Consider the following 115,343-nt stretch of genomic DNA (forward strand, 5'->3'; position numbering starts at 1 on the left):
GCAACAGAGCTTGCGCAAGCAGCCGATTTACTAGTGCAAAACTTCCAGCGCGATGGCGCACGTGAAGCCGGTATTTTCCATCACTTAATAACCTTGCCGACATACCATACAGCTGCGCTAAGCACTGATATTTTATCAGAAGGTTACTTTGGCGATATGGGTATGCTGGCTTATGTACGTGACGTACAACGCCAAGAAATTCGCCGTGAGCAAGCATCGGTTAAGCACCAAGATTTAGCAGGGTCTAACATGGGCGATACGCACAAAGAATACTTCTCTGGTGATAATGCGCTAAAAGCCGGTGGTGAAGACAACACCATGAACCAGTTTTAATTCCTAACTAGATAGTGTTACTCAAGGGCCAATAGGCCCTTTTTTATTGCTTTAAATAAAGTTAGAACATTGAAGCATAATTACAGATCAGACTTTAACTAGGGCGTATTGATCTTTGTGGATTGAAATTTGTTCAATCTAGGGGCGATTAAATCGCGGCGCGAGGTTTGTAACCTAGTGGGCTAAGTAAAAACCGAGCAACAAAGAGTTTATCGTCCCTAGAAAGAACCCAAAGGGCAGCGCCTGTTTGGTATTTATGCTACGTTATCGCCTATTAATGGGGAGTAACCACACTACATAAGCTCCGCCTTGCCTAAAAACCAAACATACTGCTGCAAATTCACCAACCAAAGTTCAACACGGCCTTGCCAAATTATTTTGGATCACTATTTAACTACCTGAGTGAATTTACAGATCAGAGTTTAACTAACCTTTCATAAAACGGCATATTTGGGGTGATTTTGCTGTAAAAAGCGTTTACGGCAACTTTAAAAGGCGGGTAAGTGACTGATTTTTGCTTTAATAGGCAAACTAAACGAATTTATAAACCGATTTTTTACTAACTTCTTTGTGCTATAAAACAAAATTTTACTAACTGAAAGGCTATAAACAGTGACTCAAATCGATTTTTTACCAACTCAAGTTACAAAAAATGTTATAAACCGAAATTTTACTAACTGAAGTTTTAGCTAAGTCCGATATTTGACTGTCACAGAAGTGTAAAGGGGGTTTACAGTTTGAATACTATAGTGGTAAATATAAAAGCCACTTATTTGAAGTGGCTTTTATTTGAGCTATAAATTTATTATTTAGTGTGTTTATCAAACCACCATTGAATATAAGCAACTTTTGTCATTAAGTTTGATGGCCGAGCTGTAATGCCATGTGAAGCATTAGGAATTCGCACCATTGCAGTATCAACACCTTGTAATTTTAATGCCTGATAAAACTGCTCAGTTTCTGAAATTGGTGTACGGTAGTCAGATTCACCAGTGAGCAACATAGTAGGAGTTTTAACGTTTCCAACATAGCTAATAGGCGAGCGTTTCATGTAGTGCTCAATGTGATCCCATGGTTTACCTGGGAACCAATAATCAGCAAAAAACGGGTAAAAATCTGCTGTTAGTACAAAACTGATCCAATTGATAACAGGCTTAGCAACTACAGCTGCAGCAAAGCGATCTGTATGACCCACAATCCATGCAGTTAATACACCGCCACCAGAGCCACCGGTTACAAACAATTTAGACTCGTCAATAAAGCCTTTCGCTATTAGCGCATCAACACCTGTCATTAAATCATCAAAATCGTTACTTGGGTAATTATGATGAATAGTTTGTGCAAACTCTTTACCATAGGAATCACTACCACGTGGGTTCATGTATAAAACGACATTGCCTTTGGCTGCAAACAGTTGAATTTCAGCGCTAAAGTGCGGGCCATAATTAGCGACAGGGCCGCCGTGAATTTCTAGTATTAGCGGGTATTTTTTGCTGCTATCAAATTCTGGCGGGTAGGCAATCCACCCCTGAATAGGAAGTTCATCGTGGCTTGATTTAACCCAAATTTCTTCCACTTTAGCCAAAGCTTTGTCGCCCAATGCATCTGCATTAAGGGTAGTTAAACGCTGGGCTTTACTGCGTTTAATTGTTGCTATATCAGCAGGGCGCTGGGTATCTGCAAGGGTAAAGGCTACCTCACCATTTTCACTTACATCAAAGTCGCCACCAGAATAAGGGCGTCCAAAGGCAACGCTGCCAATTTGAGTTGTTATTATCTTACGCTTGCCACTGCGTGGTTGATAGGCGAGGGCGGTTTGGCCTTTATCGGCGTAACTAAAGTACACACCTTTTGAATTGGCACTCCATTTTATTTGCCCAACACTTCGATCAAAATTTGGCGTTAAACTAGTTGTGTTACCTGTTTTTAAATCACGAATATAAAGTTGAGCATTTTCGTAATTAGTGCGTATATCGTCATAACCTGTGTACGCTAAGTAACGGCCATCGGGCGATACTTTAGGTTGTTCATCAGGGCCATCTCGGTTAGTAATTTCGGTTATAGTTTGCGAGGCCAAATCAAGTTTATAAATTTCATTATTTGTGAATTTTAGCTGGTTGTTTTTATGCCTGTTCGCAGAAAAATAAAGTGATTTACCATCGTTACTAAAGCTTACATCGCCGGCGTTATCAAACTCATCATGAGTAAGTCGCTTGGCATTACCACCGTTAGCATCTATGGAAAATAATTGGCTAAAACCTTTTTGTGTGTAACCGCCACCATCTGAACGGTAATAAACATCATCAATAAATTTAGCGGGTTCTGCCCACGTTGCCCCTTTTGGTTTACCGGGCAGGTTTACGGGGGCTGAAGTTGCACTTGGTACAAACATGCTAAATATTAATTGGCTAGAATCAGGGCTCCATGTAATTGCACGAGGGCTATTAGTTAGATTACTAATTTTTGCCATAGCACCTGTTTTAAGCCATTTTATATATATTTGGCTGCTGCCATCACGTGTTGATATAAACGCAAGGCGTTGACCATCAGGAGAGAGTACTGGCGAATAATCCATATGCACGCCAGAGGTTAATGGTTGCATTTGTTTAGTTTTGTAATCAACAGACCAAATATTACCCACTTTGCGATCTGTTTTTATATCCATACGATTACGCACAAAGTAAACGGTTTTACCGTCTTCGGTTATATCTATCTGATTCGCATATTCAAGGTCGAATACGTTTTCAAGTTGTAGCATTTGCTCTGTTTGACTCGTAAAACCTGAAAAACTGACTGTTGCCAAAAGCGCAAAAGGGGCAATAAACTTCATTTTTATTCCTTGTTATTAAACAGTATCGCATCTGTTATAAGGCAATAATGATTGAAAATAAACTCGATTGCGATGAATGCACATTACTTAGATAATGACTTATTTGAGTAATATGCATTTCAAGTGGTTAAGCTAAAGCAACTGCTTGCTGAGCCTGTTCTTGCAACTCTGCCTGTAATGAGTGTGCTATTTCTGCTGACCTTACTGAAAGTATTGAGAGTAAGGTGTCGCTTAAACCATGGGATGATTCTGAACGTCCTTGCAAAAATAACGATGGAAGAAAACGTTCGTCCGTTTTAACTTGATAATTTCGATCAATATCAATGTTTCCTAAATAGGCTTTAATAGGTTCTAACATAGGCGCCATTTTAGGTCGTTGATACCCTGTTGCTAAAATTACTAAATCGTAATTATTCGTAGCATGCTGATTTGATTTTCTATCAAGTATAGACAGCGTTATTTTTCCATTTTTTTCAGATGCTTCAGTAACTTCACTGTTAGGGCAATATGTATGTTGCTCCATCATGGCAACTTTTTGTTGATAAAAAATATTATATATTTGCTCAATCATCGATGAGTCAACAGCTGAATAATTAGCGTATTTATATTCTTTTAATAGCTCTTCTCTTTCTTGCTGCGTTTTACTGAATATAGAGTCTGTTGATGATGGGTTAAAAATTTCATTCACATAGGGACTTGAATCTGCTGGCTTCATCGAATTACCACGCATAATTAAATCAACTTTTGCGTGTGGATAATTATCATCAATATCAATAAAAGCTTCCGCAGCACTTTGCCCACCCCCGATTATAGCAATGCGTAAATCTTTTGTTTTTACTGGAATAAGTTTAGCCATTTTTGATAGGTAGTGAGTATGATGAAATACAAGCGGGGTTTGTTTTAGCGGTTGAAAAACTTCCGGTATTAAAGGGGTTCCGCCAGTGCCCATAACAAGTGATTTAGTAAAACGGATCTTACTTGTACCACCTGTATCTGCTGTTGTCACTTTGAGTAATTTTACTTTTTGATTATCCATAACCGGCTCAATAGAGGTAACCTCTTCGCCGTATTGACATTGAGAAGAAAAATGACCCGCAACCCAGCGAAGGTAGTCATTAAATTCTAACCTGCTTGGGTAGAAAGTACTTAAATTTATGAAGTCCACTAAACGATTATGTGAATGTAAATAATTTAAGAAAGAGTAAGGGCTGGTTGGATTTCTCAATGTAACAAGATCTTTCAAAAATGAGACTTGTAGCCCACTTTGGTTAGTAATAGTATCACCATGCCATTGATATTCTCGCTGTTTATCAATAAATAAGGCATTTAGTGTGGTGGAATTGCTCTTAATTTCTTCTAAGGCAATCGCCAAAGCTATATTTGATGGGCCAAATCCGACACCAATGATATCGTATGTAGGTATTAGTGGCTGTGCCATGCTTAAACTCCTCGTTTAAAACAACTTTTATCTGCTACATAAATTTACTTTTGTTTATAAAAATGTGTAGCAGTGGGTATTAGCTGAATAAGGATTCATTAAGTATCCTTATTTAATGAATTACGTTAATTTAGCTTTTTTTTTCAACAACCCAAGGTGAAATGCTTGCTAGTTTTTCACTGGTTTCGGTGAGTTCTCTTTCTGGTGTTGAATCAAGTACAATTCCGGCTCCAGCCTGTAACCAGTGCTGATCGCCTTTACTCATAACACTGCGTAAAACTAATGCTGCGTCAATAACGCCTGTGTGATCTAGTTTTAAAATTGCGCCTGCATAAAGCCCTCTGCTACTGCCTTCGTGTCGTCGTATTTCTGAAAAAGCAGCCAGCTTTTGAATACCAGACGCTGTAACAGCAGGGAATAGGCTTTCGAATGCATGCCAAGCGTTATATTCTGTTTTTAGAGTGCCACAGACTCTCGAAGCTAAATGTTGCACAGAACCTCGCTTTTTTTGAACCATGAACTGTGGTACATGTACAGATTCTGGTTCACAAACTTCATTCATTTCGTCAACTGAAAGTCTCACAGATATTGCGTGTTCGTGGGTTTCTTTTGGATCTCTTAGTAACTCATCAAATATTTTTTGATCTGTTTCTGGATTACCTTCTAATCGTCGAGTACCCGCTAACGGCTCTGTTGTAACTTTACGGTTTTCATCAACTGAAAGTACAATTTCAGGACTAAACCCAGTGATTTTCCAACCAGCTAAATTCATTGTAAATGAACGAGCCGGTGTGTTCATCGAACGCCCTTGAAGCCAAGTCGCAGTGTAATCGGGCGAAAAATGTAGGGGAACCTTACGCGAGAGTATGACTTTTTCTAGTAAACCATTTTTAATATTGGCGACAGACTTTTTGACTGCATTTTTATAATTAATATTGTCTGGTATTTCGACATTTTTGTAAGGAACGTGTGCTCGTACAACTGCATTTTCTAGTATTAAGCGTACTTGCTGCTCAAGTTCACTGGATTTAGATTTAATGAGTGTTGGTTTTTTCCCTAGGGATACCGTTATTTTTGGCTCACAAATAAATAATAACGCTTCTTGACCTGCTTTTTCTTCTTCGGTTAATAGTTCTGGTGATTTCAGGGCATACGCGAATTCAAAACTAGACCATCCGCATGCTTGCCACTCACCATCCCAAGTATTTAATTCTTGCTGTAGGACTTGGCAGAGGTTTTCGCTGTTAACTTGGCGCTGAGTTTTTCCTGCAGAGGTATTAGATTCAATGTGAGTTGCAAATACGGTTATAGATCGAACAATACCCCCTGCAAACCAACATTCACCGTTATCTTCGTAAATTAAATATTCTTTAAATATACCACTGTCGGCTAGAGCGGCTGCTCGTGCGAAGATTAAATTTTGCTCATCGCTTTGGGTTGTGCCTTCATTGGAAAAATTAGTTTTCATAATATTTTATGCTCCTTTTCAAAATACATTTTGCATACACACGGGATTAATTTTCAATCAATGTGTTGCAATAATAACTACAGTAAATAATAATGCAAATTATTATTGTTTATATTTTAGGGTCTGTTTTATGGATAATGCACTTAGGCTAAAGCTTGCGAGAAAATTGGCGGCAACTCGAAAAATAACCATGCCGAATAATAATGTGGACTCTTTATCGACATTAAATCAAAGCTTTACAGTTTCAAAAGCAAAAAATGAGACCAGTTATGTACTTTCTAATGCGCAAGAAAGGATGTGGTTACTTAATCAACTAGACCCACTTTCGTCTGCTTACAATGTTTGTGTCTTGTGGCAATTTAAGGGTTGTTTAGATGCGCGTGTTTTACAGCAAAGTTGTTTTGAACTAGTGAACAGGCACAGTATTTTTCGAACTTCCTATTATGCAGACCCTATTGTTGGTGCTCGACAAAAAGTGCTTGATGAATTTCCTTTGCAGTGGTGTGAATATGATTTACAAGATTTAGATCAGCAGACGCGAGAAGTACGTCTTAAAGAAATAGCACAACATGCAAGTACAGAACCTTTCGATCTTGCAACTAAGAGTACACTTCGACTTGCTCTCGTAAAAATGACCGACAGCCATCACACTTTAGTTATGGTAGGGCAGCATATTGTTTGGGACGGGGCGTCATTTGGTATTTTTTCTAATGAATTATCAACATACTATAGGCTAATTAAGAGCGGCGAATCTAAACAACGGGCTCCTTTACCCATCCAGTATTTAGATTTTGCTCAATGGCATCGTGAAAAATGGCAACAAGATTCCGAGCAAAGCAAAGAGCAGGTTGCGTTCTGGCAAAAGCAGCTTACACCGCTACCTGAGCCTATTGATTTTCCAACTGACTTTCCTCGGGGAGTGAAGCAAAATGAAAATGGTGGCTGGCACAGTGATAATCTTGATCAAGCAACAACACAAACCCTACTTACGTTAGCACGAAAAGAACAAGTTACAACTTTTGAAGCCATTATTGCGGTGATTGCTTTATTAATGACTCGGCTTTCTAGGGCCTCAGAAGTGACGATAGGGACAGTGGCTTCGCATCGTAATTTACCTGAGCTAAGTGACCTGATAGGTAATTTTGGGAATGTTATTCCACTGCGGATTAAGGTTGATAATAAACTTTGTTTTCGTGAACTGATCCGTGATTGTGCGACACAATGTCGTGCTGCTTTTTCACATGCAGATTTACCCTTTGAATTATTACTTGAAAAATTACAAATAAAACGAGGGGAATCGCAAAACCCATTATTAGACACTATGGTGACTTTCTTAAGCCATGGGATGTCTCCACCCATAATAGATGGCTTAGATGTACATTGGGAAAAGTATTTTAATGGTACAACGCAAACAGATCTCTCTTTTGACGCATTATTAAAAGATAACTGCCTTCAGTTTCAAGCCACTTGGCGTGCTTCATTATATCGACCAAAAACCATACCAAATCATTTGAAACGGTTGCTACAGTTACTTAAACATTGTGTCCAAGAACCAGATATAGCACTAGCTAACATTACCACTGTATTACCCGATGAAAATCAATTAATAAAATGGGGTCAACGCGATGCTTTTGTAAGCCCAATAACAACGCTCGTTGCTTGGTTTGAGAATACCGTGAGTAAATACCCAAATCGAACTGCCGTTGAGTTAGTTGGCAGTGAAACGATAAAGAGTGTTTTGCAACAACAAAACGTGCTGCATGACCTCAGTTTTTTAACGCTCAATGCAAGAGCAAATAGAGTCGCAAGGTGGCTAGTATCGCAAGGGATTGGGCCAGAAGATCGGGTTGCCATAATAATGCCTCGCCAGTTGGAATGGTTCGTTGTGATGCTTGGTACACTCAAGGCAGGTGCCGCTATTGTACCTATAGATCCAAATTATCCAGAGGATTACATTAACCGAGTACTTACATTGGCGGCGCCAAATATAGTAATTAATAATGGTGATGCACATTCATTTGAATCAGCTAAAGCGGCTGAATTACAAACTAAAACAGTCAGTTTGTTAGTTATTGAGAATGAAGCATTAAGTATAAAAAATAGTGATCTTAATCTTACAAACGAAGAGAGATGCCGGCCATTGCGCCCATCTCATCCAGCCTGTATTACGTTTACATCAGGCTCAACAGGGCAGCCAAAAGGTGTTGTTGTAAAACATGCTTCTCTGGTTAACCTTATTGCTAGTCATAAACACGATCTCTATAGCGAAGCTTCTGCGCTTGTAGAACATAATCAGCTAAAAGTTGGCCATGCTTGGTCTTTGGCTTTTGATGCCTCATGGCAACCTACACTGTGGATGTTTGAAGGCCATAAAGTCTATTTATTTGATGCAAATACGATGCAAGACGCGGTCACTCTTGCCAAAGAGATAATGCTTAAAAAAATGGATTTTATTGAGTTAACTCCCAGTATGCTAGATGAAGTATTACCGTGGTTACAGTCAGGACTTACAGATACAAATGGGCAATTTATTGAACCTCACACACCTGCAATATTGGGTTTTGGTGGTGAATCGGTAAAACAAGAGCTTTGGCAACGTATAAAGAGCCTTCCTGGTACGTTGGGCTTTAATTTATATGGCCCGACAGAGGCAACAGTGGATGCGATGATTGCTAAAACCAATGCCGCTGAAAAGCCGGTAATAGGTGGGCCGGTTGCAGGAGGGCAAGTTTATGTTTTAGATAGTTGCTTGCAATTAGCGCCTTTAGGGGTGCCTGGTGAGCTTGCAATTGCTGGTGCTGGATTAGCAAGGGGATACCTTGATCGTAGTGATTTAACAGCAAGCAAGTTTATTGCTAATCCTTTTGCTGAACAAGGTGAAAGACTTTATCTAACTGGTGATAGAGTAAAATGGACAACTCAAGGAAATATTGAATACATTGGCCGTATAGACGAGCAAGTGAAAATTAGAGGTTTTCGTGTTGAGCCGCTCGAAGTTGAGTCAACCATTGAGCTGTTAATTAAATGTCCTTGCGCTGTCATTGCCAGAGCAGTTACTCAAAGTGCGATGGAGTTAATTTGTTATATTGAAAATGAAATGGAGCAACTAAGCGATAATCAAGAGGCTAATTTAAACTTAATAGCTCGCTTTCGCTATGTATGTGAGCAAGCTCTACCCCCTCACTTAGTCCCCAAGTATTTTGTAATTAATAAAAAACTACCTAAGTTACCTAATGGAAAAATTAATCGTAAAGCGCTGTCGATACCTGATGATTTAGGTGTTATTGCCAAAAGAGCCCCTCGCAATGAACTGGAGAAAAAGCTATGTAATTTAGTGTGTGACGTTTTAGGGATTGAGACAATAGGCATTGACGATGGATTTTTTGCAGTGGGTGGCGATAGTATTTCAGTTGTAAAATTAGTCAGTCGCGCTCGTCGAGAAGGGATCCACCTTACTCCTCGCCAAGTATTTAATGCAAAATGCATTGCGAATTTGGTTAAAGAATTACACGAAGTTGATCCCCTCGGAGACAGTCAAAATAGTAAAACGGTTAGCCACGATAGTAATGATAAAGGTCAGCTTACTTCAACTTTATTAATGCAGCGCTACCTTAATGCAGCGACACCGCTTGATCGATTTGCACAACTAGCAAGTGTAGTAGTGCCTGAAAGTATGACGGCTGGTGAACTAAAAGAGCTTGTGTATGCTTTACTTAATCGCCATGGGTTGTTGCGAGCTCAATTGGTGCAATCGGGTACGGGAGAGTTATCCCTAAATGTTCCAGTTGAAAATACCCAAACTATTTATTGTGAGCAAACTTATCAACAGTGTGATGATAATAAATATAGAGTGTATTCTGAAAATGCTGATTTACCCACTTTAGAAAACTCAGGTGTATTATCAGCAGCTGAGTTGGCAAAACAACTATGCAGTAATTTAAGTCCTAAAAACGGTGTTATGGTTGCCGTATTGTTAGTTAAAGAAAATGAAAATAATAACCAAAGGGCTTGGTTTGCCATAAACCATTTAGTCATAGATGCCTCATCATGGCATATTTTGGCTGAAGACCTTGCGATTGTCCGAAATCAGCAAGTGAGTAATGAAAAACTTGAATTACCTCCTGTACCAACATCATGGCGTAGTTGGTCCAATCATATAAATAAATTAAGCCAGCAGTATATACCTGCGCCAAATTCAACCAATTTGGGAACGTTGGTAAGTGCTCACACATTAACTTGGAGCTTGGAACCTTATAATAAAACATGTCCGGCATTAACTGTCGCTCGTAGGTTAGGGCTTCCACTGGCTAGTTTATTACCTGCTATAAGTTGCTTAGCTGCTATTACATCAAAATTAAAACCAGCGCTAGATAATCGCTGCCCTACCTTGGTACTAGAGCGGCATGGTCGAGAAGTACAGGAACCAACACAAGATTTAAGCAGGACCATTGGCTGGTTTGCCCGTGAAGTTTATGTGGCTCTCAATAGTGATGTTTTAAAGACTAAATCGGACGAAATGTCGAGCCAGTTGATAGAAACAGTGTTGCGTAAATGGTGTGGTCAAATTATTCAGCAAGACTCTCCTTTTGTATCATCAAGTGGTGTCGCGCCTGCTCAACAAGGTGTAAATGGATGGTTAGTCGGTTTTAATTTTCTTGGTGATTTAAATTTATCCTCCAATTCAGATTTATGGTCAGTAACTCCGCTTCTTGAGCAGCTTACTGAAGCTTGCTCCGATCACTGGCCGTTACTAAATTCTTTAGATTTAACAGCCTATTACAGCCAACAAAAAGGGATAAAAACACTTCACTTTAATGCGATAGCACCTAGTAGCGAATTGCACCATAGTGATCTACTACGATTTAAAGCTGAGTTAAATAAGCTTTTTCATCAACTACACGACTGTTTTATTGAAGAACAACAACAGCTACAAGCGCAAGGTCTTGTTGATAGTAATAATTTGACAATTAAGCCAGCTACGCCACTACAAGTTGAAATGCTTCGCCACTGTCATGGACTAGCAGATCCATGGACAACACAAATGGAAATAGCTCTTTCTAATCAACACACCCCAGAAATATCTGAAAGTGCTTTAAAAGCAGGGGCCGCCGATCTTCTGCGCCGTCATGACGCGCTAAGATCAGGCTTTTTTGTAAAAACATTTTCTACCTTTACTGCCGATATACTCGAGCCTGTATGGGAAACTTTAGATTTACGTGGTGAACCAAGTGAGCAATATGAAGCACTGTTAGCGCAGCATCGCACAGCATGGTACCAATATCGCTTTGAATTTGATGCTCCGCCACTCATGCGATTTTTATCTATACGTATAAGTGATAGTCAGTGGCTAATTTTGATTCATTGTCATCACTTACTGCTTGATGGTTGGTCAGCCCCTCGAATTTTGCAAGAGTGGCTTGGAGGAATGAGTGCTGAAGCCACTTTAGCTTATCCAAATTTACATTGGGGTCAATATCTTGATTGGTTACAAAAACAAGATCCGACAATACCTTGTCAATATTGGAATAAAGCGCTGAATGGTTTCAAAGCCCCTTCATTATTATGCCCGACAAGACAACAACGATTTCCTTCACAAGAATTATCTAGTGTGCTTTGTGCTGCTGTAAATGCAGACATTAAAGCATTAGCTGCAAAGATTAATGTATCTACGGCCATGCTATTTCAATTGGCATGGGCTAAAACAGTGGGTAATGCACTTAATCAGGACGATGTCGTATTTGGTTTATTTGATTCTGGTCGTGCAGCGTCGTTAGCAGGTATTGAAACGCTTGTTGGATTGGTTACTCAGTTAGTACCAATACGTATTAAGACCGATCCTTTGAGTAGTCCAATTGCGTTGTTGCAGCAGTTGCAAACTGAGCAATTTGAATGGCAAGCGTTAGCTCCGGTTAGGTTGGATAATTTGGAGGCGACTCATCGTTTTGGTGAATTTTTTGATACTTTATTAGTTATTGAAAATGCCCTTGATGCGGATACACAAACCGCAGAGCCAATTAAACAAGTCGATTCATCTCAAGGGCTTACATTACCAGTTGCATTGGCAGGATTGAAGGATGTTAAGTGGCAAGATTCGGTTGGCCAAGCCGCTGCTTTATTTATCTACCCTGGTGCAACAACCAAGATCCGTTTGAGCTTTGACCCGCATGCAGTGGGTAAAAAACGTAGCGCTCAGCTATTAACTGATTTTGAGTTCTATTTGCAAGAAGTTGTCGATAGTTGTAACAAATTCAGTCATGAAGCCGCAAATTCTGCGCAACTTAATAACAGCGAATTAAACCCCCTATCAACAGTCTCTTTGGAGTTAAATCATGAGTGAAAATATTTTCGATGATGAATCAATGGCATTTGTAGTTCTTATCAATCATGAAAAACAGTATTCGTTATGGCCTGAAGTATTAACTATTCCTTCTGGTTGGGAGCAGGTTTTTGGCCCTCAAACACGTGATACTTGTTTGAGTTGGCTAAGTGATAATTGGACAGATTTACGTCCTAAATCACTCATAGAGATGGATGGGAATTAATATGGAGCAGATTAACAAAGGGATGCCAGCAGGTACAGCATGCCTGTATCAATCCTTTGCTGAACAAGCCGTTATGCACCCTAATCGCATCGCCGTTAGTGATGAACATAGCTCCTTGACATATAAAGCACTTAAACAAAAAGCTGATTTGGCATCACATCGACTTTATGCAAGTGGTGTTCGTACAGGAAACTGCGTGGCTTTAATACTGCCTAGAAACTGTGAGCAAATTATTCACGTGTTAGCAATATTGCAACTTGGAGCGTGCTATGTGCCGATTGATCCCGACTACCCCAAAGAAAGGATCGATTGGATAATTGCTTGTAGTCAGCCTAGCGCAATTGTTACTCAGCGAGAGTTGAGCAAGACGCTTTGGGGTAACGATTCACTTACTAAAGCTATGAGTCATTTGTTGTTTGTCGAGGACCAATTTAACTTTATTCCAGATGAGCACGAGAAACCTGTTTACAGAGCCGCAGGTGCTTTCGCTTATATTATTTTTACTTCAGGGTCGACGGGAAACCCTAAGGGAGTTGTTGTAGGGCATCAGCAAGTTCTGGCCTTAATTAATGCGGCAATGCCTTTATTAGATGCAACACATACTGATGTTTGGGCTTTGTTTCATTCACTGGCTTTTGATTTTTCAGTGTGGGAAGTGTGGGGAGCTTTGACCACAGGAGCCAAGCTAACGATTATTCCAAAAAGTGTAATTTGGTCACCAGACGCCTTAGTGCAATATTTGAGAGCAGAAAAGGTCACTATTCTTAATCAAACGCCTTCAGCATTTTATGCCTTAATTGACGCAGAAAGTAAGGCTCTAAAAATGAGTGAGCAACCACTATGCTTGCGCAAAGTGGTCTTTGGTGGTGAAGCACTTAATTTGGATAAAGTAAAAAAATGGTGGCAGCTTTACCCTTGCGAAACATTGCAATTGATAAACATGTACGGGATCACAGAGACAACGGTGCACGTAACATGGCTAACACTAAGTGATTCACTTTGTGGCACTGAAAATAGTCCAATAGGTGAAGGGCTATCTAGTTTGGAGGTGCTTTTACTTGATAAAAATTTAGAAAAAGTGGCTGATGGTGAAATTGGTGAAATTTATGTAGCAGGAGATCAAGTGGCATTCGGTTACATCAATCGCCCTGATCTAACCGCGATGCGATTTGTTGCCAGTCCTTTTCACACTGGGAAGCGGATGTATCGTTCGGGTGACTTAGCGAAGCAAATTGATGGTCAACTCTTTTATTTTGGTCGCGCAGACAGGCAATTGAAAGTAAGGGGATTTCGTATTGAGCCGAGTGAAATAGAAGTTGTTTTAGAATCTCATGCAAAGATACAAAGAGCAGCCGTGATAGCAAAACCATGCCTCGACAGTGGTTTATCAGATGGCTTAATTGCTATTTTAATCGCGACAGAGGAATCATTTACCGCACAACCAATAGCAACATTGAGAAATTATCTATCTCAGCATCTCCCTGTTCACTATTTACCTTCAGACTTTCTATTTGTTAAAAAATTCCCGCTAACAGTAAATGGAAAACTGGATGAAAAAGCGTTACTTATGCAGTGGCAAGCAAATCAAAAAAGTACTTCTTCTTTGCATCAACAGCGGCTAGAGCTGCTGCGTTTGAAGCAACAAGACATCCTCGCCAAGTCAACAACATGATTTGGTAAAGACAAACATTAAGAATGGAAACTACCCAAATGAATAAAAATAGTAATTCAGCCTCGCTATTAGAAGATGTACTTGCTGTCGTTAGTAATACGTTAAATTTACAGCCTGGCGCTGTCTCAGCAGAATGTAACCTAATTGAAGCAGGACTTGATTCGATCACATTAATGAACTTAGTGTCAACTTGGCGAGCGGCTGGTTATGATATTAACTTTGCAGATTTAGCTAAAAAACCATTCGTGGGGGCATGGGTTGAGTATCTTAGGATATCGGCTGCCAGCCTCGCTGATAATACACAAGACACTATATTTGGGGTCCCAAAAATAAGAATCGGGAAACTTCCTCATGCGCCTTTTTCACTTGCGCCTATGCAGTATGCCTATTGGTTAGGACGTGATGTTAATCAACCGCTTGGGGGTGTATCAGCGCATCTGTATTGTGAATTTGAGTTGTCGGCAATCAATGATAAGTCACAGCCATTAGATTTAGCCCGTTTGACGCTAGCAATAGAGAAACTTGTTCAACGTCATAGCTCGTTGCGTTTACAAGTATGTTCCAGCGGACAGCAAATACATAATCCAAGTAATAATACAGTGCATGTCATTTTTAATGATTTACGAGATAAACCTACTGATGTTGCGCAGCAGTTATTAGAGCAGTATCGCTCGACCTATTCATCACAAATGTTAGATATTGAGTCAGGAGAAGTATTTGCGGTCGCTTTAAGCTTATTAGAAAATGGTAACAGTCGCCTGCATTTAGACATTGATATGATAGCTGCAGACGCCGTTAGTTATCGCACGCTACTGCGTGATCTTGCACTGTTATACGATGATCCTGATGTAGAACTTGCTGATTTAGCAATGAGTTATAAAGATTGCCGAATGGCCATTGAGCATAATTGGGAGTCAATAAAAGAAAGCTCAGGAATGTGGTGGCAAACACAGCTAGCTTCTTTACCCAATGGCCCATTACTACCTTTAAAAGCAGCTTTATCGCAGCATCCTATTACAACACGACGCCATTTTAATATTGATCCGCAGCGTAAAGCACAATTATATGCGCAATGTCGTCAGTATGGATTAACCCCATCAGTGGTGTTAGCAACCGTGCTGGCAGAAACTCTGGCTGGATGGAGCAAAGATCCGCGTTTTATTCTCAATGTTCCTTTATTTCAACGTCCACTCGCAGGCCCTAATATTAAAGAGGTGGTAGGCGACTTTAGTAGTTCAATACTTCTCGATGTTGATACTGGCCCGACTGCAACTTTTGTGACACGAGCGCGTGATGTTCAATCTAGTATGCACGAGGGAGCAGCGCGCGCAGACTACGGTGGAGTTCATGTTTTAAGAGATTTAGGGCGTGCACGTGGGCAGCAAGTAACAGCGCCTGTTGTATTTACAAGCGCATTAAATTTAGGTGAGTTATTTGATGCAAATGTGCGCCGAGTATTTGGGGATCCTATTTGGATTATTTCTCAAGGGCCACAGGTATTACTTGATGCGCAAGTAACTGAACTTGATGGTGGTATTTTAATTAACTGGGATTGTCGAGAGGATGCTTTTGTTGATGGTGTGCTCGATGCAATGTTTAATTTTTTCAGTAATACCGTGGTGAACCTCGTCACTGAGCCGGATTATTGGGATACGCATATTGGTGATACGTTACCCAAAAATAGAGCCGTTGCTGAGGTCCAAGAGCCAGTAATTACTAAAAATTTGGAACATGATGAAACCTCGTTAAGTATGCCAATAGTTCGTGTGGTAGCTTCTATTTGGCATGAAGTGATCGGGGGGGATGGTAGTAATATTCATCAAAACTTATTTGCTGCGGGTGGGGATTCTGTTTTAGCAAGTTCGTTAATCGCGCAAATTAGGGAAATCTTCGGATCCAATTCGATAGACATGAAAAGCTTATTTAGTTCACCTTCTATTGCAGGCATTGCCGCTTCAATTACTGACTCGAGCGATGCTGAAGAAGTATTACAAATTGCTCAAGTGTATTGTGAAATCTTAGATTTAGATGATGACGCACTCAGTGCTGAATTGGAAATGGAGGGGTCACTGTGACTGAGTTTGTGCCTACCGAAGCCGGGTTATATGCTTGGCCAGAAGAAATAAGCAGAAAGTACAAAGAGCAGGGGGTGTGGAAAAATGAAAACTTTGCAAATTGGTTAACTGCAAAACTTAAGCAATATGCTGATGTTATCTTGCTCAGCGGCCCCGACCTTCAATCTGGTGAATGGCAACAGATGACAGGCCAAGAAATAAGCGCTGTCGTGAATAATATAGTAGAGCATTGCCACAGTATTGGTCTTGGACGAGGTGATAAAGTGGTGATGCAAATGGGTAATAATAATGCATTTGTATTAACCTTTTTCGCTTTACTCCAACTTGGCGTTATTCCTGTCATGGCGTTACCTGGACATGGACAACGTGAAATTTTGCATTTTGTGAAATTAACACAAGCACGTGCTTGGTTTGTTAGTGAACAATCGATTAGCTTTGATTGTCATGCATTTGCCAATGAGCTACTTAATACAGTCCCAACACTTAAACATGTTGTTGTGGATGGCCTAGATTTAAAACCGCATTCGTCAATATTATCTTTACTAGGGTTTACTAAAGCAACTGAAGCTCAAATGACAGCACTTGAGTTTCCTGGTCTCGCAGCGGAACCTGCTGAAATGGCTTTATTATTATGCTCAGGCGGTACAACAGGAATACCGAAGTTAATTCCAAGAACACATAGAGATTACCTCTACAATATAAAAGCCAGTGCTAAGCTGTGTGAATTGAGTTCACAAGACCGCTATCTTGTAGCATTACCAGCGGCGCATAATTTTCCATTAGCTTGCCCAGGTATTTTAGGTGCGATTGAAGTGGGAGCTGGTGTCGTTATGTGTCCAGTGCCGAGTCCTGAAATTGCATTTGAGTATATTGAAAAAGCAGGGGTTACGGTGACAGCGTTAGTGCCGACTTTAGTGAAAACTTGGCTTAATTATGCTGCATTAGTAACACCTCCAGCGGCATGTCTTGATTTATTACAAGTTGGCGGTGCTAAACTTGATGAAGCTACAGCTCGCAGAATCGGTAATGAACTTAATTGTAATTTACAACAAGTGTTTGGCATGGCTGAAGGACTTCTTAATTTCACTCGTAATTCAGATCCTAGTGTTTTAAAACTCAAGACTCAAGGACGTCCATTATCTGATTTGGATGAAGTTAGGGTGGTGGACGAACAAGGCCAGGATGTTGCAAAGGGAAAGTGTGGCGAGCTGTTGACCAGAGGTCCATATACAATCCGTGGTTATTATAAAGACGAGCAGGCCAATCAAAAATCATTTACTACTGAAGGTTATTACCGTACTGGGGATCAGGTAAGGCGGCTAAGCAGTGGTCACCTTATTGTTGAAGGCCGAATCCAAGAGGTTCTTCGCCGAGGTGGAGAGACTATTTCTGTTGAAACATTAGAAGCTCATTTAGCTTGTCATCATGGCATAAAAGATGTTGCTGTTGTGGGACTACCTTGCGAACAACTCGGTGAGCGAACATGCGCAGTTATTGTTTCGCAAGACCCAAATTCGCCTAACTTAGCACTCAAAGACGTAAGGCAATACTTAGCGGCACAAGGTGTTGCACGCTATATGTTGCCAGATACAGTGGCGTACGTTGAACATATCCCATTAACCGTTATAGGTAAAATTGCTCGTAAAAAATTATCTGCACAAATTCACCTTGAGCTTAATAAGCAACATCAAGCAATACAAACAGTGTGAATTAAATTAATGATGCGCAATCACCACCAGAGGATGTACCGCAATGGCTGGCTGCTGAATATAAGCAAGCTAATGATGTTGATTGTGGCTAATAGTGGATTGGTAGTGCGTTTAAAGTATTAGTTATTACTGGGAGTTTGTTGTTTAACTTGTTGATGAAACAAACTCCCTCAATACCCTTTATTTAATTATGAGGTGAGCCTTATCATCGATGAACAATTTACTTTAACGGCTGAGTTAAAGAGCGAATACCAAAGTCGAGTAATTGAGTATGCACGTGAATTACTGCAATTTGAATCGGTAACACCTGATGACGCAGGTTGCCAAGCATGGATTGCAAAAAAGTTATCAATGCTGGGAGCAAAAATCGATACATTTGAAAGTCATGGGGTGAGTAACCTAATTGCTGTTATATCTAATGGTGATGGACCCGATTTAGGTTTTTGTGGGCACACGGATGTTGTGCCCGCAGGTAATCTTAATAAATGGCAAGCCCCACCTTTTGCAGGTGAAATTAAAAATGATTACCTGATCGGTCGAGGCATCGCAGATATGAAAGGCGGTATTGCCGCAGCCTTAGTTGCAGCTGAGATGCTAGTACTCGAAGGGAGCTTTGTTGGGCGACTATGGTTTTTAATTACCAGCGATGAAGAGGGCGATGCTTTATTCGGCTCATGTGAAATTGTAAAACACTTTAAAGATGCAAAACAGGACTTGGATTATTGTATTGTTGGAGAACCGACATCAATAAAGCAGTGCGGTGACATGCTAAAAATTGGACGCAGAGGGGCGTTGAGTTTTGCCATTCAAGTTAATGGAAAAAGTGCGCACGTTGCTTATCCGACTCAAGGCATTAATGCTATCCATCATGCCTGTAGCATTGTAAAAGATTTAATGAAATTTGATTGGGATAATAGAGATAGCAATCAGCTTGGTACAACAATGCAAGTCACTCATATCGACTCAGGCTTGTGCAGCGATAATGTCATACCTGACGCTGTAATAATTAATTTAAATATTCGTTATACCACGGCTTACAGTGAAGATGATCTAATTCATTTAGTCACTCATATTGTAACGCGAACTACTAATGACTTCTCACTAACAACATCGCATGCTTGCAACCCTTATTACTCTGCAGAGAATAGTAAAAATAAACTTTCGCTAATAAAAGAGTGCAAAACAGCCATTAACCAATGTACTGGTTTGCTTCCTCAAACCTCAACTGCAGGAGGAACTTCTGATGGCCGTTTTTTTAGCGATATTTGTCCGCAAGTAGTTGAACTTGGTTTAACTAACGGCACTATCCATCAAGAAAATGAACGAGTTCATATTAGTGAGCTTGGAAATTTAACAAATATCTATTTTACGGTGTTTAAAAAGTTACTAAGTAACCAGAGCTCAGGTTAAATAGCCTTTAAATTGAAATAATTTAACTCTGAAAAGCTAACATACCTTATTACCTAAGAGGCTAAACTAAATTTTATAGGTCATTAAAACAATCATAATAAAAACTACAAGTTGCAAATGAAAACTGTTAGTATTTTTGTTTTCAAATTAAATTTAACATCAATGAAACCCTTATCTATTTTATTTATTATGTTTGTTACTTTACTTGCTAATAGCTATGTACATGCAAGTCCGCAGCCTCTTAATCCACAGCGAATAGTGGTTGCAGGGGGCTCAATAACAGAAGTTATTTACGCCCTTGGTGAACAACAACGCATTGTTGGCGTTGATAGCACCAGTGTTTATCCTGCCGCTGCAACTCAGAAGCCACAAATTGGCTATGTTCGCAAAATAAGCGTTGAAGGTGTGTTGTCATTAAATCCAGATCTTATCCTCGCTGAATCAGATATTGGTCCTAAAAAAATGGTTGAGCAATTAAAGCTCACTGGCGCTAACTTGGTTATCTTGCATGAAAACGACAACTTTTGGCGTATTGAAAATAAAATAGAGCAAATAGCCAAACAATTAAATGTTGTGAGTAAGGGCAATATGCTCGCAGACTCTTTGCAAGCGGACCGCAAGGCCTTGTCATATATTTTAGAGCAAACAAGTACTAAACCTAAGGTTTTGGTTATCCGCAGTAGTAAACTTATGGTTGCAGGGGCAGAGACGACTGCTGATGAGTTGGTAACTATTGCCGGTGGAGTGAATATGATGGCTCAAACAATGGTTAACTGGCAGACGATTTCAAGCGAGGCTGCATTGGCACTAAATCCTGATGTGATTATTAGTATGGGAATTGGCGCCAATGATCAGCAACCAAGCGCTGAAATATTATCTGTTTTTAAATATTCAAATGCGATAAAAAATGCACGTATTTACAATTTTGATGCGCTCTATTTGTTAAGTATGGGGCCTAGAACGCCTCAAGCGGCCGTAGAACTAGCGCATGCATTTTATCCTAAAACACGCTTGCCAGATGGCTATCAATATAGATTTTTAAAATTAGCTGAAAACAGCACAAAACAACAGGACGAGCGATAGTTATGCTGGCGTTAGGAAATAGGTTATTAGCGCAACAACGGATACGGGTTTTATCTATTCCTGTTTTGTTTATTATTTGTATATTGGTATTTTTTATTGCTCTAAGTCAGGGAGGGGTCGTGATAACGCTGCGCGAGACGATGCTTATGCTAACCCAACCGGTAGATGATCAGCTTAAACACGCTATAATTTGGCAGATCCGCCTTCCTCGTATTCTACTTTCGATGGTTGTTGGAGCTGGTTTAGCAACCTGCGGTGCTGCAATGCAAGCTTTATTTAGAAATCCATTAGCAGATCCTGGCTTGATTGGCATTGCCAGTGGTGCAGCGTTAGGTGCAGTAGCAACTATTGTATTAGGAACAAGCTTGTTTGCTAATTTTAGCGACAACTTAGGCTACTATGCGGTGCCTGTAGGGGCATTTTTGAGTTGTATAGCGGTATGCATGTTTATCTATCGGTTGGGCGCGCAAAATGGGCGTTTTACTATCGTTAGTCTACTACTGGCAGGGATTGCCGTAAATGCGATTGTAAACGCTATTATCGGTATCTTAACACTGGTAAGTAATGAGCAACAATTGCGTGATTTAACATTTTGGAGTATGGGCTCTTTGGCGGGGAATCACCTTGCGATGATAATGCCAACACTCGGTATTATTATTGGTTGTTGTATTGGTTTATTACGTTTATCTAAACCTCTTAACGTGTATTTATTAGGAGAGGCTCAAGCGAAGCATGTCGGCATTAATGTGACTAAATTGAAAAAGCAGGTTTTTATATATACGGCACTTTGCACTGCCGCAGCCGTCGCAATTACGGGCGTTATTGGTTTTGTTGGCTTAATAGTGCCGCATATTATGCGCTTAATATTAGGCCCAGATCACCGTTATTTATTACCAGCTTGTATGTTAGGGGGAGCATTAATGCTTAGCCTTGCTGATTTATTTGCCCGTACCATAATGCTACCAGCAGAAGTGCCCATTGGTCTAATAACCAGTGCTATTGGCGGTCCATTCTTTTTGATTATGCTGCTAAAAACTTACCAAGGAGCAAAGTGAACTATGTTAATTGGCAATCAACTTAGCGTAAAAATTAAACATAAAACGTTGCTGGATAATATTGATTTTTATGTAAAACCACATGAAATTGTAGTTATCATTGGTCCCAATGGCGCAGGTAAATCATCATTAATGAAAGCATTATCAGGAGATTTGCCGTTAAGTGGCGGAACGGTAAATATTAATCAACGAGAGTTAAATGAGTATAGTTTGCTAGAGCTTGCTAAATTAAGGGCGGTATTAACCCAGAGCTACGAGTTAGATTTTCCTTTCACCGTTAATGAAGTTGTTGATATGGCGCATTTTAGTCATCAAGAACAGTGTACGCAGGCTACTTTGAAACAGTGCTCTAATGATGCAATGAAAGCCGTAGGGATTACTCACCTAGCACAGCAATGCTTTACTCAGCTTTCTGGTGGTGAAAAGCAACGTACTCAATTAGCGCGTGTATTGTGCCAATTACAGCCAAGTTTAACTCAGCAAAAAAATGCTTATTTATTAATTGATGAGCCAACTGCTAGCTTAGATTTATATCATCAATATGAAGTTATGAACCAAGCCGTTACAACGGCAAAACAAGGCGCGGGAGTTGTTGCTGTTCTTCATGATTTATCACTTGCTGCGAGCTTTGCAGATCGAATTTACATGCTTGATAAAGGAAAAGTTGTTGCTCATGGCTCGCCTGAAGAAGTACTAACACAGCGCCATTTAAGTAATGTTTATAATATTAATGCAAAGCTGCAAACAGATATTGAAGATGTACTTCCCCACATTATGGTGGCGGAAAAAACACTCACAAAGATATGATTTTAAGTTGTATCGATTACATATTATTGAGTGTTTTTATAAATGGGTAACTAGGGCCTGTTTATCTTTTGAGGTTAAATTTGCAGCAGTATGTTTGGTATTTAGGCAAGGCTGAGCCTATGTAGTGTGGTCACTGCCCATAAATAGGCGATAATGCAGTATAAAGACCAAACATGCGCTTCCCTTTGAGGGACGATTAACTCTTTGTTGCCTTGTTATCGACACGATTTTCTTACCTCAAAATAGATCACTTAATTAAGCTAATTGGTATTACCGCAATGAGAGTGGACAAGTGTAGCTACATCTTGTAATTCAATATTTTCAGGTATCGCTATCTCTTTGGCTGATGCCTGTAGCCATGTTGCAGCATCATCAAGTGATTTAAATACGGCTCCAGGTATACCAAAGGCTTTTTGAACGCTCATATTCTGCAATTTTTGATATTGCTCCTCAGGAACAACGATAAGCATCGCTTGAACAAGTTGTTGCATTTTCTCTGCCGCACCATTTTTAAGCCATTCTTGTGTTGCAGGACCCGCCCCTTTAGGGTGTTGTAAGGATGCTTCATCTGTATAAACACGCACTACAATAAATGCTTCAGCTCTATCAAACCAACGATCCCATGATATTAAAGAGTCTAAGTGCATTGCTAGCGTGCACTCCCCCTTTGCTACTGTTACAGCTAATGGCCAGAGGCTGCTATCGTATTTAATTGTTGTCATACTTAATAACCTTTGTTATTGATTTTATAGATTTTCCACAGCAAATAATTTAGCTTTGCCGTGGAAAAATCTGATTGATTAGAATGTATACTGTATGCCCGCACTAATCGTTCTTGGTTGGGTCAATACTGCTGTATCAAAGTTAGTATCAGGTTCATTGCTATCAGCAGGTGCTGTACCTGGATACAATGCAACAGGAGCATCTTCATCAAAAATATTACGTACTGAAAGATACACTTTAGCTTGCTCAGAGATAACGTAGTTCAAACTTGTATCAAAGGTCGCAAAAGCGTCTGTTTTACCGCCTTCATCGTTTGAAATACTGGTATACCAGCCATCAGTGTACTGGCCACTAACGTTAACAACCCAATTATTTGATTGCCATGTGGTCCCTAATTTCATAGAAGCAGAAGGAACCGTAAGTAATGAGTTCCCTTCTAGGCCTGAGTTTGGATAATCAGTGATCTCTGAATCTAACAGTGCAAAACCACCATAAAGATTGAACTGATCATTAATCTGCCAATCGGCATTAAATTCAAAACCAATAGTAGTTACTTCGTCTGCATTTCTAACTACATAAGCTTCATCACGTGAGTTTTCAGGTGTTAAATCAAAAGGTAGTTGCATGTCTGTATATTGCGAATAAAACAGGTTTTGAGATGTGCTTATACTGTTATTAGCCCATTGCTGACGACCATAGATTTCTAAAGAGTTTACGTACTCTTCATCATATTCATAGTTAACAATTGGTGCGCCAAAGGAAATGCCGCCGCCGCCTGCATTATACCCGCGAGATAATTGTAAACCGACAATATGCGTATCACTTACTTGGTAGCTGAGCCCAAGCTTAGGTAATAAGGCACTGTAGTCGTTATCGGATTCTATTTTTGCAATCGCTCTATCAGGATCACCGCCTTCACGTTTGCGGTTTTCTTTTTCGTAGCGTAAACCTGCCGTTAGCTCAAATTTGTCACTAAATGGGAGGGCACCCTCAGAGTAGATTGCAAAATTATCTGAATCATCAGTAAAGCTTTGTTTTACAATGAATTGGATCCAATCATCTTGTTTTGAAGTGTAGTAGCGACTACCAATAACCCATTGTTCGCCGTTATCACCTTGATAGCGTAAACGAGGTTCTATCACAAACTCTTTGTTATCAATATTCGCTTTAGACCCATCTGGCGTAGATTTACGTTCAAAATTAAAGTCTGTTGCTGAAGCCGTTACTTCTAACTGTAGTTGTTGAGTTAATGATGCGCTGTATTCAATGCCTAAGCTTTTAGTATGCGTAACATGAACGGGTTGTTGCGGAAAATTAGAACGACGTTGCTCAAATGGATAATCAATGATTTCACTATTTGGACCACTGTATTTGTTATCGGTTAGTGTAACAACCACGCGTGTACCGTATTTGTCATCGCCCTCATAAAGTAATTTCCCTCTAATTGCACGGCCTTCCATGTCAGCTGGGTCTTTAACACCAGGGTAAGATTCATAATCAACAGATGAACTACGTTCAAATTGATCTGCTGCAATTCGTAAGGAAAACTGCTCCGAAAGAGGTTGATTATAAATAGCTGAAAGTCGTTTTTGGTCTAAATTCCCGCCTTCAGCACGAATTGTGAACTCTTGTTCAAACGTCGGATCTTGTGTTTCTACCCGTATTGTACCTGCTATTGCATTACGCCCAGCTAAAGTACTTTGTGGCCCTCTGAGAACTTCAATTTGTTCAAGGTCCCAAATACCTAAATCGCCAAAAACTATTTCGTTATAAGTCGCTGAACGACCATCAATTTGCCAGTTTAAGCGTGCTCTGCTGCCTGCAAAAAATGCATTCGCGTTTTCTGCGGCTCCAGTACCATCAATACCCCTTACTGTTGGAGCTTTACCAGTACCAGTGACCATTGTGATGTTTGGAATTTCGCTTAATACGTCTCTTACTGTTCTTAATTCGGGGCGGCTTTCAAGTTCTTTACTATCGAAAACAACAACGCTATTACCACTTTGTAGTAGACTTCTTGATAATAACTCTCCAGTAACTTCAATAACGGTCATTTGATCCACTGCGTCATTGTTATCAGAATTAGCTAAAGCTGTAGTAGATGTAAGTGCTGCGAGGGGGATTAAAACATCCTTAAATTTCACAGGTATTCCCTTTTGTAAATGTAAATGATAATTGTTTTTAATACTACATTTGGTTGTATTAAAATACAACACTAAAGTTAATTAATGTTGTATTTTTAACTTAATTGTTAATCAGTAGGGAGGTGGTTTGGCTGTTATTTCAATCTAGGGGCGATTTAATCGCGGCGTGAGGTTGTAACCTAGTGGGCTTGGTAGCGGCTCCTGCGTTATCCTACTGGCAGCGCATGTTTGGCATTTATTCAACGTTATCGCCTATTTATGGGGAATAACCACACTACATAAGCTCAGCCTTACCTAAATACCAAGCATAGAGCTGCAAATTTAACCTCGAAAGATAAACAGGTCCCAGACAAATTTTTTATCTAGCTGTTTCAAATAAAAATTTTAACGACGTATAGTGCAATTTAATTCGTTAAATTGCTCAAAGATTTATGCAGGTTGGTATAACTAGGAATTTTTGAATTCGCACTCTGTGAGCACTATATTTTTGTCACATTGGTAAAATACGGTTAAGTAAGTGTCTTTAGGCACTTGCGGTGAAAGTGCTTGGGTTATTTTAAATTGCAGTTGTTGTTCATTAAAGGCAATGAGCGTAGCCGCTTCAAAGCCAAAAAATTGTTTCACACTTGCGTACAAAGCTTTAAAAATACTTTCTTTTGCTGAGAAGATAATGGTTAACGGGTGTGATACCTGCTCTGCGAACAATCTAAACTGAGGATAGTCATTAGGGTGTAAAATTTGTTCTTGTAGCTCTCGCTCTTGTTTTGCGCTCATTAGCTGTTCGATATCAATACCAATGCCAGCGATATCTGTGCGCTGAGAGGCCATTGCCATTGCAATCCCTTGAGTGTGGGTAATACTACCGATAACTTTATCAGGCCATATCGGCGCGCGATCATTGCCAGAAAGAATATCAAAAGAGAAAATACCGAGTGCGTTTAGTACTTTTTTCGCACAAAATCGGCCAGCCAAATACTCGGCCTTTCGTTTTGTGACTGCTTTTTGAAGTTGCAGCGGTGAAAAAATCTGATAACTCGAAAAGTCACTATCAATAAAGTGGTTACTATCAAATTTACAACAAAAAGTGCTGTGGCTAAGGTAGGGTGTAAACTGAGTATAAGGGGAAAGTTCCATATGCTATTTGCATTTTTCCTAAAATTAAGAGTAGCGCTTTAATGGTACGTTAAAAATATAATAAATAAAGTAAAGTTTATGACCTGTGTTGAGCTTAAGCTCATTGCGTAATGTACAATATGCATGATTAATTAACCTGAACTCTGGATAATAAATCTATATCGAGTAGCTATTGACGCGTAAATTCGCCTTGTTTTCACTGAGAATCTCTGGCTAGAGAAAATAAAGTTAAATATCACCATGATTCAATACGTAGTAAATCTCTTAACCAGAGTTCAGGTTACTTAGTTTTTGAGTGTTTAACGAGTTTGGCACAGAGCTTTGATCTCCTGAATAAGGGCAATGCTTGCTTCGTTATCGCTATGCACACATAAACTATCAGCATGTAAAGGTAATACCTTTCCCGATTGAGTTGTTACACAGCCTGTAGTTAACAGTTGTTTTACTTGCGCAATCAGTGCCGATTTATTATGCACGCTACCAGGAATATTTCGCGACACTAACAGTCCTGCATCGGTATATTGACGGTCCGCGAAGGCTTCTAAAATTAATGTTAATTGGTATGTTTTGGCAAGTTGCTGATGGCTATGTGCTTTAGCCGTTGCAAGTAGCATGAGCTTTAATGGAGTTGGGTAGATGGCAATGGCATGCATGACAGTGTTTAATATTGTTTCATCAGCCATCATGTCGTTATAAAGCGCACCATGTGGCTTTACGTAGCTAAGTGTTAATCCCTGCACTTTTGCCATACCTTCAACCGCTGCAATTTGATAATGTAGGCAGTTTATTAGCTCGCTTGCACTAAGATTCATTGAGCGCCTACCAAAACCTTGCAGATCTGGGTAGCTCGGGTGAGCGCCAATTTGTACGTTATATTGTTTTGCAAGAGTGAGCGTGCTTGCCATTACATCGGCATCGCCGGCATGAAAACCACAGGCAATGTTAGCCATATCAATATGTGGCATTACGCTGCTATCAAGGCCCATTTTCCATGCGCCAAAGCTTTCGCCTAAATCACAGTTAAGTTTCATATTAGTGCGCCTTTTGCTGCTTTATAGTGACAGGTAATACACCATTGGCGGGTGACTGCCCAAGTAGTACTTTTGCAAGCGCGGTAAAAGCAGGGCCAGATACAACATCGTTTTTATCGACATCAATATTATATGCGTAGGATGCAAGTACAGCTTGTGCGTAGTTGCCAAATTCAGCAATATCGTAAGGGGCTCTTAAGCTTATAAATACGGTATTTTTATTATTGGCTTTAGCAAAACTGAGTAATGATTTAAGTGCTTTTGGCTGCTGTGCATTATTGAGTGCAAAATTAGCGTCGTCTTTTAAATCATCCATGCCGCCAATTTCTACCGCACTTTGGTTTGGTGTCGCATTACCTGCAATTATTATATCGGCAGTGGTTATATCGATATGTGCTTGCTGCGGGTTAAAACCTTGCAGGCTGCTACAAGTATAGTTAAGCACTTGAGTGCTTATAGCTTCAATGGCTTGTTGCATTGCCATACACTTACGTGTGTCAGGCATAATAATATGAATATGCTGATCTGTTTTAAGGCTAAGCGGTAAAGTGTTTTTATTATTTTTAACTAGCGTTATAGCCTCCACAGCTAGTTGCGCTTCTATTTCACGATGTGCTGCACTGCCAATTGTTTGTTTTGCATTTATAAGTGCGCTGATAGGGTCCAAATGAGTGTTTAATCTAAACTTATTTTTAAGTGATATTATACGTTGCGCTGATTTAGCTATTTCTTGCTCATCAAGTTGCCCTGATTTAACCGCTGCGGCAAGTGATTTTATAAGTTCATCCAACGTTATTAAATCGTCTGGCGTTCTAATTTCAATTGGCATTAGTGCAATATCAACACCAGCTAAAAATGTATTAATTACCGCTTGAGTGGGTGTAAAGAAATGGCTAATACCAGCCATGTCAAGCGCATCAGTTATTACAACACCTTGGTAATTTAGTTCTCCTCGTAAAATGTCGGTTACTATTTTACGAGACATCGTTGCAGGTTTTATCATGGTTTTTCCATCAACGCTTACAAACGTTGTACTATCTAGCGCAGGATACTGAATATGCGCCGTCATGATCATACCGGGATTTTGCTTTGCAATAATGTATTTAAATGGTGCTAAATCTTGAGCGTAAATAACCTCTTTTTCATGACTTACCATAGGTAAACCAGTGTGACTATCGACGCTGGTATCGCCGTGCCCAGGATAGTGCTTTAACGACGTAATAACCCCATTGCTTTCAAATCCTGCAACTTGTTCAGCACCAAGCTTGGCAACTAAAACAGGGTCTTCTCCAAAAGAGCGTACGTTTATTACCGGATTATCTGGGTTCATATTTACATCGATAGTAGGCGCGTAGTTTACATTAATACCCAAAGAACTTAGCTCTTTAGCAATAACCGTTGCCGTTTTTGTAGCGAAGCTTGTTCCGTGTTTTTTATATGTTGCACCAATCGACATGTTGCCAGTAAATGAAGTAGCTAGATCACGCGGTAACCTAGCTACTCGTCCACCTTCTTGATCTATGGATATAAATAACGGTAGTTTACTACTCGATTTACTTGCTGCATTTTGCAGTTGAGCATTCAGTGTAATAGTTTGCTCTATTGATTGGATATTTTCAGAAAACAAGATAACCCCCCCAATGTTATGCTTTGCAATTATGTGTGCAAGCTTATCTGGTAATTGAGTTAATGGTGTTCTGCATTGTTTATTCGTACCTTGTTCGCAAAAATAGCGAAAATCAAGCATGAGCTTTTGACCAAGCTGTTGTTCAAGAGAAAGTACAGGTTGTGCGAACGAGGATTGTATTGGCATGAAGCACCCAGATAAAAAAACGATAGACGACACAATATACTTATTTAGCAAAACACACTCCAAAGCTAAATAAAATAGATAAGTGTGTGCAGCTTATCTACTTTTTAGTGCAACTGCAAAACATGGTTTTTCTTTACTAAAGCCATTAACGTATTGTAACGAATAGATAAAATTTATATCGTTAAATTTAATGAAAATCAGTACTTACATATATTTTTTCTGTCTTTGTAAACATTAGATTATAAGTTTTCAAGAGGGTATAATTGTAGGCTTTATATACAATAATAAGTGCAAGCTTTAACTGCCTTGTACTGTGGACGATATACATTTGCTGTACAAATTACTACCTGCACTTAATCTAAGGTTACTCATTCTGCTTTTAGCATTTTCTGCTTCGTTGAGCACTCTAGTAAGTAGTTTTTATTCTACTTATCAAGTGCAAAAAGAGCAGTTAATGAATTACACACTAAAAAGCAATTATGCTTATGCAAATAAGTTGGCTTCGGCAACCGATAATTTTTTAGAAGCTGCAATGCAGCAACTTACTTATTCAGCAAAAATAATAGAGCAAGAAATAAATAATGAAAAATTATTGAAAGAAGAAGTAACCAGATTAAATTTACAAACAAATAGTTTTAATTCTGTAGTGATAAACAAGAACGGTATTATTGCAGCGACGTCTCCTGTTTTACCGCAAATAATGGAGCAAACAATTTCTTCTCCAGGCGCAATACAAGCATTGAAAGAAAAGCGCCCGCTCATTAGTAAACCTTATATGTCAGCCGCAGGTAATTTGATAATTTTTATTTCCCATCCGTTATTTGACAATGCAGGGAATTATTTAGGCTATCTTGGTGGATCTCTTTATTTAAAAGAGCGCAGCATTTTGAATGATTTACTGGATCAACATTATTACGATGAAGGGACACATATATATGTGGTCGATTCTTATAAACGCATACTTTATCATCCGGATCATATTCGTATCGGCACCTATGTAAATAATAACGCAATTATAGATGATGTTATTAATGGAAAAGGAGGGATTGCGAATGTTAAAAGCAGCCAACATGTTGAGATGCTAGCAGGCTACGCCCCAGTAAAAAAAGCACATTGGGGAGTTATTGCGCAACGTCCAGTTAAAAATACCTTAGCCTCACTTGATACATTGATTATAGAAGTTATCAAACGTACGTTACCAATGGCGGTTATTACTTTTATACTTATAGGCTTTTTTGCTCATTTTATTTCTAGGCCGCTTAAACAACTCGCAAACAAAGTAAATACACTTGATAACCCGGCTAGTTTTGAAAATTTTGAGAATATAAAAGCATGGTATTTTGAAAGCCAGAGGTTAAAGCTTGCCATGTTAAAAGGTGTGAGTATTTTACAAACTCAAATAGGCCAATTACGCCATGATGCACAAACAGACCCACTTACAGGGGCGCATAACCGCAGAAGTTTAAACGGATTACTTAATCAACTTATGCTTAAGCAAATTCCATTTGCAATATTGGAAATTGATATCGATTTTTTCAAGCGTGTAAATGATACCTTTGGCCACCATAAAGGTGATGAAGCACTAAAAACACTCACCGATATTATAAAAAAACTATCCAGAAAGGATGATGTTGTAGCGCGTATTGGTGGTGAAGAGTTTGTACTCATATTACCAAATGAAGACAGCGAAAGTGCTTTTAAAATAGCGGAACGACTACGAACAACCGTTGCCTCAACAAACATGGACATTATTGGATTTATTACTATTTCTATAGGTATTGCAACCTGGCCTGAGCACAGTAACGATATAGACCAAGTGTACAAATATGCGGATAAAGCACTTTATTACGCTAAAGATCACGGCCGAAACTGCTGTGTAATAGCTGATAAAAATTAACGACTTATAGAACCATCAGTATTTAAAATTGGGTTTCTATAGGTGAGTAATTTACGGATACTTCGACATTTTTTACATCAGAATAAGCACTCAATGATTTAGCAACGGCTTTTATATTATCGTCTTGAGTGACTAGTAACATATAGTTATGCGCAGTCGAGCGTATTAAATTAAAGTTGTTGGCTAAATCCTTTGGTACAAAATCAGATGCAAGCGTAAGAACAAGTGTTCCTGTAACGACCCCTTTTTGTTGCATCGTTTGGTTAAAAACAATATCCCCCTTTTTCAATACCTCTGAGTTAAAAATCAATTTATCGCCTGATGACATAATGCTATTTGCTTGCAGATGTATTTTTTGGCTAACATCTTCTACTGCCGTTTTATTTTTTATGCTGACCTGTGTTGGAGTTTGAGGCTCAGACTGTTGTACGGCTGCAGCAGCTGGCTCTTTGCTGTTATTACAGGCAGTCAAAGTGCCTGAAGCAGTTAATATCAATGCAATTATTAAATACGGCGGTTTCATATTTTTACCTTTTTATTATACAAGATAGAGTTTTTTAGCTTTTTTTTTACACGACTTATTGCTACTGTCATTTGGTATTACATTTAAAATACATTTAATAAATAAAAATTACAAAATATAAACAGGGTGTTTTATGTCTAATTTCAAACTAACCACAGTAGCAACAATTGTTGCAGCTACTTTATCCGCAGGACAACTAACCGCAGCTGAATCAGCGCAATACTTTGATGTAACTGCAAACTCTCAAACTCAAGCAATAACACCAGCGGCAATGCAGCAACGCGCACTAGCTGAGCGAACGACAGTATCTGGTCATCGTTCTATTTATGACAAACAATTGGGTAAAGCCACATTTTTATGGCAAGCGGTGGGGCAAAAGGCGCCAAATATGTCGCTTATTGAGCCTGCAAAACGAAACCAATATGCAGCGGATCTTTATTTAGAATCTCTAACTGGTATTAGCAGTCAGAAAAGCACAATATCATCAGCAGTAATGACTGATTTGCATGAGCAAAAGCGAGGCTCAATAGTCGCAAAGTATAAACAGCAGGTTCATGGTATTGATGTTTTTAATCGTGAATTCAACTTAATAATGGATAAAGAGTTTAACCTTGTGGCTGGCTCTGGTTATTTTGCGGATACGTCGTCAGCTGAAAAATCATTTGCGGCTCTGAGTGGCTTTGTAAATGCTGAGCAAAGCATTCAATCTGCACTTTTGGAATTGGCTGGTATTAATGCATCGCTTCGTAAGATTGGCGAAGAAGGTGGATATGCTAAATATCAGGCCACCTCAGGTGATGATTCTAAAATTATATTAGGTGAACCCCGCGCGAAGAAAGTATTTTTTGAAGTCGCAGGACAATTAGAGTCAGCATATTATGTTGAAGTCGAAGTTGCGGATAAAAATGCGCTTGAAAGCGACTATTATAGCTATGTAATTGGCACTCAAAATAACAAAGTTTATTTTAAGAAAGACTTGAAATCACATGCAGCCGACTTTAATTATCGCGTGTATGCTAATCAAGATGGCTACCCAATGGAAAGCCCTCATGGTGATGTAATTCCAGCTGATGGGCCTGATCAAGTTGATGAAACTGAAATTTTAGACGCGCCAATGGTTGCGTTATCTTATTACAGTAAATTAAGCACAATGGATCCATGGTTAGCTGATGATGCTACGACTACATCGGGCAACAATGTATTTGCTTATGCTGATGTTGTTGCGCCACAAGATTTTAGTGAAGGCGACTTTACAGCTGACACCACAGCCGATCTGACATTTGATTATCCGTACCAAGTAGATCAAGTTGCTAATAGTTACGCTAATCGAAAAGCCGCAATTGTTAATTTATTTTATATGAATAACTTTTTACATGATTTTTTCTACGATCACGGCTTTGATGAAACATCAAATGTTGCGCAGCTATCTAATTTTGAACGTGGAGGCATAGAAGGCGATCCAATTGAAGCACAAGCGCAGGATAATTCAGGACGTAACAATGCCAATATGTCGACACCTGCAGATGGTGCAAGCCCTCGTATGCAAATGTATTTATACAATAGTAAAGATGCACAAGTCGGTGTTGATTTTGGTATTACAGTTACTTCGCATGCGACTTTAGGTTTATTAGATTCAACACAAGAGTCAGGCTTTGGTCAATATCAATTTAGTGATATTAAAGGGGATGTTGTTCGCTTAGACGATGGTAATACAGCCGATTCAACAAGTATTAATGATGGGTGTGAGCCTGCTATAAATGCCGCAGATCTTGCAGGTAAAATAGCGTTAGTCGATCGCGGCTCATGTTCTTTCACAATTAAAGTAAAAAATGCACAAAATGCGGGCGCAATAGCAGCAATTGTTGTGAATAATGACCCAGACACAGATGAGCCAGCGCCAATGGGCGGTGAAGATGATGCAGTTACTATTCCAAATATGGGATTAAATTACGCTGATGGTCATGCTATGTATGACTTAATGGCTGCGGGCGATACTGTTTCTGTAGATATGTTTACTAAAGCAACATTAAAAGATGGTACGTTTGATAATGGTATTATTGCTCATGAATGGGGACACTATATCAGTAACCGTTTAGTGGGTAACTCATCTGGTTTAATTAACTTCCAAGGTCGCGCAATGGGCGAGGGTTGGGGGGACTTCCATTCACTCATGTTTATTGCTAAAGCTGATGATATTAACATTACAGGCAATGATAAATTCCAAAAGGCATATGGTAGCGGTACATTTGTAGAGGACTTTTATTACGGTATTCGTCGCGTACCTTACTCAACTGATACCGAAGTAAATGCATTATCATTCCGCCATATTACAGAAAATGCAGGCGCTGATATTGGAATTACACCAACAAGCGTAGCTTCGCCACATGCCGCAGGCGAAATTTGGGCAACGATGTTATGGGAAAGTTATGTAGCATTAATTAACGAGCATGGTTTTGAGGAGGCTCAAAACCGCATGGCTGACTACCTTGTTGCTGGCTATAAATTAACGCCAGTAGCTCCGCTTTACACTGAAGCGCGTGATGCCATCTTAGCTGCTGCTTATGCTGTTGAACCTGCCGATTATAAATTAATTTTAGGAGCATTTGCTAAGCGTGGCATGGGATTAGGAGCTGAATCGCCAGAGCGTTTCAGTGATGATTTAACGGGGGTTGTTGAATCTGATAAATCTGAGCTTGCTACATTCGCGTTAAGCGACGTGATAGTTAATAACGCATATAACGGTGCTGAGCTTGGTTATTGTACTAACGATAATATTCTAGATAAAGGTGAAACAGGTTCTATTAGTGTAAGCATTGTTAACCGTGGTAGTGAAACCTTAACAGGGACTAAAGCGCAGTTAACGGTAATGAGCGATCATGATGTAACACTTGAAAATGATGGGTTAGTTACCTTTGCTGAAACAGCACCATTTGCAATATCAACAAGTGACGCTATCACTATTACTTTAAATGATGCAGGCACCGCTGAAACACTAGAAATAGCAGTAACCTTCCCTGAGCTTGAAACGGATGATGATATTGTTGAAGCACTAGAAGATTCAATTTCATTCACTGTAAATATAGATTTTGAAGATGAAGCACCTGTCAGTGCTACTGTTTCAGATGATATGGAAGTGTCGGCTGCCTCATTATTTGATTTAAACGAAAATGTAATGTTTGGTGGGGATGCTGCTATCGGTACGCAGAGCATGGATAACAGTGGCAATATAACCACTTTTGATGCTGCGGGCTTTGGCTTAGGCGCTCAGGCAATGTTTTTAAATAACAATAGCTTCCAAACTGATGCGGCGGTTGAGTCTAAATCGTTTGAAATAGGTTACTCAGGTGATTTTGAAATATCATTTTGGCACCTTTACCTCATTGAAGAGAATTGGGATGGTGGTGTTGTAGAAATTAGTGTTAATGATGGCGAGTGGACGGATGTAACGCAAGTGGGTGGGGAATTTAGTGTTGGTTATAACGGCCCACTAATTGAAAATACCTCTCAAGCACTCCAAGAGCGAAATACATTTACAGGACGTAATATTCAAGACGATGGGGCTTTTGGCAACTACGAAACAATTAATTTTGGCGATGCTTTAAATGGCAACCAAGCTAAAATTCGTTTCCGTATTTCATCTGATTCGGCTGTTGCTGATTTTGGTTGGTGGATTGATAATCTAACAATGTCTAACGTGTTATCGCCTGTATTCTCCAAAGTAGTCGCAGGAGACGCTGCAACATCATGTGATAACGCGATGCCATTGTTACTTGTTGAGAGTGATTCAGCAGAAATAACTGAGTCTGGCACTGGCACTATTACAGCGACTGCCACAGATAGAAATGGTGATGCATTAACTTATGCTTGGACGCAAGTTAGTGGCACAGCGGCAACACTGTCGGGTATAGATACAGCAATATTGACTTTCACACCTGGCTCTATAAATGCAGATGAAGAACTTGTATTTGAGGTTGCGGTAAGTGATGGGACGACAACTGTAGCTCAGCAAAGTACAGTAATGGTAAAAAATGAAGCCGTTCCTGTAGTACCAGTAACCAAGAAGAAATCTAGCGGTGGTAGTGTTGGCTTTATTGCTTTATTACTTACCCCATTAGTGTGGTTTAACAGACGTCGTAAAAACGTTAGTAAATAAGTTTAAATAAACGTTATTTAAAAGCCCCTGAATTTATTCAGGGGCTTTTTTATTTGATTAATACCAACCTGCTTATAAATGGGGTCTATTTAACGTTAAGAAAATTACGCTAGAACTAGGCAAAAGTTTTTGTATCTAGTTGTTCTCGGCAATTGCTCCCTGCATTGCTCTACCTCCTACATCCATGCAGTCGTAAATAAAAATTTTTAACGACGTTATAGTGCAATTTAATTCGTTAAATTGATCAAAGATTTATGTAGGTTGATATAATATTTATTTTCTTAAGTTTTCTTTAAGTTTCGCTCGCTAAGTTACAAACATACACTTTATATGAGCGATGTTTATGCAATTAGCACACCTACCTTCATCACCCGTTTATATTCAAAATAACTCACGCTTTGTTAGTGCTCGCATTAATGATGAGCATAGAAGTGCGTTAGAAAACACAGTTAAAGAAGGGTTTTTAGTCGCTTATAACGCCACGCTTACCTCTTTTATGCCATTACTTTGCCAATACACGACAAACGAAGGGCAGTGCACATTGGGTTTAAGGCAAGCAACAGCTCCTCTATTTATAGAGCAATACTTAGCACAGCCCATTGAGCATTTTTTACCTGAGAACACACAGCGTAATAAAGTATTTGAGCTTGGCAATCTATGCTCTACACATCGCAAAGCAACGCTTGGGCATTTTATTGTTGTTAATGAAGCCCTGCAAAGTGTAGGAGCAAAACATTTAGTATTTTGCGCCACTAAAAAAGTACGTGCACTGCTGCGCTTGTTAGGCGTTAACTGCACTGAAATTGCTGTGGCAAACAGTTTTGTTGTGGAGCATCCGCTAAGTTGGGGAAGTTACTACGCTAACCAGCCTACCGTATGCGTTGTGAGTTTAGAGCAAGCTCACCAACAAGTATTAAATACCCCAATGCTTTATAGTTTGATGCAGCAAAATCACTCAAATATCAATTCTTTGGTAAATGCGTTGGTGAATGTATGAATTACTATAATACCCATGCAATATCGCCATTAATTATTGCCCACAATAAAGAGCAAACACTTGAAATTAACGGTGATGAGTTTAATCAGCAAATACAAAAAGTAGTAAAAATACTACAAAGCTTTAACGGCAAATGTATCGCTTATAAGCTCGATAATACGCCAGCTTGGCTTGTTATTGATGCCGCTACTGCGGTTTCTAATAAAGTGGCTGTGCCAATTGCTCACTTTTTTAGTGAACAACAAACTCAATATGTACTAGCTCAATGTGGCGCTAATGTATTTATGAGCGACACGCTAAACCCTTTACTTGGGGAGCCGACTGCATCAATTACTTTATTTGAGTGTTACACATTATATATTTACGAAATCGTTGTAGCTAACCCCGGCAGTTATTTTCCAGATACTCAAAAAGTAACATTTACATCAGGATCAACTGGGCAACCAAAGGGCGTGTGTTTATCTGCAAAGAGTCAAATGCAGGTAGCTCAATCTCTGTGCGATAAAATTAACATTAAAAAGCCTGTTCATTTATGTTTATTGCCGCTTGCTGTATTGCTTGAAAATATAGCCGGTGTGTATGCCCCTTTAAAAAGTGACGGTACAGTGCATTTAATGCCGTTAAATGAATTAGGCTTTGTTGGTACTGCATTAAAACAGCCCGCACAGCTTATAGCTGCTATTGATAAAGTTAAGCCAAATACGCTTATTTTAGTGCCTGAACTATTAGCATGCTTAGTTACTTTTGCAGAAGATGGTTGGCAACCGCCTAGTTCGTTACAGTTTATTGCCGTAGGTGGTGCGCGTGTCAGCGAAATGCTATTAACCAAAGCGCGTAGCTTAAACTTACCGGTGTACCAAGGTTATGGGCTGTCTGAGGCGGCATCTGTCGTTAGTTTAAATACCCCCACAAACGATAACATCCACAGTGCCGGCTCTGTGTTACCTCATATTCAAACCAAAATTGAAAATGACCAGCTTTTTATAAAAGGCGATTTGTTTTTAGGTTACTTAAATCATCAACCTCACAACAAAAACCAGTGGTATGCAACCGGCGATCTAGTAGAGCAGCATCAAAATACTTTATTTATTAAAGGCCGATTAAAAAACCTAATTATTACCAGCATGGGGCGCAATATCAGTGCCGAGTGGCCTGAATCACTATTACTCAGTCAAAGCGGTATTTTACAAGCCGTTGTGTTTGGTGAGGGGCGACCTTTTCTCAGTGCCATTATTTACGCCGATACAAAGCTAAGTAACCCAGTGTTAGCGCAATACATTAACGAAATTAATAAACAACTACCCGACTATGCTCGAATTCAAAAGTGGCATCGTTTAACTGCCCCATTAAGTGTGCAACAAGGGTTGTTAACTACAAATAATCGCCCAAAACGAATGGCAATTAGCCAACAGTATCATGACGTTTTTGAGCAATTTTATCAATTTGGAGAAGTAATTAATGAGTGATTTTTTTAACATCCTTAAAGAGCAAACGACGCAAGAGCAAGATTACTTACTCGCAGCGCCTATTATTCAGCGTGTTTTTAAAGGCGAAGCATCACTTGAAGAATACGCCTCGTTTTTAGCGCAAGCGTACCACCATGTTAAGCACACCGTGCCATTAATGATGTCGGTTGGTGCACGATTAACCGACGATCAAGAATGGTTGCGCGAAGCCGTCGCAGAATATATTGAAGAAGAAATTGGCCACCAAGAGTGGGTACTTAACGATATTGCAGCCTGCGGTTTTGATAAAGAAACCGTACGGTGTAGTCAGCCACAATTTGCCACTGAAATGATGGTGTCTTATGCGTACGACTCTATTGCTCGTAAAAACCCATTGAGCTTTTTTGGTATGGTACATGTGCTTGAAGGGACGTCCATTGCACTTGCAGATGGTGCCGCTTCAAATATTGCAAACGCTGTGGGCTTACCTCAAAAAGCATTTAGTTATTTAACGTCCCATGGTGCGCTTGATATAGAGCACGTAAAGTTTTTTGAAAACCTAATGAATCAAATAACAGACGAGGCAGATCAACAAGCCATACTCCATGGGGCAAAGCGCTTTTATCGTTTATATGGCGATATATTTCGTGGTTTGGATGATGAGCCTTTTTTTAAAGCCAATATACAAGGCAAGCAGGCATGAGTAGCTCTTTGTGTTTATTAACTGGCGCTACCGGTGGAATAGGACAAGCAATTGCTAAAGCCCTATATGCAAAAGGGTGGAAGTTACTCCTTGTTGGGCGAAATGCTCAAGCTCTTGAAAAACTCAGTGCTACATGCCCAGACAGTGAAATATTTATTGGCGATTTAACCGACGATACAACACGCATTCATTTAGCTGTAAAAGCAAAGCAATTAGGCGGCGTTAAATTGCTAATTAACAATGCCGGTGTTAATGCAATGCAAAGTCTTGAGCACACAAGCTCTGAGCAAATAGACAATATGCTAAGTACCAATTTGTCGGTGCCTATTAAATTATGTCAGCTATTTTTGGGGCAGTTGCAGTATACCAAAGGCACCATTGTTAACGTGGGATCATCGTTTGGCAGTATCGGATATCCGTATCAAACGCTTTATTGCGCGAGTAAATTTGGTTTACGTGGTTTTACAGAGGCGCTTTCGCGCGAACTAAACGGTTCGGGTGTTAAAGTCGCTTACCTAGCGCCAAGAGCCACTGACACCACCATTAATAACAGCAAAATCCGTGCGCTGAATAAAGAGCTCGGTAATAAAATGGACTCGCCAGAATTAGTTGCCAGAGAGTTGCTTGCGCTTCTTGATTCTAATCAGACACGGCGTTTTATCGGCTTTCCTGAAAAATTATTTGTACGCATTAATGGCGCTTTCCCACGTATTGTAGATAACGCCATTGCAAAACAACTACCTAAAATAAAACGTTTTTTAAGTTAAAAATAGATGAACAACGAGGATAAAATTATGTATAAAATGACCTTAGCATTATATTTAGTATTCACGAGTATATTTCCTGCATCGGCCTATGCTGGCGAATCGCAAGATTTAGTCGCTATTCAACAGAAGTGGGCTATCGCTAATTATGAACTTAAAGATGACGCGCAAATAGATGCGTTCACGCAATTAAGTGAGCAAAGTGCGTTATTTGTTAAAAACTACCCAAATTTGGCACAAACGCATATTTGGAATGGCATTGTGTTAGCTAGTTTTGCAGGTGCAAAAGGCGGGTTGGGAGCACTTGGTTTAGCAAAAGAGGCAAAAACGTCACTCGAACAGGCGCTCTCAATTGACGGTACAGCACTCGATGGCTCAGCATACGCAAGCCTTGCAACGCTTTACAGTAAAGTACCTGGTTGGCCAATTGGTTTTGGTGATGATGACAAAGCTGAAAAATTATTTAAACAAGCACTCGCTTTTAATCTCGAAGGCATTGATACTAACTACTTATATGGTGAATACTTGTACGATGAAGGCGATTACAAAGAAGCGAAAGCACGTTTGCTAGCAGCCCAAGCTGCGGGTATCCGTGATACTCGCGCTAAAGCAGACAAATATCGTCAACAAGCAATAAGCCAGCTATTGGCAAAAGTAGACAAAAAACTTAAAAGATAAACGACACAATGCATTTATTACTCGTTGAAGACGATCATTTAGTGGCGCAAGGGCTTATTCGCTCTTTGCGCCAAGAGGGCTATAGCGTAGAGCATAGTGGCACAGTAAAACACGCCTTAGAGTGCCTTTCTAGTGGTGAAATTGAGCTGGTTATTCTCGATTTAGGATTACCTGATGGCGACGGTTCGCAAGTTTTAAAGCATATTAAAGCGCAAAAAAAAGTTATTCCGGTGGTTATTTTAACTGCTCGCGGCAGTATTGATGACAAAGTCCAAGGGCTTGACATGGGCGCTGACGATTACCTTGCAAAGCCGTTTGATCCTGCTGAGTTATTTGCTCGACTACGTGTAGCAAGTCGACGTGTTAATCAAACTCAATCTAGTTTGTTACAATACGGAGAAGTCGTAATAGACAGCTCAGCGCATACGGTGACAGTTAGTGGGAAATCACTTACATTGCCGCGTAAAGAATACATGCTTTTAAAAGCGCTGATGGAAAATCAGGGAAGGGTGCAATCAAAACAACAACTCGAAAACAAACTTTACCAATGGGGTGAAGAAGTTGGCTCTAATGCCATAGAGGTGCATATTCATCATCTTCGTAAAAAATTTCCTAGCGATTTTATTAAAACCTTACGTGGCATTGGCTACGTGGTTGGTAAGCGTTAGGGTGTGTTTATTTTTCGAGGTTGAAAATGTCTATTCGTAAACGTCTGACCTTAATTTTACTTTCAATGATGGTGCTTACTTGCTTTTTAGCATTAGTAAAAGGCTATCAAAAAAGCATGCACCACGGCGAAAACTTGCTTGATAATGAACTTAAAATAGTGGCTGGCGTTTTAATTGAACAACCATTAGCACTAAGCACAAATGCAGTACAAGTAAGCAATAATAGTGCTCAGTTGTTGTATCAAATTTGGCAAAATAATAGTTTACTTAGTGGCTCATCGAGTTTAACGAATAACCAAATTAGTTTTAGCGAGGGCTTTCAAACTGCCAATGTAGTAGGGCAGCGCATGCGAGTGTTTGTGATGAGTAAAAACACCCGTAAAGTCATCGTTGCTGAGCCTATGTCAAAGCGGTTTGAATTAGCTGAAGCCGTTATTTTATCTGCAATGTTACCTATGTTATGGGCTGTCCCTCTGCTTGCTATTTTTATAAGTTTTTTTGTTAAATACGCATTAGCCCCTCTTACTCGATTATCTAAGCAGCTGGCTACTCGCCAAGCAAACGACTTTACGCCAATTAACTGGCAGGTAACCGATGAAGAAATTAAACCGGTTATTAATCGTTTAAATGACTTATTTAAACGAGTAGAAACCGCTTACTTACGGGAGCGCTTTTTTGCCTCAGATGCGGCTCACGAATTACGTACCCCGCTCAGTAGCTTAAAAATTAATGTACACAATTTAGCTAGTAAGCAAAGCAACTCGCAAAACCATCAAGAACTCCAAGCAATGTCACAAGGCATTAATCGCTTAAGTAATATTGTTGAACAAATGCTAATTTTAGGGCGCACTCAGCCTGAACAATGGCAGAGGCAATTTAGCGAACAGTCATTGCTAGCGATTACTCAGCAAGTTGTATCGGAGCAATACGACAAAATAGATGAAAAAAACCAAACTATTAGCCTCGAAGGTGATGATTTTGTAATTAATGGTGATGAGTTTACATTAACCACACTCATCGCTAATTTACTTAGCAATGCCATAAAATACACCCCCAATAATGGTCAAATAATAATTAAATTAGCATCAAGTAATAACAGCTATAGTTGGCAAATTGATGATTCTGGTGCGGGTATGACTGAAGAGCAAAAAGAGCGAATATTCAATCGCTTTTATCGCGTAGGTGGCGATCAGCATCCATCAGGCGAGCAAGGTGCCGGTTTAGGTATGGCGATTGTTCAACACATAATTGCTATTTATGGCGCAACTATTCATTTAGCGAATAGTCATTTAGGCGGACTAACTGTTAAGGTTACTTTTACAGGAGTAAAAAGTGACTAAACGTTTATTTAATCAGTGCCTTTGTTGTTTGTTATTTTTGTCGTTTAACGCGGCGAGTAAAGAGTACCTTATTATTTTAAAAGATCATTTGTTTTATCCCTCGCAAATAATTATTCCCGCAAATAAAAAAGTAAAACTATTGATAGAAAACCAAGACAGCACACCAGAAGAGTTTGATAGCTTTGATCTAAACAGAGAAAAAGTACTCTACCCAAATCGTAAAAGCATTATTTATATAGGGCCGCTAAGTAAAGGGCATTACGAGTTTTTTGGTGAGTTTTCGCCAAATACAGCAAGGGGCGTTGTTATAGTTAACGATGAAGGGGCGCAGCATGCTAATAACTAGTTTAGTCATGAGCCTTAATCAATTGCTACCTGTGGCTATTTTATTAGTACTACTACAAGTAGTTAAAAAGCAAAGCGCTTTTAAAATAGGGTCTGCTTTATTAATTGGCGCGCTTATGTCGTTTATGTACATGCAAAGTGCGTCGTGGGTGAGTCAGTGGTTTGAACACCAAGGGTTAGAGTACTCACAAATAGGGCTCTGTATTACTATATTTATTGCTGTATTAGTATTTGCAATAAAGCAAAAATCAGCGGCTTTTTATATTGCGGTTATAAGCACAATAACAATGTATTTAAGCCACTATATTATTTACCTCACCAGCTTTTGGCAAAGTAATGATGCAGGGCAAAGCTTATTTATTGGCACTTTATTAGGTGTTGGAATTTGTTTAAGTTTTAGCGTATTGCTGTACTTTTTAATGAATGCAATTAAGCACCGTTTTGGTATGTATCCGCTTTTTACTTTGCTTGCTTTTAACAGCGCGGCTAAGTTATTAGTTGCGCTGGATTTGGCAGGCCAAATAGACTTAATTACCAACACCGCAACCGTGTGGGATTTACGCGATGTATTAAGCGAAAACTCTGAGCTCGGGCGCGTACTGCGTGCTCTTGTTGGTTACGAGGCTACCCCTGATCTAATGAGTGTACTTATATATAGTACTAGTAGCGTGATATTTTTATCACTTTGTTATGTTATTTCAGCTTCAATATCTAAGGAACGTGTATGAAAGCACTCAACCTATATTTAGCGCTTAGCTTTACCGTTTTTTGTTTGTTGGTACTTTCAATCCCAGCAAAGGCCGATGGAATTGTTGTTGATAAGGTATATCACCCCTATGTTTTACCTTTTGAGCGAGAGTTTGAATGGCGGTTAGTGTCGCACCAAACAGATAGTGGCAACATACTAGCGCAGCGTTTGGGTGGTGGCGGTGCTATTAACGATACAATGGCACTAGAAGGTTATATAGTTGGTGAGCGAGACGATAACGGCGACTTTGGTTTAGAAGCTTATGAGCTTGAGTTACGCTGGCAATTGATTGAGCAAGGTAAATTATGGGCCGATTGGGGGGCATTATTTGAGCTTGAAAAAAAACATAATGAAGATGTGTATGAAGCAACGTCGGGTTTTGTGATAGAAAAAGAGTTTGGTAAAACAAGCTTAACTATGAATGCCTTTTTAGTGTACGAGTGGGGGCAGGATATTCAAAATGAATGGGAAAGTGAGTTTAGAGCGCAATATCGCTATCGATATCGTTCTGCTTTTCAGCCATCTCTTGAAGTTTACGTAGGTGAAGACTTTGTGGGTATAGGTCCAGGGTTTATAGGTTTGCAGCGTTTTGATGGACAAAAGCAGTTAAAATGGGAAGCGGGTTTTATCACTGAGGTAAGCCAATCAGAAAAAAATCATAGTTTTAGGCTCGCATTAGAATTTGAATTTTAATAACCAATGAAAGCGGTTTTGGTTGTTTATCACTCTGATTATAGATAGGTACTTGACATATTTTAAAAAATCTATATAGTGGGCTGCAGCTAGAAAGAAAGCATGTAAGCTATAAATCTCCATTTCGATGTTGTATAAGTAATACTTGTAGTACCGTCCTGAAGTTTTTAAAGTACCATCTCATTTTTTGCTACACCCGCTCTTATGAGCATATTTTTTATTTTATATCAGGATATTACAATGTCTAACATCGTATCAGGTACAGTTAAGTGGTTCAACGAGTCTAAAGGTTTTGGTTTCATCGAGCAAGAAAATGGCCCAGACGTTTTCGCACATTTCTCAGCAATCAAAAGCGAAGGTTTCAAAACTTTAGCTGAAGGCCAACGTGTAGAGTTCACTCTTTCACAAGGTCAAAAAGGTCCACAAGCTGATAACATCACAGCTGTATAATTTTACTTTTTAAGTAAAATGAAAAAAAGCGCTTAAGGCGCTTTTTTTGTGTCTAAATTTTGATGAAAGTTACCTGCGTTTATTAGATTAGATCAACTCCACTTATTTACTCACTATACCAACCTGTATAAATCTTTGAGCAATTTAACGAATTAAACTGCATTATAACGTCGTTAAATTTTTATTTAGAGCAACTAGATACAAAAATTTTTGCCTAGTTCTAGCGTAATTTTCTTAACGTTAAATAGATCCCATATAGAAATTAATTACCCTGAATTCCATAAGGTAACGCACTTGTTTTTTCCATTTCAGTGAACGCCTTCTGAAGTGCATTAACAACATTAACGTCTGCTTTTTTATTCGCTGCTAAGTAAGCGCCTACAGTGAGTTCGTTTATTCTATATACAAACTTTAAATGGTTGGGTTCAAGTTTTAAATAATCACTTAGCTGTTGCATATAAAGTGGATCGTCTACAACTAAGTCTACTTTTTTAGCGAGCAATAAATCATATGACTTTTGAATGTCGCTAGTGAATACTGCTTCAAAACCTAGTTTTAAAAGAGTCTGTGTAGAGAAATCATTGCGTTGCATCGCTATTTTGTAGTTTTTAGCTTGCTCGGTACCTTCAATAACTATATCAGTACGCTCTGAAAGAGCTATAAACCCCAAATCAAATCGTCCCACTTGTGCAATCCAATAAAATTGTTCTTCTCGCTCTGGTGTTCTTGCTAGGCTGTAAATAAAAACGTTGCTTTGCTCGGTTGCTAACTTATAAGCACGCGCCCACGGATACATTTGTATATTAGGTGTTAGCTTAGCCTCTGCAAATATATCTCGAATTAATTGAGTGCCTTCTCCTGATACTTCACCATCAACCAATACCTGATTCGGTGGTGCTAATTCTGTAACAACAAGTAGTGTTTCTGTTGCTTGAATATGCACAGAGTAAATAAAAAAAAGAAAATAAATAATATATTTCACAATAGCGAATCGTCATTCAGTTAAATATAGTGATATAAGTGTGGCTTAAAATATTGAAAATACAAAAAATTAATCATAAAAATTAGTGACTAAGATATTGGTTTATTTAAATTTGAGTGTAAATATAAATTGTGTGCTGAGTTATGTTTTCACGTTGTAGCAATCAGCCTAGGAGGCTGTGTAACGACGTTCTAAAATGATTTAACCCGCATGATTTTTATGCCAATTGAACTTGGTATGAAGTATTAAGGGATTGATAACTTGAAATATAAAGTACTAAAACGATAAAAGGGCCTTGCGGCCCTTGGTGAAGTATCGTTCAAGTTAGATAGTACTTTAACCCCTTAAAGCAGCTATCTTCTTGTTTTGCAACACCGGTTTCATCTCAATAAGTTTCTAAGCTAGCGAGAGGAAAAACCCAGCAATTGCTGCGCTCATTAGGTTAGCCATAGATCCTGCTAACACTGCTCTGAGCCCTAAGCGCGCGATATCCTTTCGCCGACTAGGCGCCATACCGCCTAATCCACCTAGTAAAATGGCTATCGATGATAAGTTAGCAAACCCACATAAAGCAAAAGTAACAATTGCTTGTGTGTGCGCGCTTAACGTATCGCGATAATTTATAAAGTCTAAGTAAGCAACAAACTCGTTCACTACTATCTTTTGACCAATAAAGCTGCCGGCTATAATTGCTTCATCCCATGGCACACCTAGTAACCATGCAACAGGAGCAAATACATAACCTAATATTTCTTGAAGCGTTAATGTTGGGTAATCAAACCACCCGCCAATACCGCCTAATAAACCGTTTAACAGTGCAATTAGCGCTACAAAAGCAAGTAACATTGCACCTACATTAAGTGCTAAATGCATGCCGTTTGCCGCACCTGATGCAGCTGCATCAATTACATTTACTGGCTTATCTTCATCATCTAAATCTAAATCAGCTAAGTTATCTTTAGGCGTTTCAGTTTCTGGCACAATCATCTTGGCCATTAAAAAACCACCTGGAGCAGCCATAAAGCTCGCTGCTATTAAATACTTAAGCTCAATACCAATAATAACGTAACCGGCCATTACAGAGCCTGCTACCGTGGCTAAGCCACCTACCATCACTGCAAACAATTCCGATTTAGTCATCGTTGCAATAAACGGTTTAACAATAAGAGGGGCTTCAGTTTGGCCAACAAAAATATTCGCCGTTGCTGAAAGTGATTCAGTACGTGAGGTTTTCAATAATTTTTGTAAACCACCGCCTAATATCTTAATAATCCAATCCATAATGCCAAGGTGATATAGCACAGCAACTAATGCTGAGAAAAACACGATAACGGGCAAAACTTGAATTGCAAAAATAAAACCTAATGTATCTTGTGAGGCAAGTGGACCAAATAAAAATCCAATACCATCATTCGCATAACCAATTACCGATGAAACGGCCGCTGACATGCTCGTTAATACATTTTTTCCTGCTTCAAAAAACAGAACAAAACCGCCAATAACAATTTGCATCGCAAATGCTATGCCAACGGTTCTTAAATTAATTGCCTTGCGATTAGTTGACGCAGCAAAGGCAATGCTTAGCAGCACGCACATGCCAACTAAGCTCATAAATGTTGTCATACAAATGTTTCCCGTTGTTATTCTTGTAGTAAATATTTTATCTTACTTTTAATTATATCAATCGCAACACGGTTCATACCGCCTCGAGTCACAACTAAATCGGCGTTATGTTTCGAAGGCTCAATAAATTGATAAAACATCGGTCTAACAGTTGCTTGATATTGCTCAACAACAGATTGTAAAGTTCTGCCTCGTTGTTCCATATCACGCTGCATACGGCGCATTAAGCAAATATCTAAAGGTGTATCTATAAACACCTTAATATCAAATTCTTTATTAAGCGCTTTGTCACTCAATAATAAAATACCTTCAACAATGAGTATTTTTGCAGCAGGCACTCGGCGAGTTTTTTCGCTGCGTGTATGCTGTGCATAGTCATAGGTTGGTACTTCAACTGAGTTACCACAACGAAGTTGCGTTAAATGCTCAAGCATCAACGCATGTTCAAATGCATCAGGATGGTCGTAGTTCGTTTGCGTACGATGAGCCATCGGCAAATGCGACTGATCCTTGTAATAAGCATCTTCTTCAATAATGGCGATAGCGCCTGGTTCAAGCTCGTTAACCAATTCATTGTATATAGTTTGGCTAAAAAGAGATTTGCCCGACGCAGACGCGCCTGCAATAGCTATAATAGTAGTTCGTGTCACTAAAGTTCTCACCCACACAGAAGGATATATTGTTGGTAGATCACAATAGCAAAAAAGACACGATTAATCTCTTTTGCTTCGCTCAAGAATGCAAATTTATAATGTTTAGGTTTTATGAAACAGGACTTTTGTCCTGTACGGAAAATTCAAAGAGCGGATAAAGTAACCACCTAGAAACAAAGTGAGGTCAAAATGGCAAAAGCAATTATCTTAATGGCAGATAGCCTAGGAATCGGTGCAGCACCAGATGCAGATAAATTTGGTGATCTTGGCGCTAACACATTTGCTCACTTACTAAAAGCATATTACGACGAAACTGGCAGTGCACTGTCGCTTCCTAATTTATCTAAATTAGGATTAATAGACGCATGTGAAGCTGCAGGTGGAGAAACCTGTTTAATATCTGATCGCCAAACACCACAAGGTGCATGGGGTTACGCTAAAGAACTTTCTAGCGGAAAAGATACACCATCAGGTCATTGGGAAATGGCAGGCGTACCTGTGTTGTTTGATTGGGGATATTTTCCAAAAACACAGCCGAGTTTTCCACAAGAGTTTATTGACGAGTTTATAGCTCGCACAGGTATTCCTGGTATTTTAGGCAACTGCCATGCATCGGGAACGACCATTTTAGAACAGCTAGGTGAAGAACACGTAAAAACAGGTAAACCAATCTGTTACACCTCAGCTGATAGCGTGTTTCAAATAGCCGCGCATGAAAAATCATTCGGCCTAGAGAAGCTTTATCAAGTTTGCGAAATCGCACGGGCGCTACTTGATGAAATGAATATAGGACGAGTGATTGCGCGGCCATTTTTGGGTTCAAATAGCCAAGACTTTGCTCGAACGGGTAATCGTCGTGACTACTCAGTACTTCCGCCAGCACCCACATTGCTAGACGTATTAGCAAAAGACGGCGGCGAAGTAATTAGTATTGGTAAAATTTCAGATATTTATGCGCATCAGGGCATAACCCAAAAGCATAAAGCACCTGGGCTTATGAACTTGCTAGAAAAAACCAGCGAAGTAATGAAAAGCGCGCCAGATCGCAGCTTAATTTTTACTAACCTAGTTGATTTTGATGAAAAATTTGGTCATCGCCGTAACCCAGTAGGTTACGCAAAAGCATTAAAAGAGTTTGATGACTATTTACCAACTATACTAAATCAGTTAGACGCAGATGACATATTAATGATCACTGCAGATCACGGTTGTGACCCGACCTTTCCAGGTTCTGAGCATACTCGTGAATACGTACCTGTTATTGCATATAAACCAGGTATGAGTAATACACCGTTAGGTGAACGCAACAGTTTTGCAGATATAGGCCAAACCCTAGCACAGTGGTTTAGTTTACCTGCACTTGATTACGGCGACAGCTTTTTAAATGAGCTAACAATGCCAAATAAAAAGGAAAACAATTAATGAGTACTCCGCATATCAGTGCAAACGTTGGTGATTTCGCCGAAACAGTATTAATGCCAGGCGATCCGCTACGTGCGCAATATATTGCTGAAAACTTTTTAGATGATGCAGTACAAGTTACAGGCGTTCGTAACATGTACGGTTTCACTGGTACTTACAAAGGTAAGCCAGTAAGCATCATGGGTTCAGGTATGGGCATTCCATCAATGTCTATTTATGCTCGTGAGCTAATTGTAAGCTTTGGCGTTAAAAATATTATACGTATTGGTACGTGTGGCGGTATTGGCACAGATATCAAAATCCGTGACGTAATTTTTGCACAAGGTGCAAGCACAGATTCTAACGTAAATCGTGCACGTGTACGTGGCTACGATTTTTCTGCAATTGCTAACTTTGATTTACTTTTAAACGGCGTAAACGCTGCAAAAGAGCTAGGAATTGAAGCAAAAGTAGGTAACGTATTTACAACCGACACTTTCTATCAAGCAGACGACTCGTTCTATAAAGATTTAGACAAGTTAGGCATGCTAGCAGTAGATATGGAAACGGCGGGTTTATATGGCGTTGCAGCTGAATACGGCGCAAACGCAATGGCATTATTTACAGTAAGCGACCACGTAATCACCGGTGAAGCAACACCTGCTGATGAGCGTCAAAGCACGTTTAACGAAATGGTTAAAATTGCATTAGAGTCAATAGCTTAAATAATACATAACAGTTCCTTGGTAACGTATTCACTAAGTTTTGGAGACACGCCCAAAGTGAAGTGAGACTAACCTCCAAAGCCGCATCTAATGCGGCTTTTTTTATGCGCGTCTACAAGGCAAAACCTAACTTGTTGTAGACGTAAAGCTTGCTCACGTTAGAAGCGCAGCTTCTATGACTTAATTTACTCAAACTATCACTCTAAAAGCGCTGCTTTTAAACGCCAGCAAGCTGCGCGTCTACAAGGTAAATTTGGCTTGGTGTGGTAGACGTAGAGCTTGCTCACGTTAGAAGCGCAGCTTCTCATTACTTAATATACTCAAGCTATCACATTAAAAGCTTTGCTTTTAAACGCCAGCAAGCTGCGCGTCTACAAGGTAAACTTGGCTTGGTGTGGTAGACGTAGAGCTTGCTCACGTTAGAAGCGCAGCTTCTCATTACTTAATTTACTTAAACTATCACTCTAAAAGCCTTGCTTTAAACGCCAGCAAGCTGCGCGTCTACAAGGTAAACTTGGCTTATTGTGGTAGACGTAGAGCTTGCTCACGTTAGAAGCGTAGCTTCTCATTACTTAACATACTCAAGCTATCACTCTAAAAGCCTTGCTTTAAACGCCAGCAAGCTGCGCGCTACAAGGTAAACTTGGCTTATTGTTGTAGACGTAGAGCTTGCTCACGTTAGAAGCGCAGCTTCTTGACGTGGTTTAATGGATTCGACTACCCCAGTTAAGAGATAATCAACTTAACTGGAGATCGATAATGACAAAACGTAAAAAGTATTCCAAAGAATTTAAACTTGATGCTATCGCATTAGTTGTTGAGCAAAACTACTCACAAGCAGAAGCCTCTAGAAATTTAGGGGTAAATCCCAACATGCTTGGTCGCTGGATAAAAGAAGCTGAAAATGATGATGGGCATGCTTTTAGAGGGAACGGTAATTTAACCCCTGAGCAAGAAGAGATCAGAGAGCTAAAAGCGCAAGTGAAACGCCTAGAAATGGAGCGTGAAATATTAAAAAAAGCGACGGTCTTCTTTGCCAAAGAAACGAAGTGAAATATTCGTTCATAACCCAATACAAGAAGACCTGGCCTGTGGCGACAATGTGCCGAATACTGGGTGTAAAAAGTAACAATTACTATAGTTATCAAAAGCGATTCTCAACTAAATCAGAGGATCCAACACATCAAGAAATGATTGATTGTGTCAAGGACATAGCGCACTTCAGTGATAATACTTACGGTGAAAGGCGTATTCAGAAAGTCTTAAATGCACTCGGTTTTCCGGTGAGTCGTTACAAAACAGCACAGCTAATGAAAGAGGCAAATGTCTGGGTGCGTTATAAAAAGAGATACAAAGTGACAACGAATAGTGAGCATAATAAGCCTATTTATCCCAATGTACTTGAGCAAAACTTCAACGTTGAAGCAGCTGATCAAGCCTGGGTACAAGATATCACTTATGTTTGGACTGCAGAAGGTTGGTTGTATCTGGCGGTAGTGATTGATTTATATTCGCGCAAAGTCGTTGGTTGGAGCATGGGCTCACGAATGAAAGCGCAGCTTGTCTGTGACGCACTGACTATGGCGATGTGGCAACGCCAACCCAAAACAGGGTTAATTATCCATTCAGATCAAGGGGTTCAATATGCAAGCCACCAATATCGTAAATTGCTCAAGTCAAATGACTTCATTGGTAGCATGAGTAAGAAAGGCTGTTGCTGGGATAATGCTGTTGCAGAAAGCTTCTTCGGTAGTTTGAAGCAAGAGCGCGTGCATTGGAAAAACTACCCAACGCGTTATGAGGCTCAACAGGATGTAATGAATTACATCTGTATGTGGTACAACAGTCGTCGCTTACATTCGTACTTAAATTATCAAAGCCCAAATGACTTTGAAGAACGAATCGAAACATTAGATATGGTTTCTTAACTAGGGTGACTGAATTTAGTTGACCACGTCATCTCATTACTTAACATAATCAAGCTATCACTCTAAAAGCGTTGCTTTAAACGCCAGCAACCTGCGCGTCTACAAGGTGCAACTTGGCTTATTGTTGTAGACGTAGAGCTTGCTCACGTTAGAAGCGCAGCTTCTCATTACTTAATATACTCAAGCTATCACTCTAAAAGCCTTGCTTTTAAACGCCAGCAAGCTAGCGCGTCTACAAGGTAAACTTGGCTTATTGTTGTAGACGTAGGGTAATCCCCCCGAAAAATAATAGATGCCAAACGTAGAATTTTCTCTTATTGTAAACACAGGAGAAAATTATGAAAAAAGCACATTTTACAGACAGTCAAATCCTCGCCATTTTAAAACAAGCAGAAAGCGGCGTGCCTATTCCTGAGCTATGCCGTGAACATGGTATGGGCAACTCAACCTTTTATAAATGGCGCGCTAAATACGGCGGCATGGATGCGTCTTTAATGACACGAATGAAAGAGCTTGAAGATGAAAATCGCCGTTTAAAGAAAATGTATGCTGAAGAGCGGCTAAAATCTGAGGTCATTCAGGAGGCAATGGCAAAAAAGTGGTAAAGGCTTCTGAGCGCAAAGTCTTGGCTCATGAAGTCGTTAGCACAAATAAAATGAGTATTGCCTTAGCCTGTCGTACTTTCATGATAAGTGAAACATGCTATCGCTATACGCCAAAACTGTCTGATGAAAATGAGAAAATTGCAGCGTTGCTATTGGATTTAAGCCAATGTCAGCGTAATTGGGGATTCGGTTTATGTTTTTTATATTTACGCAATGTTAAAGGCTACACATGGAATCATAAGCGCGTTTATCGTATTTACCGTGAGCTTGAGTTGAATCTGCGAATAAAGCCTAGAAAACGTCTAACAAGGAAGAAGCCTGAACCATTGGCTGTCCCTGAGGCCATTAACGAATGTTGGTCAATGGATTTTATGCACGACCAATTATCGGATGGCAGAGCGTGTCGCTTGTTCAATGTGATTGATGATTTCAATCGCGAAGGACTCACAATAGATGCTGACTTATCACTCCCCGCTGAGCGTGTTATCCGCTCACTCAATCAAATTATAGAATGGCGTGGTAAGCCAAAAGCTATCAGGTGTGACAATGGGCCTGAATATATTAGCCATAAATTAGCAGAGTGGGCGTTAAATAATAATATTGAATTACGATTTATTCAACCAGGTAACCCGCAACAAAATGCTTATGTAGAGCGGTTTAATCGCACGGTTAGGTATGACTGGCTAAGTCATTATATTTACAGTGATATTAGTGAGTTACAAGATAAAGCAACCGATTGGTTATGGACTTATAATAATGAACGCCCTAACATGGGTATAGGTGGCATAACACCCATACAAAAACTGGAAAAGTCAAACAACGGAAATTCTACAGATAGCCTCCATTAAAAATGGGGGGATTACCGTAGAGCTTGCTCACGTTAGAAGCGCAGCTTCTCATTACTTAATATACTCAATAAAAGAGTTGCTTTTAAACGCCAGCAAGCTGCGCGTCTACAAGGTGCAACTTGGCTTGTTGTTGTAGACGTAGAGCTTGCTCACGTTAGAAGCGCAGCTTCTCATTACTCTATTACTGATTTAATAATATTAAAGCCAAACGTATTTACAAGGTGCATATTGTTTTGTATAAAAATTATCAGCGCTTTGTATAACTATTACCTAGTTAATGCTAGTGTTTAAAGCACATACATTTTTATAATTTACTGGATTAACCGCTAAATTGTGGAGTTAAATATGTCTAATTGGGTTGATGCAACTGTAAAAAAAGTAACATGGTGGAACGAAACGCTTTTTAGCTTAACGGTTAATGCCGATGTAGAGCCATTTAAAGCAGGGCAGTTTACTAAGCTTTCAATAATTGAGGATGATAAACGCATTGCGCGTGCATATTCATACGTTAATTCACCCGATAGCTCAGCTCTAGAGTTTTATCTTATCAACGTAGCTGACGGGCTTTTATCACCGCGCTTAGCAAAACTACAGCCAGGCGACAACGTACTAATTGAGCGCCGTGCAACAGGTTTTTTTACACTTGACGAAATTCCACAAAGTGAGCAGCTGTGGATGTTAGGCACTGGCACAGCAATCGGACCATTTTTATCAATATTGCAACAATCTGAGGTATGGCAAAAGTATCAGCATATAAACTTAGTGCATGGCGTACGTTTTAATAGTGATTTAAGTTACCAGCCGCTTATAAATGAGCTTTTAAAAGCTTACCCAGCACAACTTAATTATATACCTGTTGTGAGCCGAGAAGAGCCGTTAGAGGGCTTACATGGGCGTATTACTGATGCAATTCAAAGTAGTCGCCTATTTGATAAAGTAAAATTAGATCCAGCACCAAATAATGCCCAATTTATGATTTGTGGCAATCCACAAATGGTAAAAGACACAACCGAACTTCTTATAGGGAAAAGCTTTAAGCGTAACAGGCGCAGAGAGCCTGGACATATAACAGTCGAACAGTACTGGTAAGTGGCTGAATGACTACCCGCAAACTCTAAAATTTGTTATGTTGCACCACATTACGCGTTTAGTGTTCATATTAGGAAAGTTATGAAACCGTTATCAATTATTTTAGCTTCATTAATCACCACAGTTGCATTGATTAGTTATGCCTCAGATCAACAACCTGAAGTAACCGAGCCAAAACTCAAAAGTGCAGAGCAAGTTGTTACAAATAAAGGTGACTCAGTCTCAAAAAATACCAACACAGATAACTTTGCAACTGAAATAGATGCTAACGATAAAATTAATACTCTTGAATACAAAGCGCCCGAACTTAAAAAACCGGTAATCGACACCGCTAAAACAGATGATTCAAAAGTATTCGGTAACGAAGCACCACAGCCAGTAGAAAAGCCAAAAAATAAAGTAGAGAAAGCAGTGGCTGTTGCTGAGGCCGAAAAAGCAGTTACGCAAGCTAAAGAGGCACTTACTACTAAGCAGCAAACTAAGGCAAAGCAGTCACGTGAGTCACTTGCCGTGGTTGAGCAATTGGTCAACGCTTACAACGCACGTAACATTGAAGAGTTTATTCGCGTGTACTCTGAAGATGTAGAGTTTTATATTTTCCCAAATGAGCTATTATTTAAAGGTAAAGAAAAACTAATCGCACGTTATGGGCTAATGTTTAAAAAACTCAAATGTATTCACTCATCGCCAATTAAGCGCATAGTGCATGGTGACATAGTAATAGATCATGAGTTATCAGAAACATGCTCCACTGATAAAAACGTTGTAGATAAACGTTCAGAGTTAATTTCGAGCTATCAAATTAAAGACGGCAAAATAATACGCGTCTTATTTTTCCGTTAAAGGACTGTTATGCAAATAAGTGACGAAAGAAAAATTCGCTTAATGTACCGAGTTGAGCCAGGCTGCTTAGGGCCTGATGGTGCTAACCATATAGAAGATTTTTGCCGTTTTGCTAACAAACATATTAAATCGCCTTATTACGGCTTGTTTGTCTTTTTACCTCGTTACGATAAACAAAAAGATGAGCGTCAATACAGTGTAAATAGCCGTAACTTATCGCAAGTACAAGCTAAGGCGTACTTAAATCATTTTGATATTGATATAGATAATTTTGAAGAGCAGCTCGACGAGCTGCTCGCTAAAGCAATAGATTTATATTTTAAACGTTAAAATGCACTGCATGCAGCATACTATAAATTTAATTGTATTCCAGACGCTTCACCAGCCACAATTGTATTAAAGCTCTCGTTATCGTGTAAGCTTGCAAATGCACTTTCGTGTAATAGTTCATTACGTAAATTAGGCGAGTAATCTAGTGCCATTTTAATATCGGCTAGGGCATCTGCATGCTCATGTATTAGGGCAAAAGCACAGGCTCTTTGCCAGTATGCGTAGCCATAATCACTATCTATATCAATGGCTTGATTGCATAGTTCAATTGCTTGTGCTGTTTCGTTAATTTCCAGTAGTGCGTCAGCTTTATAAGCTATTGCTTCTACATCTTCTGGTTTACGTTTTAAAATTTCATCAAATATTTCAATTTTATTTGCAAAATCACTTTCTAAATTGGCGCGCATCCATAGCGAATGAACCTCGTTGGTAACCGATATACGTTCTTGGTTACTGAGTATTTCTTCAGAGCGTACACGCAGTTTTTCTTCAAGAATTTTTAATCTGTCTTCGTATTCATCCGTAATTACACTTACGCGTGTATTTACAATATCTTCTACTTTATTTTTAACATCACGTAGCGAGTTCCAGCCCACTAAAACCAAAATAGATGCCGTGGCAGTAATAATAAAAAACACATTATTAATGGTATCGGTTGTGTATGTGAGCGCACGATCAGCGGTATCTAGTTGGGCGTGGGTAACTTGTTTAGTTACATCTTCACGTAGCTTTTGTTGATCTTGTCGTACTGCTTTTAGTTCATCTAAAACGTAGCGTTCTAAAAGTGGTTTATACATAGGCTCTTTTAGTTGGCTAAGGGCATGTTGTTGTTCTTGCGCAGTGAGCACTTCTGGCCTTTGTTCTGCTGCGTTCACAGTAGCCAAAAAAAATGTAAAACAAACAAAAAGTAAGGATATGTAATAACGCATTGGTATGCCTAGTTAAATTAATTGCGAGTGTAACTTTAACACGCACAGCTAAAAGGCACAAAGCTAGTGAAGCCAAAAATTTTACAAAAAAAAGCCAGTTCAAGGTGAACTGGCCAAAACTGCTAAAACAACAAAAGTTGCAGGGAAATACAGGAGATAAATTGCATACTAACTGAATTTAGCTGAACAATTACTTAACTCAATTCAGTTAGTTAAAATAAGAAGATACACAAGGTATCTGGTTTATAAAGTAAAGGTGTATTGGGCTTAAGTAATACACCTTTATCGTTATAACTATAATTTCATGGTGAAGGGGGATATTCCAATGTGCGCTTAAGTAAATCAAAGCCACTTTTGAGCCCTTCACTTATCAATACGCCGAAATTTTTCAGTGCGATCACAGGTCTTCTAAAAAAGTTAAGATAAATATTTTAATCTCGTATTTTAAATACAGTTAGAAAGTGCAGTAAAAAGTATGCACAACTAACTATCCATCAAAATTATAAATGACAGCAATCGTTTTAAACAGCCGTTCGGTGCTGGTATAGCATAATTTATAAGCCTATATTAAATACACATAAGTATTTAGGCCGGTGTACTAAGTTATAAACCAACTAAATAAAATAACCGTTACTTTTGTACTATAAGGATTTCAGAATGAGCAACCCTAAAGCAGGCCAATGTCCGGTCATGCATGGTAGTAATACTAAAACGTCTAATCCAAATACCGATTGGTGGCCAAACGCCCTTAACTTAGACATACTTCATCAACACGATACAAAAACGACTCCATATGACAGCGATTTCAACTACGCTGAAGCATTTAAAACACTAGATTTAGAAGCCTTAAAAACCGATTTAAAACACTTAATGACGCAAAGCCAGCAGTGGTGGCCAGCCGATTGGGGCCATTACGGTGGTTTAATGATTCGCATGGCATGGCACTCAGCAGGATCATACAGACTAGCTGACGGGCGTGGTGGTGGCGGTACAGCTAATCAGCGTTTTGCTCCGCTAAATTCATGGCCTGATAATGGCAATCTCGATAAAGCGCGTCGTTTATTATGGCCAATTAAGAAAAAATACGGCAATAAACTTTCATGGGCCGACTTAATTATTTTAGCGGGCAACATGGCATACGAATCAATGGGTTTAAAAACCTTTGGGTTTGCAGGCGGGCGCGAAGATATTTGGCATCCTGAAAAAGACGTATATTGGGGAGCCGAAAAAGAATGGCTCGCACCAAGCGACGGACGCTACGCCAATGTAGACAAGCCAGACACAATGGAAAACCCGTTAGCCGCAGTACAAATGGGCTTAATTTACGTTAACCCAGAAGGTGTTAATGGTGTACCCGATCCACTTAAAACAGCAGCACAAGTTCGCGAAACGTTTGCGCGTATGGCAATGGACGATGAAGAAACAGCAGCACTTACCGTAGGTGGGCATACCGTAGGTAAAACGCATGGTAACGGTAAAGCCGAAAACCTAGGGCCAGAGCCAGAGGCTGCTGATGTACACGAGCAAGGTCTTGGTTGGAACAACACCACAACACGTGGTATTGGTCGCGATACAGTAACTTCTGGTATTGAAGGGGCATGGACTACCCACCCAACTAAATGGGATAACGACTACTGTAAACTACTGTTAAGCTACGAATGGGAATTAACAAAAAGCCCAGCAGGCGCTCATCAATGGGAACCGGTTAATATTAAAGAAGAAGACAAGCCAGTTGATGTAGAAGATCCATCAATTCGTTTAAACCCAATAATGACTGATGCCGATATGGCCATGAAAATGGATCCAGCGTATCGTAAAATTATTGAGCGTTTTTATAACGATTTTGATTACTTCTCAGATGTGTTTGCTCGTGCTTGGTTTAAATTAACTCACCGCGATTTAGGTCCTAAATCACGTTATTTAGGTGCCGATGTGCCAAGCGAGGATCTTATTTGGCAAGACCCAGTACCTACCGTTGACTACACACTCACAAACGCCGAAATTAGTGATTTAAAAGCAACATTACTCAATTGCGGCGTTAGTGCTGCTGATTTAATTAGCACGGCATGGGACAGTGCTCGTACTTATCGTGGTTCTGATCACCGTGGTGGCGCAAATGGCGCACGTATTCGTCTTGCACCACAAAAAGATTGGCAAGGTAACGAACCAACACGTTTAGCAAATGTACTAGCTGCACTTGAAAAAGTACAAGCAGGTTTAAACAAGCAAGTTAGCATCGCCGACTTAATTGTTTTAGGCGGAACAGCCGCAGTAGAACAAGCAGCTAAAAGCGCTGGTGTTGATGTAACCGTACCGTTCGCGCCAGGACGAGGAGACGCAACAGACGACATGACCGATGCCGAATCGTTTGATGTGCTTGACCCCATTCATGACGGCTTTAGAAACTGGCTGAAAAAAGACTATGTAGTATCCGCGGAAGAGCTTTTACTAGAGCGTAGCCAGTTGATGGGTTTAAGTGCACCAGAAATGTCAGTATTACTTGGTGGCATGCGCGTGTTAGGCACTAACCACAATGGCAGTCAGCATGGCGTATTTACAAGTAATGTCGGCACCTTAAGTAATGACTTTTTTGTAAACTTAACGGATATGGTGTACCGCTGGGAGCCTACTGAAAAAGGGTTGTACAATCTTGTAGAGCGTACAAGCGGCGTAACTAAATGGACTGCAACACGTGTTGATTTAGTATTTGGCTCAAACTCGGTTTTACGTGCACTTGCTGAGTTCTATGCGCAAGACGACAACAAAGAACGCTTTGTTCACGACTTCGTAAATGCATGGGTAAAAGTAATGAATACCGACAGGTTTGATATTAAATAATCTGTGCGATGAACATAAAAAAGGGGGAGTAATTAATTACTCCCCCTTTTTTATTTATAACGCAGTGGCAAACATATATTTGTAGACGTCGAACTTGCTCACGCGAGAAGCGAGAGCTTCTAATCATTGAATCACACAACCTAAAAACTACGTTTTACACGCCAGCAAGCTGTGCGTCTACAGAGTTTATACCCAAGTTTCAGAACATGATTTGTAGACGTTGAGCTTGCTCACGTTAGAAGCAAGGCTTCTAATTACTTAATATCCTAAAAACCGCATTTTTACACGTCAGCAAGCTGTGCGTCTACAGGGTTTATACCCAAGTTTCAGAATATGATTTGTAGACGTTGAGCTTGCTCACGTTAGAAGCGTAGCTTCTTATTACTTAATACCCTAAAAACTACGTTTTTACACGCCAGCAAGCTGCGCGTCTACAGGGTTTATACCCAGGTTTTAGAATATGATTTGTAGACGTCGAGCTTGCTCACGTGAGAAGCAAGGCTTCTCATTGCTTTGTATATAGGAGTAAATGTATGTGTGGTTTGAATTTTGTAAAAGCGTTGCTTTTAAACGCCAGCAAGCTGCGCGTCTACAGGGTTTATACCCAGGTTTCAGAATATGATTTGTAGACGTTGAGCTTGCTCACGTTAGAAGCAAAGCTTCTCATTACTTAATACCCTAAAAACTACGTTTTTATACGCCAGCAAGCTGCGCGTCTACAGGGTTTATACCCAAGTTTCAGAATATGACTTGTAGACGTAGAGCTTGCTCACGTGAGAAGCAAGGCTTCTCATTACTTAATACCCTAAAAACTACGTTTTTACACGGCAGCAAGCTGCGCGTCTACAGGGTTTATACCCAAGTTTCAGAATATGACTTGTAGACGTAGAGCTTGCTCACGTGAGAAGCTGGGCTTCTCATTACTTAAATATGCCATTATAAATATACACAGTCCCAAAATGGATATTCTCCAACCTCATTTACAAGCTTAGCACGTAAAGGGTTTGCAACAATATAACGTGCCTGGTTAATTAAATCCTCTTCAGTTCTAAGTTGATGCTCAAAATAGTTTTGCTGCCAAATTGACCCATTAGAATAATTAAACTTATTAATATTCACTGTGGTAATACTTTTATATTGCCTCACAACATCATTAAGAGGTAAATCTTTTAATTGAAACAACCAATGTAAATGATCTGGCATTAACGTATAGCAAATAGTATTTACCTTGTTTTGCATATAAACCAATCCTCTTATTGCTATACATGCACTTTCAAAATTCTTGAATATCTGAGTTCTTTTTTTAGTACATATTGTGACAGAGTAAAATTGGTTTTCGCAGGTGTAGCGCCCAGTTAATAGTTTTTTAGATGAATACATAAAGATTTTAATTTATTGGGTTTTTATAAATATAGATAAAACGCACTGTTCAACAAGTTATATGGTGTACCTTGAAGTAAACGTGAGCTTCTAATTGCTTATTAATACCCTAAAAACTACGTTTTTAAACGCCAGCAAGCTGTGAGTCTACAGGGTTTATACCCAAGTTTCAGAATATGATTTGTAGACGTTGAGCTTGCTCACGTTAGAAGCAAAGCTTCTCATTACTTAATACTCTAAAAACTACGTTTTTACCCGCCAGCAAGCTGTGCGTCTACAGGGTTTATACCCAAGTTTCAGAATATGATTTGTAGACGTTGAGCTTGCTCACGTTAGAAGCGTAGCTTCTCATTACTTAATACCCTAAAAACTGCGTTTTTACACGCCAGCAAGCTGTGCGTCTACAGGGGTTATGCAAAAATCCCCAAATTCACTATTTACCACCCATAAAAAAACGGCGCTAAATTTAGCACCGTTTTTAAAAGTAATGAGAAAAATTTACGCTTTTTTCTCTTCACAACTTGAAAGGTATTCGTCAAACGTACCCTGGAAGTCGATTACTTTTTTATCTTTAATATCAATGATACGCGTCGCTAATGACGATACGAACTCACGGTCATGGCTTACAAAAATTAGCGTGCCTTCAAAGTCTTTAAGCGCATTGTTAAGCGCTTCAATGGCTTCCATATCCATGTGGTTAGTTGGTTCGTCCATAACAAGAACGTTAACGTCTTGCATCATTAACTTACCGAATAACAAACGGTTTTTTTCACCACCCGAACAGTTGCGCGCTTTTTTATTTGAATCGTCAGCTGTAAACAACAAACGACCCAGCATGCCGCGTACCATTAAATCGTTATGATTAACTGTGCGCCACTGCGACATCCAATCAAACAAGGTTAAATCGTTATCAAAATCTTTAGTGCTGTCTTGCGGGCAATAACCAAAGGTCGCATTTTCAGACCATTTAATTTCGCCCTCTAAACTTTTAAGCTCGTTAACTAAACAACGTAAAAAAGTAGTTTTACCTACCCCGTTTTCGCCAATAACAGCAAGCTTAGCGCCAGCTTCTAGTAGTAGGTCGCCGCCAGTGAATAACTTTTCGCCATCAAAACCATGGCCAAGCTTGTTAACTTCAAGCGCTTGACGATACATTTTTTTACCTTCGTCAAACGAAAGCGATGGACTCATACGACTCGACGATTTAACTTCATCAAGTTTAATTTTATCCATTTTTTTAGCGCGTGAACTTGCTTGTTTTGCTTTTGAAGCATTAGCACCAAAACGGTTAACAAAGTCTTGTAGCTCGTCAATTTCAGCGCTCTTTTTAGCATTTTCAGCTAAAAGTTGCTCGCGCTGCAGCCCTGCTGCTTCTAAAAACTTCTCGTAGTTACCAGGATAAATACGCAGCTCGCCATAATCTATATCGGCCATATGTGTACATACAGAGTTTAAAAAGTGACGGTCATGCGAAATAATAATCATCGTACATTTACGCTTGTTAAGCTCGTTGGCAAGCCACGTAATTGTATGAATATCCAAGTTATTGGTAGGCTCATCGAGTAGCAGTATGTCTGGGTTTGCAAATAACGCTTGTGCTAAAAGCACACGTAACTTCCAACCAGGTGCAACGTTTGCCATTAATCCATAATGAAATTCTTTATCGATACCCGCTTCTAGCAAAATTTCTTCAGCGCGGCTTTCTGCCGTGTAACCGTCCATTTCAGCAAATACGCTTTCAAGTTCAGCTACTTTCATACCATCGTCTTCGCTCATTTCTGGCAAAGAGTAAATACGTTCGCGTTCTTGCTTTACTTTCCAAAGCTCAACGTCACCCATAATTACAGCGTCTACAACGCTATACTCTTCAAAGGCAAACTGGTCTTGGCTTAGGTTACCTACTTTTAACCCTGGAGTAATAGATACATTACCCGCGCTTGGCACAAGCGCCCCGCTTAAAATCTTCATGAAAGTCGACTTGCCGCAACCGTTAGCGCCAATTAAACCGTAACGGTTACCGTTACCAAATTTAGCTGAAATGTTTTCAAACAACGGCTCTGCGCCAAACTGCATCGTAATATTTGCGGTGGAGATCAAAAAAGGTAATCCTAGATAAGTACTGACAGGAGTACGCTGCAGCAACACGCCACAAACAAGAACCAGACAATAGGGTAAATTAGCTGGCGAATTATACAGATCAGCCAAGAGGAAGGGAAGATAAAAGGCGCTTTAAATTAAAGCAAAAACAGATAGCGATAAGTGATTTTACAGCTCAAAACAGTTAATAAGTTTGATAAATACGTTCTGTGGCCTTTTTATTTTTTTGAATTAATTGATTAATAACCGATAGTTCATCAAGCGTAACCGTTTTTTTACTCAGCATTAAATGCACAGGGGCTTTGTTAAAAAATGCCATATTAGTAACCGGTTCAATATTTAATGATTGTTTTAAAAAAAACAGCCCCGACAAAGCGTCTTCAATCACAAAATCTACCCGCTGTTTATTGAGCATTTCAAAGCGCTTATCGGCGGTCGAAATAAGCACAACTTGCTTAGGATATGCTTTTTTAAGTTGCTCGAACTGCGCGCCATAATAACTACCTCGATTAACGGCAATACTAAAGCCTTGGCTAAATAGTTGTTCAATTGAACTTAAATTAGGGGAAAGCGTATTTTTATAAAGCAGCATAACCTCGTCACGGTAGCTTTGGCTAAAATACGCAAATTTGCTTCGTTTTTTAGTTTTAGTTGCCGCAAACATAATATCTATACGGCCTTGCTTTAACTCTTCTTGTGCGCGTAAAGAGCTAGGTAATACGCTAAATTTCAAGCAAAAAGGGGAGCCTTTAAACAACGTTTTTATAACGTTAATTTCAATACCCGACAACACCCCGTTTTTTAGCTCAACATAAGGAGGCCAGTAATTTTCATTTGTGCCAACTTTAAAAGTTTTATTACATGCGTGCGCATTAAAGGTACTTAACAGTAATACAGCAAAAACGACTATTATAGTTTTCATTACACTCCAATTAGTTATAGCTGCCAATTAAACATTACTCAAATAGCGCCTTAAGTGCCGTTTGATTGTTTTTTATGTGTTTATTTATTACTTCAAGCTCTTCAACCGACACCGTATCTTTGCTTAGCATTAAATGTATTGCGTCTTTATTTATAAATTTGATATTTTTAACCGGTGCTAAGTTTGAGCTTCGTTTAATAAAATAAGCACTCGCTAGCTCATCTTCAATTGCAAAATCAATACGTTGCTTATTAAGCATTTCGAAGCGCTTGCTCATGGCGCTGGTGTACTCAATTTGTTTTTTATACGTTGTTTTATATTGTTCAAATTCTTCACCGTAATAACTACCAAAGTTAGCGCCTACAGTAAGGCCTTGTTTAAAAATATCTTCTAAGCTATCAACATTGTGTTGGTTGTTTTTGTTTTCGTATAAACGCATTACCTCCGTACGGTAACTTTCACTAAAATGAACATATTTAGCACGATTATCGGTATAGCTAGCCGCCCAGCCTAAATCAATTCGGCCATGTTTAAGCTCAACAAAAGCGCGCTTTGAATTAGGCAGTAATTCAACCTTAAAACAAAAAGGCGAGCCGGCAAATATAATGTTAAGTGCATCTACCTCTGCGCCTTGTAATTCACCATTAATACCTAACACATATGGCGGCCAAAATGCATCGTGCGATGCAACACTTAAAGTTCTTTCGCAAGCAAACACAGTAGGCGACACGTTAAAAATTAAGCAAATAAATAGGGTTATTAGTTTATTCATTACGCCTCTAATACAATTAATTATTGTTTGTTTTTAATACAGTATAAACTAGCTTGAGCATTTTAGTGCTCGGGTTGTGTAAAAATGTAAATAGCTCACTAAGCAGAGAAAGGTAGCTGAGCGTTTAAGTTTAACAATTGCACTTATTTTATAAACTTAAGAAAAAATATTGTTGCTAACTTTATCAATCGGTACACTACAAATAAATTTATGAATAGTAGAGCAAGTTATGTCGCCAACCAAAATACGTAACGATGTTGTAAAACTCAGTGAATTGAGCACTAAAAAACCAGATTATTACTTTATTCAGGGTTATTTAATGGGGTTGGGTGTATTACCACAAATGCTTAACCCTAGTGAGTGGCAACCAGATCTATTTGGAGATCTTAATGTTCAAAATGCGACTGAACTAAAATACTTAGAAAGCTTAATGGCTCTTTATAACCAGTGCATGGAAAAAGTAATTCAAAACGAATTAAAAATGCCTGCTAAGTGTAGCCTATCTAAACAAGATTACCGTGATTCACTTAAACCGAATATGCCTCTACCAAGTTACTGTAAAGGGGTTTTACAGGCGCTTAAACATATAAATAAGCGTATGCTTGATGCAGAGCAAAAACAGGCCCTTAATAACCTAAACAGCGTTTTAAAAGCATTTTCTAATGAAAAAGCAGCAGCAAAAGAATTTGGTGAATTTGCCCAATATAACGCCCAAGAATATAAACGTAATTATGTTTATTTTATGGCCGACGCTATTTTTGAACTTCGATTTAGTAACGACCTAACTTTAAGTGATGAAGATGAGGCACAATTTAACAACAGCTTTTTAGACGAAGAACCAAATGAATTAGATGAGCTTGATGAATTACTTGAACTTGTACTCGCCGATACAGAGCTAAAAGCACTTGAGCCAATGCAAATGTTGCTAGAAATCATGGAAGGTGGGCTTATAACTAAGCAATTTATTAAAGACAATGCTGGGCATTTTTGGGGACTACAAGAAACTCGCCCCTATATGATGCTTCGCGCGCATCGAGCAAAAATACACGCACTGCATGGTTATACCGTAAAAGCACAATCAGAACTCGAAGAGTTACTAAAGCTAAACCCAAACGATAATCAAGCAAACCGCTTTTTATTAATGAACTGCCTAATTATAAATAAAGAGTGGGAGAAGTTAGAGGCTTTATTAGCCGACTTTGACTTTCAAGAACTACACGCAACAGCAAGCCGTGCGCTAAGTGCTTTTGTAATGCATGGCGATTCAAAACCCGCAAACGATTACAAAAAAATGCTCCAGCAGCAAAATAAACACTTTACCAAAATACTCACCGGCCAAGAAAAACTAAAAGAACAACAGCCACCATATTACAGCCCAGGCAGTAAAGAAGAGGTGGGTGTTTACCTTGAGTCGTTAGGTAAACAGGCATGGATTTCGGTTCCCGCGAGTCTTTTTTGGCTAAGAAAAAAGTAATAACTAAACGCGTAAAAAGTGCTAAGCGTGATTTATGTCGCGCTTAGTACTCACATCAGCGCTTAATAATAACAGCGTATTAATTTAAAAATTTCTACTTATTAAACCTGTATTTAATGCACTTGTTCCTGTAGATTGAACAAATAATGAATGCAGTATTAACAGTGCCTTAGCTGTTAAACGATTAGCCAAGGAGCGGTGAGTCTCGTGTCAAACGCCACGCTTACTTATTACAACCAAAATGCCAAAGCCTTTAGCGACTCAACACTAAACGTTGATATGTCGGCGCTTTATGCTGAGTTTTTACCGCACGTTGCACAACACGGGAGTATTTTAGATGCCGGTTGTGGCAGTGCACGCGATGCCGCATTTTTTAAAACGCAGGGTTTCACTGTAAGTGCGTTTGATGCAAGCCCAGAGCTGGCAGAGTTGGCAAGCAGTTACTTACAGCAACCGTTAAAAGCGAAGCTTTTGAGTTTCGACGTAATTAATGTGTAGGTGCGATTTTATATCGCGCTGTGTATTGTAGACGCGCAGCTTGCTGGCATTAAAAGCGAAGCTTTTGAGTTTCGACGTAATTAATATGTAGGTGCGATTTTATATCGCGCTGTGTATTGTAGACGCTCAGCTTGCTGGCGTTAAAAGCGAAGCTTTTAAACTTCGATGTAATTAATGTGTAGGTGCGATTTTATATCGCGATCATAAGTTTTTTTTGCGTGGGATTCAGAGGATTAAAGGGATTAAAAACCTCTATTCGAGGTTATATCGCGTTGGCGATGGCAACCAAAGGGCGGCATTTGAGAGATATTTTGACATTGTACGAGGTAATTCGTCCATGAAGCAGGGTTCCTGTCAGCATCCATGCTTCCAATTCCTCGTGCTGCGAAGCTTCGCTTCCGTCACTCGTCACCCACGGCGCACCCGAAGATCACACAGTGTCTTCAACTTACGTTAATGATGTGAACGTAACCAGCGTAGATAGGCCATCCATGGCCAAGCTACGCTTTGTACAGCATTGCCTAAAGGGATTTAGGTACTTGGAATTTGTCGGGAACAAAATTCCGCCATGCTGTAAATTACTCATCATTAACTCAGTTTCAGGTGTGATCACGGGGAATTGGAGTGTGTTGGTAGATTGGTGTTTATAAATGTAGGCGTGAGTTTATCTCGCGCTTTTGGGTTGTAGGCGCAGAGCTTGCTCGCGCGAAAAGCGAAGCTTTTAAATCTCGGTGTAATTAATATGTAGGTGCGATTTTACATCGCGCTCATAAGTTGTTTTTTGCGTGGGATTTAAAGGCGCGGATTAAAAACCTCTATTCGAGATTTTATCGCGTTGGCGATGGCAACCAAAGGGCGGCATTTGAGAGATATTTTGACATTGTACGAGGTAATTCGTCCATGAAGCTGGGTTCCTGTCAGCATCCATGCTTCCACTTCCTCGTGCTGCGAAGCTTCGCTTCGGTCACTCGTCACCCACGGCGCACCCGAGGATCACACTGTAGCTTTAACTTACGTTAATGATGTGAACGTAACCAGCGTAGATAGGCCATCCATGGCCAAGCTACGCTTTTTACAGCATTGCCTAAAGGGATTTAGGTACTTGGAATTTGTCGGGAACAAAATTCCGCCATGCTGTAAATTACTCATCATTAACTCAAGTTTCAGGTGTGATCACGGGGAATTGGAGTGTGTTGGTAGATTGGTGTTTATGAATTTACTTGCTAGTTAAATTTAAAGCTTAAACATTTATATTAAACCTTTCTTTTACAAGCTTGCTTACTTAAGTATAATTCTGCGCCTTGCAACTATCTAAAAACAGCGGTATATGACTAAATTAACAGCAATAGATCTATTTTCAGGCGCAGGTGGCTTTTCTTTAGCCGCTCATGAGGTCGGTTTTGATATCTTAGCTGCTGTAGAATTTGACCAACATGCTGCTAATACTTATCAACGTAATATAGTTGAACGTCTTGGGGCTAACACTCATGTTTATGCTGAGGACATAATGCCACTCAACATAGATGCATTAATGAGTGAAAAGGGCCTCAAGTCTGGTGATTTAGATCTTTTGCTTGGTGGGCCACCATGCCAAGGTTTTTCAACACACCGAATAAAAGGTCGTGGAGAAGACGATCCTCGTAATCAGCTTTTGTTGAGATACTTTGATTTTGTTGAAAAGTTGATGCCAAAAGCGTTTTTAGTTGAAAATGTGCCAGGTTTACTTTGGCCTAGACATGCTTTGTACTTAAATAAGTTTCTAGAATTAGCTAACGAAAAAAAATATAAAGTTATTACTGGCAAACCATTAATCATAAATGCAAGAGACTACGGTGTTCCTCAAAGCCGCAGGCGTGCTTTTATTCTAGCTGTTAGAGAAGATATTGATATTGAAAATCTTGAATGGCCACCAAAACCAACACATATAAAACCTGACTTTGATAAGCCTCTTACAAAAAACATATGGAAAAGTGCCTCAATCGCTTTTGAACGGCCTGCTGAAGAAGTACTAAAAAACCTAGTGCCTCGCATGAGTAAAGTGCTTGGTTGGGAGGCAGCTAAGTCTAGGAAGATCGTTGAATCATTAGAGTTTGGCAAGCCATTAAAAGAGAGCGATTCTTGTAATATACATATGAATCACCAACCATTCATGATTGAGCGCTTTAACGATACTGAATTGATGGGTAGCAGGGATGAATTAGAGTTTACGCTACCATGTCATCAAAATGGCTACTCGGGTCATAAAGATGTTTATGGAAGAATATATTTTCATACTCCCGCAAATACTATTACGACAGGTTGTAATAACCCTTCCAAAGGGCGTTTTTTACACCCATGGGAAAATCACGGAATAACGCTTCGCCATGCCGCGCGTTTGCAAACCTTCCCCGATGATTATCAATTTTTAGGTGGCGTAATGGCTGCTGCAAGACAAATAGGTAATGCAGTCCCAATTGATTTAGGTAAAGCATTAATTAACCAGATAAAAGATAAACTATTAGATTAAAACTAATAGTTTATCTTTTATCTTTAAAACCATATTATTAGATTAATTAAGGGAATTATTAATCAGGAATAACATGGTTGCTTCAGTTTCATTTCAAACACGTGCCCGCACAATTGACCATCTCGGTCGAGAACAAATCGCTGATTGCCCTACTGCAATTTCTGAACTCTGGAAAAATGCATATGATGCATATGCTCGTAATGTATCTTTAAATATTTTTGACGGTGAGCTACCTGTTTCTTCACTTGTTGATGACGGACATGGTATGTCTATTAATGATGCTAGAGATAAGTGGCTAACAGTAGGCACTGAGTCTAAAGCTACAGGTATTGAAGTAGATGAATCAGAGCGGAATGGATTTGAAAAGGTTCGTATTAAACAAGGTCAAAAAGGTATAGGTCGTTTATCTTGCGCGGCTTTAGGCTCTTTGATGTTACTTGTGAGTAAAAAGAAAGAGCACCAGTTTGTAGCTTGTCTTCTTGATTGGCGTTTATTTGAAAATCCTTACTTAATGTTGCACGACATTAAATTACCAATTGTTGAATTTGAAACTCGTATTGAATTAAAAGATCTATTACCAACAATGTTTGATTCCTTGATGGGTAATATCTGGGGCGATGGAGATGACTTTAGTCGAGATAAACGTATAGAGTCAGCTTGGGAGCTATTCCATGAGCAAGAACTTCGCGAAGAGAAAGACTCAACAAAAGAGGCCATTGAATCAACTGTAATAGATACTTATTTTACTGAGCGCCACTTTGATACTTGGCCTGTATGGAATGGAAGGGCAGCATGTGGTACTGCGATGTTTATCGCAGACTTACATGAAGACCTAACCGCTCAACTATCTTCTGATTCAGGATCTGAAATTGATGGTGCTGAACAACGCGCCAAAGAACGTTTAATTGAAACTCTCAATAGCTTTGTTAACCCATTTAATCAAGACGATGAAGAAGGTATAACTGATTTTAACACTTCAGTTGTTGCATGGAATGGTAATCTACAACGACTTATTATTGACGAAGTACGTAATTTTAATATTAAACAGTTTGAGCAGCTTGAGCATATTATAGATGGTATCGTGGATGAAAATGGAAAGTTTGTAGGTAAAGTTAAAGCGTTTGGCGAGTGGCATAATGAAATTAAAGTACCGCCTAAATCTAACTATAGGATGCGAAAAGATACAAAGTTCGGTGAGTTTAAAATCAGGCTGGGTACTTTCGAAGTAAACCGAAAAAACAGTTCATTATCCGACGAATTACATTCAAATTTTTTCGAAATGAGAAAGTACTTTGGTGGTGTAATGGTATTTCGTGATGATTTGCGAGTAATGCCATATGGTCGCGAAGATAATGACTTTTTTGAAATAGAAAAAAGGCGTTCAAAGAATGCTGGTGCTTTTGTTTTTTCCAACCGGTCATGCTTTGGCGGTGTTTATATCACTAAATCTTCAAACCCAAATTTGAGAGATAAGGCTGGGCGAGAGGGTATTATAGACAATAAGGCTTCAAAACTGTTTCGTGAAGTTGTTGAAAATATACTAATAGAAGTCGCAAAACGCTTAATTGGCAGACACTCGGATAATAGAACGATAAAACTCGATGAAATTAATGCCTACCACGCAGCAGAAAAAGCAGCAAATGATCGCAAATCACTACTAAGAAAAGAACGCAATAGAGTTAAAAGCTTAATTAATAAAAATACCCCTTATTTGAGTAATACTCAACATGAGTTAAATGAATTAGCGGCTTATGTTGAAAGTGATTGCCAAATGAATGATCAGGATGAATTAGTTCGTTTACAACATGAATTAAGCGAATTGGATGGTAAAATCAAAGATTACTCATTATCGCCTATTCCGCGAACACTAGGCAGTATAGAAATAGAATATCGTGAATATCGAGATGTAGAAAATAATCTTAAAACTCTCCTTAACTCGTTAAAACAGACTATAAATAATGCTATTGATAACTTGGTTGTTAAAGAAGATATTGAAATAGCAGAGAAAAACTTCGCAAGTAAAGCTGGCGTCCTACATCAAAAAATTCGGAAGTTAGCGAGTTCTGGCAGAAATATATTAAAAGAAGAAGTACAAAGGTTTGATAAGCAAATTGATGCTGCAAATAAAGCATTTCATCAGAAATTATCAATACATTTAGATGATCTCGCGGCTAAAAGAACGACCCTACAAAATGTAAATTCCATAATAGAAATTGAATATCAAAAGCAAGATATAGAAATCACCCAAACTCTCAATGCTTATATTAATGCTTTAGAAAGCTTAAAAGAGCAAATTGATTTAGAAGGACTAGCAATTCAGTCAGTAAATGAAAACAGCCGTTTACAAAAGCAAAATGAACAACTTCATGCTCTAGCGCAGTTAGGGATTTCAGTTGAGATTATTGGGCATGAAATTGAGGGGCAGGATATGACAATTGAGCGAGGTTTAAAAACACTCGCAGAGTCGTCATTAAATCAGAAACAGAGCACCGCACTTGAAAGTGTCACCCAAGCCCACCAATCATTGAGTGATTCTTGGCGTTTTTTAAGTCCACTTAAATTAGCTGGTGAGAAAATTCGTATAAAAATGACAGGTAACGACATCTACAATTACGTTAATAATTTTTTTCAAAAACGTTTAGAACAAAATCAAATAACCTTTGAACAAACTGACGCATTTAAAAAAATTAGTATTTATGAACAGCCAGCGAAAATTTACCCAGTGTTTATTAATTTAATCAATAATGCGAGATATTGGGTAAAAGAATCTTCAGACTCTAAAAGACAGGTTTTGCTTGATGTGAAAGATGGTCAAGTTGTTATTGCAGATAATGGACCTGGTGTTGATATTGATGATGTAACGGAGTTATTTACTTTGTTTTTCTCTAGGAAACAACGTGGTGGTAGAGGTGTGGGATTATATCTTTGTAAAAGTAATCTTGCTTCAGGCGGTCACAAGATTTTTTACCAGACAAATGATGAACAAAAAGTCCTATCAGGTGCTAATTTTGTGATTGACTTTAAAGGAATAAAAAATGCTTGAGAACAATTTCGACTATAAGCCTTTTTTGAAAGAAGCATATATTCAACCAATCAGAACCGTAACCGTAATCGATGATGAATACCCTACTTTAGAGCACTTAGTTACTAAAGGTAAAGAAGGTTTTAAAGGCGATGACATAGAGCGCTTATCAGATATTATTAAAGTCAGTAGGGGAGATCAGTTTAATTGGTTGTTAGATGTATATGATGGAAAAGAAGAAGTATTTGAAACAAACAACGTATCTAGGCGTTTGCACCATAGTGATTTATTAATTCTTGATTATCACCTAGATGGTGAGGATGACGGCTTATGCCAAAAGTCCTTAGATATAATTAAACATTTAGCTGACAATAGGCATTTTAATATAGTGGCTGTTCATACAAAAGGTTATACAGGTGAAAAAGGAAGTGTTAATGATGTTCTCTGCGACATTATCGCATCATTACAAGTTAAACCTAGAGCAGTTAATTTAAATGATAACTTGAAAACTAATATAGAAAGTGCAGTGGATGATTGGTCTGATGATAGCCCCGATATTAGAAAGGAGTTATTAGATTCAATTAGCAAAATTGACTTGCTTTATCTAATTCACAATAGCTTAAACTCTTTATTTTCGCCTGCATTTGAAGATGAAAAGTTACAAGCTTTCACGAATATATTTGAACAGAAGCCAGATGAAGTGAAACTAGTTAAACCACTATTACTTAAATGGTTGATTAATGAAAAATATAGAGAGTTTGAGGGTATTGCACCTAACGAAGCAGTAAAACATTTTGATTGGGGTGTTGAAAATGATATTAACTGGATTAAAACAGAGGATTTATTCTTAACAGTTGTGGGTAAACGCACTACTCAGGTAAACGAAATACCAGAAAAGTTATTATCTGCAATGGAATGCTGGAGACCTCATCCACACAAGTTGATTTTATCTAAGCTTCGTAATGATGTTGAAAGTAAAGGGATATCTGCATCAAGTAACATACTTAATAAAAAACACCTTCAAGCCGCTTGGCTTAAAGAACTACTAAAAACTAGTACGGAATATGAGTCAAAAACGGCTGCTTGGTCTACTGTTTCAAAATTATGGGAAGAGCTGGCAACAGAGATTAAAGGTGACTTAGGTGATTTTACAATTCGATTACTAAGTGCACTGAATGTAGCTGAAGCAGATAAGAAGAAACTACTAAGTTACTTTGTTCCAACTGAAAGTGATACTGACGAATTAGAACAAGTTAAACATGCAAATTGTTTTAGTTGTAGCAGAAAGATAAGTACACATCATATTATTACTGGCCATATTTTAAAAATTGGGAATAGCTACTTGCTTTGTTTAACTCCTATCTGTGACTTAGTGCCCGATCAAAAAAACAATGACTTAAATATTGTAAAAGGACAAGAAATAAAGGCTCTTATGCCTGTTACGTTAGTTCAAATGTATGATGCAAATGAGGCTTTAAAATTAACAAGGGAAAGTATGAGAGCCAGTCTCAACTTACCTAAAGAGCACTTTCCAGAGCTTTCGAAGACTGAAGTGCTACAACAAGTAATAAATTACTCTACACAGAATAATTTATTATTTATTCAACCTGATGGTCCCGAGGGTGATATTAAGATCTTAAGTTTCACTGCGGGGTTAGATGGTAAAGCTAATCCAAAATCAAAAAATTACTACATTGAAAATCAGGGAATATTTCAAGAGGGAGAGCCTGTAAATTTACATATTGCAGAGCCATGTGATAAAGGAGTTGTGCTTAAGGTCACACCTCAAAAAGGTATAGTGGTTGCTGAATTGAGGTATGAATACGCTCTAAACTTATTAAGCAGACTCGGCTTTGCCAAGTCTAGAGTTGGTCTTGATTTTATAAACTGAGCCAACTTCGTGACATATACATGAAAAAACCAACGACAAACATGAAAGCAGTTGCTTAGGCCGCTCCCCCGTGATCACACCCGAAATTTAATTAATGATGAGTAATTAACAGCATGGATGCTGTTAAAAGCGTAGCTTTGCAGCTTGAGGAAGTGGAAGCATGGATGCTGACAGGAACTCGGCTTCAGGGATGAATTATTAGCAGCAGAGCTTATTTGAAGAAGACCGCCCCTTGGTTGCCAACGCCAACGCGATATTAAGTCAATTATTTTAAAAGCTTCGCTTTTCGCGCGAGCAAGCTTTGCGCCTACAGATGTTTGAGTGAGCTTTGTTTAAAAGCCAAAGCGCGATGTAAAATCGCACCTACGGTTTCGTTGAGAGTGGTGTTTAAATTAATGTAGGTGAGGTTTTATACCTCGCATTGTGTTTAGGCGTGTACAAGGTTGCAGCGAATAAACCCATCTACAAATTAAAAGCTGCGCTTTTCACGCAAGCAAGCTTCGCGTCTACAGGTGTTTGAGTGAGCTTTGTTTAAAACCAAAAGCGCGATGTAAAATCGCACCTACGGTTTCGTTGAGAGTGGTGTTTAAATTAATGTAGGTGAGGTTTTATACCTCGCATTGTGTTTAGGCGTGTACAAGGTTGCAGCGAATAAACCCATCTACAAATTAAAAGCTGCGCTTTTCACGCAAGCAAGCTTCGCGTCTACAGGTGTTTGAGTGAGCTTTGTTTAAAACCAAAAGCGCGATATAAAATCGCACCTACGCTTTGTTGAGTGTGGTGTTTGTATTGTTGTAGGTGAGGTTTTATACCTCGCATAGTGTTTTAGGCATGTACAAAGTTGTGGCGATAAAGCCCATCTACAAATTAAAAGCTGCGCTTTTCACGCAAGCAAGCTTTGCGTCTACAGGTGTTAGGTGAGCGTTAAGGTTATATAAGCCAAAGCGCGATGTAAAATTGCACCTACGTTTTTGTTGAGTGTGGTGTTTACATTATTGTAGGTGAGGTTTTATACCTCGCATGGTGCTTTAGGCATGTACAAGGTTGTGGCGAATTAACCCATCTACAAATTAAAAGCTGCGCTTTTCACGCAAGCAAGCTTTGCGTCTACAGGTGTTAGGTGAGCGTTAAGGTTATATAAGCCAAAGCGCGATGTAAAATCGCACCTACGCTTTGTTGAGCGCGGTGTTTGCATTGTTGTAGGTGAGGTTTTATCTATGAATCTTTGTTTAGCTCTGTAATCGCTTTAATACTAAATGCGTGCATAGTTATGTAGTGTTGCTTTTTAATGATTGTTTTAACGATACTTTGATCAATATTTAAGTAATCGTGAACAAGAGCATTTCGTAAGCCTATAATTTTACGCCATGACAGTAGTTCTACCTCGCTCAAAAAGCCTAAATTAGTAAGTTCGCTAAATGTTTGATAGGCGTTGCTACTGGTACTACTTTTGTGCTGCTTAAGCCAATGCTTTGATAAACCAATACACACCTCGGTCATTAACTGTAGTAATCGCTCTGCAGCTCGGTAATCTCTGCTATTAAGTGAATCGATTTGACTGAGTTCGTCGAGTTCTTGCATATATTCGTCAATATGGCGTGTTACTTCACTTAAATAAAGTGTAATTCCGGTATCAGTCATGTTTACTCGCTATGGTTTCAAATTCGAACTGGCTATATATACGCTGCTGCTCTTTCATCGCTCTAACACTATTATTGCTTATAATTATTTTTCCATATTCAATAACGTTGAAAGCTAAATAACTTGGAATAATATTTATATCTATAATAGAAACAAGTTGCTCATTGAGGTTGAGTGCATTACTTATTTCAAGCTCAAGCTCTTTTGGTCTAAGGCGCTTATCAAAGAACTCCAGATCAAAGTTTTTAAATGCTACGGCTAAGTCAATGTCACTATGGGGTTGGGCTGTCCCTTTTGCGTGGGAGCCATATAACCAAACCACGTCAATGTCGGTGTTTTGCTGCAAGTACTTAATTATTTTCTGTATAACTTCATTTGCCACGAAAAACTAACCATTGATAAAAACTGTAATAATAACCTATCAGTTTTCTAGTGAACATTAAAATTGATATTTGTTTTATTTAGGGCGTGTTGACCTTTGTGGGTTGAAATTTGTTCAATCTAGGGGCTATTTAATCGCGGCGCGAGGTTTGTAACCTAGTGGGCTTGGTGACTGCTCCTACTTTACCCTACTGGCTTAGATCCATGTAAGAATAAGTAAAAGCCGAGCAACAAAGAGTTAATCGTCCCTAAAAAAACCAAAAGGCAGTGCATGTTTGGTATTTATGCTGCGTTATCGCCTATTTATGGGGAATAACCACATCACATAGACTCTCCCTTGCCTGAATACCAAACAGTCTGCTGCAAAATCAATCACGAAAGGTCACACGCCCTAATAGCAAGCTGGGCTTCTGCAGTTGCTTAGGTGAGCTATCAATCTCAAAGTGTCATTAACTTAGCTTAAGTAATTTATGTTTTAGATTCGATTCTATTATTTATAAATAAGGTAAAGTTAACTTGTGGACGATAAATATACATTTAAACTCAAAAATAACTTATTTACTTCTGAATTAGCCCACATTGATTTATGCATAAAAATAATTAATAAAGTTGCAAATAAGCTAAGTGAGCAAATAATACAATTACCAAATATGGATGCGTTTATTTAGGTTCGAAAAATAAATTAAAACCAAAAGCGCGATGTAAAATCGCACCTACGGTTTTGTTGAGTGTGGTGTTTACATTGTTGTAGGTGAGGTTTTATACCTCGCATTGTATTTTATTTAAACCAAGAACAAAGCGCGATGTAAAATCGCACCTACGGTTTTGTTTAATGTGGTGTTTACATTATTGTAGTTGAGGTTTACACCTAGTTTTAAATTGCTTGTTTATTTCTTCTCTGTGTAGCGCTTAAAAGTAATGAGGCAATTAACACAATTATTCGCCTCATTGTATGAGGCGAATAATTGACGTAGACTGAAGCTAATCAATTTTAGGACATAAAGACTATGTGGATATGGCAACAGCAAAACTGGCCAAACTTTACGTGGGATGATGCGGCGCTTGCTCCTTTGCTAAGGGAGCTTTCATATAATCAAGGTTTATTAGTAGGGCGTATGGGCGTGCAAACTGCTCATCAAAAGCAGCAGGCCCTTGATACCTTACTTGCAAATATTATTCACTCCAGTGCGATTGAGGGCGAAAAACTTAATGCATTTTCGGTTCGCTCTTCACTTGCAAAAAAGCTCAATATTGATGAGCAGCCTTACCCAACAACTGTGCAAAGCGATAATCTTGCAGAGATTATGCTTGATGCGATAAATAACACAGACTCAGCGCTTAATTTAGAGCGAGTGCTTAATTGGCATCGCTTATTGTTTTCAGGTGAGCAAAGCTTGTTTACTAAAATTGAAGGCGGGCAATTGCGTGGTGACGAGCCTATGCAAGTAGTGTCGGGGCGCTTAGATAAACCGATATTACATTTTACAGCGCCTCCTAAAGAGCGAGTAAATAAAGAGCTTTCACTATTTTTTAACTGGTTTAACAAAGCGCAAAATGAACCTCAAATAGACCCTTTTATTCGGGCAGCTATCGCACACTTATGGTTTGTAACAATACATCCACTTGAGGATGGTAATGGGCGTATTACACGGCTTATAACCGACCTGGCATTAGCGCAAGAACATGCTGAGTCAATTCGGTTTTACGCTATGTCGGTGGCTATTTTAGAAGACAGAAAAAGCTACTACGAAGTGCTTGAAGCAACTCAGCGTGGAGAGCTTTGTATTACAAAGTGGATTAAGTGGTTTTTACGTACGCTCAATAATGCGATACACCATACGCTTAATAATATTGAGCAAACAATTTTTAAAACCAATTACTGGGCAAGTAAAGATCAAACAAAGTTAGGTGAGCAGCAAGTAAAAGTGCTTAATAAGTTACTCGATGGCCAATTTGAACAGGGTATTAGTGCGAGTCAGTATCAAAAAGTGGCTAAGGTTAGCCGTGCAACCGCAACACGCCATTTATCGGACTTGCAAACGCTTGGATTCATTAAAAAAACCGCCGCAGGTGGGCGTAGTACACGTTACAAGGTTGTCCAATGAGGCAATTAAATACCTATTCGCCTCGTCATGTGAGGCGAATAGGGGTTTGAATTGTTGTAGGTGCGGTTTTATACCTCGCATGGTGTTTTTGTAAAAGCCAAGACCAAAGCGCGATGTAAAATCGCACCTACGGTTTTGTTGAATATGGTGGTTTAATTATTGTAGGTGAGGTTTTTTACCTCGTGAGCGCTTTATTAAAGCCAAGGCTAATGTGAACTCCCACCCATAGCTTTAATTTTTGCTTTTTGGATTAGTAATGTTGATGTGTTTTTTCACATTTATAGGTACACTCTTTTAAAGTTTTAATTCAGGGAATGAATAATGATTAAATGGATTTTACTAATTTTAACCACAGTATTTACTACAAAACTATATGCTGATGAGGCCTACTTCCAAACTCGTTGCGATAGCATTAAAAAAGAACGCGAAACTATTCGGTCTAAGCTTAGACATGGATACAGTATTAAAGAAGGCGAGTATTTAACCTCACGCGATAAATTCTTATTTACCCAGCTTGCTAATCACTGCAGTAAGCCTAAAAAGAGTGGTAGCGCTTATCAGGCTACTTCTTCTACCTCAACTCGTACGCCTAATAGCAATTGGTTACTCAATCAAAAAGTATCAAACATGTCTTTGCACAGCGATAGCTATAAAGATGCCGCTAAGCTTGATGCTTGGTCAACATTTTATAAACTACCTAAACGTTGCCGTAAAAAAGGGATAGGGTCGGCCGACTTTGTGTGGTGCAGCGAATATAGGGGTAAGCAAAAAGATCTTTTTGAAGCACAGTGGAAAGAGCACCCATAAATATGTTTAAAACTAAATTACGCGTGGTATTTGTATTTTTTGTGCTGCTAATTGCGTCGGCACTTATTGCTAATCATTTTACTGGACGGGTATTTAATTATAGTGACCCAATTGGTGAGGTTAAACGCATATATAACTATCTAGCATCGCAAATAGTTACTGAGCCTTTAAGTACAAAACGGCCCGAAAAAGTAAGCACAACGACATTGCAACATACGTTAGTATCTGCCGATAATCACTTATCACAAGTTAACAATACGCGTTGCGTAGATGTATCGTTAGGTGAGGTTAAATATAAACGTAATGGCGATATATTTACGTGGACCGACAGTGAGGGCGTTCCTCATTTTAGTGATAAAAAGCCTGACTTTGCAGTAGCAACTTACAATCCTGGTTTTGTTGAATCGCTAGATTATTTTGATCTTACTTTAAATACACCTAATTTACCGTCGTCATTTAATCAAGAGTTGCACATTAAGCTCAATACGGTATTTAAGGCGTATGGCCAAGTAATTGGTGTGCATGCGCTTAAAAAGGTGAAACTAAACCTAACGGTTTTGGCTACTCGCAGTGCTTACGAGTCGGCAATAAAGCATCGCGGTGGTGACCCTAAAAACACTGCGGGTATGTATTTTCACGGGAGTAATTCTGCTTTTATTCATTATGATAATGGACAAAGTGCAATGCGTACGTCGGTTCATGAAGCGGTGCACGCCATAAATAAGGCTGTATTGGGTTACACACCAAGATGGCTAAATGAAGGGTTTGCGGAGTACTTTGAGCTGACTAAAAATAATATGCAAACAGGTATTGTTGAACCAAATAGATCGTGGACAAAGAATAACAATATTACTAAAAGTGTATTTACAATTAATTGGTTAATCGGCTTAGAGGATACGTGGAGAAAAGGCGATAACAGCAAACTTTATGCAAGTAGTTGGGCTGCTATTTATTTTTTAATGGATACACAAGCAGGTAGAGCTTTACTAAAAAATATAATGCTTACTGAGCAACAATCACCGTGTAGCAAGTTGTCTGCAAAAAAGTTAAAAAAAATGCTGTATACGCAATTACCAAATCTTAAGCGTGAGTATTCTCAGTGGTTAAAAATGCCTTTTAGGGCTCATAATTTTTAACCTGTCTGTATATTGATGAGGTTAATGAGCGGATTAGGGTTATTTATGCGTCATTCGCAGTAATTTGAAACTAAAACCAAAGCGCGATGTAAAATCGCACCTACGCTTTGTTGAGCGCGGTGTTTGCATTGTTGTAGGTGAGATTTTATACCTCGCATGGTGTTTTATTGAAACCAAGAACAAAGCGCGATGTAAAATCGCACCTACGCTTTGCTGAGCGCGGTGTTTGTATTGTTGTAGGTGAGGTTTTATACCTCGCATGGTGTTTTATTAAAACCAAGAATAAAGCGCGATGTAAAATCGCACCTACGCTTTGCTGAGCGCGGTGTTTGTATTGTTGTAGGTGAGGTTTTATACCTCGCATGGTGTTTTATTAAAACCAAGAATAAAGCGCGATGTAAAATCGCACTTACGCTTTGTTGATCGCGGTGTTTGCATTGTTGTAGGTGAGGTTTTATACCTCGCATGGTGTTTTATTTAAACCAAGAATAAAGCGCGATGTAAAATCGCACCTACGCTTTTGTTGAGAGTGGTGTTTGTATTGTTGTAGGTGAGGTTTTATACCTTGCATGGTGTTTAGGCATGCACAAGGTTGTAGCGATAAAGCCCATTTATAAATTAAAAGCTGCGCTTTTCACGCAAGCAAGCTTTGCGTCTACAGGAGTTAGGTGAGCGTTAAGGTTATATAAACCAAAGCGCGATGTAAAATCGCACTTACGTTTTTATCGCAGGCAGATCATTCTTTGGTTTGCATTTTTTTAGCGCGTTCTTCTGCGTCAATGAGTGCTTGTGATTTAGGTGCGCGTTTTTTTTCTTCTATAGTTGGCTTTTCTGCCGAATTTGGATCCCAGCTTTCATCAAGCGATAAGTTTGCAAATGGATTGCTGCTTGCTTTGTTTACTGTTTCTTTTTTTTCAGCTGCACTCTTTGTTGTTTCATGCTCTGCGTTTATAGGCCTTGGTGCTGCTTTTGGCATTACTTTTTCGCCTGGTAGCGGAGCATTTGGATCGAAGGTGCGTATTTCTGGTTCTTTAAAATTGTGCGCGGAACTAAAGTTGGTAAACTCTGGGGTCGCTACTTTTTTAGGTGTATGTAAATCGTCAGTAGTTTCGCTAGGTTTTAACGGTTCTGGGCTTGCGATAACCGGTTTTAGCTCATTATTTATGAGTGGATTACTGTGCACGGTTGCAGAAGATTGTGTTGTTTGTTTAGGTTGTTTTTTTATAGGCTGGGCATGGGGGTCAAGTTCTTGTACTTGTGGCTCAGTGAAGCGATTGGCCTTGTTAACTTGCGCTTCAGTGGTTTTAGCGGCTGCTGCAAATTCGGTGTAGTTTGGTTCTGATTTTGGTTTTATTTCAGTAAATGTTGCTTCGTTTGTTTGCGCTAATGTTGTAGGCAAGACTTCGTCAATATTATTGTGATCGGTGTTTATTTTTTGTGTTTTATTGGCTTTTAATTGTGGCTGGTTGCTCTTTATTGTTTTATTTTCATCTATTATTTCAGGCGCATTGATTGGCGTTTGCTTGGTTGGCGCATCTTTCGTACTTACGTTTAATGGTGGGGCTATTTTTTGTGATTTAAGTACCTGTGTTTCAGTTACCACAGGCGCAATAATTTCGGCTTTACTTTGTTTAGTGCGACGTAAACGTATTAATACCATCACAGCAATAAGTATTACTATTACAAATAATAAGCTAGGTAAAAGCAGCGAACTTTGATCTATTGGTACAGGTACAATAACCGGTGCTGGTTTTGCTACGGGAGCAGTTATATTTGCTGGTGTTTTAACCTTTACAGGTACACTGCTTTTTAGTGGCTGTGTACTTTGTTGATCAATAACTGATTTGGCTTGAGGCTCTGCATTTATTATTACTTCATTATTAATATTTGGCTGTTCAATCGTGTTTTGTTGTTGCTCATTTTCAATACTAACGGGCAGTGGCATTTGTAGTGTTGCTGGATTTTGTGGCGTGTTAAGTGTTGGCTCCACAACTTGAGATTGCACTGGTGTTATAACCGGAGCTGTTTCTATTGGCGGCTTTGGGTATGTTTGGGCTTGTTTCGGTTTGTTACAGTTATTGTTGTAGTCGCGTATTGCGTTTCTGTATTTTCGACTTGTTTTATCACCACTATTTTGCTGTATTTCTTGTTTTATAAGTATGCACATGGCTTCGTTATATGCTGCGCTGTTAACGCTATAAAATAGGGCAAAACAAAAGGTAAGACGTGTTAGTAAAGTGATCATAAAAGTAAATAGCGCTTAAACATTAATAGTTCGATTTTAAGCGCAAAACTAAAATTTATCTAGGGCCTGCTTATCTTTCGAGGTTGTATGTCTGGTATTTAGGCAAGGCAGAGTCTATGCAGTGTGGTTGCTCCCCCTAAATTGAACAAATTTTAATCCTAAAAGGCGACAGAGCCTAAAACTTACCGCGTTATTAGTCTATTACCATTAAGCTACGATACTCGTCGTAGGCAAATTGGTCGGTCATGCCGCTTATGTAATCTTGAATCAATCTACAACGGTAATAAAACTCGTATGCGGCAAAGTGATCAGGTTCCTCTTGCATGGCGTTAATGGCATGTGAGTAGCTGTTTAAGTGCTTTTTAGATAGCTTTTTAACTAATCTTGACTCGATTAACAATCGTGAATCGCCATTGAGCGCACGTTTAAAATCGTCGCTATTTAATAATAGTAATGGTTTATAGCAATCAAGTAGGCCGTTAATGATTCTATAGCCTTGCAGTTCGAGCTTTTCGACTTCTTTGTTTGAAAACACATATTTAAGCGCTACATTTTTTAATGCTTTGGTAACAGCATGCAGGTGGCTTCTGTCCTCTAAAAGGGCATGATTAAAGTCGCCATGATAAATCGGCTCTATGTTTTCGATAAAGCGTTTTGCCGCATGACTCACCAGCGGGTGCAGGAGTGAAACGCGCAAGTATATAAAAAATTCACTGTTAAAGTTATATGGTTGTGCTTTGGCGCGTTCGAGTGCGTAGTCTACGGCTTTATCTACAAAATCTAGGTGTTCAGAATCGTCAATGGTGAGATTTATAAGTGCTTTTTTATAGTGACTTTTAAGCTGAATGCATAATAGCTCAGTGCTTATAATATCTTTTTCTACAGCGTCTTCAATGTCGGCAAGACAATATGAAATATCATCAGCAGCTTCCATTATATAACTGGCAGGATGACGGCAATAAGGCTCTATGGTTAATTCTTTTTGTAGTGTTTCTACGAAGCTTTTTTCGCTGTAGTAATACCCAACTTTTTTCATTAAGTAGTTTTTATTTTGTGGTATGTCTTTTGTATCAAGGCCTGCTGGGCGGGTGTACTTTAAAATCCCCGCACTTTGACTGTAGGTTAGATTGAGTGTTTGCAAAGAGTGAATAATACGTATGCCTTGCGCATTACCTTCAAAGTTACAAATATCCAGTGCAAGGTGTTTAAAAACAACGCCAATGCCTGTATTTGGCTCTTTACAACGTTCGGGTGTAACGCTTAGCAAATTATTATTAAACCAATGATTTATAGCTGCTTCGCCAAAATGTCCAAATGGCGGATTGCCTATGTCGTGCATGAGGCAGGCCATTTCTACTAGGCTTTCTAGTGGGCGTTCTAGTCCTGTTAGGCCGTAGTCTTTTTGTTGTTGGTAGCTTAAATTAGCAAAAATACGCTGTACTATAAAACGACCAACTTGTTGTACTTCAAGCGAATGAGTAAGGCGCGAACGAACGGCTGCATTACGCTCAAGTGGAAATACTTGTGTTTTTTGTTGCAAACGACGAATAGCAGCGCTGTTTATTATACGACCTCGGTCGCTTTCAAGCGCCATTTGCAAGTTAGATGTTGTGCGATACATGCGCGCAGGGGTTATTTTTTTACTAAAATCAATAGTCATCGTTGTCCTTTTTTATTGTTGATGACTGGCAAAGTGAGTGCGCGGTGTCATTCTTTTTTAATATACTTACGTTAATATATACACCTAGATGAGTTAGGTACAGGCGCTTGTATCATTTGCTGGCAGTCAATTGTATTATCAAATCATTATTTTCAGTATTTAGCGCACTTTTAACTAGGCGGGTATTTATAATGAAGCAGTGGATCTTAAAGGTAATATCAATTTGCCTATTAACAGGAATGAGTAATGTTGCACTTGCAGCAAAAGAGCAAACGGTGGTGCTTGTATCAATTGATGGTCTGCGTTGGGATTATATTGAAAAGCACGGTGCGCCAAACTTAAAGGCAATGGCCGATCGCGGCGTTCGCGCTCAAAAGTTAATACCTGTTTATCCTACTAAAACGTTTCCTAATCATATTTCTATTATTACGGGCTTACTTCCTGTCAATCACGGTATTGTTGATAATAACTTTTGCGATAAAGCCCGCAAAAATGAGTGTTACAGTATGGGTAAAGCACTTGGCGATAGCACTTGGGTAAAAGGTATCCCTCTTTGGAATTTAGCAAAAATGCAGGGGCTTAAATCAGCAACGTACTTTTGGCCTGAGTCGGATGCGTTATTTAACGGCATGACCCCCGATTACTTTTACCATTATTCTAAATATAGCGATTACCAAAGCCGTGTAGATCAAATTATTCAGTGGTTAAGTTTACCAAAAGCACAGCGCCCGCGTTTTATTGCAAGTTACTTTTCGTTGGTTGATAGCATGGGTCATGAATTTGGGCCAGACGCACCACAAACTCGAGATGCAGTTAAACAGCTTGATGAGTTGATGGGGCAATTACAAACTCGCTTACGCAAATTAGAGCAAGACGTAAACCTAGTAATTGTATCGGATCACGGTATGACGAGCGTAAACCCAGATAAAAGCATTGATGTAACAACATTGCCTCAAGATGAAAACTTTTTAGTTAAAAATACAGGCCCTCGTTTACTTATTTATACACAGCCGAATGCTGAAAATGCTGATATAGCAGGCTATAAAGCGCGTTTAGAAAAAGCGGCTAAAGGACGTTATACCGTTTTAACTGATGAACAATTAGCAGGCTATCATTATAATAAAGGTACGCGTGTGGGCGATATCGTTGTACAAACCACAGCACCTGCGGTGTTTACTAATACTAAAAAGCCGATGTATTTAGGTACGCATGGCTATGCCTATACCGATGACATGGCTGCTACGTTTATAGCTAGTGGCCCTGCTTTTAAAGAAGGAATTAGCTTAGATAAAGTAAGTAATCTTGATATTTATCCTGTGCTTGCAAAAGTAATGGGTCTTAAATTATTAAGCAAAGTTGATGGTGACGGTAAAACGTTAATGCCCGCTATAAAGCAAAAAATGGTTGTACATTAAGCTTTACCAAAAAAGAGCGCTAAGCGCTCTTGGGGGAAGGTTATAATGTTTATTTTTTAAAAGTGGGTAATGGATAGCCCACTTTTATAAGCATTTATTTAAAATTGGCAATGCTTGTTTTAGTTGCTGTTACAGTGCGAATAGCATACGACTGGTTAGTTACACCAAATGGTATGTTATTTACACTCCAATTAGGATTAGAGAAGTAGTCGTACTGTGTTGCACTTCCATATACATGTGGATAGGCCATAATACTTGCAAACTCATTTTGTACACCGTGACCCATACCGTCAGTGTATACACCACCAGAAGTATCACCCTGTTTACGTGAATGTGCTAAGCCTTGGTTATGACCAAGTTCATGTACAAACGTAGTTGCACCACAATCAATAGCTGTAATTGAATACATGCGGTCGCTCATTGAGTTGTATAGGTTGCCGTTAGTACCTTGTCCAACCCATGCTAAACCACATGAAATAAGTCCATTTCCAGCACTTTCGCCAGTACCTAGTACGGCAATCATATCGGCTTTCCAATCGCTGCGTAAACCATCTACATAGCTGCTTTCGGTTACCGAATCAAGCCACTGCTCTGATGGTGTAATGGCATAGTCACCTAGGTTTTGTGTACCCGCTAAACGGAGCGTAATACCTACACCATTTTGGCTATAAACCTGATTTGTAAAGGCAATTAGCTGATTGATTTTAGTGTTGATATTACTAGTAGCCGCTGCTGACTGATCTGTATATAAAATACCGATATCAATAGTCTCTGCTTGTGCAACACTTGCTACACATAGTGCTGCTGCAACAGCGGTTGTAGTGATTACTTTTTTCATTATTGTATTTCCTTACTCTTAGTGTGGTTGATTTTTGGTGTTTAAAATATTGTCGCAACGGGTGCGCTCAAATTTTTAATTTGGTTAATTAGCCATCTATTTTTGGTGCAAATATGTCTACACCTTTTTCAATTTTAGGTTTAGGTGCCGTTACGTCATGTTCTATATGATTTTTATATAAATCACGTTTTGCAGCTATCCAGCCATACTTACCTTTACTTTCAAATACGTAATTACCCGAAGGTGCCGTAAATTGCCCGTATACGGCGTCTTTTCCTACGGTTAATACTGTGTTGTGCATTGCGCCATCTACGCCAACTACGCGGCCAAATATACTTTTATCACCGTTGCTTGATTCAATAACATTAGTGATCTCAGCTGTGAACGTTTCGGCTGTTTGAGGAATTGCTAAGTCGAAGTTTTCGCCCGCTTTTAATGCCTGCAATGAAGCTAAGTCAAATTCAATGTAAGCTTCATTATGTAAGTCAGTTGGTAACACTTTTGCATTTATAAGTACTTGTTTTGCTTTATTTGAGATGCGGTTTACAGCATCAAATTCATTAAATGTCATATTTTGTTTTGGGGCTGAAACCGCTTTGACATTAATAGGATCTTTACTCATATCAATAGGGGCTGGCGCATGTGTATTTTGTGTACGAAGAGTACTAACCGGCACTAAGTCAATTGCTACAGGTGCAATTGGTTCTGCAGTGTGGTCGGTATGAATAAATAGTTCATAAAGTGCAAATGCCGACAAGGGAATGGCAATAATTAAGACTGCAACTTTTTTCATCTGTTTCTCTTTTGGTGTTTTAAGTTAACTATTTGTTACGTTTTATAGCATAAATTAGATTAGATCAAGCGAATAAATGTAATCAAAAAGTGTTAAGCACTTTATTTTTAAATCCCTTATTAAACTTATGGTTATTTTTTATAGGTACAAATATTGAGTGGTTATGTACTGGTTTTTCCAGTGTTTTAGCGGGCTTTAGATTGTTTTTGATAACTTTTTTATTCTGTTTAATACAATAGTTTTATGTTGGTTTGGTCATTAATTTAGGTAAAAAATAAAAATGAATTTATTTCACTTTTTGTAGCGTAATAGTTAATTGCAAAGAAAATATTAGCCACGTATGTTGTGTACATAAAAATAAATATTAGAGGGATTTATGGCGGTTTCTGATCAGTTGCTTAATCGAATTACAGCAGGACTCGTAGCGGTTATTATTGGTTTTTCGAGTTCAATTGCGTTGATTTATCAAGTCGTAATTACCCTAGGGGGCACTCCTGATTTAGTTGCCAGCTGGATTTTAATGCTTGGTTTGGTTATGGGGCTTAGTTCCATTGGTTTATCGTATTATTATAAAGTGCCGGTATTAATTGCATGGTCTACGACTGGGGCTGCATTACTTATTTCAAGCGCTCAAGGGTATAACTTGAATGAAGCGATTGGTGCATTTATGCTATCGGCGTTATTAGTTTTTTTGTCAGGCATAACGGGCTGGTTTGAAAAAATAATGAACCGTATTCCCTGTGAACTAGCATGTGCCATGCTTGCTGGTGTACTTGTTACGTTTGGCATTGACGTGTTTAATTTCATGAACGACATGCCTTTAGTGATTGGCTTAATGGTACTTATGTACTTTGTAGGTAAGCGATTTTTTGCCCGCTTTGCAATGCTTAGTGTACTTATTGTGGGTGTGTTACTGGCGTGGAGTATGGGAAATATTGATACGACTGCATTGCATTGGAAAATGAGCCAATTTACTTACACCGCTCCCATGTTTAACTTACAAGCATGTATTAGCATTGGTTTACCACTTTATATTGTCACCATGACGTCGCAAAATTTGCCCGGTATAGCCGTCCTCAAAGCACATAATTATAAGGTACCTATTTCTGCATCACTTAATGTGACAGGCTTCATTAATATTATAACTGCACCATTTGGGGCATATTCTATAAATTTAGCTGCAATAACCGCCGCTATTTGCATGAGCGAAGAAGCGGATAAAAACCCTGATAAGCGTTATTGGGCAAGTATTGCTGGTGGTGTTTTTTATATAATAATGGCGTTATGTGCAGCAACGTTAGTTGGGCTAGTTGCAACTTTACCACAAGCACTTATTTTGGCACTTGCAGGTATTGCACTGTTTGGCACTATTGCGAATAGTTTGCAGCAAGCATTGAATGGCTCGCAATATACTGAAGCTGCCATTGTAACATTTTTAGTTACAGCGTCAGATTTAACGCTGCTCTCGGTCGGTTCTGCTTTTTGGGGAATTATCGCAGGTGTGTGCACGGTAATGATTACCCGAAAGGATTGAGTTAATACTTAATTGTTGTAGGTGAGGTTTTATACCTCGCTAATTTTTATGTTTTTACAAGCGCGAAGTAAATTCGCACCTACAAGTTGGGTGCTTAATTGTTGTAGGTGAGGTTTTATACCTCGCTAATTTTTAAGCTTTTACAAGCGCGAAGTAAATTCGCACCTACAAGTTGGGTGTTTGATTGTTGTAGGTGAGGTTTTATACCTCGCTAATTTTTAACTTTTTACAAGCGCGAAGTAAATTTGCACCTATAAGTTGGGTGTTTGATTGTTGTAGGTGAGGTTTTATACCTCGCTAATTTTTAAGCTTTTACATGCGCGAAGTAAATTCGCACCTACAAGTTGGGTGTTTGATTGTTGTAGGTGAGGTTTTATACCTCGCTAATTTTTAAGCTTTTACATGCGCGAAGTAAATTCGCACCTACAAGTTGGGTGTTTGATTGTTGTAGGTGAGGTTTTATACCTCACTAATTTTTAAATTTTTACATGCGCGAAGTAAATTCGCACCTATAAGTTGGGTGTTTGATTGTTGTAGGTGAGGTTTTATACCTCGCTAATTTTTAAGCTTTTACATGCGCGAAGTAAATTCGCACCTACAAGTTGGGTGCTTAATTGTTGTAGGTGAGGTTTTATACCTCGCTAATTTTTAAGCTTTTACATGCGCGAAGTAAATTCGCACCTACAAGTTGGGTGCTTAATTGTTGTAGGTGAGGTTTTATACCTCGCTAATTTTTAAGCTTTTACAAGCGCGAAGTAAATTCGCACCTACAAGTTGGGTGCTTAATTGTTGCGGGTGAGGTTTTACACCTCGCTAATTTTTAAGAGCGCGAAGTAAATTCGCACCTATAAGTTGAGTGCTTAATTGTTGTAGGTGAGGTTTTATAAAATAAAAAGCGGTGTTAATACTAACACCGCTTAAAAGTCACTATTTACTCGCAGTTATGAACGTTTATAACATCGGTTTTAGTACATCATATATGGCTTCAATGTGATCGTCTCGGTCATTGAGTGCCGCAATGTAACGGTATTTTTCGCCACCAGCTTCTTCAAAAATTTCACGATTTTCGCCTTCAAGTTCTTCAAGTGTTTCGAGGCAGTCAGCACTAAAAGCAGGGCTTATAATCGCTATGTCTTTAATTCCCTCACTTGGTAGGCTTTGAAGTGTTGCATCGGTATAAGGTTTTAACCATTCAGCTTTGCCAAAGCGGCTCTGAAACGTACTAATTACTTTATCTTTATCCAAGCCTAACTTTTCTACTACTAAGCGGGTCGTTTGTAAACACAAACAATGATACGGGTCGCCTCGTTCTAAGAATAGTTTAGGCATGCCGTGGTACGAAAAAACCAATTTTTGTGGCATGCCGTTGGCTTCTAAATCTTCACTGATGCTGTTTGCAAGCGATTCAATATAGCGTGTATTTTTATGATAGCCGTTTATAAAATGTAGCTCTGGTACCCAGCGCCATTTACGCAGTACGTTTGATACAGCATCAAACGTAGAACCCGTAGTTGGGCTCGAATATTGTGGATACATTGGCATTATAACAATACGTGTTAATCCCTTTTCTCGTAAGGCTTCAAGGCCAGCTTCAATAGATGGATTGCCGTAGCGCATTGCCATAACAACTTCGGCATTGGTGTAGCCTTTTTCTTTTAGTAGGGTATTTAACTTAATACTTTGCTGGCGTGTAATATGGGTTAGTGGTGATCCGTTTTCGGTCCATATACTTTCATATAATTTGGCTGAACGCTTAGGGCGGACTCGTAAAATAATACCATGCAAAATAATCATCCATACTAGGCGTGGTATTTCTACAATACGGGGGTCTGATAAAAAACTCTCGTAAGTAAATACGCAGTGCTGCAGCCGTCGGCGCATCAGGACTACCTAAGTTGGTAAGCAATATTCCCGTTTTTTGGTTAAAACGCTGATCGTGGGGATTGTCGGTAACGGCAGAAAATCGCGACACGGTGTGCTCCTTCAAGCAAAGTCATTAATTTATTTTAGACACATTGTAACGAAAAAAACTGCGATTTAGATCAATCATTTAGCGGTTTTAACCATTATTCTAAATGGAGTCGGCTTTTTGGCTTCAAGCTGTTGCAGTTTTTCGATTGATTTGCGGCTAAATATATGGCCTTTTGGTAATAGCATTATGCCTGTGTGGCTATGCAGAGCGTGTCCTAAAATCATGTTCTCTTTAAGTTCGCTAGCATTACAAATAAGTATTGAACCAGCTGAGCTTTTTTGCTCACGCATTTTTGTTTGACTAGCCTCAAGAGCACGTACAATTTTAGGGTGATAAAATGTACCGCTATAAAGCTTTACAGTATCGAGCGCATGTACATGGCGGTCTTGCTCATTTGCGGCATTACTTTGTTCAAAAGCATCCCAGTAATCACGCGCTAAGCCCAACACCATTGCGCCAATCGGTATATCGTTGCCGGCTAAGCCTTTTGGCATGCCATTCCCGTTATAACGCTCAAACTGATGGTAAATAGCGTCAGAAACATCATGTAAATGTGTTGCTGGCATTAGCATTAATTGCGCTGTGCTTGGGTGCGTATAAAATGTTTTACGCTGCGACTCGCTTAATTTATTGACTGGTTTTTTATAAAGATCAGGATCCATGGCAAGTAACCCTATTTGCGCTAAGTAGCCAGCCATCGGCGCAAGATCGATACTTTTCTGCGATAAATTTAAATAAAGCGCTATTTGGGTGCAGGTATTGGCAATGTTTTGTGCCCTATTTCCATCGAGATAAGGGTTTGCATTTATAAAGTTATATAAAAGCTCGACGGTTGATTTATGCTCTATCTTTTCTCGTTCACTTGCTTCTTCTAATTGTTTTAAAACTTGTTTGATTTGTTTAGTTCGTTTTTCTACGCGTTGTTCAAGATCATTGTTTAATTCGATAAGTTCTAAGTTTTGAGTTTTTACTTGTTCTTCAAGTATTTGATTTTGTTTTTTTAGCTGAAATTTTTCAAGGCTATTATTAATGCTGCCAAGTAGCAGATCGTTTTGCCAAGGCTTTTGGATATAACCGCTTATTTGACCTTGGTTAACTGCGGCTAAGGTCGTTTCTATGTCGGCATATCCTGTTAATAAAATACGCTGTGTGTCAGGCGCTAGCTTACGGGCTTGCTCTAAAAACTGTGCGCCATTCATTTTTGGCATGCGCATATCGCTGATGATTAAGCCAAATTCGTGGCTTTTTAAATGTGTTAAAGCTGTTTCGGGGTTACTGCACGCGATCGCCGTTAGTTTGTTTGTTTTTAGTAAACGGGTGAGTGAACGCAATACTATTTCATCATCGTCAACGCATAGTACATCAATGTGAGTCATGGCAGCTTTTTTAGCTGTGTCTGTCATAGCTTTATCCTTACAAGTCAATAATATATTTTTTATTTAAGATTACTTTATTAAAGCGTAGCTCAAAAAATCACTCCAGTTACATAATTGTCAAAGATGATTAGGGCGCGTTGATCTTTGTGGATTAAAATTAGTCCCTAGAAAGAACCTTTCGGGCAGCGCATGTTTGGTATTTATGCTGCGTTATCGACTACTTATGGATAATAACCACACTACATGGCCTTGCCTAAAAACCAAGCAGTCTACTGCAAGTTCAACCACCAAAGAGCAACACGCCCTAAATGTTTATGCTTAAAGTTAATTGCTGAGTAGTCGGCAAGTTAAAAATGCTTGTTTACGCTATATGCTATTTTCGACGAAGAAATAAAAGTAAATAGTGCCTTAGACTAAGTTACGAGTATTTTTTGTTCATTACCCGTCAAAACAGACAATAACCATTATAATTTACACTGTAAACAAAACGTTAAAACTAGTGATTTGAAAATTAATACCTGTTTTGTATGTATTTAACGCACTTTTAAGTGTTTTTTTCTTATGTTATAAAATATTTGCATAATTACACCATTTTTTGTTTCTTTTTATTTGTATATGTTGCTAGGATGTTTGCACAGGCTGCTAATAAAGTGGTTTAAATAATTTATAAGAACACACAAAAAAACAGGGTCGTCACTATGTCAACATACCGTTTAAATACACTTGCTGTAGCCGTTGCTTTTGCGTTTAGCGCACCAAGCATTGTTAACGCAGAAGAAGCACCAGTGCAAGCTGCTAAAAACATAGAGCAAATATCTGTATTAGGATCGCGTGTATCTAACCGCACCTCTACAGAGTCTTCTTCTCCTATTGATTTAATTGACGCGGATGATTTAACTAAAGGTGGTTTTACCGAATTAGGCCAAAGCCTTCAAGCGACAGCGCCTTCATTTAACTTTTCGCGTACACAAGTATCAGACGGTTCTGATTTATTTAGACCCGCAACACTTCGCGGCTTACAACCAGATCAAACCCTTGTATTAGTAAATGGTAAACGTCGTCATAACCAATCAATTTTTGGCCTTAACGGTACAGTAGGTGCAGGCGCTGCGGGTACTGATATGAATGCCATTCCGCTAACGGCGCTTAAAGGCGTTGAAGTATTACGCGACGGCGCTGCAGCGCAGTATGGCTCTGACGCGATTGCAGGTGTTATTAACTTATCTCTTAGTAACTCAACCGGTATTACAACGGGTTTTGTACAATACGGCGGCACAAGTGAAGGTGACGGCGACACTATTTCAGCAGGTTTAAATCGTGGTTTTGAATTAGGTAACGAAGGCGGCTTTATTAACCTATCGCTTGAGTACCGTGATGCCGACGGAACTAATCGTGCAGAGCGCGATACAGGTGGTTCGCTTAATGTTGAACCAGGTACGCTAAGTGAAGATGTACGCTGGGGCCAAGGTAACTCAGAAAGTGAATTTACGTCGTTATTTTACAACATGGCATTACCAATGGGCGACGGTGAGCTTTACTCGTTTGGTGGCTACTCAGAGCGCACGGCGCTGGGTAATGGTTTTTACCGTAACTTTAACGAAGCGTCTAAAAACGTAACACAAGTATATAGTGATGGTTTTTTACCGCGCATATATAACGAAGCACAAGATATTTCAGTCGCGCTTGGTTTTAAAGGCGATATAAACACAGATTGGACTTACGATGTATCGGCTGTTTATGGTGAAAACCAATACGATTTTACATCACGCAATACATTAAACGCTTCTTACGCGGCTGAGTATTTATTTAATAACCCAAGTGCAAGCGATACCGATATTGCAGCAAACTCAGGCCCTACTGGCGGTTACTCAGGTGGTTTTAGATTTGATCAAACAACGGTTAACCTTGATGTAAACGGTATTGTAGATATTGGCCGTAGTGAGCCTTTATATGTAACAGTAGGTGCCGAATACCGTAAAGAAAACTACGAAATAGTGCCTGGCGATGAAGCATCATACGCCTGTGGACTAGCAAATATGGATACCTCGTACCCATCAGTAAACGATCCGGATCAATTTGCACAGTGTGGTTTTCAAGCTTATAACGGCCTACGCCCTGAAGCGGCTAACGACAGCGACCGTAACAGCTACGCAGTTTATGTAGACGTAGAAACTATGATCACCGACGCATGGAACGTAAGTGGTGCGCTACGCTATGAAAATTTCTCAGATGCTGGGGATGATTTAATTGGTAAATTAGCAACACGTTATGAATTTTCAGATGACTTTGCAGTACGTGGTGCACTATCTACTGGTTTTAGAGCGCCATCACTTCAACAAAGTGGTTATACAGCTTTTACAACTAACTTAGGCTCAGACGGCACATTAACGCAGTCGTTCACGGCAAACACTGGAACCGCTTTCCCAAGTGCGCTAGGCGTAGATAGCTTAGAGCTTGAAACATCAACAAACTACAGTGCAGGTTTTGTTTACGATGTAACAAGCGAGCTTTCGTTAACGGTTGATTTTTACCGTGTAGAAATTGAAGACCGTATTACACTTGGCAGCTTACTTTCGGTTGACGACGTATCGTTTAGCTCAGAAGCGGTTGCAGCGCTACAAGCAACTGGTGCAGTGCAAGCTAACTACTTCTCAAACTCGGTTGATTCTAGTACGCAAGGTGTTGATATTATTGCATCGTACCGCACTGAAGTTGAAGGCGGTAATTTAGGAGTAACCTTTGCAGGTAACCTAAACGATACTAAAATTGACAGCGTAAATGCAGAAGACGGTATTCCTGAAGCGGTTGCTTTTGACGATTTACAACGCAGCTTTTTTACCGACGGACAACCTAGCGAACGTGCAACGCTTACGTTTGACTACGAACGCGATGCCTACACATCAACCATTCGCTTTAACTACTTTGGCGAAACAGACGTAAAATACTTTGGTAACGACCATATTTCATTACCAGGTGAGCTTTCACCTACCGGTTCATTTAAACCAACAAGTACAGTTGAGTCTGCTGTGTTAGTTGATTTAAATGTTAGCTACCAAATTAACGACATGTTTGCGCTTTCGGTAGGTGCCGATAACGTATTTGACGAAACGCCAGATGAATTAGGTGATGACGAAGTACTTAACTTTATCACCAACGGCGCATTTAAATACCCTGTACGTGCATTGCCATACGGTTTTGACGGCAGAACGTATTATGCAAAAGTAAGCTTTAGTTTTTAATTTATAAAGTAATATTAAGCGCAGTTATTAACTGCGCTTTTTTTATGCTTTTTTATTATAAAAAAGCACCTGTTGGGCATTAAAAATACTTGCGCGGTTGAAAATTAAGCCTACAATCGCCATCTCTTAAATAGGCCAATATAAAAGCCTCTTTATTATTTAACTTTAGTTGATAGGAAATATATGACTAAAAAATCTAAAGCAAAAACCGCAAACACCGGCGTGGTAGACACAGGACGAGGCGTTATAAACCACAATGCACTAGCAGCGTTGGTAACCTCTAAATTATTTAAACCACAGGTGGTTAAAGCTAAAAAAGGCAAAGGCTCGTTTAAGCGTAGCAACAAACATTCAGGACAAGAGTCCTATTTAATCGCGGCTTAAATAGCACCGATCAAATAGGGCTTTCGCCAGCGCAGAACTAACTCACGCGAGAAGCATCGTTTTTAATTTTAAAGTCTGTTTTTCATTTTAAAATATGACGAGCTGCACTCGTTACGCCAGCAAGCTGCGCGTCTACAAGGGAATGATCATTGAGCTGCGGTTACGATTTCTTGTAGGCGTAGAGCTTGCTCACGCGAGAAGCGCAGCTTCTAATCTAAAGTCTGTTTTTCATTTTAAATATGACGTGCTTCACTCGTTACGCCAGCAAGCTGCGCGTCTACAAGGGTTTATACCCAAGTTTCAGAATATGATGTGTAGACGTCGAGCTTGCTCACGCGAGAAGCGCAGCTTCTCATTACTTAATATCCTAAAAACTGCGTTTTTACACGCCAACAAGCTGCGCGTCTACAGGCTATTCCAGTCTTGTTACTTTTACTTTTATTTTTCCTGCGTTCGCACCATAAAAGCGGCTTAAGTCGTTTGCAAATGGGCAAAATTCACCAGATTTAGTAATTTTAATATCAGCGCTGTCAGCTATTTTAAATAGGTGCTCGTCGTTTTTATTAATCGCTCCTATCAACGAAAACCATTGTGCATGAGGCAATCGTCTAAACGGTTCAAGCACTGCCATTGGGATTTCTTTTACGCCAAGCTTCACATTATCGCGATGCCAACCTATTGGTGTGCACTTTATACCATCGTCAAACCAGTATTGATTTGGATATGGGGTAAAACGGTAAGTAGCGCCTTGCTCTAGCATAAGGCCAGTTGCATTGTATTGCTCACTAGCAAACACTATTACATCTTGGCTTTGGTTAACGCTCAGCACATTCATGTTTTGATTAGCCAGTTCTATATGTTGGCTTAAACCAATAAAGCTAAGCGTGGTGTTGTCGTTATAGCTAATTTTGTAATGCAGTTTTTTAAGCGATTCTGGGCGGTAACTGGTTAGCTTGTTAATACGCTCTGCAACGCTGTGATGCACTAAAGGTTTAAGATTGCTAGCTTCGTTATCTATAAGTACATAGCATTCTCTGTCTACCAGTTTAAATAAGGGGTTAAACCAAAAGTAATTTTGCTGATGACTTAATGCGAGCGGATCAGGAATAACCGTCACATCATCTTGCGCAACTAAGTTGTTATCGGGTAGTAGTGTTGTGTAATCTATATCGCGGCTAGTTAATAACGAAATATTAAGCGGTTGCTCTATTAACCACTCAAGTGCATAACGCAAGCTAATATCGGCTAGGCCATCGCGGTAGTAACCACCGCCAATGTCTGAATGCGCGCCAGCAAACCACAGCTCGGTAACATTATTTTGATGGTTCATTAGTGTGGGTTCAAAGGCGCGGCGTTTTTCGTCAAGCGATACACAGTGCAGAGCTTGAGATACGTTTGTGGCTATGGTGTGGTTTTCAAAAATAACATGTTCAGCGCCGCGCGTTGCTTTACTTACTTTTGATAAGCCAATTGAGGCCACTGTATCAAATACACAAAGGTAGACTCGCTCACATACTAATAACTCCAAACATTTTGCAAAGCGCCTGGCAAGTGCTGCACCTCGACTAAAACCTGTTAAAAGTAGTGAATCGCCTAGTTGGTAATGAGTTTTAAAATCGGTTAAAGCCTGATTTAAAATACTGGCTACATCGTCACCACGAGGTGCAAATGTTTGGTTTAATACACGCTTTAAGCGACTACCTTTAGTGCCTATCCCTTGATAATAAAAACTGAGTTGGTTTGACTGTGGGGTAATGGGGGAGTCTTCTAATTTACCGCCAAGCAGTAAGTGTAATTTTAGAATATTAGAAATACTGGCGTCTTCTTTAAAGTGTTCTGAGCTAAATTGCTCTGCGTCACGGGGCTCATTCCCTGTGCCATCAAAGTTGAAAATTAGCGTTTTGCCCGTCATAACCCAATTTCCTTAGTTGTTTTAAATACTCTACACAGACAATGTTAAAAATTAAAGACAGTGATAACGCTCACTGCCTTTAATTTAAATCGCCTTTAATGTAACTTCATTTTTGGGCGCACTACACGCAGTACTTTTTCGCTTATCCATAATGCAAAGGTTTTTGCACTGCCGTGAATAGCGCGTTGATGCATTCTATAAAGCGATATATACATAAAGCGGGCAATTTTACCTTCAATAAAAAAGGTATTACTGGTGAGGTTACCCATTAAATTACCCACAGTACTGTAGCTTGATAAATTAACAAGTGAGCCATGGTCGCTATACTTAAAACCGCGTAGTGGTTGCTGTTTTAGCGTGGCGATAAGGTTTTTTTCGACGCACTGCGCCATTTGGTGCGCCGATTGTGCGCGTGGTGGTACTTGCTTACCATCTGCTTGCGTAAATGCGCAGCAATCGCCTAACACAAAAATGCTTTCATCAACGGTGCTTTGTAAAAACTCGTTTACTTGAATTTGGTTGCTGCGGGTCAACTCAAAAACACCTAAATCTTTTATAAAATCAGGCGCTTTTACGCCTGCTGCCCACACCATAATATCGGCATCAATGTGTTCTTCATCTTTGGTGATAAAGCCTTGTGCGGTGCCTTCTTTTACTTGCGTTTGCTCACGTACGTTTACGCCTAGTTTTAATAGTTCGCGTTTGGCGCTGGTGGCTATGCGCTCTGGTAATGCAGGTAAAATACGCGGGCCTGCCTCTATTAAATGTATATGTAAACGTTTAGACGACATATTTGTTAAGCCATACAACTTTAATAGCTCAGACACATGGTAAAGCTCAGCTGAGAGTTCAACACCGGTAGCACCGCCCCCTACAATGGCGATATTGAGCGATTGTTGTTGATTGTCGTCCTGATGAAGGCGCGTAAAGCTGTCGAGTAATGAATGCTGAAAGCGTTCTGCTTGTTGGCTTGAGTCTAAAAAGTAACAATGCTCTTTTATACCTGGGGTATTAAAGTCGTTACTTACGCTGCCAATGGCAATAACAAGGTGATCGTAGCGTACCGTGCGCCCAGGTAAAATGGTGTGGCCTAACTCGTCGTTGAGCGCGGAGAGAGTAATTGTTTTATTGCTTTGGTCTATATTGCAAAAAGTACCAAGTTGAAAACGGTAATGATGTTTTGCGGCATGGGCTGAGTACACAACGCCATCTAAATCGGGGTCAATAGAGCCTGTCGCTACTTCGTGCAGTAACGGCTTCCATATGTGGGTACGGTTTTTGTCTATTAACAGTATATCTGCTTGGTTTTTTTTCCCTAGTTTATGCCCTAGTTGGGTTGCAAGCTCTAGCCCGCCAGCACCACCGCCAATAACGACGATTTTAGGTATTGTAATACTCATAACGTTGCCCTTAAAAATAATATACCCAAATAATCTGTATTATTTTTAGTGTTTTGAGGTTATTTGGGTATTATGAAAATTATTTTTGGCAAACGTAATAACATACTCTTTAGTGAGGTTATTTTGCGCTTAAATAAAGGATATGTCAGCAAAAAATGATGATTAAAGGCATATAAGTTATACTCACTTTTTTATCGCTTAGCTGTGCAGTTAAATCGCTGTTTGAAAAACAACGAAAAGGGTATTTATGACCACGCCATTAATTCAGTCACTTGAACAACATTTTGGTTTTAGCCAATTTAGAACAGGGCAGCAACAAACTATAGAGCAGCTTTTAAATGGTCAATCGTCGTTGGCTATATTTCCGACCGGCTCGGGTAAATCGTTGTGCTACCAACTCACTGCTTTGCACTTACCTAATTTAACCTTAGTGGTTTCACCTTTACTTGCGTTGATGAAAGATCAAATTAGCTTTTTAAATAGCAAAGGTATTTATGCTGCCAGCCTTGATTCGAGCCAAGATCAAATGCAAAGCAGCACTGTAATGAACGACGTGCGAAACGGTAAAATTAAAGTATTAATGGTCTCGGTTGAGCGATTTAAAAACGAACGCTTTAGAGAATTTATAAGCCAAGTGGCGCTTTCTATGCTGGTGGTAGACGAAGCGCACTGTATATCAGAATGGGGCCATAACTTTAGACCCGACTACCTTAAACTGCCACGTTACCGCGAAGAGCTTAATATTCCTTTAGTGTTGTTGCTTACTGCAACGGCCACAAAAAAAGTAAAACGCGATATGGCAGAGCGATTTGCTATATCGCCTGAGTGCATTGTACAAACGGGCTTTTACCGCGCTAATTTAGATTTAAGCGTGTTGAGTGTTAAAACAGCCGATAAAAATACCGAGCTTACCAACATTGTGCGCGCGCAAAGTGGCCCTGGTATTGTGTATGTAACGCTACAGCAAAGCGCAGAGCAAGTCGCTAATGTGCTAAGCGCGCAAGGTATTCACGCTGTTGCTTACCATGCAGGGCTTGAAGATACACTACGCTGGCAAATTCAAGATGACTTTATGGCGGGTAAAATTAACGTAGTGGTGGCTACCATTGCCTTTGGTATGGGCGTTGATAAGTCGGACATTCGCTTTGTTATACATTATGACTTACCTAAATCGATAGAAAACTACAGCCAAGAAATTGGCCGTGCAGGGCGCGATGGCAATCCATCAAATTGCTACACCCTTGCCAATTTAGATGGGCTAAATACGGTTGAAAACTTTGTATATGGCGACACCCCAGAGCTTAGCGGTATTGAATACGTAATTAACGATATTCGCCAAAGCCACCAGCAATGGGAAATGCAAGAGTACAGCCTTTCAAGCGAAAGCAATATTAGGCAACTGGCCCTTAAAACCTTGCTAGTACAACTAGAAATGCAAGGCGCAATAACGCCACAATATGCCTACTATGCCGATTTTAAATACAAATTTTTGGTTGATAAAAACGAGCTACTAAGCCAGTTTGACCAGCAGCGCCAAGTATTTTTAACACAAATATTTAGCCATACCGATTTTAAAAAAATATGGGGTACGCTAAATTTTGACTCCCTTACACAAGCCGCGCAGGTTGATCGAAAACGTGTAGTGGCTGCTCTTGACTACCTAGCCGAAAAAAACCTAATAACGCTTGAAACCAAACGTATTACCCAAGTATACAAAGTGCATGGAGAGGTTATAAACAACCCTGAACTTGCCCAGCAACTGCACGACTACTTTAGCGATAAAGAACAGGCCGAAATTAAACGTATTGCTGCACTGGTTCGCTTTTTTGAGCTACAAAGTTGCTTAAGCTATAACTTAGCGCGCTATTTTGACGATCAAAATGCACCTGAGCAATGCGGGCATTGTAGTGTGTGTAGAGGCCATGCGGTTAAGCTTGAATACTCTATAGAGCCTGCCTATATTGACGAGCAACTTATTTATCAAAAGGTAGATGAGTTTTTAGCGCATATGGCAGGTAAGGGGAATCATAATGTGGGTATTGAAACCCAATGCCGCTTTTTAGCGGGGATGAGTGTGCCGTTATTTGCGCGTAATAAAGTGCGCCAGCTGAGTGGTTTTGCACTGTGCGAGCAGATGCGTTATAGCGAAATTAAAGCAACACTTCTTGCTAGATAGGTATTTAAATAATTACCAAACCAGAATAACGATAAAAAATGTTAAATTTTTGTTTGTTTTCTCGTGGTTTAACTATACTCAACGTGGATATCTCGTTCATACATAGATGATGTGAGCATCGAGACTTCAAAATTGATTGTTTTAGATGTGTTTAAAACTGCTGCAAGAAAGAGACAAAGTGGCTCGTTTTCATCAGCAGTAATGAGTAATAGTAAAGTAACCACGTTTGGTATTGTTTTTTAAGGGGATAGAGATGAAAAAATTAGTGTTATGTGTTCTGTTTTTGTTTAGTAATGTTGCCTTTGCAGATTTTGCCATTATTGTGCATCCCTCGAATGATAGCAGCTTTGACGAGTCTGTTATTACTCGAATTTACACCGGAAAAGAAAAGTCGTTTAGTAATGGCAATACAATTATTCCTGTATCTCAAGAAGAAAAAAATACCGCTACAGAGCAGTTTAACAGCAAGTTACTCAATAAAAGCGCTTCACAGTTGAGAGCATATTGGTCAAAACTTATTTTTACAGGCAAAGGCACGCCACCTAAAGCGCTCGAAAATGACGCTGAGGTCATTAAAATGGTTGCAACTAACCCAAATACCATTGGTTTTGTTTCTACCTCTGCGGTATCGGGCGATGTTAAAGTGGTTTTAAACTTTTAATATTAAAAAACACCAAACAAGCGTGCTAAGTAATAGCACGCTTAATCTTTTTAATTGGCATACCCGCTCGTTTAATTAAATGAGCTACTTTAAGATAAAAAAGTATTGTTTATAACAAGACAAAAATTTTGTTATTTAGTTGTTATCGATAATTGCTCCCTGCATTGCTCTGCATCCTGCACCCATACAGCCGTATATAAGAAATTTTAGTATCAGATTAACTAATCAAATTGATTAAGTATTATTTCGGATTAGTATTATATTTATCAACTACAATAAAATTTACTAGCACGTTTTGTTTGCTCGTGTATCCTAATTGACGAGTTTCTCTTATTTAAGCCACTATGCCGCATATTGTTATCCCCGTTGAAAATATTTCTACTATCTCAGAGCCAGTTACATGTGCTAACTGCCAAGCCTGTTGTTGCCAATTAGAAGTGCGCATAGTAACCGATACCGGCGTGCCCTTTAACTATATTGAATACGATAAATGGGGGAGCGAGGTGATGAAGCGCGCAGACGATGGTTGGTGCGAAGCGCTCGATAGAAATACGCTTATGTGCTCTATTTACGAAAACCGCCCATTGGTATGCCGCGAGTTTGAAATGGCGTCGGGTGAGTGTATTACTGAGCGCGATTTAGCGGGTATATAGTGATAGCATCCAAGTTAGTTAACTAGATTATACCTACATACAACTTATTATTACCTACAACAAAGGGGCTTAAAGCCCCTTTTTTAATTACTGTAAAACGCTAAACACTTAAACTTTAAAGTAACTAATATATTTCTTAAGTGTGTTTGAAAGGTCAGCTAATGCAACGGCTTCTTGTGCGTTACTATTAAGTGACATACTGGTTTCTTTCGACATACTGGCAATTTCTTCAACGCCGGTACTAATTTGCGCCACGGTGGCTACTTGGTTTGATGTTGCTTCAACAATTTCAAGTACGTTACTTAATGAGTCGTTAGCTTGTTGCTGTATTTGGTGTAGTAACTCGTTTGCCTCGTGAGTAAGCGTTAAGCCGTTTTCGACTTGCGGTACAGTGGTTTCCATTGCTGTTACCGATGCTTGCGTGTTTTCTTGTACTTGTAAAATCATCTTTTCAATATCGCCTGTTGCATCACCGGTACGCTGGGCAAGTTGTCTTACCTCATCAGCAACAACGGCAAACCCTCGGCCTGTTTCGCCTGCTCTTGCGGCTTCTATTGCAGCATTTAGTGCAAGCAAGTTTGTTTGATCAGAAATACCGCGTATCACACTTAAAATATCGCCAATGTGTTTTACATGTTCTTGAAGTACATTTACTTGAGTAACCGTCGCTTTTACCGTTACTGATATTTGTTCAATTTCGGCTGCTACTTTTTGCACCGCCGTACTGCCTTGCTGCGATAACTGGGCCGTAATTTTTGAATTGTCTTCAGTTTGTCTTACTGCATCGGCAACAGAATGGATACTGCGACTCATTTCTTCTAAACTACTGACAGCAGAATTGGTATATGTCACTTGTGTATCGGCTGCGCTTAGCGCTTGTTGTGAGCCTGATGCCACACTTGCTGAATGTGTTGAGAGCTCTTCAGATGAATTAATAATACTATCTACAATGGCTTTTAGCTTAGTTTGCATTACTCCTACTGATGCCATCATGCTGTTGGGGCAACACGAGTGCACATCGCCTCTTAAATCGCCTTGTGCGATAAGTGCAATTACTTCAGCGGCTTCTTGCGGTTCTCCACCGACTGAATTTCTGATCAGCTGGCTAATAATATAAGCGACGCTTGCACCAATGATAATAGCGAGTGCCGTTAACGAAATCATCCATATTTTAAATGAGCTGGCTACTTCGCGGGTATCGATAGTTGTTATTTGATTTGCTTGCTCTTGCAAGTTTATGAATTGGTTTATGGTATTAAGCCACTCGGTAAAAGCAGGGCGGGCATCGTTTAATAAAATATTCGAAGCCTCGTTTAAATTACCCGCATTTTTAGCACTTATTACATTTTGTATAAAGGGGAGGGTACGTCGTTCTATTTGGTTAATTTTATTTATAAGAGCGCGCTCTGCACTCGACATATCTGTAGTTAACTCGGCCATAGCGCGGCTCGATGTTTGATAAAATGCGTTGAGTTCTTTTATATTATTAAAAACGGTATTTAAATCGCTCTGGTTTGTTATTAACACAACATCGCGAACTGCAATAGCCCTGTCGTGTACACTGCCTCTAAAATTAATAGCGTATCGCTGTTTTACCGAATTTACGTCTGTTATGTGAGTAATATTAGAGTTAATGAGGCTAACACGTGAAATTCCGATAATGGTTAAAATAAGCATCATTGATAAGATCACGCCGAAACCAGTAGCTAAGCGCATATTTATTGTCATGGTTTGTCCCAAATATGAAAAGTACTCGTTTTTAAGCTTACCAGTACAATTAAGAAATTTTAGAATAGTGAATGCATTATGCACCATGACTACTAGATTTAGCACAATAATAAGTTTTTTTTGTAAAAAATATGTATATAAAATTTATGGTTAAGCTATAAAGCTAAAAAAGAGGCCTAAGGCCTCTTGAGTTTATCTATATTAAATCATTTATTAGTCGTACTTTGTTTCTAGCTCATTAGCTGTATGAAACTTTTCATGGCTTTGTAATTGCTCGTCGTATTTAACGAGGTTTTTAAAGTGCGCTAATTGACCTGAGTTTTTAACTATTTCAACAATAAACGACATCATAAAGTCAGCGCCCGTTAGGGTATCGCCCACTAAATAACGTTTACTTTCAAGGCGGTCGTTAAAGTAGCTAATTACTTTAGCTGTTTCAGCGTCGGCATAGCCTTCTAAAAACTGTGTTTTAGCGCCGTCTTTTAGTACAAACATTTTAAGTAAAAGCGGTAAAATTGCTGAGCTTTCTGCAAAGTGAAGCCATTGCTGGTAGTCAACATATTCAGCGGTATTAACTTTTGGAGCAAATTTACCGTTGCCGTATTTAGAAATAAGGTAGTCGGTAATAGCGCCTGATTCAGCAATAATTAAACCGCCGTCTTCAATTACCGGCGACTTACCAAGTTGATGAATATGCTTTAATTCGTCAGGGGCTAGGAAGGTGTCTTTATTACGCTGATAAGCCACAATTTCGTAGTCAACATCTAGCTCTTCTAAAAGCCAAATTATACGTTTAGAACGGGATTTATTTAAATGGTGTAGTTTAATCATGTCAGTCCTTTTATGGCTTGTAAGGGCTTGGCCTTACAAGCCGTTTAAAATTAAAGTGGGTTATTAATTTTAACCACTGTTTTACCAAAGTTTTTGCCGCAAATCATATCGTTGAACGCGCCTACTGTATTTTCGATGCCTTCTACCATGTGCTCACGGTATTGAATTTTCCCGTCTTGTAGCCATTTTTGCATGTCTTGTGCAAACTCGTCGTAACGGTCACCGTAATCATCAAAAATGATAAAACCTTGCATTTTAATACGCTTAGTAAGCAATTGACCCATTAGCATACCTAAACGGTCAGGGCCTTCTGGCAAGCTAGTAGCGTTATATTGCGATACTAAACCACACAATGGTACGCGCGCTGCGGTATTTAGTAATGGTAGTACGGCGTCGAATACTTTACCGCCCACATTTTCGTAGTAAACATCAATGCCTTTATCACAGGCTTTTTCTAGCTGCTCCGCAAAGTCATCAGCTTTGTGATCGATACAGGCATCAAACCCTAGTTTTTCAACTGCGTGTGCACATTTTTCGCTACCACCAGCAACACCCACTACTTTACAGCCTTTAATTTTAGCTATTTGACCAACCGTTGCACCTACTGGGCCTGTTGCTGCTGCAACAACTACGGTTTCGCCTTCTTTAGGCTGGCCAATATCAAGTAAACCCATGTAAGCAGTAAAGCCAGGCATACCCATAATACCTAATGCGTATGAAGGGTTTGCAGGCTCTTTACCTAACTGCATTAAGCCTTCGCCGTCGGTAATGGCGTAGTCTTGCCAACCTGTGTAGGCAAGTACCCATTCGCCGATCCTAAACTTATCGTTTTTAGACTCCTCTACTTGGCACACGGTTGCGCCAACCATTACATCGCCAATATTAACTGGATCTGCGTACGACTTAGCATCGCTCATACGACCACGCATATACGGGTCTAGTGATAGGTATATAGTACGTAGTAAAACTTCGCCGTCTTTTAATGCAGGAAGCTCTACCGTTTTTAATTTAAAGTTTTCATCTGTTGGAGCGCCATTAGGGCGTGATTCAAGAGTAAGTTGGCGACTAGTCGTAGACATAAAAAATCTCCTATTAATATAAATAAACTACTTACCGAATGTTTACGCTTTAAAAATCGTGTTCAGCTAAACAATAATGCGCGGCTAAGCAGTATGAATATGTACAATGCGTACCTTAATAAAGGAGTTTTGGGCGGGTGGTTGATAATTCAACCTTTGCGCAGATTTAATTAGAGTAATTAGTCTGCTTTGAGCTTACTAAATATATGATTGTTGTAAAACACCCCGTTTTTATAAATGGCTTGTTTAAGCACAGCCTCTTGCTCAAAGCCGCTCTTAGTAAGTGCCTTCATAGAGCCAGTATTACCAGCAAACACAGCGCCAAAAATTCTATTTAGGTTAGATTGCGCAAACGCTTCTTCGCAGATAAGTTCAATAGCGCGAGTAATAATGCCTTGCCCCCAATAGGTTTTATTTAGCCAATAACCAATTTCGCCACTGTGGCTGTATTCAAATTCGCCGGGAGTTATGCCAATACAGCCCGCAAATTCCCCATTTACAACAATGGCCTTAGCCGTTGCATCAATTACGCCGTTTTTTGAGCCTTGGTTTATCCACCAATCAGCATCGGCTTGCGTATACGGAAACGGAATTTTTGACGATAAATAACGCGTTACCTGTTCATCATTTAAGGTGTTAATAATAAAAGGCGCGTCTTGGGCTTTAAACTCTCTGAGGGTGATCATTGGATTCCGTCCACAAATGATTTTTATATAAAAGAGGTATTGAAATTGCTCTATAGGTAATTATTAATATTTTTCTTTAAAATACTTCAACAAAGTTGATATGGGTATAAAGCCATGTAGCTTAGTTGATTGGTCGTGTTTTGCAGATCCTCTAGATGCTATGCCAATAACTTTTTGATCTTTATCTAATACTGGTCCGCCACTATTCCCATGAATTATAGGAATATCCAAAAGCCATATTTTTTGGTCATATAATATTTTCGACTGTATAATTTTTCCAGTATTTATATAGGGGGTTTCATCTGGTGAGTATTGAGGAAAGCCTAACACTGTAACTTCTGAACCAATATCTAGTGAGCTATCATCACCAACGTCGAGCCTTTTGATACCATTAAAATCTTTTGTTGGTTTTAATATTGCTAAATCTCTAGATTTACAAGATTTTTTAAAAGTAACATTTTTCTTATTTGTTTGCTCAAAATGCCTAAAAAACTCCAGAAGCTCAGGGTTGTCTTCATCAATACCGTCCACGACATGTTCGTTTGTTATCATCCCTATATCTTTTAATAAAAAAGCTGTCCCTTGCGCAGTATCAAGCATATTTTCAATGATGAATATGGAATCACACACTTTATCTAAGGGGGTTTTAATTAAGTCTGAATTAGGTTTACCAGTTAATACAGAATAGTCATAAGCAATTTTTCTATAAATAATGTCTTCTGAGCCGCGTACCATTTTTATAAAATTAATACGCCCTTTGACTATTTTCTGAAAAAATACCCCCTCTTTTTTATCTATTTTTCTTTTGTGCTTTTCAAATAAGGTTTTCTTATGATATTTGTCTAAATAGTGGAATTCGGCATTCTCTAACCCAAAAGTTTTCCAAGCATAAAGCATTGATCGAGTTTGTTTAATAAAACTTCTGGGAACATTCATTCTTTCATTAACTGTGATCCCTGTAACTTCTTGCCTTTGGCATTTTGAAGAAATGCGTGTTTTAGAGTCATTAATAGTAAATCCATTTTTTGATATAATTTCCTTGAGGTCATGGCCAATAGTGATGTCTAAATCACTCGATACCTTGACTATAGATCTGGGTAGTTTTCTTCTTTTTTGGGTGAATGAAAACGTCAAATCATCCGCATAGCGTGTATATGTACACCTATTATTCGATGCTAAATACTGAATTTCTTTATCTAACCGGTAAGCTATCATATTTGAAATAATAGGAGATGTTGGTGCGCCTTGGGGTAACTTTCCTTGATAACAACATAAATGAGATAACACTGTCGCAACAGGCTTCGATAAAACTAAGGGGTAAGAACAAAACAGATTTCTTACTCGTCCAAAATGGATTGAATCAAAAAAATTTTCAAGGTCTAAATTCAATACATATTTTTTATCTACATGTTTAGCTGCATTGCTTACAATACTGCGATTTTTAATGAAGCCGTGAGTCGAGTTTCTAGGAGAAAAATAGTTACCTAATTCAATGTTGATCAATTCTTGGATACTTTTTAAAGATTTCCTCGGTGCTTTTATTATGCGCTTATGACCGTTTTTTTTTGGAATTTTAAAGCTATAATAAAGATGATTAATTGATGGGTATACTAGTTCATCTAATTGACTGTAAGAAGTAAACCCAAGAAACCTAGCTAAACCTTCAACACATTTACATTCTTTCAAACATGTTGGTGTCTTGATTATTAGTGAAGTAGAAAAATTCAGCATTGGTAACTCATAAAATATTCATCCATAAAAAAGCGAGGCGACTTTGTTTTCTCTTATACATTGATACACCAAGGAGCAGAGCATCAGAAACGGATATAAATGAAACATGCCAATGACCGCCGCAGATTAACAGCAGAAAGTTAAACTCTCGCCTCGCATAATAAAACTACACCATGAATCAGTTACTTGTAAAGTATTAGTTATTTTAAACTGGATTTCTATCAGTTTAATTTACTCAAGTGTTTGTTGTGAGAGTTATGTCTATTACTTTGTTTTAAAGTCCTCTAATATAAGCAAAATATTACACCTATTTTAGATGCCATTATGCACCCTCACATTAAAGCGCTTTATAACAGCGCCCAAAAACCAAGCCGTTTAATTATTGGTTTAATGAGCGGCACCTCGTTGGACGGGCTTGATGTTGCACTGTGTAAAGTAACGGGCGCAGGCTTAAATACACACATTGAGGTTTTAAATTTTACCACCGTTGACTACAACGACGATTATAAAACTAAAATAAAGCAGGTATTTGCTAAGCGAGAATGCGATTTAGAGCTTGTTACTTTATTGCACCCGTGGGTAGGTAAACTCCATGGCGATATGGTTAACCAGTGCTTACATACTTGGCAAATAAACCCAGCAAATATTGATGTAATAGCGAGCCACGGGCAAACCATTTACCACTGTCCGCAGTCGCAACATAATCACAAAAGCTTTAATAACGGCACCTTACAAATTGGCGATAGCGACCAAATAGCCGTTACTACGGGTATTACAACCATTGGGGATTTTAGGCAAAAACACATAGCCGCAGGAGGCGAGGGCGCACCACTGGCTGTGTATGGCGATTATTTATATTTTTCGAGCGCTATTGAAAGTCGGGTTTTGCTAAATATGGGCGGCATAGCTAACTTAACGTTTTTACCCAAAAATGGTGATGCAAACGGTGTGTTTAGCTCCGATATTGGCCCCGGTAATACCATTATGGATGCGTACGTACAGCAACATTTTAAAGATATGCATTATGACGATGGCGCAACAATAGCAAAAGCAGGCAAGGTAAATACGCCATTATTGAATGCATTATGTAATAACGCGTTTTTTAAACTCCCAATGCCTAAAACCACAGGGCCAGAGGTATTTAACTTAGCGTATTTAAATGCTGCACAGCAGGTTACAAATACTCACCATTTAAGCCATGAAGATATAATGGCCACCTTAAATACCTTTACTGCAACCGTTATAGCAAATGCATTAAACGAGTGTGCAGAGCGCGCACAAAATTGTGTGGTGTATGCAAGTGGTGGCGGTATTCATAATCCGTTACTAATGGCGCAACTTACAGCGCTTTGTCCACGTATTAAGGCTTTTAAAAATACTGACGATTTAGGTATAAATCCCGACGCAAAAGAGGCCGTGTTATTTGCTATTTTAGCAAACGAATGTCTAGCAGGAGAGCAGCAACACCTAAGTAATACTGCACAAGGTATCGCGGGAGTCACTATGGGTAAAGTAAGTTTTGCAGACTAATAACTTATAAATCTGCAAAGAGTGCAGCCAGCACTAAAACAGCGATAAAAACGTAGATCCCATACTCGCAAAATAGCTACGAATACCTTGTGGTTTAGTCCGTTCTACATTAACAAAGGGTGCGCAGTAACCTTGTTCAAATGCGTTAATATGCATATCGAATTGTAGGCTGTTTTTTAAAGTTGCGTGTTTACCGTGCAGCATCATTTGCATTACAAAGCATTGGCTTTGTGTAATTTGTCTCAAAGTAAGGTTTACGTAATCACGTTCAAGATCTGCATTAGTGAGTGTGTGCTCACTAAAGTACTGTGCACCACGCGCACTTGGATGTGTTGCGCTAAGCGAAATTATATCGCCCTCATTGACTGCATCAGGCAATACACATTGCAGTGTAATATTATGCGCAGCATTGGCTGTAAGCGATAATTTTTCGTATTCCATGGTGTGGCTCATAGCCGCAGACATCGGATCTTCAAATGATTGCAGTGCAAATGTTAGTTGCACTAAAGGTGTACTCATCTTACTTAATCTTCTAGAGTGTATTCATTTATCGGATAAAGATTATCGCGGATCAAAGTTACAGAATTATGACTAATTGCATTGATTAGTACAATTATTGAGTGGTTTGATCAAAAAGGATCGGTCCTTTTTTACTCGATTTTGAAATCATTTCTCAATCAGAAATTATAAGGTATGAAGGTAATATTTGACGTGTAGATTCGCCTTGTTTTCACTGGAAGTCTCTGGTGAGAGAGAAATAAATTTAAATATAATCATGTCTCAATGTGTTAGTAAACCTCTTAACTAGAGTTCAGTTAGATACACAGTCTGTTTTTTACAAAGTAGAATATTTGGATATAGTTTCGAAATTAGAATACTCTGATAACTTACATCTAATTAGAGCTTTTGAGAAGTATTGGCTATGATTCCAAGTAACTACATCAAAACATTTTAGTAGCCTTGACGGTCGATTTTTGATGTTGAGTGACCATGCGAGGTCGTAATGATCTAAGGCCAAATATAAGGTAATTATTTAGAAAGAAGTGTTTTATTTTTAACCATATAAATAGGTGTTATTGTATGTCGTCAACAGTGTTATCTGATTCCTTTCGAGGCATTGTCTATTTTACCGCAGCGGCCAAAAATGAAAGCTTTACCGCAGCAGCTGAAGAGTTAGGTATTTCCAAATCAGCATTAGGTAAAAGCATTGCTAAATTAGAAAATCATTTAAACACCAAGCTTTTTCATCGCACAACTAGGAAACTGAGTTTAACTACTGAAGGAGAGGCGTATTTAGCAAGCTGTCAATTGGCATTAGATACCCTTCAGTCAGCAGAGTTAGCGTTACAATCAAAATTATCCCAACCTTCAGGTCGAGTACGAATCGATGTGCCAGCTGCGTTTGGTCGCTCTTTTGTGTTACCTGTTTTATTGAAGCTTGCTGAGCAACATGCACAATTAAAACTAACAGTAACTTTTAATGATAAAATTATTGATCCTCTCGATGCTGGCTTTGATTTAGCTATTCGATTTGGTGCCATAAAAGATAGTGGTGATTTAGTTGCTAGAAAACTGACTTCTCAACATTTGATTTTAACCGCTTCTCCTGCTTATTTAGCACGTTTAGGTACCCCAACGAGTCTTGCTGAGTTAACAAGCCATCAGTGCATAGTGGCTTGGCGAGGCGGTAGTTCACTACATTGGTTAATTAAAAATACCGATGGTGATGATATGCGCTTTCATCCTAAGCCCTTTCATCAAATTAGTGATGGTGATGCTATGGTCGATGCTTGTATTGCTGGCGCGGGAATCATTCAGTTTCCTAAGTCTTTGCTTCAGCCTTGGCTAGATGAAGGTAAGCTAGTACCAATTTTGCCAGAGTTAAATCCTGCTTCAACTGAGTTACATATTATTTGGCCAAAAACAAAACACCTCCTGCCCAGTGTCAGGTTTATTATTGACGAATTTATACGCTTATCAGATGAGGGTAATTTTAATTAATTGTAGAAATTAATGCTACTTAGAGTCTCCTTTTTGCGCATTTATCTACTTATGCGTCTTTGTTATGCTGTTTTCGTCATATCGTTGACGAGTTAACACCTATCTAATTAAAGGAGATACCTAATGCCAGTAGTTAATATTCAAATGTTTGAAGGTCGTGATCATGCTAAACAAGCGATAGCAAAAGAAGTGACAGCATCAATAGCTAAACACGCTGATGTTGATCCGCAATATGTTTACGTTATTTTTAATGATGTAAAAACAGAAGATTGGGCTATTTCAGGAGAAATTTTTGCTGAAACGCTAAAAAAATCATCATAGGTATACAGATATAAATAAGCCATTGATGGAGTTAGAACTATAATCAATGGCTCTCTTCTATACTTTTTTTACAAATACCTTTCATTATTGCTTATGCTGAAGATACACAGAAATTGTTTTAATAGAGTCGCAAATTAAAAGCAGCTAGTTTAAACGCTAACGGCGTTGAATTTACTTGCAATAGGCCAGCTATTGACGCGTAAATTCGCCTTGAACCTCTGGCTAGAGAAAATAAATTTAAATATCACCATGATTTAATACGTTAGTAAATCTCTTAACCAGGGGGCAGGTTAAATATTTTTATTTAGAACAATTATGTATACGTGTTTTTGCTAGTTTTAGCGCAATTCTCTTGTCGATAAATAGCCCTCATATATAAGCTGGTTATTTATAAAAAGAGTAATATTCACAAGTGTATAATTTTATATTAGTGCTTTTCTTGTATTATTATCGAGAAAACCCATCCACTAATACATGGTATTTAGCGCCAAATACGTCCAGTCTCTCACGTAAATTGTTATCTGGAACACCGTAAACATTTAATGCATAAATATCAACCAAGGATAAAAAAGCTTTCGCGAATGGCGCAAAACTTTCATCAATATGACTGATGATTGACGCTATATTTTTATATCTCTCAACGATGTGAATTTTTTTCCCATCTTCACTGATATTATATGTGTACGTTAAAGTGCCAGGCTCCTTTTTTACAACATCCACAATTTTATAAATGAGTTCTTTGAACTCTATTAATTTACCTTCTTTCACATCAAGAAAAAAATTGCACGTTATTTCATTTTTCATAAATACTCTCCATCGAGTTAAATTTTATACAGCCTGAAGGAAGAAAATAGTTATTTTCAAGTACCACTGTTTAAAAATCATTATAAATGCAGTCCTAAAGTGGATAAATAGGCTCATTTTCGACTCAGAGTGGAATTTTAATCAACAATTATAAAAACATGATCTTGTGATTTAATCTGCTCATTGTTGAGCTCAAATTTAAGCGTTCAAATAACCTAAAGCTTTTAACCAAACGACCGATAAATTACTTAATAGAGTTTAGCGATTAGGGATAATCATGGTTAATAATGCATTTGGCAGTTTGGCTAATTTAAACACGTTGCTTGCCCAATCAGTTAATAACACTAACCAAACCTCTGTGACTCCTACGCTACACACCAGCGGCGATCTTCAAGCTATTAATGATTTGCAAACTAACGCGCCAAAAATATCCGATGAGCTACTAAGCCAGCTAAACAGTGAATCGATAGCTAGTAATCAAAAAGTAGAGGACGTTTTACAACAGCAGCTTACCTCGTTATTTACTATTTCAAGCACGCCCAGCATGCTTAACTATAAACTCTCCGATGAAGAACTCGCCCTACGCACCGTAATAAGCTCTCAGCATGAGGGGTTATTAAAAAACGAAAATAGCACCCAATTAATTGAGCGACTAAATACGTCGGTTAAAAATATTCAGGGTGCTTATGCTAATACCAGCGATATTTTATCGAGTTTAGGTCAGCTTGGGCATGAGCAAAAAACGTTTTTAGCCTCAAGCCAGCAACGTGTTGAGCGCTCACTAAATCCTTATATGGAAAGTATTAATCGCGCAAAATACGAGGATGACGATAACTACCTGTTTGAGCTCTCGGTAAAAACTAAAGAAGGTGATGTTATAAACATTACCTTTAACTCATCGCAAGGTTATGACGAAAAAACAGGTGAAGCGATAGATGGCTTTGGCATAAGTTACGAAGTTAATGGCAATTTATCTGAGGCTGAACATGGCGCTTTAACGCAGGTTATGGCGGGTGTTGGCGAAATGGCCGATGAGTTTTTTAAAGTGAGTGAAAATTCATTCAACCCTCTTATAGTGCCAAATCAAACAGACATGAGCTTAGATTTTTTAGCGGGCTTTAATAGTGAGCAGTTAGCCGGTTTTAATGTGTCGTTTTCAACAACGCAAAATGATGCGCTTGATACTGACCAGAACACGCTTGATTTAAGTTACTCCGTTGATGAAGCATTAAACCAGCAAGCACTTGTGTTTAAAGCCGCAGGTGGGCAAAACGACATTGATTTTGCACTCGATATGTCAACCATTGGCGCTAAAGACACGCAGCAAATGCAGCAGTATTTAGCGTCGCTTGATCAAAGCCTAGAAGATAGTCGAGTTAATAGTAGTGAGGACGACAAAAAATCGGCATTTGGCCGCAAAGGCGATGAGGCAATGCAACAAGGTTTTGCATTGTTTAAAGGCGCTTTTGCGAGTATGTCAGCGGCGGCTGAGCGTTATAGCAATTTGGAGTCACTTGCAGATCAGCACTTTAATGACGGGCGCGCTATGGTTGCCGATTTGGTTGATAACATGATTACAAACGATGCCCGTTACCAAGGGCTTGGTAATAAGGCGCCAAATACATTAGGAGCGGGTATTTCTAAGCTCGCTGATTTTGATGCTACATTTTCTTATGCGCTTGATAACGGCGACTATCAACCTAAAAGTACCATTGAGCTAAGCCAAGCGACTGAACAAGCCCAATTAGGGGAACTTAGCGGTGTAACGCAAAGTAAAAATGTAAGTAGCCACTTTGATTATCAATACAGTCGCCCTGATTATTACGACAAAGAAGAGAGTTATAACGTAAACACCGCCGTTAAAAATAAAGAGCTTGTGGGGCTTGATCAGTCTCACGAGGTTGATGTTGATACAAAAATGTTTGAGTTTAATCCGCAAACTAATCAATACGAGCTGCAAATGGCGATGCAAGAGCAAACTGTTAGTAAAAGCGACATTCGCTTAATTGACGATATTTGGCTTGAAGAAAACGAAAACAGCTACAACATGAATAAAAAAGAGCGTGTTGAGAGTGACGAAAAGCAAGACGAGTTTAAAAAAACAAGCAGCCATTCCCATAATAAACTAGTTACCCTAATTGGTGACTTAGATAAGCTAGCTGAGAATAAAAACGTAAGGCGAGAATATTTAACTAACTTATCGCAAGTTAACTTTTTTATGGATAAAAAGTAACGGTTTTGAGTTGTTCACTCCACACTCAATATTGGGTATAGTCG

82 protein-coding genes and 2 pseudogenes (1 of these 84 cut by a window edge) are annotated in these 115,343 nt (G+C 39.1%); 50 read left to right on the forward strand and 34 right to left on the reverse strand.

Annotation, left to right across the window (positions count from 1 at the left end):
• Positions 1-333 carry the 3' end of an isocitrate lyase gene (locus D172_RS20540; RefSeq protein WP_007376673.1) on the forward strand. The gene continues 1,269 nt to the left of window position 1, outside the view, so the window shows 333 of its 1,602 coding nt (coding positions 1,270-1,602); its start codon lies beyond the left edge, outside the window; it ends in the stop codon at positions 331-333.
• An 805-nt stretch (positions 334-1,138) separates the two neighbouring features.
• Here the strand turns inward: D172_RS20540 and D172_RS20545 are convergent.
• The 3 genes from D172_RS20545 to D172_RS20555 form a co-directional block, all read right to left on the reverse strand.
• Complete coding sequence (locus D172_RS20545) at positions 1,139-3,091, reverse strand: S9 family peptidase (RefSeq protein ID WP_237113713.1); 1,953 nt, start codon at positions 3,089-3,091, stop codon at positions 1,139-1,141.
• Between the two features lie 199 nt (positions 3,092-3,290).
• The gene (locus tag D172_RS20550; protein WP_007376671.1) at positions 3,291-4,601 is read right to left on the reverse strand and encodes a lysine N(6)-hydroxylase/L-ornithine N(5)-oxygenase family protein; all 1,311 of its coding nucleotides are present in this window, start codon (positions 4,599-4,601) and stop codon (positions 3,291-3,293) included.
• A gap of 130 nt (positions 4,602-4,731) precedes the next feature.
• The gene (locus D172_RS20555) at positions 4,732-6,069 is read right to left on the reverse strand and encodes a salicylate synthase (protein WP_007376670.1); all 1,338 of its coding nucleotides are present in this window, start codon (positions 6,067-6,069) and stop codon (positions 4,732-4,734) included.
• 130 nt (positions 6,070-6,199) lie between these two features.
• Between D172_RS20555 and D172_RS20560 the strand changes: the two genes are divergently transcribed.
• The 9 genes from D172_RS20560 to D172_RS20600 all read left to right on the forward strand — a co-directional run bounded on the left by D172_RS20560 (position 6,200) and on the right by D172_RS20600 (position 22,422).
• Entirely contained in the window at positions 6,200-12,406 is a 6,207-nt protein-coding gene (locus D172_RS20560; RefSeq protein WP_007376669.1) for a non-ribosomal peptide synthetase, read from the forward strand.
• The gene (locus D172_RS20565) at positions 12,399-12,611 is read left to right on the forward strand and encodes an MbtH family protein (RefSeq protein ID WP_007376668.1); all 213 of its coding nucleotides are present in this window, start codon (positions 12,399-12,401) and stop codon (positions 12,609-12,611) included. The genes D172_RS20560 and D172_RS20565 overlap by 8 nt, the downstream gene beginning before the upstream one ends.
• Before the next feature lies 1 nt (position 12,612).
• The gene (locus D172_RS20570; protein ID WP_007376667.1) at positions 12,613-14,283 is read left to right on the forward strand and encodes an amino acid adenylation domain-containing protein; all 1,671 of its coding nucleotides are present in this window, start codon (positions 12,613-12,615) and stop codon (positions 14,281-14,283) included.
• Positions 14,284-14,321: 38 nt separating this feature from the next.
• On the forward strand, positions 14,322-16,358 hold the full coding sequence (locus tag D172_RS20575) for a condensation domain-containing protein (RefSeq protein ID WP_007376666.1): 2,037 nt from the start codon (positions 14,322-14,324) through the stop codon (positions 16,356-16,358).
• A complete protein-coding gene (locus D172_RS20580) occupies positions 16,355-18,067 on the forward strand; it encodes a (2,3-dihydroxybenzoyl)adenylate synthase (RefSeq protein WP_007376665.1) in 1,713 nt (570 codons plus the stop codon). Before D172_RS20575 ends, D172_RS20580 begins: the two co-directional genes overlap by 4 nt.
• Positions 18,068-18,262: 195 nt before the next feature.
• Complete coding sequence (gene dapE, locus D172_RS20585) at positions 18,263-19,477, forward strand: succinyl-diaminopimelate desuccinylase (RefSeq protein WP_007376664.1); 1,215 nt, start codon at positions 18,263-18,265, stop codon at positions 19,475-19,477.
• A 117-nt stretch (positions 19,478-19,594) separates the two neighbouring features.
• Entirely contained in the window at positions 19,595-20,560 is a 966-nt protein-coding gene (locus tag D172_RS20590) for a heme/hemin ABC transporter substrate-binding protein (RefSeq protein ID WP_007376663.1), read from the forward strand.
• A 2-nt stretch (positions 20,561-20,562) separates the two neighbouring features.
• The gene (locus D172_RS20595) at positions 20,563-21,615 is read left to right on the forward strand and encodes a FecCD family ABC transporter permease (protein WP_033023434.1); all 1,053 of its coding nucleotides are present in this window, start codon (positions 20,563-20,565) and stop codon (positions 21,613-21,615) included.
• 3 nt (positions 21,616-21,618) lie between these two features.
• Positions 21,619-22,422 (forward strand): heme ABC transporter ATP-binding protein, encoded by an 804-nt coding sequence (locus D172_RS20600; protein ID WP_007376661.1) that lies wholly within the window; start codon positions 21,619-21,621, stop codon positions 22,420-22,422.
• 260 nt (positions 22,423-22,682) lie between these two features.
• On the opposite strand, the gene D172_RS20605 is transcribed toward D172_RS20600, so the two are convergent.
• From D172_RS20605 to D172_RS20625, 5 genes are all read right to left on the reverse strand, one after another.
• Positions 22,683-23,144, reverse strand: coding sequence for a hypothetical protein (locus D172_RS20605; protein WP_007376660.1), 462 nt, complete (start codon positions 23,142-23,144; stop codon positions 22,683-22,685).
• A 78-nt stretch (positions 23,145-23,222) separates the two neighbouring features.
• Complete coding sequence (locus D172_RS20610; protein ID WP_033023430.1) at positions 23,223-25,289, reverse strand: TonB-dependent receptor; 2,067 nt, start codon at positions 25,287-25,289, stop codon at positions 23,223-23,225.
• Positions 25,290-25,736: 447 nt separating this feature from the next.
• On the reverse strand, positions 25,737-26,423 hold the full coding sequence (locus D172_RS20615) for a 4'-phosphopantetheinyl transferase family protein (protein ID WP_007376658.1): 687 nt from the start codon (positions 26,421-26,423) through the stop codon (positions 25,737-25,739).
• 299 nt (positions 26,424-26,722) lie between these two features.
• The gene (locus D172_RS20620; RefSeq protein WP_007376657.1) at positions 26,723-27,454 is read right to left on the reverse strand and encodes a 5-oxoprolinase subunit PxpA; all 732 of its coding nucleotides are present in this window, start codon (positions 27,452-27,454) and stop codon (positions 26,723-26,725) included.
• A gap of 1 nt (position 27,455) precedes the next feature.
• Positions 27,456-29,267, reverse strand: a complete 1,812-nt coding sequence (locus tag D172_RS20625; protein WP_007376656.1) for a glycoside hydrolase family 3 protein — start codon at positions 29,265-29,267, stop codon at positions 27,456-27,458.
• Between the two features lie 454 nt (positions 29,268-29,721).
• Between D172_RS20625 and D172_RS20630 the strand changes: the two genes are divergently transcribed.
• On the forward strand, positions 29,722-31,164 hold the full coding sequence (locus tag D172_RS20630) for a sensor domain-containing diguanylate cyclase (protein ID WP_007376655.1): 1,443 nt from the start codon (positions 29,722-29,724) through the stop codon (positions 31,162-31,164).
• Between the two features lie 22 nt (positions 31,165-31,186).
• Here the strand turns inward: D172_RS20630 and D172_RS20635 are convergent, their stop codons facing one another.
• Positions 31,187-31,687, reverse strand: coding sequence for a hypothetical protein (locus D172_RS20635; protein WP_007376654.1), 501 nt, complete (start codon positions 31,685-31,687; stop codon positions 31,187-31,189).
• A 133-nt stretch (positions 31,688-31,820) separates the two neighbouring features.
• Between D172_RS20635 and D172_RS20640 the strand changes: the two genes are divergently transcribed.
• The 12 genes from D172_RS20640 to D172_RS20695 all read left to right on the forward strand — a co-directional run bounded on the left by D172_RS20640 (position 31,821) and on the right by D172_RS20695 (position 44,671).
• Complete coding sequence (locus D172_RS20640) at positions 31,821-35,840, forward strand: rhombosortase-dependent M36 family metallopeptidase (RefSeq protein ID WP_007376653.1); 4,020 nt, start codon at positions 31,821-31,823, stop codon at positions 35,838-35,840.
• 343 nt (positions 35,841-36,183) lie between these two features.
• Complete coding sequence (locus D172_RS20645; RefSeq protein ID WP_007376652.1) at positions 36,184-36,837, forward strand: thermostable hemolysin; 654 nt, start codon at positions 36,184-36,186, stop codon at positions 36,835-36,837.
• Positions 36,834-38,303, forward strand: a complete 1,470-nt coding sequence (locus D172_RS20650; RefSeq protein ID WP_007376651.1) for an AMP-binding protein — start codon at positions 36,834-36,836, stop codon at positions 38,301-38,303. Before D172_RS20645 ends, D172_RS20650 begins: the two co-directional genes overlap by 4 nt.
• On the forward strand, positions 38,296-38,985 hold the full coding sequence (locus D172_RS20655) for a TenA family transcriptional regulator (protein WP_007376650.1): 690 nt from the start codon (positions 38,296-38,298) through the stop codon (positions 38,983-38,985). The genes D172_RS20650 and D172_RS20655 overlap by 8 nt, the downstream gene beginning before the upstream one ends.
• On the forward strand, positions 38,982-39,752 hold the full coding sequence (locus D172_RS20660; protein WP_007376649.1) for an SDR family oxidoreductase: 771 nt from the start codon (positions 38,982-38,984) through the stop codon (positions 39,750-39,752). The genes D172_RS20655 and D172_RS20660 overlap by 4 nt, the downstream gene beginning before the upstream one ends.
• A 27-nt stretch (positions 39,753-39,779) precedes the next feature.
• A complete protein-coding gene (locus tag D172_RS20665) occupies positions 39,780-40,427 on the forward strand; it encodes a hypothetical protein (protein ID WP_007376648.1) in 648 nt (215 codons plus the stop codon).
• A gap of 8 nt (positions 40,428-40,435) precedes the next feature.
• Positions 40,436-41,095 (forward strand): response regulator, encoded by a 660-nt coding sequence (locus D172_RS20670; RefSeq protein ID WP_007376647.1) that lies wholly within the window; start codon positions 40,436-40,438, stop codon positions 41,093-41,095.
• 26 nt (positions 41,096-41,121) lie between these two features.
• Entirely contained in the window at positions 41,122-42,435 is a 1,314-nt protein-coding gene (locus tag D172_RS20675) for an ATP-binding protein (RefSeq protein ID WP_007376646.1), read from the forward strand.
• The gene (locus tag D172_RS20680; protein ID WP_007376645.1) at positions 42,428-42,781 is read left to right on the forward strand and encodes a cupredoxin domain-containing protein; all 354 of its coding nucleotides are present in this window, start codon (positions 42,428-42,430) and stop codon (positions 42,779-42,781) included. Before D172_RS20675 ends, D172_RS20680 begins: the two co-directional genes overlap by 8 nt.
• The gene (locus D172_RS20685; RefSeq protein WP_007376644.1) at positions 42,768-43,508 is read left to right on the forward strand and encodes a hypothetical protein; all 741 of its coding nucleotides are present in this window, start codon (positions 42,768-42,770) and stop codon (positions 43,506-43,508) included. Before D172_RS20680 ends, D172_RS20685 begins: the two co-directional genes overlap by 14 nt.
• The gene (locus D172_RS20690; RefSeq protein ID WP_007376643.1) at positions 43,505-44,221 is read left to right on the forward strand and encodes a hypothetical protein; all 717 of its coding nucleotides are present in this window, start codon (positions 43,505-43,507) and stop codon (positions 44,219-44,221) included. The genes D172_RS20685 and D172_RS20690 overlap by 4 nt, the downstream gene beginning before the upstream one ends.
• 240 nt (positions 44,222-44,461) lie before the next feature.
• Positions 44,462-44,671 (forward strand): cold-shock protein, encoded by a 210-nt coding sequence (locus tag D172_RS20695; RefSeq protein WP_002959120.1) that lies wholly within the window; start codon positions 44,462-44,464, stop codon positions 44,669-44,671.
• Positions 44,672-44,933: 262 nt separating this feature from the next.
• Here D172_RS20695 and D172_RS20700 read toward each other — a convergent pair whose 3' ends face one another.
• From D172_RS20700 to udk, 3 genes are all read right to left on the reverse strand, one after another.
• Positions 44,934-45,653, reverse strand: a complete 720-nt coding sequence (locus tag D172_RS20700; RefSeq protein WP_232224772.1) for a substrate-binding periplasmic protein — start codon at positions 45,651-45,653, stop codon at positions 44,934-44,936.
• Positions 45,654-46,049: 396 nt separating this feature from the next.
• Positions 46,050-47,276 carry a NupC/NupG family nucleoside CNT transporter gene (locus D172_RS20705; protein ID WP_007376641.1) on the reverse strand — a complete coding sequence of 409 codons (1,227 nt, stop codon included), beginning with the start codon at positions 47,274-47,276 and terminating at the stop codon, positions 46,050-46,052.
• A 17-nt stretch (positions 47,277-47,293) separates the two neighbouring features.
• Positions 47,294-47,926, reverse strand: coding sequence for a uridine kinase (gene udk / locus D172_RS20710; RefSeq protein ID WP_007376640.1), 633 nt, complete (start codon positions 47,924-47,926; stop codon positions 47,294-47,296).
• 192 nt (positions 47,927-48,118) lie between these two features.
• Between udk and D172_RS20715 the strand changes: the two genes are divergently transcribed.
• The 7 genes from D172_RS20715 (at position 48,119) to D172_RS20755 (ending at position 55,698) form a co-directional block, all read left to right on the forward strand.
• A complete protein-coding gene (locus D172_RS20715) occupies positions 48,119-49,351 on the forward strand; it encodes a phosphopentomutase (RefSeq protein WP_007376639.1) in 1,233 nt (410 codons plus the stop codon).
• Positions 49,351-50,055, forward strand: a complete 705-nt coding sequence (deoD, locus tag D172_RS20720) for a purine-nucleoside phosphorylase (protein ID WP_007376638.1) — start codon at positions 49,351-49,353, stop codon at positions 50,053-50,055. Before D172_RS20715 ends, deoD begins: the two co-directional genes overlap by 1 nt.
• Before the next feature lie 759 nt (positions 50,056-50,814).
• A protein-coding gene (locus D172_RS20730; protein ID WP_420713787.1) for an IS3 family transposase occupies positions 50,815-51,983 on the forward strand; the annotation gives its coding sequence in 2 pieces (ribosomal slippage) (positions 50,815-51,061 and positions 51,061-51,983; 1,170 coding nt in all).
• A gap of 338 nt (positions 51,984-52,321) precedes the next feature.
• Positions 52,322-53,436 (forward strand): IS3 family transposase gene (locus D172_RS20740; RefSeq protein ID WP_150115560.1). Its coding sequence is split into 2 segments (ribosomal slippage): positions 52,322-52,574 and positions 52,574-53,436, totalling 1,116 coding nucleotides; the frame shifts between segments, so codons are not numbered across the junction.
• A 345-nt stretch (positions 53,437-53,781) separates the two neighbouring features.
• The gene (locus D172_RS20745; RefSeq protein ID WP_007379034.1) at positions 53,782-54,525 is read left to right on the forward strand and encodes a ferredoxin--NADP reductase; all 744 of its coding nucleotides are present in this window, start codon (positions 53,782-53,784) and stop codon (positions 54,523-54,525) included.
• Between the two features lie 81 nt (positions 54,526-54,606).
• Positions 54,607-55,368 carry a nuclear transport factor 2 family protein gene (locus tag D172_RS20750; RefSeq protein ID WP_007379035.1) on the forward strand — a complete coding sequence of 254 codons (762 nt, stop codon included), beginning with the start codon at positions 54,607-54,609 and terminating at the stop codon, positions 55,366-55,368.
• 9 nt (positions 55,369-55,377) lie between these two features.
• Positions 55,378-55,698, forward strand: a complete 321-nt coding sequence (locus D172_RS20755; RefSeq protein ID WP_007379036.1) for a hypothetical protein — start codon at positions 55,378-55,380, stop codon at positions 55,696-55,698.
• 20 nt (positions 55,699-55,718) lie between these two features.
• Here the strand turns inward: D172_RS20755 and D172_RS20760 are convergent, their stop codons facing one another.
• The gene (locus D172_RS20760; RefSeq protein ID WP_033016400.1) at positions 55,719-56,627 is read right to left on the reverse strand and encodes a tetratricopeptide repeat protein; all 909 of its coding nucleotides are present in this window, start codon (positions 56,625-56,627) and stop codon (positions 55,719-55,721) included.
• 657 nt (positions 56,628-57,284) lie between these two features.
• On the opposite strand from D172_RS20760, the gene katG reads away from it, so the two are divergent.
• Positions 57,285-59,465, forward strand: coding sequence for a catalase/peroxidase HPI (gene katG / locus D172_RS20765; protein ID WP_007379038.1), 2,181 nt, complete (start codon positions 57,285-57,287; stop codon positions 59,463-59,465).
• A 936-nt stretch (positions 59,466-60,401) separates the two neighbouring features.
• On the opposite strand, the gene D172_RS20770 is transcribed toward katG, so the two are convergent.
• The 4 genes from D172_RS20770 to D172_RS20785 form a co-directional block, all read right to left on the reverse strand.
• Entirely contained in the window at positions 60,402-60,845 is a 444-nt protein-coding gene (locus D172_RS20770) for an REP-associated tyrosine transposase (protein WP_083503362.1), read from the reverse strand.
• Positions 60,846-61,343: 498 nt separating this feature from the next.
• Positions 61,344-62,942, reverse strand: coding sequence for an ABC-F family ATPase (locus D172_RS20775; protein ID WP_081824564.1), 1,599 nt, complete (start codon positions 62,940-62,942; stop codon positions 61,344-61,346).
• A 184-nt stretch (positions 62,943-63,126) separates the two neighbouring features.
• A complete protein-coding gene (locus tag D172_RS20780) occupies positions 63,127-63,864 on the reverse strand; it encodes a substrate-binding periplasmic protein (RefSeq protein WP_007379003.1) in 738 nt (245 codons plus the stop codon).
• Positions 63,865-63,898: 34 nt separating this feature from the next.
• Positions 63,899-64,636, reverse strand: coding sequence for a substrate-binding periplasmic protein (locus D172_RS20785; protein WP_007379004.1), 738 nt, complete (start codon positions 64,634-64,636; stop codon positions 63,899-63,901).
• A gap of 229 nt (positions 64,637-64,865) precedes the next feature.
• Here D172_RS20785 and D172_RS20790 point away from each other — a divergent pair, with 229 nt between their 5' ends.
• From D172_RS20790 to D172_RS20810, 5 genes and pseudogenes are all read left to right on the forward strand, one after another.
• Positions 64,866-66,110, forward strand: a complete 1,245-nt coding sequence (locus D172_RS20790) for a UPF0149 family protein (RefSeq protein ID WP_007379005.1) — start codon at positions 64,866-64,868, stop codon at positions 66,108-66,110.
• A 207-nt stretch (positions 66,111-66,317) separates the two neighbouring features.
• Positions 66,318-66,578 (forward strand): annotated as a pseudogene (locus D172_RS20795) (class I SAM-dependent methyltransferase); the annotation flags it as partial.
• 1,357 nt (positions 66,579-67,935) lie between these two features.
• The gene (locus D172_RS20800; protein ID WP_007379009.1) at positions 67,936-69,114 is read left to right on the forward strand and encodes a DNA cytosine methyltransferase; all 1,179 of its coding nucleotides are present in this window, start codon (positions 67,936-67,938) and stop codon (positions 69,112-69,114) included.
• Positions 69,115-69,187: 73 nt separating this feature from the next.
• On the forward strand, positions 69,188-72,157 hold the full coding sequence (locus D172_RS20805) for an ATP-binding protein (protein WP_007379008.1): 2,970 nt from the start codon (positions 69,188-69,190) through the stop codon (positions 72,155-72,157).
• Positions 72,150-74,027: a response regulator receiver domain gene (locus D172_RS20810; protein ID WP_007379007.1), complete on the forward strand. Its 1,878-nt coding sequence runs from the start codon at positions 72,150-72,152 to the stop codon at positions 74,025-74,027. The genes D172_RS20805 and D172_RS20810 overlap by 8 nt, the downstream gene beginning before the upstream one ends.
• Before the next feature lie 1,215 nt (positions 74,028-75,242).
• On the opposite strand, the gene hepT is transcribed toward D172_RS20810, so the two are convergent.
• Both hepT and mntA read right to left on the reverse strand, forming a co-directional pair.
• Positions 75,243-75,668: a type VII toxin-antitoxin system HepT family RNase toxin gene (hepT, locus tag D172_RS20815; RefSeq protein ID WP_007379065.1), complete on the reverse strand. Its 426-nt coding sequence runs from the start codon at positions 75,666-75,668 to the stop codon at positions 75,243-75,245.
• Entirely contained in the window at positions 75,661-76,050 is a 390-nt protein-coding gene (gene mntA / locus D172_RS20820; protein WP_007379066.1) for a type VII toxin-antitoxin system MntA family adenylyltransferase antitoxin, read from the reverse strand. The genes hepT and mntA overlap by 8 nt, the downstream gene beginning before the upstream one ends.
• A 1,006-nt stretch (positions 76,051-77,056) precedes the next feature.
• Between mntA and D172_RS20825 the strand changes: the two genes are divergently transcribed.
• From D172_RS20825 to D172_RS20835, 3 genes are all read left to right on the forward strand, one after another.
• On the forward strand, positions 77,057-78,154 hold the full coding sequence (locus D172_RS20825) for a Fic family protein (RefSeq protein ID WP_007379068.1): 1,098 nt from the start codon (positions 77,057-77,059) through the stop codon (positions 78,152-78,154).
• 321 nt (positions 78,155-78,475) lie between these two features.
• Positions 78,476-78,961: a hypothetical protein gene (locus D172_RS20830; RefSeq protein ID WP_007379069.1), complete on the forward strand. Its 486-nt coding sequence runs from the start codon at positions 78,476-78,478 to the stop codon at positions 78,959-78,961.
• A 2-nt stretch (positions 78,962-78,963) separates the two neighbouring features.
• Positions 78,964-80,097: a DUF1570 domain-containing protein gene (locus tag D172_RS20835; protein WP_007379070.1), complete on the forward strand. Its 1,134-nt coding sequence runs from the start codon at positions 78,964-78,966 to the stop codon at positions 80,095-80,097.
• 736 nt (positions 80,098-80,833) lie between these two features.
• Here D172_RS20835 and D172_RS20845 read toward each other — a convergent pair.
• A complete protein-coding gene (locus D172_RS20845) occupies positions 80,834-82,342 on the reverse strand; it encodes a hypothetical protein (RefSeq protein ID WP_007378988.1) in 1,509 nt (502 codons plus the stop codon).
• A 193-nt stretch (positions 82,343-82,535) separates the two neighbouring features.
• The gene (dgt, locus tag D172_RS20850) at positions 82,536-84,002 is read right to left on the reverse strand and encodes a dGTPase (protein WP_007378989.1); all 1,467 of its coding nucleotides are present in this window, start codon (positions 84,000-84,002) and stop codon (positions 82,536-82,538) included.
• Positions 84,003-84,193: 191 nt separating this feature from the next.
• Between dgt and D172_RS20855 the strand changes: the two genes are divergently transcribed.
• A complete protein-coding gene (locus tag D172_RS20855) occupies positions 84,194-85,417 on the forward strand; it encodes an alkaline phosphatase family protein (RefSeq protein WP_007378990.1) in 1,224 nt (407 codons plus the stop codon).
• Positions 85,418-85,511: 94 nt separating this feature from the next.
• Here D172_RS20855 and D172_RS20860 read toward each other — a convergent pair whose 3' ends face one another.
• Together D172_RS20860 and D172_RS20865 are read right to left on the reverse strand one after the other, a co-directional pair.
• Positions 85,512-86,255, reverse strand: coding sequence for a reprolysin-like metallopeptidase (locus D172_RS20860; RefSeq protein ID WP_007378991.1), 744 nt, complete (start codon positions 86,253-86,255; stop codon positions 85,512-85,514).
• 88 nt (positions 86,256-86,343) lie between these two features.
• Complete coding sequence (locus tag D172_RS20865; RefSeq protein ID WP_007378992.1) at positions 86,344-87,048, reverse strand: hypothetical protein; 705 nt, start codon at positions 87,046-87,048, stop codon at positions 86,344-86,346.
• Between the two features lie 376 nt (positions 87,049-87,424).
• Here D172_RS20865 and D172_RS20870 point away from each other — a divergent pair, with 376 nt between their 5' ends.
• On the forward strand, positions 87,425-88,582 hold the full coding sequence (locus tag D172_RS20870) for a benzoate/H(+) symporter BenE family transporter (protein ID WP_007378993.1): 1,158 nt from the start codon (positions 87,425-87,427) through the stop codon (positions 88,580-88,582).
• Positions 88,583-89,533: 951 nt separating this feature from the next.
• On the opposite strand, the pseudogene hemH reads toward D172_RS20870, so the two are convergent.
• Positions 89,534-90,554: pseudogene (gene hemH, locus D172_RS20875) on the reverse strand (ferrochelatase).
• 74 nt (positions 90,555-90,628) lie between these two features.
• A complete protein-coding gene (locus D172_RS20880) occupies positions 90,629-91,957 on the reverse strand; it encodes an HD domain-containing phosphohydrolase (RefSeq protein ID WP_007377405.1) in 1,329 nt (442 codons plus the stop codon).
• A gap of 671 nt (positions 91,958-92,628) precedes the next feature.
• Here D172_RS20880 and D172_RS20885 point away from each other — a divergent pair.
• Together D172_RS20885 and arfA are read left to right on the forward strand one after the other, a co-directional pair.
• Positions 92,629-95,169, forward strand: a complete 2,541-nt coding sequence (locus D172_RS20885) for a TonB-dependent receptor plug domain-containing protein (RefSeq protein ID WP_007377407.1) — start codon at positions 92,629-92,631, stop codon at positions 95,167-95,169.
• Positions 95,170-95,352: 183 nt separating this feature from the next.
• A complete protein-coding gene (arfA, locus tag D172_RS20890) occupies positions 95,353-95,553 on the forward strand; it encodes a ribosome alternative rescue factor ArfA (RefSeq protein ID WP_007377408.1) in 201 nt (66 codons plus the stop codon).
• Positions 95,554-95,965: 412 nt separating this feature from the next.
• Here the strand turns inward: arfA and D172_RS20895 are convergent, their stop codons facing one another.
• Together D172_RS20895 and D172_RS20900 are read right to left on the reverse strand one after the other, a co-directional pair.
• Positions 95,966-97,465 (reverse strand): T6SS phospholipase effector Tle1-like catalytic domain-containing protein, encoded by a 1,500-nt coding sequence (locus D172_RS20895; RefSeq protein ID WP_007377409.1) that lies wholly within the window; start codon positions 97,463-97,465, stop codon positions 95,966-95,968.
• A gap of 95 nt (positions 97,466-97,560) precedes the next feature.
• Positions 97,561-98,865, reverse strand: a complete 1,305-nt coding sequence (locus D172_RS20900) for an NAD(P)/FAD-dependent oxidoreductase (RefSeq protein WP_007377410.1) — start codon at positions 98,863-98,865, stop codon at positions 97,561-97,563.
• A 247-nt stretch (positions 98,866-99,112) separates the two neighbouring features.
• On the opposite strand from D172_RS20900, the gene D172_RS20905 reads away from it, so the two are divergent.
• The 3 genes from D172_RS20905 to D172_RS20915 all read left to right on the forward strand — a co-directional run bounded on the left by D172_RS20905 (position 99,113) and on the right by D172_RS20915 (position 102,355).
• Positions 99,113-101,041: a RecQ family ATP-dependent DNA helicase gene (locus D172_RS20905; protein ID WP_007377411.1), complete on the forward strand. Its 1,929-nt coding sequence runs from the start codon at positions 99,113-99,115 to the stop codon at positions 101,039-101,041.
• Positions 101,042-101,294: 253 nt separating this feature from the next.
• A complete protein-coding gene (locus tag D172_RS20910) occupies positions 101,295-101,702 on the forward strand; it encodes a phosphate ABC transporter substrate-binding protein (RefSeq protein WP_007377412.1) in 408 nt (135 codons plus the stop codon).
• A gap of 344 nt (positions 101,703-102,046) precedes the next feature.
• A complete protein-coding gene (locus D172_RS20915) occupies positions 102,047-102,355 on the forward strand; it encodes a YkgJ family cysteine cluster protein (protein ID WP_007377413.1) in 309 nt (102 codons plus the stop codon).
• Positions 102,356-102,463: 108 nt separating this feature from the next.
• Here D172_RS20915 and D172_RS20920 read toward each other — a convergent pair whose 3' ends face one another.
• The 5 genes from D172_RS20920 to D172_RS20940 all read right to left on the reverse strand — a co-directional run bounded on the left by D172_RS20920 (position 102,464) and on the right by D172_RS20940 (position 108,410).
• A complete protein-coding gene (locus D172_RS20920; RefSeq protein ID WP_007377414.1) occupies positions 102,464-104,083 on the reverse strand; it encodes a methyl-accepting chemotaxis protein in 1,620 nt (539 codons plus the stop codon).
• A gap of 213 nt (positions 104,084-104,296) precedes the next feature.
• Positions 104,297-104,914, reverse strand: coding sequence for a glutathione S-transferase family protein (locus D172_RS20925; protein WP_007377415.1), 618 nt, complete (start codon positions 104,912-104,914; stop codon positions 104,297-104,299).
• Between the two features lie 50 nt (positions 104,915-104,964).
• Positions 104,965-105,993: an NADP-dependent oxidoreductase gene (locus D172_RS20930; RefSeq protein WP_007377416.1), complete on the reverse strand. Its 1,029-nt coding sequence runs from the start codon at positions 105,991-105,993 to the stop codon at positions 104,965-104,967.
• 179 nt (positions 105,994-106,172) lie between these two features.
• Positions 106,173-106,679 carry a GNAT family N-acetyltransferase gene (locus D172_RS20935; RefSeq protein WP_007377417.1) on the reverse strand — a complete coding sequence of 169 codons (507 nt, stop codon included), beginning with the start codon at positions 106,677-106,679 and terminating at the stop codon, positions 106,173-106,175.
• A 63-nt stretch (positions 106,680-106,742) separates the two neighbouring features.
• On the reverse strand, positions 106,743-108,410 hold the full coding sequence (locus tag D172_RS20940) for a reverse transcriptase domain-containing protein (protein ID WP_007377418.1): 1,668 nt from the start codon (positions 108,408-108,410) through the stop codon (positions 106,743-106,745).
• 324 nt (positions 108,411-108,734) lie between these two features.
• On the opposite strand from D172_RS20940, the gene D172_RS20945 reads away from it, so the two are divergent.
• Positions 108,735-109,940 (forward strand): anhydro-N-acetylmuramic acid kinase, encoded by a 1,206-nt coding sequence (locus D172_RS20945; RefSeq protein ID WP_007377419.1) that lies wholly within the window; start codon positions 108,735-108,737, stop codon positions 109,938-109,940.
• Between the two features lie 33 nt (positions 109,941-109,973).
• On the opposite strand, the gene D172_RS20950 is transcribed toward D172_RS20945, so the two are convergent.
• Positions 109,974-110,459, reverse strand: coding sequence for a hypothetical protein (locus D172_RS20950; RefSeq protein ID WP_007377420.1), 486 nt, complete (start codon positions 110,457-110,459; stop codon positions 109,974-109,976).
• A gap of 561 nt (positions 110,460-111,020) precedes the next feature.
• On the opposite strand from D172_RS20950, the gene D172_RS20955 reads away from it, so the two are divergent.
• Entirely contained in the window at positions 111,021-111,941 is a 921-nt protein-coding gene (locus D172_RS20955) for a LysR family transcriptional regulator (RefSeq protein ID WP_007377421.1), read from the forward strand.
• 123 nt (positions 111,942-112,064) lie between these two features.
• A complete protein-coding gene (locus D172_RS20960; protein WP_007377422.1) occupies positions 112,065-112,262 on the forward strand; it encodes a tautomerase family protein in 198 nt (65 codons plus the stop codon).
• Between the two features lie 447 nt (positions 112,263-112,709).
• Here D172_RS20960 and D172_RS20965 read toward each other — a convergent pair whose 3' ends face one another.
• A complete protein-coding gene (locus D172_RS20965; protein WP_007377423.1) occupies positions 112,710-113,066 on the reverse strand; it encodes a putative quinol monooxygenase in 357 nt (118 codons plus the stop codon).
• A gap of 277 nt (positions 113,067-113,343) precedes the next feature.
• Between D172_RS20965 and D172_RS20970 the strand changes: the two genes are divergently transcribed.
• Entirely contained in the window at positions 113,344-115,299 is a 1,956-nt protein-coding gene (locus D172_RS20970) for a hypothetical protein (protein ID WP_007377424.1), read from the forward strand.
• The last annotated feature ends 44 nt before the right edge of the window (positions 115,300-115,343 follow it).

It is taken from the genome of Pseudoalteromonas sp. Bsw20308, from assembly GCF_000310105.2.
Classification (GTDB): Bacteria; Pseudomonadota; Gammaproteobacteria; order Enterobacterales; family Alteromonadaceae; genus Pseudoalteromonas; species Pseudoalteromonas fuliginea.

Coding starts and splice junctions, on each gene's coding strand:
- D172_RS20935 (WP_007377417.1), bottom strand. CDS start 106,679: ATGATCACCCTCAGAGAGTTTAAAGCCCAAGACGCGCCTTTTATTATT.
- D172_RS20970 (WP_007377424.1), top strand. CDS start 113,344: ATGGTTAATAATGCATTTGGCAGTTTGGCTAATTTAAACACGTTGCTT.
- D172_RS20615 (WP_007376658.1), bottom strand. CDS start 26,423: ATGGAACTTTCCCCTTATACTCAGTTTACACCCTACCTTAGCCACAGC.
- D172_RS20905 (WP_007377411.1), top strand. CDS start 99,113: ATGACCACGCCATTAATTCAGTCACTTGAACAACATTTTGGTTTTAGC.
- D172_RS20635 (WP_007376654.1), bottom strand. CDS start 31,687: ATGAAACCGCCGTATTTAATAATTGCATTGATATTAACTGCTTCAGGC.
- D172_RS20560 (WP_007376669.1), top strand. CDS start 6,200: ATGGATAATGCACTTAGGCTAAAGCTTGCGAGAAAATTGGCGGCAACT.
- D172_RS20590 (WP_007376663.1), top strand. CDS start 19,595: ATGAAAACTGTTAGTATTTTTGTTTTCAAATTAAATTTAACATCAATG.
- D172_RS20880 (WP_007377405.1), bottom strand. CDS start 91,957: ATGACAGACACAGCTAAAAAAGCTGCCATGACTCACATTGATGTACTA.
- D172_RS20625 (WP_007376656.1), bottom strand. CDS start 29,267: ATGCCAATACAATCCTCGTTCGCACAACCTGTACTTTCTCTTGAACAA.
- D172_RS20705 (WP_007376641.1), bottom strand. CDS start 47,276: ATGACAACATTTATGAGCTTAGTTGGCATGTGCGTGCTGCTAAGCATT.
- D172_RS20755 (WP_007379036.1), top strand. CDS start 55,378: ATGCAAATAAGTGACGAAAGAAAAATTCGCTTAATGTACCGAGTTGAG.
- D172_RS20925 (WP_007377415.1), bottom strand. CDS start 104,914: ATGATTAAACTACACCATTTAAATAAATCCCGTTCTAAACGTATAATT.
- D172_RS20640 (WP_007376653.1), top strand. CDS start 31,821: ATGTCTAATTTCAAACTAACCACAGTAGCAACAATTGTTGCAGCTACT.
- D172_RS20670 (WP_007376647.1), top strand. CDS start 40,436: ATGCATTTATTACTCGTTGAAGACGATCATTTAGTGGCGCAAGGGCTT.
- D172_RS20865 (WP_007378992.1), bottom strand. CDS start 87,048: ATGAAAAAAGTTGCAGTCTTAATTATTGCCATTCCCTTGTCGGCATTT.
- D172_RS20600 (WP_007376661.1), top strand. CDS start 21,619: ATGTTAATTGGCAATCAACTTAGCGTAAAAATTAAACATAAAACGTTG.
- D172_RS20830 (WP_007379069.1), top strand. CDS start 78,476: ATGATTAAATGGATTTTACTAATTTTAACCACAGTATTTACTACAAAA.
- D172_RS20690 (WP_007376643.1), top strand. CDS start 43,505: ATGAAAGCACTCAACCTATATTTAGCGCTTAGCTTTACCGTTTTTTGT.
- katG (WP_007379038.1), top strand. CDS start 57,285: ATGAGCAACCCTAAAGCAGGCCAATGTCCGGTCATGCATGGTAGTAAT.
- D172_RS20620 (WP_007376657.1), bottom strand. CDS start 27,454: ATGAAACTTAACTGTGATTTAGGCGAAAGCTTTGGCGCATGGAAAATG.
- D172_RS20960 (WP_007377422.1), top strand. CDS start 112,065: ATGCCAGTAGTTAATATTCAAATGTTTGAAGGTCGTGATCATGCTAAA.
- D172_RS20745 (WP_007379034.1), top strand. CDS start 53,782: ATGTCTAATTGGGTTGATGCAACTGTAAAAAAAGTAACATGGTGGAAC.
- D172_RS20655 (WP_007376650.1), top strand. CDS start 38,296: ATGAGTGATTTTTTTAACATCCTTAAAGAGCAAACGACGCAAGAGCAA.
- D172_RS20900 (WP_007377410.1), bottom strand. CDS start 98,865: ATGAGTATTACAATACCTAAAATCGTCGTTATTGGCGGTGGTGCTGGC.
- D172_RS20750 (WP_007379035.1), top strand. CDS start 54,607: ATGAAACCGTTATCAATTATTTTAGCTTCATTAATCACCACAGTTGCA.
- D172_RS20595 (WP_033023434.1), top strand. CDS start 20,563: ATGCTGGCGTTAGGAAATAGGTTATTAGCGCAACAACGGATACGGGTT.
- hepT (WP_007379065.1), bottom strand. CDS start 75,668: ATGACTGATACCGGAATTACACTTTATTTAAGTGAAGTAACACGCCAT.
- D172_RS20770 (WP_083503362.1), bottom strand. CDS start 60,845: ATGTATTCATCTAAAAAACTATTAACTGGGCGCTACACCTGCGAAAAC.
- D172_RS20930 (WP_007377416.1), bottom strand. CDS start 105,993: ATGTCTACGACTAGTCGCCAACTTACTCTTGAATCACGCCCTAATGGC.
- D172_RS20805 (WP_007379008.1), top strand. CDS start 69,188: ATGGTTGCTTCAGTTTCATTTCAAACACGTGCCCGCACAATTGACCAT.
- arfA (WP_007377408.1), top strand. CDS start 95,353: ATGACTAAAAAATCTAAAGCAAAAACCGCAAACACCGGCGTGGTAGAC.
- D172_RS20885 (WP_007377407.1), top strand. CDS start 92,629: ATGTCAACATACCGTTTAAATACACTTGCTGTAGCCGTTGCTTTTGCG.
- D172_RS20825 (WP_007379068.1), top strand. CDS start 77,057: ATGTGGATATGGCAACAGCAAAACTGGCCAAACTTTACGTGGGATGAT.
- D172_RS20545 (WP_237113713.1), bottom strand. CDS start 3,091: ATGCTACAACTTGAAAACGTATTCGACCTTGAATATGCGAATCAGATA.
- D172_RS20790 (WP_007379005.1), top strand. CDS start 64,866: ATGTCGCCAACCAAAATACGTAACGATGTTGTAAAACTCAGTGAATTG.
- D172_RS20915 (WP_007377413.1), top strand. CDS start 102,047: ATGCCGCATATTGTTATCCCCGTTGAAAATATTTCTACTATCTCAGAG.
- D172_RS20950 (WP_007377420.1), bottom strand. CDS start 110,459: ATGAGTACACCTTTAGTGCAACTAACATTTGCACTGCAATCATTTGAA.
- D172_RS20955 (WP_007377421.1), top strand. CDS start 111,021: ATGTCGTCAACAGTGTTATCTGATTCCTTTCGAGGCATTGTCTATTTT.
- D172_RS20550 (WP_007376671.1), bottom strand. CDS start 4,601: ATGGCACAGCCACTAATACCTACATACGATATCATTGGTGTCGGATTT.
- D172_RS20675 (WP_007376646.1), top strand. CDS start 41,122: ATGTCTATTCGTAAACGTCTGACCTTAATTTTACTTTCAATGATGGTG.
- D172_RS20715 (WP_007376639.1), top strand. CDS start 48,119: ATGGCAAAAGCAATTATCTTAATGGCAGATAGCCTAGGAATCGGTGCA.
- D172_RS20810 (WP_007379007.1), top strand. CDS start 72,150: ATGCTTGAGAACAATTTCGACTATAAGCCTTTTTTGAAAGAAGCATAT.
- D172_RS20870 (WP_007378993.1), top strand. CDS start 87,425: ATGGCGGTTTCTGATCAGTTGCTTAATCGAATTACAGCAGGACTCGTA.
- D172_RS20570 (WP_007376667.1), top strand. CDS start 12,613: ATGGAGCAGATTAACAAAGGGATGCCAGCAGGTACAGCATGCCTGTAT.
- D172_RS20575 (WP_007376666.1), top strand. CDS start 14,322: ATGAATAAAAATAGTAATTCAGCCTCGCTATTAGAAGATGTACTTGCT.
- D172_RS20660 (WP_007376649.1), top strand. CDS start 38,982: ATGAGTAGCTCTTTGTGTTTATTAACTGGCGCTACCGGTGGAATAGGA.
- D172_RS20645 (WP_007376652.1), top strand. CDS start 36,184: ATGCAATTAGCACACCTACCTTCATCACCCGTTTATATTCAAAATAAC.
- D172_RS20835 (WP_007379070.1), top strand. CDS start 78,964: ATGTTTAAAACTAAATTACGCGTGGTATTTGTATTTTTTGTGCTGCTA.
- D172_RS20940 (WP_007377418.1), bottom strand. CDS start 108,410: ATGCTGAATTTTTCTACTTCACTAATAATCAAGACACCAACATGTTTG.
- D172_RS20605 (WP_007376660.1), bottom strand. CDS start 23,144: ATGACAACAATTAAATACGATAGCAGCCTCTGGCCATTAGCTGTAACA.
- dgt (WP_007378989.1), bottom strand. CDS start 84,002: ATGACTATTGATTTTAGTAAAAAAATAACCCCTGCGCGCATGTATCGC.
- D172_RS20845 (WP_007378988.1), bottom strand. CDS start 82,342: ATGATCACTTTACTAACACGTCTTACCTTTTGTTTTGCCCTATTTTAT.
- D172_RS20630 (WP_007376655.1), top strand. CDS start 29,722: ATGAATTACACACTAAAAAGCAATTATGCTTATGCAAATAAGTTGGCT.
- D172_RS20780 (WP_007379003.1), bottom strand. CDS start 63,864: ATGAAAACTATAATAGTCGTTTTTGCTGTATTACTGTTAAGTACCTTT.
- D172_RS20555 (WP_007376670.1), bottom strand. CDS start 6,069: ATGAAAACTAATTTTTCCAATGAAGGCACAACCCAAAGCGATGAGCAA.
- deoD (WP_007376638.1), top strand. CDS start 49,351: ATGAGTACTCCGCATATCAGTGCAAACGTTGGTGATTTCGCCGAAACA.
- D172_RS20760 (WP_033016400.1), bottom strand. CDS start 56,627: ATGCGTTATTACATATCCTTACTTTTTGTTTGTTTTACATTTTTTTTG.
- D172_RS20650 (WP_007376651.1), top strand. CDS start 36,834: ATGAATTACTATAATACCCATGCAATATCGCCATTAATTATTGCCCAC.
- D172_RS20860 (WP_007378991.1), bottom strand. CDS start 86,255: ATGAAAAAAGTAATCACTACAACCGCTGTTGCAGCAGCACTATGTGTA.
- D172_RS20910 (WP_007377412.1), top strand. CDS start 101,295: ATGAAAAAATTAGTGTTATGTGTTCTGTTTTTGTTTAGTAATGTTGCC.
- D172_RS20920 (WP_007377414.1), bottom strand. CDS start 104,083: ATGACAATAAATATGCGCTTAGCTACTGGTTTCGGCGTGATCTTATCA.
- D172_RS20695 (WP_002959120.1), top strand. CDS start 44,462: ATGTCTAACATCGTATCAGGTACAGTTAAGTGGTTCAACGAGTCTAAA.
- D172_RS20965 (WP_007377423.1), bottom strand. CDS start 113,066: ATGAAAAATGAAATAACGTGCAATTTTTTTCTTGATGTGAAAGAAGGT.
- D172_RS20685 (WP_007376644.1), top strand. CDS start 42,768: ATGCTAATAACTAGTTTAGTCATGAGCCTTAATCAATTGCTACCTGTG.
- D172_RS20565 (WP_007376668.1), top strand. CDS start 12,399: ATGAGTGAAAATATTTTCGATGATGAATCAATGGCATTTGTAGTTCTT.
- D172_RS20855 (WP_007378990.1), top strand. CDS start 84,194: ATGAAGCAGTGGATCTTAAAGGTAATATCAATTTGCCTATTAACAGGA.
- D172_RS20800 (WP_007379009.1), top strand. CDS start 67,936: ATGACTAAATTAACAGCAATAGATCTATTTTCAGGCGCAGGTGGCTTT.
- D172_RS20785 (WP_007379004.1), bottom strand. CDS start 64,636: ATGAATAAACTAATAACCCTATTTATTTGCTTAATTTTTAACGTGTCG.
- D172_RS20945 (WP_007377419.1), top strand. CDS start 108,735: ATGCACCCTCACATTAAAGCGCTTTATAACAGCGCCCAAAAACCAAGC.
- D172_RS20895 (WP_007377409.1), bottom strand. CDS start 97,465: ATGACGGGCAAAACGCTAATTTTCAACTTTGATGGCACAGGGAATGAG.
- D172_RS20665 (WP_007376648.1), top strand. CDS start 39,780: ATGTATAAAATGACCTTAGCATTATATTTAGTATTCACGAGTATATTT.